Origin of the sequence: Streptomyces sp. IBSNAI002 (assembly GCF_052244475.1) — a bacterium.
In the GTDB taxonomy this organism is placed as follows: Bacteria; Actinomycetota; Actinomycetes; order Streptomycetales; family Streptomycetaceae; genus Streptomyces.
In genome coordinates this window covers 6,160,001-6,275,343 of the sequence record NZ_JBQPXG010000002.1, presented here as the reverse complement: position 1 = coordinate 6,275,343, position 115,343 = coordinate 6,160,001, and the positions used below count along the sequence as shown (strand labels likewise).

Genomic DNA, 115,343 nt, shown 5'->3' with positions numbered 1-115,343 from the left:
TGGAACCGCCACCGGACTGGGGCTTGTCGTCGCCGCTGCTGCTCGTGCCGCAGGCCGCGAGGGCGGTCACGGCGAGCGCGGAGGCGAGGGCTGCCGCGACGGTGCGGCGGACGTTGGTTCTCATCGGTGGTCCCCTTCGAGCATCGGGCAGGAGGCGTGGGGGCGAGCGCGGCACACTCAACCACCACCCACAGATGAACGCAAGATCTCGCGCAGTTTTCGTAATACATCGACAGAAGAGATGCGAGACGGCGGTTGGTGAACGCAAAAAGGGCTCCGGAGCGTCTGTGTGACGTTCCGGAGCCCTGCCGGCCCGCGTACGAGCGGCCCGCCGGTGACCGTGCCTAGCCGCGCGGGGCCTGTGCGGTGGAGCCGCGGACCACCAGCTCAGGCTCGAAGAGCAGCTCACCGGGTTGTACGGCGGCTCCCTGGATCTGCGCGGTGAGCAGTTCGACGGCGGCCCGGCCCATGGCCTCGATGGGCTGCCGCACGGTGGTCAGCGGGGGCTCGGTGCAGTTCATGAAGGCCGAGTCGTCGTAGCCCACCACGGAGACCTGGCGGGGCACCTCCAGCCCCCGGCGGCGGGCCGCCCGGACCGCCCCGAGGGCCAGCGGGTCGCTCGCGCAGATGATGCCGGTGACCCCGCGGTCCAGCAGCCGGGAGGCGGCCGCGTGACCTCCCTCCAGGGAGAACAGGGCCCGCTCCACATGGGCTCCGGGCAGCTCGGCGCCCGCCGCGGCGGCCACCGCCTGGGCGGCCACCAGTTTGCGCAGCGAGGGCATGTGGTCGGGCGGGCCCAGCACCAGGCCGATCCGCTCGTGCCCCAGCGAGGCCAGGTGGCGCCAGGCCTGTTCGACCGCGACGGCGTCGTCGCAGGCCACGCAGGGGAAGCCGAGGTCCTCGATGGAGGCGTTGATGAGCACCACCGGAACCTTGCGTTCGGACAGCAGCCGGTAGTGCTCGTGGGGGGCGTCGGCCTGCGCGAAGAGACCGCCGGCGAAGACCACCCCGGACACCTGCTGCTGGAGCAGCAGTTCCACGTAGTCGGCCTCGGAGACCCCACCGGTGGTCTGGGTGCACAGCACCGGGGTCAGCCCCTGCTGGGCCAGCGCACCGCCGATGACCTCGGCGAAGGCCGGGAAGATGGGGTTCTGGAGCTCGGGCAGGACCAGCCCGACCAGCCGGGCGCGTTCGCCGCGCAGCTGGGTGGGGCGCTCGTACCCGAGGACGTCCAGCGCGGTGAGCACGGACTGGCGGGTCGCCTCCGAGACGCCCGGCTTGCCGTTGAGCACCCGGCTGACCGTGGCCTCGCTGACTCCCACCTTCTTCGCCACTTGAGCAAGTCGTCGCGTCATGAACGCAAGACTAGCGCAAGGAATGCAAGTTCCTTGCAGTTCGATTACGGCCAGTTTGGCGTACGGAAGCCCGGTCCGAAAGGGGCCGGGGCAGACGACTGGGCGGGACACCGCCGGGGTGCCCGCCCAGTCGCCGAACAGCGGTTACGGCAGCTGGTTGATCCTGAACGTCGAGGTCGTGTTCCGTACGTCCACGGCGTTGCCGCTCGTCTTCAGGTTGTGGATGGTGACCTCACCGGCCGCCGGGCCCTGCCCCGCCTCGGGCATCTCGTTCGCCCAGAGGCCGAAGCCGGACTTCGCGTCGAACGCGTCGCCGCTCTTCTTCGCCCCGGTGATGGTGATGTCCCTCAGGACGGTATCCTTGATGGGATTGACCGGCTGACCGCCGATGTACTGCGTCTGGAACATGATTCCGCTGTACGTCGGGTCGACGATGTCGACGTTGTTGATCCGGATTCCCTGGAACACCTTCGAGGCCGAGAACAGCCAGATGCCCGGGAAGGTCTGCGCCCCCCAGAAATGGCCGCCGGACCGGACGATCGAGATGTTCTCGAAGGTCGTCGGATCCGTCCCGAAGCCGTTCATCGGATACCCGAAGTCCAGCGAGCTGATGGTGATGCCCGAGTAGACGAGGGTGTCGGCGATGTGGATGTTGCGGAAGGTGTTGTTGTAGCCGCCGTAGACGGCCACACCTGCCGCGCGCCAGGTCAGGATGGAGGTCAGGTTCTCGTAGACGTTGTTCTTCATGTCCGCGCCGCCCGCGTCGATCGCGGAGAACAGCGCGAAGCTGTCGTCACCGGTGGCCCGTGCCTCGTTGTTGGTGACGAGGTTGTCCGTGGAGCCGTTGGTCATGTTGATCCCGTCGGCGAACATGTCGCGGATCCGGGAGTTCTTGATGATGATCCGGTCCGTGTTGGCGCCCCAGTACAGGCACACCATGTGCTCGTTCCAGATGTTGTCGATGGTGATGTCGGAGACGTTCGCGAAGTCGAAGACCTTGCCCGGTCCGTCGATGCGCGAGGTGTAGTTGCCGAAGTAGGCGAAGCCGGAGAAGGACGAGCCCTTCGCCGTGCCCTCCGCCCGCCAGCCGATGTCGGTGTTGTCCTGCGAGGACGGGGCGTGGAAGCGGGTGAACCACGGCCCGGCGCCCACCACCTGCACGGCCTTGCCGTACACCTGGAACTTGCTCGCGGTCTGGTAGTCGCCCGGCGGCAGGTAGACGCCGACGAGCTTGCCGGTGGTGTCCATCCGGACCTTGTCCAGGGCGTTCTGCACGTCCTGGTGGGTGAAGCCGGCGGGCACGGTGTACGTCGCCGGGTCCGGGTTGGGGATCTCCGTGGCCTGTTCCAGGCTGACGAAGTCGATCGCGTAGGTGGAGGTGTTGGCGGCGTCCTTCTGCAGGCGGATCCTGCTGCCCTGCGGGACGGTCTCGCCCAGCAGGATGTTGGCCTCGTCGTAGATGTGCCGCGGGGCGCCCGAACCGGGCGAGTTGCCCGGGGAGGCCTCGGCACCGTACAGCCAGGCGTACTTGGAGGTCAGCGGCAGGGTCTTCCTGAGGGTGCCGTTGACGTAGACGTTGATGGTGGAATCGATGCCTCCGCCGCCCGGGGCGTCCGGAATGGAGAAGCGGGTGACCAGGGTGTTGGTCGCGGCCCGGGTGGTGAACTCGACGTACTCGCCAGTGGCGTCGAGGCTGACGGCCCGGCGGCCCGAGGCCTCGCCCGCGATGTCGCCGATGGTGCGGTTGGGCCCGACCACGGCGGCCCCGCCGCCGACGGCCGCGTCCTCCGCCTCGTACATGTCGAAGGGCATGTTCGCTCCGCGGCCGACGAAGAACGGCTTGGTGGAGGTGTTGTTGCCGCGCTTGACCGGCAGTTCGTTGGCGTCGTCGGCGAGGACCACCTTGACGGTGTACTTGCCGTTGGCGGCCGGCCAGCTGCCGAGCTCCACCGGCGCCGAGGAGGCACCGGCCGCGAGGGCGCCGCTGAAGGAACCCGTCAGGGTACGGACGGTGGCGCCGGCCGCGTCCTGCAGGACCAGGGTGATCACGTGCGCACCGGCGGCGGCCGCCACCGTGCCCTGGTTCTTCACGGTGACGGTGAAGTTCACCGGCTGCCCCGCGGAGGGGGCGCCCGGCGACCAGCTCACGGCGGAGGCGGTCAGGTCGGAGCTGTCGACCGGGCGGACCACCAGCGGCGGGCCGGTGAGGGTGTTGTTGCTGTCGTTCTGCTCGACGACGGTGTTCGCCTCGTCCACCACCGCGCTCAGCGGGTACGTCCCCGCGTCGCGCGGGCCTATCCCGGCGGTGACGGTGGCCGTGGCGCCCGCGGCGAGCGCGGGCACGGCGGCCGCGCCGGCCTTCGCGCCGCCCAGCTGGAAGGTGACGGAGGTGGCCGGGGCCGCGGCCGGGCCGCTGTTCCTGACGGTGGCCGAGAGGGTGACCGGGTCGGACTCGACCGGGCCGGCCGGGGCCGCGCTGAGCGCGCTGACCTCCAGGTCGGGGTTGGGCGCCGGGACTCCGATGACCTGGAACTCGGCGATCTGGCCGTTGGAGGCCCCGGTGTTGGCCGTGAAGCGAAGCTGCACGTCCGCGACGCGGGCGGTCAGCGGGATGGTGACGGTGTTGCCGGACGCCGGGTCGAAGACGTAGTCCTTGGCGGCGGCCAGGGAGGTGACCGCGGTCGCGCTCTGCTCGCGCCCGAGGACCTGGATGTTCTGGGTGCGGGCGCCCCAGCCGCTGTCCGGGTTGAGCTTGAGGACGAGGCGGCCGAGGTCGGCGTTGGCTCCGAGCTTCACCGTGAGGGTGCTCGGGTAGGCGCCCGCCGCGCCCTCCCAGTAGGTGCTGGTGCTGTTGTCGTTGGCGTTCTCCGCGACGAAGGTGTGGATGACCGAGGAGCCGGTGATCGGCTTGCCCACGGCAAGGTTGGAACCGCCTCCTCCGGCGCCGTTGCGGGTGACCGTGTTGCTGTCGCCCGAGCGGTTGCCCGCGGCGTCCTTGGCGCGCACGAAGTAGCCGACGGTGGCGCTCGCCGGCTGGGTGTCGGTGTAGGTGGTGACATTGCCCGCAACGGTGGTGCGCAGCTGGTTGTCGGCGTACACCTCGTAGCCGGTGACGCCGACGTTGTCGGTCGCGGCCTGCCAGGTGAGCTTGACCTGGTCTGCGGCGGGCTCGGTGAGGGCCAGGGAGCCCGGTGCGGTCGGAGCCTGGGTGTCGCCGGTGTCGCCGGCGCGGGTGACGCCGTTGCTGTTCGGGGACTGGTTGCCGGCCGCGTCCTTGGCGCGCACGTGGTAGCTGACCGTGGCGCTCGTCGGCTGGGTGTCGGTGTAGGTGGTGACGTTGCCGGCCACGCTGGTGCGCAGCTGGTTGTTGGCGTAGACGTCGTAGCCGGTGACGCCGACGTTGTCGGTCGCGGCCTGCCAGGTGAGCTTGATCTGGCCGGTGGCGGGCTCGGTGTAGGCGAGCGCGGCCGGGGCCGTCGGCGCCTGGGTGTCGCCCGTCTGCGGTCCGTAGATCTCCAGCTCGGAGAGCTGGCCGCCCGGCTGTGCGGAGTTGAGCGAGATCAGCACGCGGACGTAGCGGGTGGTGGCGGGGTCGAAGGTGATGGTCACGGCGTTGCCGCCGGCCGCGTTGAACTCGTACCCCCTGGAGGCGGTGAGGTCGGTGAAGTCCGACCCGTTGGCGCTGCCCTGGAGCTTCAGGGTCTGGGTGCGGGCGCCCCAGCCCTCGGGGAGCCGCAGCACCACGCGGTCCACCCGTACGGAGGCGCCGAGGTCGGCCTGGATCCACTGGGGCATGGCGTTGTTGGCGCTCTCCCAGTAGCTGGCGGTGTTCCCGTCGTTGGCGTTGGCCGGGAGGTAGACCTGGGTGCTGGTGCTCGCGGTCAGTGTCCTGCCGAGCGCGAGGTTGGCGGAGGACTCACCGGGGGCGCGGACCTCCAGCTCGGAGAGCTGCGCGGCCTGCCAGCCGGTGTTGGCGGTGATGTCGATCCGCACGTACCGGGTCTGAGTGGCGGGGAAGGTGATGGTCACCGTGTTCCCGCTGCCGGGGCCGAAGGTGTGGGCGGCCGAGCCGGCCAGGGTGCTGAAGGCGGTGCCGTCGGCGCTGCCCTGGACGGACAGGGTCTGGCTGCGGCTCTCCCAGGCGGCGGGGAGTTTGAGCACGACCTGGTCGACCCGGGTGGTGGCACCGAGGTCGGTCTGCACCCATTGCGGGAAGGTGCCGCCGGCGCTCTCCCAGTACGTCGACTGGTTGCCGTCGGTGACGTTCGCGGCCCCGTAGGCGCCGTTGGTGCTGCTCGCGGCCGCGGGGCGGCCCGCGGCGATGCTCGGACCGCCGGCGGCCGCGGCGTTCAGGGCGGGCCAGCCCGTCATCAGCAGGGCTGTGGTGATGAGGGCGGCGAACGCCCGCCACCTCCAGTTGAGCCTTCTCATGTGTCCTCGTCCCTCGGCATGAGTTTTCTGAACCAGGTGAGATAGGAATTTGCACTGTGCGGTGCGAGAGTTGCAGAGCATTGCTCAGTCGTCTACTGCCATGACCGCATTTTGATGCCGTCATCGCTTGCGCAAGCTGGGCGCAAATCACGCAAGCGATTTGCGTGCACTATGGAAATTCCGCTTACGCCCGAGCCGACCTACCGTTGCTACTCATGCGGTTCCTCCTCATGAGCGCTCGGCGCCTCGGGCTGCCCAGACGGGCCGTCTCCCAGATCCTGCTGACCCAGCTGGCCATCGCCGGCGGGGTCGTCGTGCTGGCCACCGGGCTGTTCCTGGCGCCGCTGAGCGCACAGCTGGACGACCAGGCCATGCGCCGCGCCCTGGCCATCGCCCAGAGCGCGGCAGCCGACCCGTCCCTGGCCGCCGACCTGCTGGACTCCGGGGCGTCCGAGGAGAGCCCCGTGCAGTCCGCGGCCGAGCGGATCCGCCGGGCCACCGGCGCCGAGTACGTGGTCGTCCTCGACCTGGACGGCATCCGCCGCTCCCACCCCGCCCCCGACCGCATCGGGCTGCCCGTCTCCACCGACCCCAGCGACGCGCTGGCGGGCCGCGAGGTCATGGAGATCGACGAGGGAACCCTGGGCCGCTCGGCCCGCGGCAAGGTGCCGCTGCTGGCCGCGGACGGCGAGATCGTCGGCGCCGTCTCGGTCGGCATCGCCTACGACAGCGTCCGGGACCGGCTGCTCGGCGCCATCCCCGGCCTGCTGGCCTACGCGGGCGGGGCCTTGGCCGCGGGCGCGCTCGCCGCCTACCTGCTGTCCCGCAGGATCCACCGGCAGACCCGTGACCTCGCCTTCTCCGATATCGCCGGCCTGCTAGCGGAGCGCGAGGCGATGCTGCACTCCATCCGCGAAGGGGTGATCGCCCTCGACCGGGAGGACCGCATCCGGCTCGTCAACGACGAGGCGGCCCGCCTGCTCGGGCTGACGCCGGATTCCGCCGCCTCCCTCGCCGGGCGCCCACTGGAGGACGTACTGGGCACGGGCCGCACCGCCGACGTCCTGTCGGGCCGTGTCACCGGCCTCGACCTGGTCACCGTCCAGGGACCGCGCGTCCTGGTCGCCAACCGGATGCCCACCGAGGACGGCGGCGCCGTCGCCACCCTGCGCGACCGCACCGAGCTCGAGCACCTGGGCCGCGAGCTCGACTCCACCCGGGGCCTGATCGACGCCCTCCGCGCCCAGGACCACGAGCACGCGAACCGCCTGCACACCCTCCTCGGCCTGCTGGAGCTGGGCCTGCACGAGGAGGCCGCGGAGTTCGTCACCGAGGTCGTCGGGGTGCACCGCACCACCGCCGAACAGGTCACCGAGAAGGTCCGCGACCCCCTGCTGGCATCCCTGCTCGTGGGCAAGGCGACCGTCGCGGCGGAGCGCGGCGTCCCCCTGCGGCTGGCCGCGGCCACCTTCCTCCCCGACCGCGTGGTCGACCCGGGAGGGCTCGTCACGATCCTCGGCAACCTCGTGGACAACGCCCTGGACGCCGCCGCCGGCTCGGCGGCGCCCCTGGTCGAGGTGGAGCTCAGCGCCGAAGGCCGCACAGCCGTGCTGCGGGTGCGCGACAGCGGCCCCGGCGTCCCGGCCGCACGCCGCGAGGAGATCTTCACGGAGGGCTGGTCGACCAAGCAGCCCAAGGCCCACCGCGAACGCGGGCTGGGCCTCGCCCTCGTACGCCGTCTCGCCGAGCGCCAGGGCGGCAGCGCCCGGGCCGGCGAGGCAGCGGACGGAGGGGCGGAGTTCTCCGTCGTGCTCCCGGAGGCCCTGCGGTGAACGAGACCCCGAGCCGAGTCCTGGGCGTACTGGTCGTCGACGACGACATGCGTGTTGCCCGGATCAACGCGGCGTACGTGGCGAAGGTTCCCGGTTTCCGCGTCGTGTCCCAGGCCCATTCGGCCTCCGAGGCCCTGGACTTCCTCACCGCCCACCCCGTCGACCTGGTCCTCCTCGACCACTACCTCCCCGACGACAACGGCCTGGACCTGGTGCGCCGGCTGCGCCAGCGCGGCCTGCGCACCGACGTGATCATGGTGACGGCCGCCCGCGACCTCGCCACCGTCCAGGCCGCCATGCGCCTCGGCGCCCTCCAGTACCTGGTCAAGCCCTTCACCTTCGCGGGGCTGCGCACGAAGCTGGAGGCGTACGGCACGCTGCGCCGCACCCTGGAGACCGGCGGTGAGGCCGAACAGGCCGAGGTGGACCGGATCTTCGGGGCCCTGGCCGGCGCCGGGTCCCCGAACGACCTCCCCAAGGGCCACTCCCCCACCACCGCCGAAGTGGTCCGCCAGGTCCTGCTGACGGCCGAAGGCCCGCTCTCCACCCAGCAGATCGCCGACCGCGCGGGCATCAGCCGCCAGACCGCCCAGCGCTACCTGAAGCTGCTGGACCGCACCGGCCGTGTCACGCTCGCCTTGCGCTACGGCGAGACCGGCCGCCCCGAACACCGCTACACCTGGCGCCCCTCCGACGCCTCCTGAACGGGCTCAGACCGCCCCGGCCCCGGTCAGCGAACGGACCTCGGTCTCCGCGTGCTTGCGCTCGTCCGCCTCCTCGTCCGAGGTGACGGTGCCCAGCCAGCCCGCCACGAAGCCCAGCGGGATCGAGACGATGCCCGGGTTCTGCAACGGGAAGAGCTGGAAGTCCACGCCCGGGAAGAGCGATTCGGGGCTTCCCGAGACCACGGGCGACAGGACGACCAGCAGGACCGCCGGGACCAGACCCCCGTGCACCGCCCAGACGGCCCCCCGCGTGGTGAAGTCGCGCCAGAAGAGCGAGTACAGCAGGACCGGCAGATTGGCCGAGGCGGCCACCGCGAAGGCCAGGCCCACCAGGAAGGCCACGTTGAGGTCCTGCGCGAGCAGCCCCAGCGCGATCGCCACGGCCCCGATGCCGACGGCCGCGACCCGGGCCACGGCGACCTCGCTGCGCTGCCTGGCGTGCCGCCGCTTGAGGGAGGCGTACAGGTCGTGCGCGACGGAGGCCGAGGAGGCGAGAGTGATCCCGGCGACCACGGCGAGGATGGTGGCGAAGGCGATGGCGGCCACGAAGGCGAACAGCACCGCGCCCCCGGTGGAGCCCGCGCCGCCGCCCAGGAAGGCCGCGAGCAGCGGAACGGCCGTGTTCCCCGAGGCGTTGGAGGCCCGCACCTGGTCCGGTCCCACCAGCGCGGCCGCACCGAAGCCGAGCACGATGGTCATCAGGTAGAAGCCGCCGATCAGCGCGATCGCCCACACCACCGACCGGCGGGCGGCCCGCGCCGTGGGCACGGTGTAGAAGCGCGACAGGATGTGCGGCAGCCCGGCGGTGCCCAGGACGAGCGCGAGGCCCAGGCTCATGAAGTCGAAGCGGGCGGTCCAGTCCCCGCCGTACTTGAGGCCGGGGCTCAGGAAGCGCAGCCCGTGCCCGCTGCGGTCGGCGGCACTGGTCAGCAGCTCGTTGAAGTTCCCGTGGAAACGCAGGAGCACGAGCACGGTGAGGGTGATCGCCCCGCCCATCAGCAGGACGGCCTTCACGATCTGGATCCACGTCGTGGCCCGCATCCCGCCGAAGGACACGTAGACCACCATCAGGGCGCCCACTCCGATCACCGTGAGCGTCCGCGCCGTGGCGCTCGAACTCCCGAGCAGCAGGCCGACCAGACTGCCCGCACCCACCATCTGAGCGACCAGGTAGAGCACGGAGACGACCACCGACGAGGCGCCCGCCGCGATGCGCACCGGCCGCTCGCTCATCCGGGAGGCGACCACGTCGGCGAGGGTGAACCGCCCGCAGTTGCGGACGAGTTCGGCGACGAGGAACAGCACCACCAGCCAGGCCACGAGGAACCCCACCGAGTACAGCAGGCCGTCGTACCCGAAGAGGGCGATCAGTCCGGAGATGCCGAGGAAGGAGGCGGCGGACATGTAGTCGCCCGCGATGGCGAAACCGTTCTCCATGGGGGAGAACAGCCGCCCGCCCGCGTAGAACTCCTCCGCCGACCCGTGCCGGTTCCGGCTGACCCAGGTGGTGATGCCCAGGGTCACCGCGATGAACACGCTGAACAGGATCAGCGCGAGGGTCTGGTGCTCGGTGGTCACCGGCCGGCCCCCTTCGCCCGGTTCCGCTCCTGGCCGCGCTCCTGCTCGAAGACGGTCCAGCGCAGGTCGAGCGCGGCCCGGTCCCGGCGCAGCCGCGCGTGCCGGGCGTAGGCCCAGGTCAGCAGGAAGGTGCTGAGGAACTGTCCGAGCCCAGCCACCATGGCCACGTTCACCGCGCCCACCACGGGACGGGCCATCAGGCCGGGCGCCGCCGTCGCGGCGACCACGTAGGCGACGTACCAGAGCAGGAAACCGGCGGTCGCGGGGACGACGAACCCGCGGTAGCGGCTGCGGACCTCCTGGAAGGCGGCACTGCGCTGCACTTCGAGGTAGATGTCGGATGCGCCGTGCGCGGGCTGCCCGCCGGGGGCCGGGTGGGGCGGGGAGGTGTCCCCTCCCTCACCCCAGCCGACGGCCAGCGCGTCGTACCAGGGGTCGTCCAGCCGGATCGTTCCGGCATCACGACCTGCGTGCTTGTCCACCGAACTCTCCTTGTCCGCTGCCGCATTGGCCGCGTGCTCACAAGGATGTGCTCCATGGTCGCTTTCCGGACTGGTGTCCCGTCGCTCTTCACTCCTTCAGGTGATGGAGTGAAGAGCGGCGGTGTGCGAGGAGCCTCCGCCTGGTCAGGCGTCGATGCGCGAGCGGTCCAGGGTGGCCGCGGAGCTCGTGATGAACTCCTTGCGCGGGGCCACCTCGTTGCCCATGAGCAGGTCGAAGACCGTCTCGGCGGAGTCGAGGTCGCCGATGTTGATCCTGCGCAGGGTCCGGAAGCGGGGGTCCATGGTGGTCTCCGCCAGCTGGTCCGCGTCCATCTCGCCGAGGCCCTTGTAGCGCTGGATCGAGTCCTTGTAGCGGATGTTCTTGCGCTGGTACTCGAGCAGGGTCTGGCGCAGCTCGCCGTCCGAGTACGTGTAGACGTACTTGTCCTGGCCCTTCTTCGGCTGGACCAGCTCGATCCGGTGCAGCGGCGGCACGGCCGCGAACACCCGGCCCGCCTCGACCATCGGACGCATGTACCGCTGGAAGAGCGTGAGCAGCAGGCAGCGGATGTGCGCGCCGTCCACATCGGCGTCGACGAGGAGCACGATCTTCCCGTACCGGGCGGCGTCGAGGTCGAAGGTCCGGCCCGAGCCGGCTCCTATGACCTGGATGATCGCGCCGCACTCGGCGTTCTTGAGCATGTCCGAGACCGAGGACTTCTGGACGTTGAGGATCTTGCCCCGGATGGGCAGGAGCGCCTGGAACTCGGAGTTGCGGGCGAGCTTCGCGGTGCCGAGGGCCGAGTCGCCCTCGACGATGAAGAGCTCGCTGCGGTCCACGTCGTCGCTGCGGCAGTCGGCGAGCTTGGCGGGCAGCGAGGAGGACTCCAGCGCGGTCTTGCGGCGCTGCGCCTCCTTGTGCTGGCGGGCCGCGATCCGGGTCCGCGCCGCCGCGACGATCTTCTCCATCACCGAGCGCGCCTGCTGCTTGTCGTCGCGCTTGGTGGAGGTCAGGAAGGCCTTGAGCTCCTTGGCGACCACGGCCGCCACGATCCGGGTGGCCGCGGAGGTGCCGAGGACCTCCTTGGTCTGCCCTTCGAACTGGGGTTCGGCGAGGCGGACGGTCACGACGGCCGTCATGCCCTCCATCGCGTCGTCCTTGACCACGTCGTCCTCGGCGACCCGCAGCAGCTTCGCCGAGCGCAGCACCTCGTTCACGGTCTTGGCGACGGAGCGCTCGAAGCCGGAGACGTGAGTGCCGCCCTTGGGGGTGGCGATGATGTTCACGAAGGACTTGACGTTGGTCTCGTAGCCCGTGCCCCAGCGCAGCGCGATGTCCACGCCGAGCTCGCGGGTGACCTCGGTGGGGGTCATGTGGCCGCGGTCGTCGAGGACCGGGACGGTCTCCTTGAAGGTGCCCGTGCCGGTCAGGCGCAGCACGTCGCAGACGGCCTTGTCCTGGGCGAGGAACTCGCAGAACTCGCCGATGCCCCCGTCGAAGCGGAAGGTCTCCTCGGTCTTGCCGGCCCCGTCGATCCCCCGCTCGTCGCGGACGACCAGGGTCAGGCCGGGGACGAGGAAGGCGGTCTGGCGGGCGCGCTGGTAGAGCGTCTCCAGGTTGAGCCTGGCGTCCTTGAGGAAGATCTGCCGGTCGGCCCAGTAGCGGATCCGGGTGCCGGTCTTGCCCTTGGCGACCCGCTTGACCTTGCGCAGGCCGTTCGCGGGGTCGAAGGGGCTGTCGGGGCCCTGCTCGGTGAACATCCCGGGGACACCGCGACGGAAGCTGATCGCGTGCGTGGAGCTGCTCCGGTCCACCTCGACGTCCAGCCGGGCGGAGAGGGCGTTGACCACGGAGGCGCCGACGCCGTGCAGGCCGCCGGAGGCCGCGTAGGAGCCGCCGCCGAACTTTCCGCCGGCGTGCAGCTTGGTCATGACGACCTCGACGCCGGACAGGCCGGTCTTGGGCTCGACGTCCACGGGGATGCCGCGGCCGTTGTCCCGGACCTCCACGGAGGCGTCCTCGTGGAGGATCACCTCGATGTGGTCGCAGTACCCGCCCAGGGCCTCGTCGACGGAATTGTCGATGATCTCCCAGAGGCAGTGCATGAGGCCTCGGCTGTCGGTCGAGCCGATATACATGCCGGGGCGCTTGCGGACGGCCTCCAGCCCTTCGAGGACGAGCAGGTGCCGCGCGGTGTAGTTGGAACCGTCCCGGTCTGCTCCGGACAGCAGCGCGCTGGAAGGCACGGACGTGTCGGCGGTCACGCAGTTCGCTCCTCGCTGAATTTCTTTTCTGGCCCGGTGGGGCGCAGAGGTGGCTCGGGTGCCGGTCGAAGGGTACCGAGGCCAGGTAGAGCCGATGCAACGCCACCCTCGCGCGTTCCTCACCCTAGTCCAGATCCGCACGGTTGTTCGATCCCCCGAGGGGGTGAAGGAAACATCACGTTCCCTTCCAGGCATGAACCATTTAGGGTTCGGGCACGTCCTCATGAACAACCTGGCACTCAGCCGGGGGAGGATGGAACTGCAACGAGCGAACGACTGACAACGCGAAACCGTAAAGCAACGCAATACGGCTCCTTCGCCGCCAACCGGCAACAGCCGGCCAGCTTCGGAAGGAAGTTTCGAGGAAAAGCCGCGAGCGGGAACGTTTTCGGCCTGGTTGGATGTTGACCCTGGTACGACAGCTCGTCGAGCTAGAGAAGAGGCGACGTGACTACTGTTCTGACACCCGCGACCCCGCTGACGGCCGCTGACCGATGCGACCGTTGCGGCGCCCAGGCATATCTGCGCGTCGTCCTGCTGAGCGGCGGTGAACTGCTCTTCTGCGCCCACCACGGTCGCAAGTTCGAGCCGGAACTCAAGAAGATCGCCGCGGAAATACAGGATGAGACCGAGCGGCTCACGTCCGCTCCGGCTGCCCATGCCGAACCCGAGGACCGCTGACACAGGCCTGTTCCTCGCATCCGACGAGCCAGGACCGGCCAGGCCGGTCGACGGGCGGCACCCCTGAGACCCAGGGGTGCCGCCCGTCCTCACATCCGCCGCCCGCCGCTCGCTCGCGGCTCAGGCGGCTAGGGACCCTGCACCGTGCGATGCCCCTGTACGGGCCCTGAACCCGCTCCGGAGCCCCTTCCAGGGCCGGAGCGGGACTCCTGCACACCCGCGGGCTGCGCGCCGCTCTCCGGGGATGTCACGAAGCCCACGAGCGGTGCGATGCGCGTGTACACCCCCGGGCTGTCGGCCCGCCCGCAGCCGCGCCCCCACGACACCAGGCCGATGAGCCGCCCCTGGGCCACCAGCGGTCCCCCGCTGTCGCCCTGGCATGCGTCCTTGCCGCCGCTGTCGTCGCCCGCGCACACCATCGACTCCGCCCGGTACTGCCCGCTCGCGTCCCCGGGGTAGGCGCGGCCGCAAACCTCGTCGGACAGCACCGTCACGGGTGCGGCACGCAGGGCGTACGCGTAGTCACCGAAGCCGCTGGTGTCGCCCCAGCCGTATACGGCCGCCTCGGTCCCGGCTGTGTACGCCGAGTGCCCCGCGCCGGCCATGGGGATCACGTAGTGCGCCGGAAGGGACTCGGCGAGCTCCAGGACGGCGAGGTCTCCGGCGTTGCTGGCGGGGTCGTAGTCCGGGTTCACCCGAGCGCCGCGCACCGCGATCTCCCGGCCGTCGCTCGCCCGCAGCTCCGTACGCCCGGCGACCACCCGGAGGTCACCGACCGACTCGACCGAGCCGCCGAGCACGTCGCGGCCCAGGCAGTGGGCCGCCGTCAGCACCTTCGCCGGGGCCACCACGACGCCCCCGCAGAACTGCCCGCCGCGCGTACCCCCGAACCGGTCACGGCTGGCCAGGGCCACGACCCAGGGGCTCTCGCCGACCTTCACCGGCTTGCCGCCGATCACCACGCTGTCCGCGGCCGCCTGCGGCGCCTGGGCCAGGGGCGCCACGGCCGCTCCCGCCGCCAGGGTCAGCGCTCCCGCCAGAGCGCGGGCAATGGGACGACGCATGAGGCCTCCTGACTCCGAGTGTGCATGACTCCACCCAGAGTGGGATGCCTGGTGGCCGTGCGCACCCGCGCGGCCACCGGCGCCGGTATCGGTGTCGGTCGTGGTTCGCTGACGGACGGGCCGGTCAGTCGAGGTAGTCGCGCAGCACCTGGGATCGCGACGGGTGGCGCAGCTTCGACATGGTCTTGGACTCGATCTGGCGGATGCGCTCGCGCGTGACGCCGTAGACCTTGCCGATCTCGTCGAGCGTCTTGGGCTGGCCGTCCGTGAGCCCGAAGCGCATCGAGACCACGCCCGCCTCGCGCTCGCTCAAGGTGTCGAGCACCGAGTGCAGCTGCTCCTGCAGGAGCGTGAAGCTCACGGCGTCGGCCGGGACGACGGCCTCGGAGTCCTCGATGAGGTCACCGAACTCGCTGTCGCCGTCCTCGCCGAGCGGCGTGTGCAGGGAGATCGGCTCGCGGCCGTACTTCTGGACCTCGATGACCTTCTCGGGGGTCATGTCGAGTTCCTTGGCCAGCTCCTCCGGGGTGGGCTCGCGGCCCAGGTCCTGGAGCATCTGGCGCTGCACGCGGGCGAGCTTGTTGATGACCTCGACCATGTGCACGGGGATGCGGATGGTGCGGGCCTGGTCGGCCATGGCGCGCGTGATCGCCTGCCGGATCCACCAGGTCGCGTACGTGGAGAACTTGTAGCCCTTGGTGTAGTCGAACTTCTCGACCGCGCGGATCAGACCCAGGTTGCCCTCCTGGATCAGGTCCAGGAAGAGCATGCCGCGGCCGGTGTAGCGCTTGGCGAGGGAGACCACGAGACGGAGATTGGCCTCCAGCAGGTGGTTCTTCGCCCGGCGGCCGTCCTCCGCGATGATCTCCAGCTCGCGCTTGAGCTTGGGCGCCAGCTTGTCCGAGTTCGCCAGCTTGTCCTCGGCGAACAGTCCGGCCTCGATGCGCTTGGCGAGCTCGACCTCCTGCTCCGCGTTGAGGAGGGGGACCTTGCCGATCTGCTTGAGGTAGTCCTTGACCGGGTCGGCCGTGGCACCGGCCACGACGACCTGCTGGGCCGGGGCGTCGTCCTCGTCGTCCGAGATGACGAAGCCCTTGTTCTCGCCGCCCTCGTCCTCCTCTTCGCCCTCGGCCTTGGCGGCGTCGGGACCCTCCTCGGGGGTCTCTTCGTCACCTGCCTCGTCGGCGTCCTTCTTGGAGGCGGTCTTCTTCGCGGCCGTCTTCTTGGCGGCGGTCTTCCGGGCGGGTGCCGCCTTCTTCGCCGCCGTCTTCTTCGCGGCGGGTTCGGTTCCGGGCTCCTCCGCGAGGGCGTCCGCGGTCTCCGGGTCCGTGGTCTCGGCCGCCGGGGCCGCCGCCCCGGCTGCCGCGGGCTGGGCCGCCGTCGTCTTCGCCGCCGTCTTCCTGGCAACGGGCTCGGTGGCCGTCCGCTTGGCCGGGCTCTTCGCTGCGACGCTCTTGCGGGTGGTGCGCTTGGGCGACTCCGCGGCACTGACCATCAGCGTCACACCCTCTTCCTCGAGGATCTGGTTGAGGCTGCGCAGAACATTCTTCCACTGGGTCGCAGGAATCTGGTCAGCCTCGAAGGCCCGACGCACGTCATCGCCGGCGATCTGCCCCTCGGCCTTGCCCCGCTCGATGAGCGCCATCACAGACTCGGAATCGGCGATCTCCGGCGGGAGCGTACGGGATGTGCTGGCCGACACGAACAACCTCTCGGAACGATGGGAACGGCTTCCGACCCCGGGCCTGGTGGTGCTGGACCGGAGCCGACGACCACCGACTGGGGATGGGCCGGGGGCGCGGGCAGGGGCCGGGGAGCTGCACAGCACCCGCAAGGGCTGCTGTCTTCCCTCCGTCGGCCATCACCTCTTAGGTCATCGCGTGACCTCGCAGAGCGTTACGCCCAAATCTTCGTGGCCCGAGTCACACCCCGTATGCGCCAATGCCGGTCATAGGGTCATACGCATGGTTCTGCCGGGCCGGTGCGGCACCGCACGCCGGTGTCGCCGGACCCTCCCCCGGACTCCGTCCGGGGGACCTCCAGGGCCCGGCGACACGTCGTGGACAACCCCGCACCCCCGCGCGTGCGCCCGTCAGTGCTCGCGCGGGGCGGGGACCACGCGCTCGACCTCCGGATGCACCGTCAGGAGCTGGCGCATGGCGTTCTCGGCGCCCGTCGCGTCGCCGGCGGCGAGCGCCTCGACCATCCGCGCGTGGTGCGCGACGGAGGTCTCGCTCGGACGGTCGCACGCGGTGACCGGGCTGCCGGAGACCTGGAGCGCGGCGGAGACGATGCCGGAGAGGTGTTCGAGCATGCGGTTGCCGGCGACCTGGATCAGGAGCGCGTGGAACTCGTTGTCCGCGCGGGCGAAGGTGATCGAATCGCCCTGCCCGAGGGCGTGGCCCATGATCTCGACCATGTCGGCGAGACGCTGCTGGATGTCGGGGCGGCCGTGCCCGGCGGCGAGGCGGGCGGCGAGCGGCTCGATGGTCCAGCGGAGCTCGCCCAGCTCGCGGCGCTGGTCGTCGCGCTGGGGGCCGAAGGCCCGCCACTCGATGATGTCGGGGTCGAGCAGGTTCCAGTCGGCGACCGGGCGGACGCGGGTACCGACGTTCGGGCGGGCACTGACGAGGCCCTTGGCCTCCAGAACCCGGAGGGACTCGCGGACGACGGTCCGGGAAACCTCGAAGCGCTGGCCGATCTCCTCGGGGACCAGTGGGCGGTCCGCTCCGAGGTCACCGGAAACGATCATCTGGCCGAGCTGCTGGACGAGTTGGCCGTGCAGTCCGCGGCCGCGGCTGCCGGCGGCACGGCGGCCGACGCGGCTCAACTCGACGTCGGAGCCGTCCCAGTGGGGCGCTCCGACCCGGTCGGACCCGGGGGTCTCCGCGTAGGGGTAGCGGTCGAGTTCGCCCGGGCCGGCGAGGCCGGAGTCGGCGTGGCGGGCGGCGGTCATCATGGTGTGCGCAAGGGTACTCACGAATCCTTTGTCGGCCGCGCCTCCATCACCCTTGAGGTCTTTGGTGAAAAGCACACGAAAGGGTGATCGGTGCCACCTGCGCAATTGACGACTTATCGTAAAGAACCGGGCCTTTTACGGGGAGTTGCGGTCCGCAACACGCGAGGTGGACTCCAACGGTCCCGTACGGGCCTTCTGCGCCTCCGAACGATCACCAACGGACCCGGCTGCGCAGTCCGGTGAACCCATAGGCGCACAACAGGACCATCAGCGACAACACCAGAGCGGTGCCGACGGGTTGGGCCATCACCCGCAAGGCCCCCGTGACCAGGCGATCCGCCTCGGGCGGCCACTGCACCCAGGCCAGGCTCCGCAGCCGGGGCCCGAGCCCGGTGACCGGGTAGGCGGAAGAACCCTCCAGCACCTTGCGCACCAGAGGCACCACCAGCACCGGTACGGCGACCACCGCGGCCAAGCCCGCGGTGGCGGACCGGAAGACCCCGGAGGCCAGGACGCCGGCCCAGGCGCAGCCGATCAGCAGCCCGGCCCAACTCGCCGCCGGGGAAAGCCACTCCGCCGGGGCCTGCAGCGGGCCGCTGTGGTCGAAGACGAGGGCCAGCGCGGCGGCGTCGGCCACCACCACGAGAGCGCCCAGCAAGAGGGCGAGGACGGCGCAGACCCCGAGTTTGGCGGTGAGCAGCCCCATGCGGCGGGGCACGGTGCCGCGATCGGCGGCGAGCGCGGGGTAGCGGTACTCCTCTCCGAAGGCCAGGGCCCCGAGCAGGCCGGCGCCGAGGGCCGCGGGCGGCAGGGGCAGCAGTTCGGGCCAGGCGGCGAGCAGCCGGTTCTGCGTGGTGTGTCCGGCCCGGGCCAGGACGAGCGCGGTCAGGACGGAGACCACGGCGACCAGCGCGGCGGTGAGCACCGGTGTGGCTGTGCCGAAGACGCGCAGCAGCTCGTAGCGCAGCGACCGCACCGGTCCGCCGACGCGGCGCACCGCCGAGGCGGGCCGCCTGGACCTGCCGCGCCGGGACCGCCCGCCCCAGTCGGCCTCCTCCGGCCCCGCGCCCGGATCCGCTTCGCCCGCCTCGCCGGAGCCCGTCCCGGACGCCGCCCCGGGCCCCTCACCGTGGACCGCGTCGGCGGCGGCCCGGGCGTGCGGGACCGGCGGCACGGGAGCGCCGGTGTCTCCGGTCTCGTCGGCGAGCCGGTGGACCAGCACGCCGTGCTTGAACGCCGTCTCCCCGACCTCCGCGCAGCTGCTGCCGTACACCGACAGGCGGCTGCCGCTCTCCTCCACGATCTCCACCGCACGCTGCGCGGCCCGGGCCTCCCGGCCCAGTACGTCGGCCAGCCGGGCCGCGTGCGGGGTGCGCACGGCGACCCTCGGCCGCAGCCGGGTCCGCGCGAACTCGGCCGCTTCCTGGTCGGCGACGAGCCGCCCCGCCGCGACGCTGACGACCCGGTCGGCGTGGCGCGCGGCCTCCTTGGCATCGGTGGTGGTGAAGAGCACCGCTCCGCCGAGCGAGGCGTGGCCGCGCAGCAGCCCGTACAGCCAGCCGCTCTCGCGGGGCGAGAGGCCGGCGGCGGGCTCGTCCAGCAGCAGGGTGCAGGGGTCGGCGAGCAGGGCCGCGGCCAGCGCGACCCGGCGCTCCATGCCGAGCGAGAGGGAGCCGAGCCGCTGGTCCCGCAGGCCCGCGATCCCGACGACCTCGAGCATGGTGTCGGCCCGGGAGGACGGCACTCCCGCGGCGGCGCAGAGCATCCGCAGCTGGTTGCGTACGGTGCGCGCGGGGTTGCCGGGAACATCGCCGAGCAGTACGCCGACCTCACGGCCGGGATGCGGGATCCGGTGCAGCGGGCGACCGCGGAAGTAGGTGACGCCGCGGCCCCGTTCGAGTTCGAGCATGAGCCGCAGCGCGGTGGTCTTGCCCGATCCCGGCTCGCCGAGCAGGGCGGTCACGCTCCCCGGGCGGACCTCGAGCGTGAGGTCGTCCACAAGGGGCGGGGCGTTGCGACGGGGGGTGCTGGTGAGTCCGATGGCCTGGAGCATCGCTTCTCTCGCGGGGTGTGAGACCGCTCTGCGGCAGCGTGAGTACCGCAAGCAAGATAACGCGATATGTCCGATTTACGACGCAACCGGTCCGATGGGATGCCGATATCGCCATCGGGTTGGGCCACGACGCCGAGTCCCGGCCGGGGGCCTGGGCAGGTGGCGCGGGGTCAGACCTCCGGCCGCAGCATCGGCGGGTTGAGCAGGGTGGCCCCGCCCGCCCGGAACAGCTGAGCCGGGCGCCCGCCCTGACGGGTCGTCGTCCCTCCGGCCGGCACCAGGAACCCGGGGGTCCCGGTGACCTTGCGGTGGAAGTTCCGCGGGTCGAGGGCCACGCCCCACACGGCCTCGTAGACCCGGCGCAGCTCGCCGACGGTGAACTCTGGCGGGCAGAAGGCGGTGGCCAGGGAGGAGTACTCGATCTTCGAGCGGGCCCGCTCGACACCGTCGGCGAGGATCCGGGCGTGGTCGAAGGCGAGCCCTGCGGAGCCCTCCTCCTCGGATGCCAGCAGTTCGTCGACCGGGGCCCAGCGGGCACTGTTGGCGTCTCCGCCCGCCCGGGGGGCCGGCAGGTCCGGAGCCAGCACCAGGTGCGCCACGCTGACCACGCGCATGCGCGGATCGCGCTTCGGATCGCCGTACGTGGCCAGCTGTTCGAGATGGGCCCCGTTGCCCGCACCCGGCACGACGGGGTCGTGGGCGCACAGCCCGGTCTCCTCGGAGAGCTCGCGCGCCGCGGCCCCCGCCAGGTCCTCGTCTCCGCGCACGAATCCGCCGGGTAGCGCCCAGCGCCCCTGGAACGGCTGCTCACCCCGCCGGACGACCAGCGCACACAGCGCGTGGCGCCGCACGGTGAGCACGACCAGGTCGACGGTGACGGCAAAGGGCGGGAAGGCCGACGGGTCGTAGGGCGACATGCCGCGATCATAGTCGTCTGCCTGACGATAAACAGCGCTTTGGTGACCTTGAAGCCACCGTTCTGCGGGCCGGGACGTCCCGCCGGACCGGCAAGCCGCCCCTGCTCTGGTGACCGGGAAGGTGTGCCGGTCACCGCGTCAGCCTCCCAGTTGGAGCGCATCGGCGGCCTCCTCCACCATGCCGAGGCCGAGCCGGCTGACCCGGACGGCGAAGGGCTCCCCCGATACGCGCAGGCCGGAGAGGCGCAGGGCCCCGAGGGGTGCACCGGGGAGCGGCACGAGGGCGACCGTGCCCGCGGGGGCGTCGGGGCGGATTCCGGCGAGGGCGGTCAGGACGTGGATCCCGGCCGCCGCGGCCACCGCGGCCGGGCGGCAGGCCGCCGGATGCGGGAGCGGAGCGCTGTGGGAGACGCGCTGCTCTGCCGCGAACATCTCCGGCAGCCGGTACCCGAAGGTCTCCGCCGCGTCCAGCAGGCCCCGGAGCAGGCCCGCGGCCTCCTTCTCGAAGCCCGCCTGGGCCAGTCCGGCCACCGCCACGGCGCTCTCGTACGCCCGCACCGCTCCCGAGCGGTGCCCGAACGGGTTGTGGCCGGGCTCCTTGACGGCCATGCTCCGCAGCCCCCACCCGCAGTCCATGGCGGGGGCTCCGAGCAACCGCGCCACCTGCTCGGTGCGCGCCCGGTCCAGCAGCCCCGGGGCGAGCCGGCCGCCGCTGAGGAGGCCGGTGTCGAGCAGGTGCACGGCGGCCCCCGTGAGCCGGGGCAGCGGCCGTCCGTCCGGGTGCAGGGCCGCCGCGGGCCGGCCCCCGTCCGGACCGTCGATCCAGAACCGGGTCCGGAACCGTTCCCGCAGCGCGGCCGCCCACTGCCGCCACTCCTCGGCGCCGGGCCGCCCGCACGCGGCGAGCAGATCGGCTCCGAGGAGCGCGGCCCGGTGGGCGTGGGCCTGCGTCTCGCAGCGCCGGGGACCGGGGTCGGGATCGGCCAGGAATCCGTCGTCGCCCAGAGTGCCCCTCAGCCAGTCGAGGCATCCCTCGGCGGCGGGGAGCAGCCGGGCCACCCCGTCCTCCGGCATTCCCCAGAGCCGGGCCTCGGCGAGCACCGCGGGGAAGGCCAGGGTCGCCTCCGTGCCGGTGCATCCCGGCGGGAGCTGAGGGCCGGCCCCGCGCAGCGGGCCCGGGATCATCCCCGCGTCGGGGCCGCTCCCGCCGTTCTGATTGCGGGCCAGGATCCGCAAGGTCGCCTCGGCGAGCCCGGTCCCGAGCGGCAGCGCCATCCGCGCGGCCCAGAGCGATTCCGCCGGGGCCAGTCCCAGACGCCATGGCACCCCTGCGGCCACGAAGGCATCACCCGGTTCCCCTGGATCTCTCATCAGCAGCGCCCTCAGGTCCTCGACGCTGGTGCGGAACCACGCCTCGGCTCTCGGGTCGTCCCCTTCGGCCCGGGCGTCGGCGAGCGGATTCGCCACCTGGCCGGCGGACGCCCGCGTGACGCGGTCGTGCGTGGTCCGCAGTTCGATGGTGCGCGACTCGCCGGGGCCCAGTTCGAGCACCCAGCGCAGCAGCCCGGACGAGGCCAGCGCGTCGTCCGGCGGCGGATCGGCGGCGGTGACGGCCTGCGCCCCGCCGGTGCTCCACCTCAGCCCGGCGGCGTGGACGGCGGCGGGCAGCTCCGGCCCGGGGTGCCCGGCGGCAACGGCGGCGAGCTCCGCCAGGTCGGTGCCGAGCAGCACCTCCACCGGCAGCCGGACCGGCCGGGAGGCGAAGCTGCGCAGGGTGATCCGCTCGGTGCCGTCCGCGTGCCGGACCCGTTCCACTCCGATGTCCGGGTCGGGGCCGGGCTCCGCTCCGGTGCGCACGGTCGCGGTGAAGGCCGCCCGGTCGGCGCCGAGGCTGCGCCCCTGGACGGACACCGGGTCCCGTCCGCCGACGCGCAGCACGCAGCGGGCCAGCAGCCGGCGCCCGGCGCGGTAGATCCCGTCGATCCCCCGCCCCGTCAGCTGGCCGTGTTCGGGCGAGATGGCCAGGCAGGGCGCGGCGACGCAGATGAGGGCGCCGTGCACGGGCGGCAGATCCTGCCTGCGGGCGGCGGGCACGCCGGGTGGTCGGAGTGGTGCGGGGTGAGACATGCGTCGCCTTGTCTGCGCTCCGGTCGGTTCAGCTGGGCGGCGGCACGGCCGGGCCCCCGCCGCCCTCCAGGGGAACGCCCTCACCCCCGCCCGGGTCACGGGGCGCGGCGCCGGCCGCGAGCGGCCGGGGCGAAGCCTTCGACGCACGACGGCCACCAGGGAGCTCCGGATGGACCGCAGCGGGCTGCCGCACCGGGGCGGACGGGGGCTCACTGCCCGCTCCCCGCGGTGCGGCGGGACTCGCGGTTCGGAGCCTGCTTTCCCCGGCGGCCGCGGGGGCGCGAACCTGCCGGGCGACGGCCCAGCCTGGGTTCGCGGCGCCGCCGCTCCTCGCGCAGGCACTCCCGCAGTCCCTCGGGGTCGATGCCCTCGTTGCAGGCGTGGTGGAGCAGCTGGGCGAAGCGGTACTCGGCGTCCGCCCGCAGGGCCAGGCCGAGGACGATCCGGGCGGTCGGCTCGTCCCCGCTGGACCAGGAGACCCAGCCCGCGAGGGTGAGCGGCGCCGCCGCGTGTTCGCCGTACGCGCCGACGCAGCGCCGGGCGAGTGCCCGCCACAGCCTCAGGGCGGGCGCCGCCTCCTCGTCCTCCATCCATTCGGCCGCGATGTCCCGGATCTCGCGGTCCTGGAGGCCGAGGATCAGTGCGGCCGCCTCGTCGTGGTCGAGCAGCGCGTCGTCCCGGTCGTCGGCGTGGGTCCCCTCGACGGTCGGGGCGAGGGTGATGCGCCGCATCAGCGTCCGGGCGAGCTCCAGGGTCTCGGCGCCCACCTCCTCTCGGGTGGCCCCGTCGAGGATCTTCGGCACGAGGGCGGCGGCCGCCCGGTCCAGGGCGCGCTCCATCTCCGCTGCCGCGGCGCCGCCCAGGGGCGCCAGCCGTCCCTCGATCTCCTTGAGCGAGCCGCGGACCTGGAGGCCCGCGAAGGTCGCCGCGGCGGCCATCACCGAGGTGCCGACCGCGGCCAGCGGGCTGCCCTCGGCGGGGCAGCAGCGCTGGTCGGGGCAGACGTAGGACCAGAAGCGGCCCGCGGAGAGGCACAGTGCTTCGAGCACGGGCACGTCCAGGGCGCCGCAGGCAAGCCTGATGCGCTGGGCGAGCGGCCGCAGCCGGGTCATCACCCGCTGTCCGCTCTCGCCGCCGTGCGGTTCCTGGCAGAGGAAGACGACGATGCCGTCGGGCTTGCCGCCACGCCTTTCGCTGCCGCGGATCAGGCATTCGGCCACCTGGCGTGCGGTGTCCTCCCATTCCGCGGAGGTGGCCGGAATGCCGACGCGGAGCCGGCCGCCGAAGCGGCCGCCCTCGCCGTGCACGGCGACCATGACGAGGGAGTCGGTGGGATGGAAGCCGAGCATGTAGGGCAGTGCGTCGGCCAGTTCGGCCGGGCTGCGCAGGCTGATCCGTGAGTCGGTGGTGGATCCGGCGGTGCTGGTGGACGGCCGGTCGGACGGGTCGTGTGATGCGTGGTCGTTCGTCATGCCCCGAAGGTCCCGCGCAAGATCCGATCCCGAAAGCCCTGTGGATAACTCAATTTCAAGCTTCAACTTCCACAGGCTCAGGGTGCCATTGGCGCGATGTCGGAGGCATCGGGTTGCATGGGGGCATGAACGCAGACCTGAGGTCCTCGGCCGACTCCGTACTCGCCCGCCTCGTGGGCGACCCCACGGGCACGGCTCGGCTGCGCGAGGACCAGTGGCGGGCGATCGAAGCGCTCGTCGCGCACAAGCGCCGGGCGCTGGTGGTCCAGCGCACGGGCTGGGGCAAGTCCGCGGTGTACTTCGTCGCCACCTCGCTCCTGCGGGCGAGCGGCGCCGGACCCACCGTGATCGTCTCCCCGCTCCTCGCGCTGATGCGCAACCAGGTCGAGGCCGCCGCCCGCGCCGGGATCCGCGCCCGCACCATCAACTCCGCCAACCCCGAAGAGTGGGAGGGCATCCAGGCCGAGGTCGCGGCGGGCGAGGTGGACGTCCTGCTGGTGAGCCCCGAACGGCTCAACAACCCCGACTTCCGCGACCAGGTCCTCCCCAAGCTGTCCGCCGCGACCGGCCTCCTCGTCGTGGACGAGGCCCACTGCATCTCCGACTGGGGTCACGACTTCCGCCCGGACTACCGCAGGCTGCGCACCATGCTGGCCGACCTGCCGCCGGGCGTCCCGGTGCTCGCCACGACCGCCACGGCCAACGCCCGCGTGACCGCCGACGTCGCCGAACAGCTCGGTACCGGCGCGGGCACGGACGCGCTCGTGCTGCGCGGCCCGCTGGACCGCGAGAGCCTGAGCCTGGCCGTGCTCACCCTGCCCGACGCGGCGCACCGGCTGGCCTGGCTCGCCGACCACCTCGGCGACCTGCCGGGCTCCGGGATCATCTACACGCTGACGGTCGCGGCGGCCGAGGAGGTCACCGCGTACCTGCGCCACCGCGGGCACACGGTCTCCTCGTACACCGGGAAGACGGAGAACGCCGACCGGCAGCAGGCCGAGGACGACCTCCAGGCCAACCGGGTGAAGGCGCTGGTGGCCACCTCCGCCCTGGGCATGGGCTTCGACAAGCCCGACCTCGGCTTCGTCGTGCACCTGGGCTCCCCCTCCTCCCCCATCGCCTACTACCAGCAGGTCGGCCGCGCCGGCCGCGGCGTGGAGCACGCGGAGGTGCTGCTCCTGCCCGGCCGGGAGGACGAGGCGATCTGGCAGTACTTCGCGTCGGTGGCCTTCCCGCCCGAGGAGCAGGTGCGCCGCACCCTGGACGTGCTCGCCCAGGCGGGGCGGCCGCTGTCGCTGCCCGCCCTGGAGCCACTGGTCGACCTGCGCCGCACCCGGCTGGAGACGATGCTCAAGGTCCTGGACGTGGACGGCGCCGTGCACCGGGTCAAGGGCGGCTGGACCTCGACCGGCGAGCCGTGGGCGTACGACGCCGAGCGGTACGCCTGGGTGGCCCGGCAGCGGGCCGCGGAGCAGCAGGCCATGCGCGACTACGCGGCGGCCACCGGGTGCCGCATGGAGTTCCTGCGCCGCCAGCTCGACGACGAACAGGCCGCCCCCTGTGGCCGCTGCGACAACTGTGCCGGGGCCCGGTTCACGGCGGACGTGTCCTCCGCCGCGCTGGACACCGCCCGTGGTGAGCTCGGCCGTCCGGGTGTGGAGCTGGAGCCGCGCAAGATGTGGCCGACCGGGCTCGCGGCGGTCGGCGTCGACCTGAAGGGCCGCATCCCGGCGGGGGAACTGGCCTCCACGGGCCGGGCGCTGGGCCGGCTCTCCGACATCGGATGGGGCAACCGGCTGCGCCCGATGCTCGCCCCGCAGAGCCCGGACCAGACTATTCCGGACGACGTCGCCCAAGCCGTGGTGGCCGTCCTCGCCGACTGGGCCCGCGGTCCGGGCGGCTGGGCCTCGGAAGCCCCGGACGCACCGCCCAGGCCGGTGGGCGTGGTCGCGCTGCCCTCGCGCAGCCGCCCCCAGCTGGTCGGTTCGCTGGCCGCGCGGATCGCGGAGGTCGGGCGGCTGCCCCTGCTGGGGACGATCGCGTACACGGACCAGGTCCCGGAGTACGGCCTGCCCTCGTCCAACAGCGCCCAGCGCGTTCGGGGGCTCCACCAGGCCTTGAGCGTGCCCCCGACCCTGGCGGCGACGCTGGCCGAGGCAGCGGGACCGGTACTCCTCGTGGACGACCGCGCGGAGAGCGGATGGACCCTCGCCGTGGCCGCCCGGCTGCTCCGGCGGGCAGGCGCGAAGGAGGTGTTTCCGCTGGTGCTGGCGCTTCAGCCATAGCCGAATGCGTCAACTTCGGCCTGACGGGGCAAGGATATGAACGGCATACCGGCGAATTCCGGTCGGCGGCTCCAATTGCTCGTTGCCGCATGCTCGCGGGCCACGCGAGAATTGGAGTGCTCCCGCCCGGCTCCCCGGCATCCTCCTGGGCCGTGCCGCGGCGCGCCCACACTCCAGCCGTGCCCGTCCGCGGGCGTGTACCCGAAGGGAGGACCGTGACCTTCGGATTCGCCCCGCCCTCGACCACGTCCCTGACAACGGCCACCGGCGGCGCCAGCCGGCACGGCCGGCTGCTGGAGCCCGCCGAGTGGACGGCAGCAGGCATCCCCCTGCTCCGCAACCCGCGCGAGGTCGTCAGCGGACTCCACTCCCGGCACAGCCCAGCGCCGTCCACCGCGGTCATCGCCGTCCTCGGCCCGGAGGAGCAGCTCGTCGCGAGCGCCTCCTTCGTGCAGCGGTCGGCCACGGCCGACGGCTGGGAGTACCGCAACGCCCTGCTGTCCCGCCTGCGCCGGGTCATCCCGCACGACTTGCGGCGCCGCACCCCGGTACGTACGGCGGTGCTGCTCTACTGCCGCGAGGGTGACGAGCGGTGGACCGAGGAGGACGGTGCCTGGATGTGGGGGCTGCGGGACGCCTGCACCCTGCACGGGCTGCGCTGCGGGGCGTACATCACGCTGACCCGCGGGGGCTGGCAGGTCCTGGGCGAGGGCCGGGGCGGCCGGCGGCCCAGCTCGGACTCACGCCCCGAGCGGCTGGGCGACGCGGTGGCCGAGTTCGCCCCGATCGCCCTGCACACCGGTGGCGGCGCGGCGGAGGCACTGCGCCGGACCGCCGCACGCTGACCCTCGTACAACCGCGGGCCGGCCCAGCACGCTGACCGTACGGCCCGTGGGCCGAACGGGTGCGTACGGCGCATCGGCCCCGGGTTTCAGCGGGGCCGGCCCACGGCCCGCCCCGCCCCACCCTTCCTTCGTCCGCACCGGAATACGGGACGTCAGACGCCCGCACCCAGCACGGAGTTGATCTGCTGCTGATCGCCGCACACGATCAGCAGTGCACCGGCCCGGGTGAGCGCGACCGGCAGGGAGCCCACGACCGTGTCGGCCGCTCCACCGTTGACGGCGAAGACGACGACGGGACGGTCGCCGGCGCGCTGGACCTGAGCGGCATCCGCGTAGAAGACGTCGTCCCCGGCGTCGTGCAGGGCCCAGTACGCGGCCTCGCCGAAGGACAGCTCGTGAGCGGCCCACGGGTGCGGGTCGCCGGTCGTGAGGACGAGGATGTCACCGGGCGCGCGCCCGGTGTCGAGCAGCAGGTCGACGGCCTCTTCGGCCGCGTCGAGCGCACCTTCGGCGGAGGCCGGGATCAGCTGGATCTGCGGCACCGCCGCCGAGACGGACGGCGCTGCGGGTGCGGCGGGGGCTGCGGGAACGGGTCCGGGGGTGGCCTGCGGCGCACGCTGCGCGGGCGGGGCGGGCCTGGGGGCGGTACCACCCGCGCGGCTTGCCGCTGCGGGGGAGGGACCGGGGCGTCCGGGCCGCGGGACGGCTGCGGGACGCGGACCAGGTACGGGACGGGGGGTCTGCGCGGTGCGGCTCGGCGCCGGCGTGACGCGGGGACCCTGGGCACTCTCGTGAATCTGAGGCTCCTCGATGGCGTGGTGAGAGGCGTGACGTGGTGTCTATCAAACAGCGGTACGAAACGTACCGGCCGGTGGCACGTGGGTGCGATCAGAAATCGAAGCCGAGTTGGCCTCCGTTTTCCAGCTCGACCGACTCCTCGCTGCGACGCACCTTCTTGAGGTGGCGCCACTGGGGAAGGGCGTCGAGGTACGACCACGAGAGCCGGTGGTAGGGGGTCGGCCCCAGCTCCTGCAGCGCCGCCTTGTGTACGGGCGAGGGGTATCCGGCGTTGGCGGCGAAGGCGAACTCCTCGAAGCCCCCGCCCTGTCCGCCGAGTTCGGCCATCATCCGGTCGCGCCGGACCTTGGCTATGACCGAGGCCGCCGCGACGGCGACGCACGACTGGTCGCCCTTGATCACCGTGCGGACCCGCCAGGGCGCGCCGAGGTAGTCGTGCTTGCCGTCGAGGATGACCGCGTCGGGCCGGACCGGGAGGGCCCCGAGGGCCCGTTCGGCCGCGAGCCTCAGGGCGGCGGTCATCCCCAGCTCGTCGATCTCCTCCGGGGAGGCGTCTCCGAGTGCGTAGGCGGTGACCCAGGCCTCCAGGACGTCGACGAGTGCATCGCGTCGCTTGGGGGTGAGCAGTTTGGAGTCGGTGAGCCCGGCGGGCGGCCGGCGCAGACCGGTGATCGCCGCGCACACGGTGACGGGACCGGCCCAGGCCCCTCGTCCGACTTCGTCGACCCCGGCGATGACCTTGGCGCCGGTGGTTGCACGGAGGGAGCGTTCGACGGTGTGGGTGGGTGCTTCGTACGGCATGGCGCCAGCAAGGTTACGCCGCCCCGCGCCGCCTGCACACCCCGCCCCGGGTCGAGCCCGGCTCCGGGCGATCCGCCGGTCCCCATCGGCCCCACACCCAGCCCCGCGCCGTGGCCTTCACACCGGATGCCGAGGGCCCCGCCCGCGGGGTCCGTCTCCCCGGCTGACACCCTTCCGCTTCGCTCCCGCACACCATCCTGCGGTCTCCTGGCGCTGCCACGAAACCCTCCCCGGTGACCCGCCTCCAACCTGCTCGATCCCGCGCCGAACCGGCTCCCGGATCAGTCGACAGACCTGTCCACACGCCCGGGACCGGACCACTCCGCGGAGCACCGGGCGCGGGTCGGGTCGCATTCGTGAAGCCGCGACCCGGGCCGAAGGGCACGACCCGGCCGCCTCCCCAACACCACGCCGAGATTAGCCCGTTCGAGTTCGGGGCGGGGTCGGCGGCATGACCGGAGGCCGGTGCCACGTCCCTCTCGTACTCGTTCTAGTACTCGTTGCGGCTGCCGAACGCGCCGAGGCGGGAGCACTCCTCGTACGTGGCCGTCACCGGCCGCTCGCGCAGGATCTGCCGGGCCCTGGCCTCACCCAGGCTCATGGCGTACCAGGGCACGTCCCCGACCCGGGAGATCTCCTGGTCGATCTCGTACAGGGCGCACGAGCGCCGGGGCTCGGGCAGCCGGTCGAGGGCCGGTACGGCGTCCGCCGACAGGCTCTGGAAGTAGGCCAGGTCGATCTTGCCGTCGGCCTCGAAGCGGGCCACGTTGCGCTCGGCGACCATCCCGTCCGGGGAGAGCAGCCCGAAGGCCAGGACGGCGGCCGCCGCACTCCCGGCGACCGCGCGCGGCAGCCAGCGGGCGCCGAACACGCCGGCCGCCATGATCAGTACGAGGACCAGGCCCAGCCACATCTCCATCGCGGTCACGGACACCCGCAGGATGGTCAGCCCGTACGCGTCCACGTACAGGTCCATGCGGCGCAGGGCGGACGCGACGACGACCAGCGTCAGCGCACACAGCACGCCGAGCACGACGCGTACGAAGCGGCGGTCGCCGGCGCCGGAACGCGGGGCCCAGCGCAGGGCCAGCGCGATCACGACGAGGGTGAACAGGGTGGCCCAGAGCAGCTGCCAGAAGCCCTGCCGCGCGTACTCGGCGTACGTGAGGCCGGTGCTCTTCAAGACCTTGTCGTATCCGCCGAACAGGACGGCGAGCTGCACGGCGTTGAAGCCGGCGAAGAGCAGGTTGAGCACGATGAGCGGAAGGGCCCATTCGACGCGGGAGCGGGCCTTGCCGGGAGTCACCTTGATCCGGTCCCAGCGCAGCGGGGCGGCGGCCGCGCGGGCCGCGGCCAGGGCGAGGAGGGAGCCGAACAGGAAGAGGACGATCCGGATGGGTCCGTCCTCTATGGAGATGTCGGGCGTCAGCCCGCCCAGCAGATCGGCGAAGGCCGCGTCGGCGGAGGCGAAGAGCGTGCCGAAGAGGAGCAGGAGGGCCAGCGCCACGACGACGGCCTTGACCACGGGCAGCCAGCGGTCCTTGCTGACGCCGCCGCGCGAGCGCATGCCCGCCCAGGCCCAGCCGAGCCCGGACACGGCGGCCTCGAAGACACCGAGCGGGCTGAGCAGGACGCCGGGCCAGGTGCGGCTGCCGTGCAGGGCCAGCGCTCCGAGCAGGAGGGCGGCGAGGATCGCGAGGGTGGACGGCCACGCCGAATCGCGCAGGGCGGGTACGGCGAGGAGGGCCAGGCAGCCGGCCGCCCAGAGCAGGGTCCAGGGGCGGGCGCTGCGGCGGGCCGCGCGGGCGGCGGCGTAGGCGGCGACCACGGCGGGTACGACGGCGAGGAGCAGGCCCGGGCCGATGCCGTCACCGAGGAGCAGGGCGGCGCAGACTCCGGTGAACAGCGTCGCGACGAGGGTCACGGCCCCGATCGGGGCGGCTTCGGCGGGCCGTACCTGGACCACCCACGCGGGCGGGGCGGAGGCCGCGGCGGCCCGGGCGACGGCGGCCCGGTGCCAGGCCTGTTGCTGCTGCCAGGCCTGCCAGGCGGCGGCGTCGGCCGGGGTTCCGGTGCCCGTTGGTGGTACGGCCGCGGCCGGTGGCGCCTGTTCGGCCGCCGGCTTTTCGGCAATGGGCCTGTCGGCGGCCGTGCCCTCGGTCCGGTCCGCGGCCTTGTCCAGCCCGTCGGTGTTCTCTGACATCGGGTTCCCCTCCCCTGTCGGCCGCCCCGGGTTCGGGTGGGGCGGCGGAGCGGACAGCGTAGGCCGACGGGATGGAGTTTTGAACAGGCTCAAAAGAGTCCTGTGGCAGGACCGTGACAATCGGAATCCGAGGCTTCACCCCCGCGGAACCACCCCGGCGACCCGCGCCCGCCCAACCCGCCGGGCCGCCCTCTCTGCCAGGGCCGACGCCGACTAGCGCGCCACCGCCTCCGGCAGCCAGGCCGGCAGGGCCTCGGTACGCGCCAGCCAGGCCGCCGGCAGCACCTCGTCGCCGCGCGCACCCAGCACGCCGCCGACGATCGCGCAGGTCGTGTCGACGTCGCCGCCCACCTGTGCGGTGGTCCAGAACGCCCGCTCGTAGTCGTCCAGCGACCGCGCCGCCGACCACAGGGCGAACGGCACGGTGTCATGGGCGCTCGTGCGCCGCCCGCAGCCCAGGACGGCCGCTACCGTGGTCGCGTCGCCGTAGTCCAGCATGTCGCGGGCACGGCGGATCCCGGCGCCCACGGCGCTGCGCGGCACCAGGGCGATCACCCCGTCCAGCAGGTCCGCCGCCTTCGGCGGACCAGCCGGGTCCGCGGCGAGCGCGGCCGCCGCGGCGACGGCCATCGCCCCGCAGACGGCCTCACGGTGCTGGTGGGTGGTGTAGGCGGAGATCTCCGCCTGGTGCGTGGCCTGCTCGGGGTCGTCCGCGTACCAGGCACCCAGGGGCGCGATCCGCATGGCGGCGCCGTTGCCCCAGGAGCCCTGGCCGTTGAACAGTTCGGCGGCGAGCGTGCGCCAGTCCTGGCCCTCCCGGACCAGGCGCAGCATCCGGTTCACGGCCGGCCCGTAGCCCCGGTCGAAGTCGTGGTGGTGGGCGAAGGAGCTCGCCAGCGCGTCCTGGTCGATGCGGCCGTACTCGGCGAGCACGGCCGCCACCGAGCAGGCCATCTCCGTGTCATCGGTCCACTGCCACGTCTCGGAGCCGATGGGCAGTTCACGCCGCTTGAGGAGCGGGTAGTTCACGGGGACGAAGTACTGGGAGCCCAGGGCGTCCCCCAGGGCCAGCCCGCGAAGGCTGGACAGGGCGCGTGCGTAGCGCCGTTCGGAAGTGGAATCAGGCGTCATCGCGGGTCACTCTAGCCGTCCAGGTCGTAGGGCTCAGGTGTGGTCCAGCGCTCAAACGGGCGGTCCATCCGGTACCGGCCGTCCGGGCCCAGCAGCAGCGTCCGGAATGCGCCGTTCTCGGGATTGGACAGGGCCTCGAACTCGGACACCGACCAGTGGAACCAGCGCATGCAGAACAGCCGCATGGTCAGCCCGTGCGTCACGAGCAGCACGTTCTGCGGATGGTCGGGGGCCTCGAAGCTGCGGTAGAGGCTCTCCAGGAAGGACCCGACCCGGTCGTACACGTCGGCGCCCGACTCGCCCTGTGCGAAGCGGTAGAAGAAGTGCCCGTAGGCGTCCCGGTACGCCTTCTGCAGGCGTACGTCGTCCCGGTCCTGCCAGTTCCCCCAGTCCTGCTCGCGCAGCCTCGGCTCCTCGCGCACCCGGACCCGCGTGGGGTCCAGCCGCAGCTCCCGGAAGGTCTGCAGGGTCCGGCGGTAGGGGGAGACGTACGCGCTGATCGTCTCGTCGCCGAAGAGCTCGCGCAGCCGTACGCCGACCGCCGCGGCCTGCTCGCGCCCGGTCGCGGTCAGCCGCAGGGCGTGGTCGGGCTCGCGTTCGTACACCGAGTCGTCGGCATTCCCCTCGGATTCCCCGTGCCGGACGAGGACGATGCGCCGTGGTCGAACCATCCCACGACCCTATTCGGCCACCGGCGGGCCCACCGACCGGGGCACGCCGGTCGGCCTGCCCGCTCGTCGTACGGTCACACCGGGTCAGACGGTCCAGGAGGGTTCGAGGTCGACGACGTCACCGGTCAGGGCCTCGACGTCGGCCTGGATCTGGGCGCGCAGAGAGAGCCGCTCGACCCGCTCCTGCCGGTACTTGCCGTGCTCGGCGGCGGCATGCCACATCGACAGCACCAGGAACTCCCGGCCCGGAGCCTCGCCGAAGAGGCCACGGACCATTCCCGGCGAACCCGCCATGGCCGGATTCCATACCTTCTCCTGCATGAGGGCGAAGTGGTCGACGCGGCCCTCACGGACCCGGGTGTGCGCTACCCGGACCACGTCGGCGTCGGTGAAGCGCGGCTCGAAGCCGGTCTTCACGTCGAAGCGGTGATCGAAGAGGGTGACGCGCAGATCGGTGTACGTGCCGTTCTGTGCGGCGGCCAGCCTGTCGTGACTGCGGGCCATGAAGGAGTCGTAGAAGGAGCGGCTCTCCCAGAACGCGAAGACATGCGCGACCCCCTGCCGGCCCCGGCTCCAGCCGCCGCCCTGCCCCCGGAATCCCGGCTCGCCCGGCAGCCCCGCCCATTTTCGCTGCCCCCGTTCGAACCCGCGTCGGTCCGTCACCGTGCAGCGAATCCACTTGACCAGCACGGCGCCATCGTACGGTCCCGGCGCGGCCCGGGTCAGTCCCCGGCGAGGTACATCCGTACCAGTTCGACCGCATCTCGCTCGGGGAGCCGAAGGCCGAACTCCAGGTCGATTAGGCCGAGCAGCGCCTCGGGGGCGACCGTGTCGCGCTCCTCCCGCCCGTCGGGGTGCAGCCGTACGAGCTCCCGCCCGACCAGTGCCCGGCGGAGGTCGTCGCCCGGGTGCTGGACGATGACCCGGCCGATGAAGGCGGATCGGGGGTGGGTGGAGCTGTAGTGGTTGAGCAGGAGGTAGTCGACGGGGTGGTACCGCTGCGGGGAGAACGCGTAGAGGTCGCGCCAGGTTCCCCCGCGCAGGAAACACAGCACCAAGATTCCGTCCGCTTCCTCCCGGACACGGTACGTCCACGCCCCTTGCCGCACCTCGGCTCCGGGGCGCCCGAGCGGAACGGGCTCGCGGGGCCCCTGATGGCCGAACCCCGCGTCGCACAGCCATGGTTGACCGTCGATCGTGACGACGAGGACGGCGTGCGTCACGGGGGTCAGGGCGTCCCCGCGGGTGCGGTTGCGGGCTCCCCGGCCCGACACCTCGAAGCCGATCCGCTCCAGGGCAGCGGCCAGCAGCGAGTTCTGCTCGTAGCAGTAGCCGCCGCGGCGGGCATGCACGAGCTTGTCCTCGAGCGACTTGACGTCCAGCTCGACGGGGCGGCCGAACAGGACGTCCAGACTCTCGAAGGTGATGGCGCCGGTGTGGGCCCGGTGCACTGCGTACAACGTCTCGAGGTCCGCCCGGAGTTCCCCGGTTTCCCCGCGCCCTCCCCCGCCCTCGCCCTCGCGCTCGCCGGACATCCCGATCCGCGCCAGATACGCGTCGAGATCCAGCTCGTCACCACTCCACATGGCTCCCCCGTCCCCCGTGATCCGCTCTCACCGCACAATGATCGGCGCGAGGGCCCCGCACACCAACCCCCGCTCCGCCCGGATCCGCGCCGGGACCTCGCGTCAGCCCGCCGTCCAGCCCGGTACCCCCGGCAGCACCTGCTCCGCCGTGCGGATCAGGGCCGCGTCGTCGGGCAGGCTGCCGTCCGCACGCCAGATGGCGACCTCGAATGAGCCGCCGGTGTCCTGCGCGTCCTTCGCGACGACCAGGTGCCGGGCGATGCCGCCGGGGCCCGTGCCGGCCTTGCCGTTGTGAAAGGAGATGGAGATGGTGCTGTCCGACATGAGCACCGCCGGGCGCCCCAGAACCGTCGTCTCCTCCACCGTGGCGCCCAGGAAATCGGCCAGGTCACCGACCGAGAGGCGGTCGTGCGAGGCGGAGAGCTTCACGTAGTAGGTCTTGAGCTGGACGTTCGCCACAGGAGTGGCGATCTTGTCCTCGCCGGCCGGGGAGAACCAGGACACGCCGCCCGTGGCGGTCAGCGCGCTCTCCTCCGGCGTTCCGAGGAGCGCAGGAAGGTCGGGGCGGTTCAGCGCGGCACACAGCTCGGGTCCCGAGACGTATCCCGCCGGCAGGTCCTCGTGCTCCGTGGACGAGCACACGGCCGGCCCTCGCTCGGAGGAGTTCTCCCCGAGTGCCCCCAAGCCCCACGCACTGCCGAGGAGACCACCGACCACCACCACCGCCGCGACGGCCTGCGCCCCCGCGTTGATGCCCTGCTTCGCCCCGGCCCCGTTGTCGGCCATGTCCCCCACGCTCCCCCGAGCTCCCCCGAGCTCCCCAGGCGCGCGCCCCGCTGCGCGCCTGGGGAGACTAACCGGTGATCGTTTGCCGGGGAACCGGGAATCTCCCATGGCTGCCACGGGGGCCGGAACGCCAAGGGCGGCGGAACCCGATAACGAGCCCCGCCGCCCTGAACCGCTGTTTCACGCCCAGCCGGCGCCCGCTGTCAGCCGCAGCGGACCGGTGCGTCAGCTGCAGCCACTGGTGGAGCCGCAGCCCTCGCAGATGTAGCAGGAGCCGGCGCGCTGCATCTTCGTACCGCAGGAGAAGCAGAGCGGGGCGTCGGCGGAGACGCCGAGCTGCATCTCGACCAGTTCGGCGTTGCTGTGCGCCGTCTTCGGAGCCGGGACCGCCACGGCGGCCGCGACCGGCCTCGGGGCCGACGGCACCGCGGTGAGCGGGGCCGACTGCGCCAGGGACTCGGTGTCCAGCTCGTCCTCGAGGGGCTCGTAGGAACCGGTGTCCAGGTGGCGCTGGCGCTCCTCGGCGGTGTGGATGCCGAGGGCCGAGCGGGTCTCGAAGGGCAGGAAGTCCAGCGCCAGGCGGCGGAAGATGTAGTCGACGATCGACTGCGCCATCCGCACGTCCGGGTCGTCCGTCATGCCGGCCGGCTCGAAGCGCATGTTGGTGAACTTCGAGACGTAGGTCTCCAGCGGCACGCCGTACTGCAGACCGACCGAGACGGCGATCGAGAAGGCGTCCATCATGCCCGCGAGGGTCGAGCCCTGCTTGGACATCTTCAGGAAGACCTCGCCCAGACCGTCGTCCGGGTAGGAGTTCGCGGTCATGTAGCCCTCGGCGCCACCGACCGTGAAGGAGGTGGTGATGCCCGGGCGGCCCTTGGGGAGGCGCTTGCGGACCGGGCGGTACTCGATGACCTTCTCGACGGCCGCGCGGATGGTGTCCTCCGCCTTGGCGGTGACCTCTTCCTTCTCCTCTTCCTTCTTCTTCGCGGAGAGGGGCTGGCCGACCTTGCAGTTGTCGCGGTAGATCGCGAGCGCCTTGACGCCCATCTTCCACGCCTCGAAGTAGATCTCCTCGATCTCCTCGACGGTCGCCGTCTCCGGCATGTTGACCGTCTTCGAGATCGCGCCGGAGATCCACGGCTGGATCGCGGCCATCATGCGGACGTGGCCCATCGCGGAGATGGAACGCTCGCCCATGGCGCAGTCGAAGACCTCGTAGTGCTCGGTCTTCAGGCCCGGGGCGTCGACGACCACGCCGTGTTCGGCGATGTGGGCGACGATCGCCTCGATCTGCTCCTCCTGGTAACCCAGGCGGCGCAGGGCCTGCGGGACGGTGCCGTTGACGATCTGCATCGAGCCGCCGCCGACGAGCTTCTTGAACTTGACCAGGGCCAGGTCCGGCTCGACGCCCGTGGTGTCGCAGGACATCGCCAGACCGATGGTGCCGGTCGGCGCCAGGACGGAGGCCTGGGAGTTGCGGAAGCCGTTCTTCTCGCCGAGGCGCAGGACGTCCTGCCAGGCCTCGGTCGCCGCGGCCCAGATCGTGTTGTCCAGGTCCTCGGTGCGCGGCGCGACGGCATTGGCGTCGGCGTGCTGCTTCATGACGCGCTTGTGGGCGTCGGCGTTGCGGGCGTAGCCGTCGTACGGGCCGACGATGGCGGCCAGCTCGGCGGAGCGCTTGTACGCGGTGCCGGTCATCAGCGAGGTGATCGAGGCGGCGAGGGTGCGGCCGCCGTTCGAGTCGTACGCGTGACCGGTGGCCATCAGCAGGGCGCCGAGGTTGGCGTAGCCGATGCCCAGCTGGCGGAAGGCGCGGGTGTTCTCGCCGATCTTCTGCGTCGGGAAGTCCGCGAAGCAGATCGAGATGTCCATCGCGGTGATGACGAGCTCGACGACCTTGGCGAAGCGCTCGGCGTCGAAGGACTGGTTGCCCTTGCCGTCGTCGTTCAGGAACTTCATCAGGTTGAGCGAGGCGAGGTTGCAGGACGTGTTGTCCAGGTGCATGTACTCGCTGCAAGGGTTGGACGCGGTGATGCGCCCGGACTCGGGGCAGGTGTGCCAGTTGTTGATCACACCGTCGTACTGGATGCCCGGGTCGGCGCAGGCCCACGCGGCCTCGGCGAGCTTGCGGAAGAGCGCCTTGGCGTCGACCTTCTCGATGACCTCACCGGTCATGCGGGCGCGCAGGCCGAACTCGGTGCCGTTCTCGACGGCCGTCATGAACTCGTCGTTCACGCGGACGGAGTTGTTGGCGTTCTGGTACTGGACGGACGTGATGTCGTCGCCGCCCAGGTCCATGTCGAAGCCCGCGTCGCGCAGGGCGCGGATCTTCTCCTCTTCCTTCACCTTGGTCTCGATGAAGGCCTCGACGTCCGGGTGGTCCACGTCCAGGACGACCATCTTGGCCGCGCGGCGGGTGGCGCCGCCCGACTTGATCGTTCCTGCGGACGCGTCGGCGCCGCGCATGAAGGAGACCGGGCCGGAGGCGTTGCCGCCGGAGGAGAGGAGCTCCTTGGAGGAGCGGATGCGGGAGAGGTTCAGGCCGGCGCCGGAGCCGCCCTTGAAGATCATGCCCTCTTCCTTGTACCAGTCGAGGATCGACTCCATGGAGTCGTCGACGGCCAGGATGAAGCAGGCGGAGACCTGCTGCGGCTGGGGCGTGCCGACGTTGAACCACACCGGGGAGTTGAAGCTGAAGATCTGGTGCAGGAGGGCGTAGGTCAGCTCGTGCTCGAAGATCTCCACGTCGGCGGGCGAGGAGAAGTAGCCGAAGTCCTCGCCGGCCTTCGTGTACGTCTTCACGATCCGGTCGATCAGCTGCTTCAGACCGGTCTCGCGCTGCGGGGTGCCGACCGCACCGCGGAAGTACTTGCTGGTGACGATGTTCACCGCGTTCACCGACCAGAAGCCGGGGAACTCGACGCCACGCTGCTCGAAGTTGACCGAGCCGTCGCGCCAGTTGGTCATGACGACGTCACGGCGCTCCCAGCTCACCTCGTCGTACGGGTGCACGCCGGGGGTGGTGTGGATGCGCTCGATCCGCAGGCCGCCCTTGGCTGCCTTGGTCCCCTTGGCGCGGGAACCTCGTGCCGAGCTGCTCGCCGTCTCTGTCATGCCAGGCCTCCCATATGCGGGCAAAAACGCCCTAAAGTGCCAGCGTTATTCCGCGGCACGGTGCTGTGTCTCTGTATCTACGTCTCTTCGCGCGACTCACCGGCCACACCGCGACGCGCGAGCGCCGCGGGGAGGGCCGTCCGGTCAGTCGGCGGCGGAGGCGGGCACGGGAACCGGAACGGTCCCACCGTGCTCGCACTCTTCGGGGTGAGGCCGCCGCTCGCGCAGTTCCACGATGGCGGTCTCGAAGTCTTCAAGGGTGTCGAACGCTTTGTACACGGATGCGAAGCGCAGGTACGCGACCAGGTCGAGCTCCTGCAACGGGCCGAGTATGGCCAGGCCCACGTCGTGGGTGGTCAGCTCGGCGCTCCCGGTGGCGCGCACCGCCTCCTCGACCCGCTGGCCGAGCTTGGCGAGGGCGTCCTCGGTGACCGGCCGCCCCTGGCACGCCTTGCGCACGCCGGAGATGACCTTGGTACGGCTGAAGGGTTCGGTCACCCCGCTGCGCTTGATCACCATCAGCGAGGCCGTCTCCACCGTCGTGAAACGACGGGAGCAGTCGGGGCACTGACGGCGCCGGCGGATCGACGTGCCGTCGTCCGTGGTGCGGCTGTCGACGACGCGGCTGTCGGGGTGCCTGCAGAAGGGGCAGTGCATGGTTCCCTCACCCTCCCTCTTGGCACGACTGAACCACCTCACGAGACCCCTGAACGGCAGAGGCCGACTCTGCCGGGGGTTCGCGAAGCAGCCACCAGCATATGCGATCCCAGGAGCCCCGGAGGACCCGAGGACCACAACTTCTGGGCGGCTGCGCCCATCCAACCACTAGATCTTGGGTTGTGGCGGAATTACCCGGCTCAGCGTGTCGCGTCGTCCGATAGCCGGATACGGGGCCTTCCGGTGCCACACTGGGCCCGGACCCGAAGGGTCCCGACCCGACCGGGAAGGGTACCGTAAGCAGCGGATGCCGAGCCGAACCCGCGTTCGGCGAACCGTTCGCCCATACACCGCTCGATTTACCCGCGAGGGACGATCTGCGATTTTTCACTCGAACGTGTGTTTGGCGCAACCTTTCGAAAGCAACTACCGTTGTCCAGCTAGGGAGAACATTTCGAGAGGGGCCGACGTGACCACCACCGCAGACAGTGCCGCCATCACTGCCCAGAACCGCTCCCAGAGCCGACTTGAGCCGGTGCATGCCATGAACGACGCAAACCTGAACCCGGAGGCGGAGCCCGTACGCCCCGCACGCTCGCTGCCAGGTCGACCTCCAGGCATCCGCGCCGACAGCTCCGGGCTCACGGACCGGCAGCGGAGGGTCATCGAGGTCATTCGCGACTCCGTGCAGCGGCGGGGTTACCCGCCGTCGATGCGGGAGATCGGCCAGGCGGTCGGCCTGTCCAGCACGTCCTCCGTCGCCCACCAGCTGATGGCCCTGGAGCGCAAGGGCTTCCTGCGCCGCGACCCGCACCGCCCGCGGGCCTACGAGGTACGCGGCTCCGACCAGCCCAGCTCTCAGCCCACCGACACCACCGGCAAGCCCGCCGCCTCCTACGTTCCCCTGGTCGGCCGGATCGCGGCCGGCGGCCCGATCCTCGCCGAGGAGTCGGTCGAGGACGTGTTCCCGCTCCCCCGCCAGCTCGTGGGCGACGGCGAGCTCTTCGTCCTCAAGGTCGTCGGCGACTCGATGATCGAGGCGGCCATCTGCGACGGCGACTGGGTCACGGTCCGCCGCCAGCCCGTCGCGGAGAACGGCGACATCGTCGCCGCCATGCTGGACGGCGAAGCCACCGTGAAGCGCTTCAAGCGCGAGGACGGCCATGTCTGGCTCCTCCCGCACAACTCCGCCTACCAGCCGATCCCCGGCGACGAGGCGACCATCCTCGGCAAGGTCGTCGCCGTACTGCGTCGGGTCTGACCCCGCCGCCTCCGTCCAGCCCCCGGGATCCACTGCGCCGGTCCCGGGGGTTGCCCTTGTTTCCGGAGAACCAGTTCTCCCTTGTTCCCTGGAGCTGCAGAGTTCCAGGGAACTGCTTCGTTCTCGGGTACTGCTTCGTTCTCGGGTACTACTTCCCGTCGGCCTGCGCGGAGGCGTCGATGGCGGCCAGGGAACGGCGCACCTGGTTCCGGTCCGTGGTGTACCAGAAGTCCGGCAGCGTGGCCCGCAGGAAGCTCCCGTACCGGGCCGTGGCCAGCCGCGGATCCAGGACCGCGACGACACCCCGGTCGCCCGTGGCCCGTACGAGACGCCCCGCGCCCTGGGCCATCAGCAGCGCCGCATGCGTGGCCGCCACCGCCATGAACCCGTTGCCGCCGTGCTCCTCGACCGACTTCTGCCGGGCACTCATCAGCGGGTCGTCGGGACGCGGAAACGGAATCCTGTCCATCACCACGAGCTGGCAGCTGGGGCCGGGCACGTCCACGCCCTGCCACAGCGAAAGGGTCCCGAACAGACAGGTCTTCGGGTCAGCGGCGAACGCCTTGATCAGCTCGCCGAGCGTCTCCTCGCCCTGGAGCAGGATCGGGTTGTCGAGCCGGCCGCGCAGCTCCTCGGCGGCCGCCTTGGCGCCGCGCATGGAGGAGAAGAGTCCGAGGGTGCGGCCGCCGGCCGCCTCGATCAGCTCGGCGAGCTCGTCCATCATGTCGCCGCGGGTGCCCTCGCGGCCCGGCGTGGCCAGGTGCTTGGCGACGTAGAGGATGCCCTGCTTCGGATAGTCGAACGGCGAGCCGACGTCCAGGCCCTTCCAGGCCGGCGTGTCGTCCCCCTCGACGCCCTCGGGGGCCAGCCCCATGGAGGCCGCGACTCCGTTGAAGTCGCCGCCGAGCTTGAGGGTGGCCGAGGTCAGGACGACGGAGCGGTCCTCGAAGAGCTTCTCGCGCAACAGACCCGACACCGACAGCGGGGCGACCCTCAGGGTGGCGCCGAAGCGGTCGTGGCGCTCGTACCATACGACGTCGTATTCGGACCCGTTGGTGATCCGCTCCGCCACCCCGTGGACGCTCTCCACCGCGGCGAGGGCCTGCTTGCGGACGGCGTCCTCGTCGTGGACGGACTTGTCGCGGGTCGAGCCGATCGCCGAGATCACGTTGCGCGCGGCGTCCCGCAGCGCCATCAGCGCGTAGCCCAGATCCTCGGGGATCTCCTCCAGCCGGCCGGGGAGCGCCAGCTCCATGACCCGTTCGAAGGACTCCGAGGCGGTCTGCAGGGAGTCGGCCGTCTTCTCGTCGACCAGCTTGGCCGCGCGCTTCACCGCCCGGTTGACCTGCCCGGGCGTGAGCTCGCCGGTGGCGACCCCGGTCACCCGGGAGACCAGCTCGTGGGCCTCGTCCACGATCAGCACCTCGTGCTGAGGCAGCACCGGCGCGCCCTCGATGGCGTCGATGGCGAGGAGGGCGTGGTTGGTGACGACCACGTCCGCGAGCTTGGCCCGCTCGCGGGCCGCCTCGGCGAAGCACTCGGCCCCGTACGCGCACTTCGTCGCGCCCAGGCACTCGCGGGAGGACACCGAGATCTGCGACCAGGCCTTGTCCGAGACGCCCGGCGTGAGGTCGTCGCGGTCGCCGGTCTCCGTCTCGTCCGCCCAGTCGCGCAGGCGCAGCAGGTCCTGGCCCAGCTTGCTGGTGGGGGCGGCCGCCTCGAACTGGTCGAAGAGGCCCTCCTCCTCGTCCTGCGGGGCACCCTCGTGCAGCCGGTGCAGGCACAGGTAGTTGGAACGGCCCTTGAGCATGGCGAACTGCGGGCGGCGGCGCAGCTGCGGATGCAGCGCCTCCACCGTCCGGGGCAGGTCGCGCTCCACGAGCTGCCGCTGGAGCGCGAGCGTCGCCGTGGCCACGACGACGCGCTCGCCGTGGGCGAGGGCCGGCACCAGGTAGCCGAGGGACTTGCCGGTGCCGGTGCCGGCCTGGATGAGCCGGTGGGAGTTGTCGTCGATCGCTTCGGCGACGGCTTCGGCCATCGCCACCTGGCCGGGGCGCTCCGTGCCGCCGACGGCGGAGACGGCGGCGTGCAGCAGGTCGGGGAGGGAGGGCTTCGTCATAGCACTGCCAACCCTACGGGGCGCCACCGACAGCGACCGCACCGGCGAGGATTCATGGCCGGTACAAGGGGTTGGGGACAGTGCCGTGCTGCACGGCGTGCGGGCGGGTGGGGCGGTCGCGGTAGCCGTCCTCATAGAGCCGGTTCCGGTTCAAGCAGAGCCGTCCGATGCGCTCGCCGAGCAGGTCGAAGAGCTCGTAGCGCTCCTTCAGCTCGGGGAACCGGGCCTGGTGGCGGAGGATCTCCGCCCGTACGAGCGACCAGAAGTCGCTCTCCGGGACGCCGAGGCGGTCCTCGCACAGGGCCGAGAGGTAGCGGAAGACGCCGACGAAGAGCCCGGAGTGGATGAACTGGGGCAGGAAGTCGGCGGGCTCGGTGAGCAGCACCGCCCGGACCTCGTCGGGCAGGGTGTCCAGCTCGGGCAGCGGTTCGGCCGTGATGTTGACGTCGTCCACGAAGTCCTTGACGGCGAGCCGGACCGGGACGTCGTGCTCGTCGAAGATCACGACGGCGTTCTCGCCGTGCGGGGAGAAGACGGTGCCGTAGCGGTAGAGGAAGTGGAGGAGCGGGGGCAGCAAGGCGGCGAAGAGGCGCTGCAGCCAGACGGTGGGGGCGAGCCCGGAGCGGGCGACGAGCTCGGCGGTGAAGGACCGGCCGCGGGGGTCGGTGTGCAGGAGGGAGGCGAGGGTGCGGGCTCGCTCGCCGGGTGCGAGGCGTCCGGTCAGGGGCTCTCGCCAGATCGCGCCGAGGAGCTCCTTGTACTGGTAGGGGACCTCGGGGAGCGCGTCGTAGACGGGGTGGCGGACGGTGACGGAGGCGACCTCGCCCAGCAGGATGACCCCGCATTCCTCGCGGAGGAAAGGGTCGGCGTCGCGGAGGGAGTGGATCCACGCGGTGACGGCGGGGGCGGCGAGGGTGAGGTCGCTGGGCAGGCCGCGCCAGACCATGGTGTTGAAGACGGAGAGCGGGAGCTTGACGCTGTGCCGGTCGGGGCGGGTGAGGTTGAGGAAGGTACGGATCGACTGCTGGGGCAGCCGCACGTCGGGGTCGGCGGGGAGGGGTACGAGGGTGCCGGAGGCGAGGGCGGGGGCGAAGAGCGGCAGGACGACCTCGTCCCACTGCCAGGGGTGGACCGGCAGGTAGAGGTAGTGGACCGGGTCGAGGCCGCGGTCGCGCAGGGCCTGGTCGAAGCCGGCGCGGGTGGCGGGATCGAGCTCGGCGGAGTAGAGCCGGGCGGGATCCTCCAGGCCGGCCGTTCCGCGGTAGGCGGCGAGCGAGGTGTGGGCGGCGAGCCAGGGCAGCCGCTGCCGGGTACGGGCCTCCGGCGCCCAGGCCGCGGCGTCGGCGGAGGAGAGGCCGATCCGGCCCTTGTTGAGTACGAGCCAGGGGTGCCCCGTCTGGTGGCCTTCGAGGTGGGCGTAGTCGAGGTCGGCGAGGACGTCGGCGGTGAGCGCGGTGTGGTCGATCCGGGCGTCGGCGGCGAGGGTGGCGCTGAGCTCACGGACGAGGTGCCCGAGGGTGGCTCCGTCGAGACCGAGGAGCGAGCGGGAGCGGACGAGGAAGGCGTACGGGTCTCCGAAGGCGGTCGGCGGCTGTGTGGCGGGGTGCGGCGGGGTGAGAGTGATCGTGTCGGGGTCGACGTGCCAGCTTCCGTATGAGCGGCGGCGGGCCCGGAAGCCGAGGATGCTGCCGTCGTCCAGGGCGAGGCTCCACGCGTCGCCGGAGGCGGCCAGGGCGGGGATGGGGCTGATGATCTCCTCGTAGGCGAACTCGGCGAGCATCTTGGCGAGCAGGCGGCGGGCGGCCGAGTCCCAGGTCGACGCAGTCAACTCGGGCGGTGTACAGGGATGTTGAGGCGACGGAGGCAGCGGGGATTCTGCGGAGTCGGGGGCTGCGGGGAAATTCGGCACGGGACTCCTCGGAGATCGGGAACCTTGCTTCGTGACGCAGAGTTATCGAAGGGAGAGGTGCGAAGCGGCGATGACCGTCGGGACGCGTGGGGCGGCACTCAGAGGAGATTGCGCAGCGCCCGCTCCCGGATCATCAGGGCGGCTCGCTTCTCGGGTAGGTCGATTTCGGTGTAGCAGCGGAAGCCAGAGCTCAGGAAGGCCGATACGGAGGGGGTGTTGCGGATGTCCGGTTCCGCGATGACGCGTGTGCAGCGAGGGCGGTTGGCGAGCACCAGGTCGGCGACGGCGCGCAGCAGGGCGGTGCCCAGACCGCGGCCTCGGTTCGTGCCGTCTCCGATGAGCAGGTGGATACCCGTGTCGTGGGGGCGCGCCGGGTAGTGGTGGGACAGCGGGTCGAGGTCGGCCCGGTAGATCTCCCAGTAGCTCATCGGTGTGCCCTCGAGCAGACCCAGGCAGGGGATGCTGCGGCCGTCCCCGTCGAGTTGGGCCCGCAGGTGGGCGGCGGTGACCTCGGCGGGTCCGGCCAGTTCCCAGTAGTCGGCCACCTCGGGGTCGTTCATCCAGCCGGTGAGGAGCTCCAGGTCGCGGGCCGGGCGTACGGGTTCGAGGCGGAACTCTCCGACGGGGGTGTTGGTGCTGCCCCAGCTGGCCGGGGAGTCGAGGAGGTCGGCTTCGGCGAGCAGGGGCAACAGCCCGGCGGGGAGCCGCAGTTCCATCGTGTCGTCGGGGGCGCGTGACGTACCGGTGGCCTGGTGGGTGCCGGTGGTGCGGGCAGTGCCGGTGGCATGGGTGGTGGAGCCGGCGGAAGCGGCGGGGACGTCTGTGGTGGGCATGGGGTTCTTCCCCGCGTCGGTTCCGACGCGTCAATCGTGGAGGGGGTTGGTGATCGTGACGTAGACGGACTGGGTGTCGACGGGTCCGACGAGTTCGTCGAGGCCGCCGAGGCGGGTGAGCAGGTTCGCCTTGCAGCGCAGGGTGGGCGAGTCGAGCAGCTTCGCGGGGAGCGGGCCGAGGCCCGCGGTCTTGCCGAGGAAGCGGCGGAAGGCGGCGAGGAGCACGCGCTCGTCGGCGAGCCGCTGGGATCCGAAGGCACCGATCAGGCCGAGCACGTTGTTGATGCCGAGGTAGTAGGCGAAGCGTTCGTCGGTGACGTCGTCGGAGACGAAGGTGTCGCTGAGGCTGCCGATTCCGGGGAGCCGGTGCTCCAGTTCCGCGCGGTGGGACTCGCGGAAGTAGTAGCCCTGGTTGTCGCGGTAGCGGCCGCCGACCGGCCAGCCGGCCGGGTCGAGGAGGACCAGGGTGTTCTGCTGGTGCGATTCGAGGGCGATGCCGGCGAGCGCGTCGAAGGCGAGGACCGGCAGGACCACGTGCTCCAGGTAGCGCAGGAACCACTCGGCGGCGACGGCGGAGGTGGTGTGTCCGGTGGTGGCGGCGAGAGCGGAGACGATCTCGGCGAGCCGGGAACTCATGGTGGTCCGGCCGGGCCATGGGCGGGGTGAGGTCAGCGCGGCGACGCAGACGGCGTCGTCGCCCGAGCGGAAGGGGTTGTGACGCAGCAGGGCGTCGAGTCCGGGGACGGGGGTGCCGTCCAGGGAGTCGACGGAGACCCAGGCGGGGTCTCGGACGATGTCGAAGCCGGGGTGGGCCGCCTGCCATTGCTCGGCGAGGCCGGTGCGGAGCAGCCGGTGCACCTCGACGCCGCGGTGGAGCTCCTTGCGGAGGTTCTCGCGGCGGGAGTTGGTGATGCGCAGGCCCAGGGAGAGCTTGAGCATCGCGGGTGAACCGGGCCGGTGCACGGTGCGGACGGAGGAGGTCGGGTACCAAGGGGTTCCGTAGGGGCCCAGGTCGTGCAGGAGTCCGGAGTCGCGGAGGGCGGCGACGGCGGGGCGCTGGAGCAGGTCGCGGGCCTGCCAGGGGTGCAGGGGAAGGGGGGCGGCTCCGTCGGGGAGCGGGAGGCCGGGTGCGAGCCGGGCGAGGAGCTGGGCCGCGGAGACGGGGCGGCCGCGCTCGGTCCAGGCGGATTCGGTGGCGAGGGCGGAGGGTTCGACGGCGAACCAGTGCAGGGGGAAGGAGCCGTGCAGTTCGGGTGAGTAGCGACGTACTTCGGCTTCGGAGAGTCCTTCGCGGCTCTTCGGGTCCGGCTGGAGGGGGTGACCGAGGAGGAGGGACTGTTCAGCGGTCAGGAACCGGTCCATGCCGATGGGGGCGGGGGCGGCCGGGCGTTCGCGCCGGTCGGCGATGAACTCGGCGGTACGGCGGACCGAATCGGCAACCCGGCCGACGAGGTCTGCGCTGCCGCGGCCCGTTCCCGTGCTCTCGGCCGCGCCGGGGCCCGGGGCTGTGCCCGGGCTCGCGCCCTCGCGGGCGATGAGCGCGGCCAGGGTGACGGCGTCCAGGGCGCGGACGGTGGCCGGGGCGCCGGCCAGCCGGGCGGGGCCGAAGCGGTGCCAGCCGGTGGCGGACCAGTACCGGACGGGGACGAGCAGGGCCGTGCCGGATGCGGGGAGCGGGATGCGCAGCGGGGATCCGGCGGGGCCGTCGGGCCGACGGATCGCGGCTTCGCGGACCCAGCAGCGCAGCAGGTTCTCCACCGCCGCGGCTTCGGCCGCGACGGCCGGGTCCGGGTGGTCCAGCAGATCGGGCCGACCGGTCGGCTCCGCTCCGGCGGGTACCGCCCACCCGGTCCGGGGTCTGGGCGTGCCGTCCTTCTGCCGTGGCACGGTCGCCGCCGCTCCGACGGAAGCCTGCGGCGCGGGCGCCGTCGGGGGCTGGGGCCTGGGCGCCGCGTCGGGCGCAGCCTGCGGCTCGGCCGAAGCCGGGGCCGAGCTGTGGGCCTCCGGCGAAACCTGGCCGTGCGTCGGAGCCTGGGTGTGACGGGGGTCCGGAGCCGGGGCGTGGGCCGGAGCCGGGGCCTGGGTCTGGGCCGGAGCAGGGGTCTGGGCCGGAGCCGGGGCGTGGGTCTGGGCCGGGGCCGGGTCGTGGCCTTGGGCCGGGGCCTGGCCGTGCGCCGGGGCCTGGCCGTGCGCCGGAGGCTGGGCGTGGTCTGAAACCTGGGCCTGCGCCGGGTCGGGTGCTGGCCGCTGGGCCGGAGCCTGGGCGTGGGTCTGGGCTGGGGTCATGGCTTGGCCCCGTGCCGGAGCCGGGGACTGGCCGTCGGTTGGGGCCTGGGGTGGGCTGCCGGTTTCGGCTTGGGGGGCGGCCTGCGTCCAAGGCTCGGCGTGGACGGCGTGAGCCTCGGCCGGGCTGTTGGATGGGGCCTCACCCCGCGCCGGTGCAGGAGCCTGTGCCGGGTCGTGGGCGCGTGCCGAAGGCTGGGCCGACGCCTGCGGCTGTCCCGGAGCACGGTCGTGCGCCGAAGCCGGGCCCTGGGCGTGCGCCCGGGCCGGGGCCGGGCTGTCGGAGTGGGGTTGGGGGGCGGCCTGGGTCGAAGCCTGGGCGTAGGCGGCGTGGGCCTCGCTCGGGCCGTCGGGTGCGCCGTGACCGTGCACCGGGGCCGGCGCCGGGGCCGTGGGTGGAGCCGGGGCCGGCGTCGGGCCCATGGGTGATGCCAGGGCCTGTGCCATTGGCGAAGCCGGGGGCGTGGGCGGGATCGGGGTGTGGGGCTGGGGGGCGGTTGGGGTGGGTGAGGGTTGGGTGGGGGGTGGGGTCTGGGGGTGGGGATCGGGCATGGGGGTCCTCGGGGTGCGGTCAGGGGGTCCGGTGGGCGGCGGACGGGATGGCGTCGGCCAGGCGGTCGAGGACCGCCGCGGCCTGCTCGTCGGTCAGGGTCAGTGGGGGAAGCAGGCGGACGACGGTGTTGTGGCGGCCGCCGAGTTCGACGATCAGGCCCCGGTCCAGGCACTCCTGGCGGACGGCTGCGGCCAGGGCGGGCGCGGCGGTTCCGGTGTCGGGGTCGACGAGTTCGACGCCGATCATCAGGCCCCGGCCCCGTACGTCCCCGATGCACGGTTGGGCGGCGGCCAGGCCGCGCAGGGCGGTCAGCATCCGCTCGCCCAGGGCGGCGGCGCGCTCGGCGAGCCGGTTCTCGCGTACGAAGGCGAGCGTGGCGGTCCCGGCGGCCATGGCGAGCTGGTTGCCTCGGAACGTGCCCGCGTGGGCGCCGGGGTTCCACACGTCCAGGCCCGACCGGTACACGATCACCGCGAGCGGCAGGCTGCCCCCGATCGCCTTGGACAGCACCATCACGTCGGGCACCACTCCGGCGTGGTCGACTCCCCAGAACGCTCCGGTCCGGCCGACGCCCGTCTGCACCTCGTCCGCGATCAGCGGGATCCCCCGGGCCGCGGTGATCTCCCGCATCCGGCGCAGCCACGCGTCCGGGGCCGGGATGACCCCGCCCTCGCCCTGCACTGGTTCAAGGATCATCCCGGCGGGCGCGGGCACCCCGCCCTTGGGATCGTCGAGCAGGTTCTCCGTCCAGCGGGCGCCGAGTTCGGCTCCCTCGGCGCCACCGACCCCGAAGGGGCAGTGGTGGTCCTGCGGGTACGGCAGCCGCGTCACCCGTACGTCCTGGGCGCCGCCCGAGGCGTCCAGGGCTCCGGCGGTCATCCCGTGGTAGGCCCCGGTGAAGGCGAGCAGCCCGGAGCGGCCGGTCGCGGTGCGGACCAGTTTGAGGGCGGCCTCCACGGCGTCCGTGCCGGCCGGTCCGCAGAACTGGACACGCGCGTCGGCGGCCAGCCCGGGCGGCAGGTTCGCGAACAGCTCGGTGGTGAAGGCGTCCTTGACCGGGGTGGCGAGGTCCAGCACGTGCAACGGGGCCCCGGAGTCCAGGACTCCGCGGATCGCCTGGAGGACGACGGGGTGGTTGTGCCCGAGTGCGAGGGTCCCGGCTCCGGAGAGGCAGTCGAGGTAGCGGCGGCCGTCGGCGCCCTCGACGGTCAGCCCGCGGGCCCGCACGGGGACGATGGGCAGCGAGCGCGCGTACGTCCGGGCGGCGGACTCCCGCTGCGCCTGCCTGCGCAGGATGCCGTCCGCGAGGAGCGGTCCGCTCGGCCCCGGCAACCGGCTTCCCTGCACGGGCACCTGGGGCGCGGCGGGCGGCGGCGGCGCGGCCGGCTGCGGCGGCGGGGCGGGTGGTGGCGCCTGTGGCGGTGTCATCTGTGCGGCGGCCGCGGCCGCCGCCGGCTCGGTCAAAGCCACGAGTGTCGGTCCTCCCGCACGAAGTGCTCTTCCGGATTGCGCCTCGAACACGAGCGCTGCCCGCCCATCCCCCGTACGTACCAACGACGCTGACGGCGGCGGATCACGGGTGGGGCCAAGATCCTTGCCCGCCGGGCGAAGAGCGCGCGGGAACCGCGGCCCCGGGCTGTGCCGTCCCCCACCTCGGCGGCATAGTGGGGGGCTGCACTCCACGCCTCGAATCCACCCAGGGGGACGAACGACATGCGACCGAACCGACCGGTCACCGCGATCCTGTGCGCGGCCGCGCTCGCGCTGACCGCCGCCTGCGGGCCCGGCGACGGGGAGGCCGGCGGCGACGCCAAGCCGACCGTGGCGGCGAGCCTTCCGGGCGCGGACGGGATCAAGATCCCGGACCAGCTCAAGGACAAGCTCAAAGAGCACGGCATCGACCTGGAGAAGTGGAAGGGGGGTGCGTGGAAGAACTGGAAGAAGGAGGACTGGCTCCGCGAGGCGGGCGACTACATCAACCCGATCATCGAGGACCTGTGGGACCCGGACCGGATGCGTGACGCGGAGCAGCCGAAGCAGCCGGCCGTGGACCCGGACGCGGGCAAGGACCAGGGCGTCACGGACCCGACTCCGGCTCCGGTGACGGCCAAGGCGGCGAACGCTCCCTACCACCAGAGCGTCCCGGAGGCCGGCAAGGTCTTCTTCGACGGCCCCGAGGGCTCGATGGTCTGCTCGGCGACCGTGGTCAAGGACCCGGCCCACCCCGGCAAGTCCAACCTGGTGTGGACGGCGGGCCACTGCGTGCACGCGGGCAAGTCCGGCGGCTGGTACCGCAACATCGCCTTCGTCCCGTCGTACAACAACGCGGGCAAGCCCGCGGCGCAGCTCAAGGGCGCGCCCCGCGAGCAGGTGGCCCCGTACGGCGTGTGGTGGAGCGACTGGGCGCAGACCTCCGACCAGTGGATCGCGACCGGCGGCCCGAGCGGTGGCGCGGGTGCCCCGTACGACTTCGCGGTGCTGCACGTGACCCCGGAGAAGGGCAGCGGCAAGTCCCTGGAGGAGACGGTCGGTTCGGCGCTCCCGGTGGAGTTCGCCGCCCCCGCGGTGCCCAAGGTCGCGGGCATCACGGCCACCGGCTACCCGGCGGCCGCTCCGTTCGACGGTCAGAAGGCCTACCAGTGCGCGGACAAGCCGGGCCGGCTGTCGCTGACCGCGAACGACCCGGTGATGTACCGCATCGGCTGCACCATGACGGGCGGTTCCTCCGGCGGCGGCTGGGTCGCGGCGGGCGCGGACGGCAAGCCGGCGCTGGTGTCGAACACCTCGATCGGCCCGGCCAAGGCGGGCTGGCTGGCCGGACCCCGGCTGGGTCCGGAGGCGAAGGGCATCTTCGACGCGGTGAGCGGCAAGTTCAAGTAGTCCACGGCACGTGAAACGACCGGGGCCCCCTGCATCCATCGCAGGGGGCCCCGGTCGTTCAGGCGCGTACGTTCAGTCGCGTACGTTCATGCGCTTACGTTCATGCACGTACGGTCACAGGCGGGCGTCCGTCACCGCTTGGCGAGCGCGTACGGAGCCAGGTCCGCCGCCAGCTCCTGGTGGACCCGCACCTTGATCAGCGTGCCCTCGGGGGTGTGCTCCTCGGAGAGCACCTCGCCCTCGGCGTGCGCCTTGGCCACGAGCGAGCCTCGGGTATACGGCACCAGGGCCTCCACCTCGACCTCGGGCCGCGGCAGCTCGGAGTCGATGAGCGCGAGGAGTTCCTCGATGCCCAGGCCCGTGCGCGCCGAGACGGCGATGGAGTGCCGTTCGATGCGCAGCAGCCGCTGGAGGACGAGCGGGTCCGCCGCGTCCGCCTTGTTGATCACCACGATCTCGGGCACGTTCACCGCGCCGACCTCGCGGATGACCTCGCGGACCGCCGCCAGCTGCTCCTCCGGCGCCGGGTGCGAGCCGTCCACGATGTGCAGGATGAGGTCGGAGTCGCCGACCTCCTCCATCGTGGAGCGGAACGCCTCGACGAGGTGGTGGGGCAGGTGCCGGACGAAGCCGACGGTGTCGGCCAGGGTGTAGATCCGGCCGCTCGGCGTCTCGGCCCGGCGCACGGTCGGGTCGAGGGTGGCGAACAGTGCGTTCTCCACCAGTACGCCCGCGCCGGTGAGGCGGTTGAGGAGCGAGGACTTGCCGGCGTTGGTGTAGCCGGCGATGGCGACCGAGGGGACCTTGTTGCGGCGTCGTTCCTGCCGCTTGATGTCGCGGCCGGTCTTCATGTCCGCGATCTCCCGGCGCATCTTCGCCATCTTCTCGCGGATCCGTCGCCGGTCCGTTTCGATCTTGGTCTCACCGGGGCCTCGGGTGGCCATGCCGCCACCGCCGCCGCCACCCATCTGCCGGGACAGCGAGGCACCCCAGCCGCGCAGGCGCGGAAGCATGTATTGCATCTGCGCGAGTGCGACCTGTGCCTTGCCCTCTCGGGACTTGGCGTGCTGGGCGAAGATGTCCAGGATGAGGGCGGTCCGGTCGACCACCTTCACCTTGACGACGTCTTCGAGGGCGATGAGCTGGCCGGGGCTGAGCTCGCCGTCGCAGACGACGGTGTCGGCGCCGCTCTCCATGACGATGTCGCGCAGCTCCCGCGCCTTGCCGGAGCCGATGAAGGTGGCCGGGTCCGGCTTGTCGCGGCGCTGGATGACACCGTCGAGTACGAGGGCACCTGCCGTCTCGGCGAGGGCGGCGAGCTCCGCGAGGGAGTTCTCCGCGTCGATCACCGTGCCGGAGGTCCAGACGCCCACGAGGACGACCCGCTCCAGGCGGAGCTGTCGGTACTCGACCTCGGTGACGTCTTCGAGCTCGGTGGAGAGGCCGGCCACGCGGCGCAGGGCCGCGCGCTCGGAGCGTTCGAACTGCTCGCCGTCCCGGTCTCCGTCGATCTCGTGGCTCCAGGCGACGTCCTCTTCCATCAGGGCATCGGCCCGAAGGCTCTCGGTGAAGCTCTGCGATTCGCGCACGTCCTGCGTGTCCTGTGCGTCCCGCGCGTCCTGGGAAGGGGAAGAAGAGGAGGTCATTGGATCCTTACGTCGATTCGGATAGCTGACACGTCCAACGTGTCACACCGCCCTGGGATTCCCGAACGGCCCTGTCGATGGTGACATGCCCGCTCCCGGCCGGTCACACGCTTTTCCCGCTCCATTCCGGATGGCCGGGCATCGCGGGGGTCGTCTTCCCGTACAGCCACGGCTCCAGGAAGGCCGCCAGGTCCCGTCCCGCCACCTGCGAGGCCAGGCGCACGAAGTCCTCCGTACCCGCGACCCCGTCCTGGTGCTCGGCCACCCAGCGGCGTTCGAGGCGGTCGAAGGCCTGGGTGCCGATCTCCTGGCGCAGCGCGTAGAGGATCAGCGCGGCCCCGTCGTAGACCACCGGCCGGAACAAGCCGATCTTCTCGCCCGGCGCCGCCGCCTTGGGTGCGGCCGGCGGGCCGCCGGCCGCCCGCCACTGGTCGGAGCGCTGGTACGCCTCGCGCATGCGCCGCTCCAGGGAGTACTTGCCGAGGCCGTCCGCGTACAGGGCCTCGTACCAGGTGGCGTGTCCCTCGTTGAGCCACAGGTCGGACCAGGTGCGCGGGGCGACGCTGTCGCCGAACCACTGGTGGGCGAGCTCGTGGACCATGACGGACTCCACGTACCACTCGGGGTAGCCGTCGCCCGAGAACAGGCTGTGCTCGAAGAGCGAGAGGGTCTGCGTCTCCAGTTCGAAGCCGGTGTTGGCGCGCGCGATCAGGACCCCGTAGTTCTCGAAGGGGTAGCGGCCGACGCGCTCCTCCATCCAGGCGATGTGACCGGCGGTCTTCCGCAGCCAGGGGTCGAGTTTCAGCCGGTCCTCGGCGGGCACGACGTCGCGCAGCGGCAGCCCGTGCGGTCCGGTTCCGTGGACGACCGCGGAGCGCCCGACCGAGACCTGGGCCAGTTCGGTGGCCATCGGGTGCCGGGTCCGGTACGTCCAGGTCTTCGAGGAACCCGTCCGCAGTGCCGCCGCGACGGGCACCCCGTTGGTGACGACCGTGAGGTCCTCGGGGGCGGTGACCCGGAAGGTGAAGAACGCCTTGTCGGCGGGGTGGTCGTTGCAGGGGAAGACGCGGTGGGCGGCATCGGCCTGGTTGGCCATGGCCAGGCCGTCCTCGGTGGGCACCCAGCCGCCGTCCGCGCGTCCGCGCGGGTCGCTGGTGTGCCGGACGGTGATGTGCAGCGGCACGTGCGCGGTGACCGGGCGGGCGGGTGTCAGGACGAGGTCCTCCCCGACGCTCTCGAACCGGGCCGGTTCGCCGTTGACCTCGGCGGAGGCCACCTTCCCGTGGGTGAAGTCCAGGTTGATCCGCTCCAGCGGCTGCAGGGCGCGGGCGTCGATGACGGTGACGGCGTCGAGGGGGGTGCGGTTGTCCTTGTACGTGAAGGAGAGGTCGTACGAGAGCACGTCGTACCCGGGGTTCCCGAGCTCCGGGAACAGCCGGTCGCCGATGCCCAGCGGCTGCGGCGGGGGCAGTACGGCGGCGACGAGGGTGAGGGACGCCGCGGCGAGCAGGGCGGCGCGCAGGCGCGGGGAGGTGAGCTGCATCCACCACCGCATACCAGCGTCCGCCACAAGGCCGGGTACGGCGCGCGACGGAGCCACTCGAACGGGGCCTTCCGGCGCGGACGCGGGCTAGCACCGGCCCGGCCCGGGGGCCGGGGGCCGGGGGCCGGGCCGGGCGGTGGCCGTCCCTCCGGTCGGGGCCCGCCGCGGGGACGGGTGCTAGGTGTGCGACTGCTGGTGCTTGATTACACCGGGGCCTCGGTCTTCTGCTTGAGGCGTTCGTAGGGTGTCTGGCCGCCGAGGGCGCCGTGGGGGCGGTGGTAGTTGTAGTAGTCCTCCCACTCTCGCAGCTTGTCGTTGAAGACGCCTGTGTCGTCGATGACGAGGCCGTCGAGCATGCGGTAGAACTCCTCGGCGTCGATGCGATGGGAGCGTTCGACTTTGCCGTTGAGGTGCGGTGATGCGGGTTTGATGTAGGTGTGGGCGATGCCCTTGTCGAGAACGTTCCAGTGGAAGGCTGACTGGAACTCCGCGCCGTTGTCGGTCTGGATGACCTCGATGCGGAACGGCAGGCGCCCGAGGACGTAGTCGAGGAACTGGACGGCGGTCTTCTGGTCGCACCGCGGGTAGATCCGCAGCACCCGCAGCCTGGTGCAGTCGTCGATGGCGGTGAACTGGTAGTACTTCGCCCGGCGCCGCCGTTTCGGAAGGGGCCCGGTCACCGGCGCTGCCGCAGGAGCCTGCGCAGGGAGGCCGATCGGCTCGATGAATTTGACGTCGATCTGGACGCGGTTGCCGGGCAACTGCTTCTCGTAGCGGGTGTAGCGCTTGTCGTGGCGTTTGTAGCGCTGGGAGGCCGGCAGCCGGTTCAGCCCGAGCTTCTTGAGGATGCGGTAGACGGCTGAACAGGCGATGTCGATGTCGTGGTACCGCTTGAGGTACATCTTGATCTTCATCGGACCGAAGTAGTAGTGCCGCCGCAGGTAGACGATCTTGTTCACGACGTCGGCCTCGGTGGCGTGAGGACAGTGGTGCGGCTTGCTGGACCGGTCCCGCAGGCCGTCGAGGCCTTCGTCCTGGTAACGGCGCTGCCACTTATAGAAGCAAGTGCGGCTGATGCCGTAGTACCGGCAGGTCAGCGCGACGTTCCCCGTGACTTCTTCGGCGTGTCGCAGGACCGCAAGGCGGTGCTGGGCCTGACGGTCCTGCTGCTGTTGAGGTGAAGGGGGCACGGCAGACCTCCGTCTACTCGGAGACCCATGTGTAACCAACGTCCGGCAGTTTCATACCTAGGGCCTGTCGTCAAACTCCCGTCGTCGCCCGGAGGGCGGCCCTGCGGCGTCTTGTGCGTGCTCTCGGTGCGCCGGGCGGAAGCACGCGTACTGGACGTACTTTGCTTTCGCCCGGTGCGGCGAGAGCGCGTGCCAGGCGTCGCGGGGCAGACGGGAGTTTGACGACAGGCCCTAGGCGCGGCTGACGTCGTACACGCCGGGTACGTTCCGCATCGCCCGCATCAGCGCGGGCAGACCGGCCGCGTCGGGCAGCTGAAGGGTGTAGCTGTGCCGGACCCGCTGTTCCACGGGGGGCTCCACGGTCGCGGAGACGACCTCGACCCCCTCGCGGGCGATGGCCTCGGTCAGGTCGGCCAGCAGGTGGGGGCGGCCGAACGATTCGGCGAGCAGGGTGACGCGGCAGTCGGCCGTGGCCCTCCAGTGCACGGCGACGGAGGTGCGCCCCACGGCCCGCATCTGGGCGACCGCGGCGCAGTGGATGCGGTGCACGGTGACGGCCCCGCCCCGGACCACGAACCCGGCGACCGCGTCCGGCGGCACCGGGGTGCAGCAGCCGGCGAGGCGTACGGGGGCGTCCGGCAGGTCGGCGACCGCGTTGGCCCCGCCGCCGCGGGCCCCGACCACCGACAGCGGCGCCCGGGCGGCCGTGGTCGTGGCCATCGCGCGGTCGGGATGGGCTTCGAGCCAGCTGCTGATGGCGATCCGGGCGGCCGGGGTCCGGGCGTGGTCCAGCCATTCGGCGGAGGGGCCCGAGGAGGCGTCCTGGGCGAGCAGCAGCTGCACGGTGTCGCCGTCGGAGAGGGGGGAGGACAGGGAGGTGAGGCGCCCGTTGACGCGGGCGCCGATACAGCCGTGTGCCGCCTCGCCGTGCTGGGCGTAGGCGGCGTCGATACAGCTGGCTCCGGCGGGCAGGCCCAGCGTCCCGCCGTCGGCCCGGAAGACGGTGATCTCCCGGTCCTGGGCCAGTTCGGCGCGCAGGACGCTCCAGAAGGTGTCGGGGTCGGGCGCGGACTGCTGCCAGTCGAGCAGCCGGGACAGCCAGCCGGGCCGCGTGGGGTCCACCCGCTCCTCGTACGGGTCCGCGGCGGCCTCGGATACGCCGGCACCGGCGGCGGCCGTGGTGGACGTGGTGGGGGCCGTGGGCGCGGCAGCCGTGGTGGGTGCGGTGGTCGCGGTAGTCGCGGTGGCGTACGGATTGCCGAGCGCGACCACGCCCGCCTCCGCCACCCTGTGCATCTGGCGGGTCCGCACGATCACCTCGGCCACGTACCCCTCGGGGGTGGCGACCGCGGTGTGCAGCGACTGGTAGAGGTTGAACTTCGGGGTGGCGATGAAGTCCTTGAACTCCGAGACGACCGGGGTGAAGCAGGTGTGCAGCTCCCCCAGTACCGCGTAGCAGTCGGCGTTCTCGCCGACGAGGACGAGGATGCGCCCGAAGTCGGAGCCGCGCAGCTCGCCGCGCTTGAGGGCGATCCGGTGGACGGAGACGAAGTGCCGCGGCCGGACCTGCACTTCGGCGGTGATGCCCGCCTCGCGCAGGACCGTCCGTACGGAGTCGGCGATGGCGGGCAGCGGGTCGCGCTCCCCCGCGTGGGCCGCGATGAGCGCGCGGGTGCGCTCGTACTCCTCGGGGTGCAGGATCGCGAAGACGAGGTCTTCCAGCTCGGTCTTGAGGGCCTGGACGCCGAGCCGTTCGGCGAGGGGGATGAGGACGTCGCGGGTGACCTTGGCGATGCGGGCCTGTTTCTCGGGGCGCATCACGCCGAGGGTGCGCATGTTGTGCAGCCGGTCGGCGAGTTTGATGGACATCACGCGGACGTCGTTGCCGGTGGCGACGAGCATCTTGCGGAAGGTCTCGGGCTCGGCGGCGGCGCCGTAGTCGATCTTCTCCACCTTGGTGACGCCGTCGACGATGAAGCGGACCTCGTCGCCGAACTCCTCGCCGACCTGATCGAGGGTCACGTCGGTGTCCTCGACGGTGTCGTGGAGGAGGGAGGCCGTCAACGTGGTGGTCTCGGCGCCGAGTTCGGCCAGGATCAGGGTGACGGCGAGCGGGTGTGTGATGTACGGCTCACCGCTTTTGCGCATCTGGCCGCGGTGCGAGGTCTCCGCGAGGAGGTAGGCACGCCGCAGAACGGACAGATCGGCGTCCGGATGGTGGGCGCGGTGCGCCTCCGCGACGTGGCCGATGGCGTCCGGGAGCCGGTCGCGGGACGTCGGCCCGAGCAGGGCCGCGCGTCCGAGCCGACGCAGATCGAGCCTGGTCCGGCCGCGTCTGCGGAGCTCAGGGCGCGCTTCGGGGTGTGCTTCGGGGTTCGTGGCCTCTGCACTCATGGGCACCTCCGGCGGCTTCGACCGGCGGTGGTGGGCATGGGGTGAGCCCTCAGGGCCGGTGCCTGATGTTACCGACCCCACCACGTGGCGCAGTCCACCTCTCGCTCAGCGTGAAATGGATCACCCATTAGAGGGAACCTTCAGGCGAAGGCCGTTTCGGTGAGCCAGGCCGCCTCGAACGCGCCCTCGGCCACGATGACGGCCGGTCCGGTCATGTCGATCCGCCCGTCGGGGTGCTCGGTGATGAGCAGGGTCCCGCCGGGGAGGTCGACGGTGTACGTGACCGGGTCGCCGGTGGCGGCCGGATCGACGCCGTCGCGGCGGATGGCGGCCACGGCGACGGCGCAGGCGCCGGTGCCGCAGGAGCGGGTCTCGCCGGAGCCGCGCTCGTGCACGCGCATGGCGACGTGGCGGGGGCCGCGGTCGACGACGAACTCGACGTTGACGCCGGTGGGGTAGGCGGACGCGGGGCTGAACGGCGGGGCGGTGTGCAGGGTTCCCGCGTCGTCGAGGCTGTCGACGAAGGCCACCGCGTGCGGGTTGCCCATGTTGACGTTGCGCGCGGGCCAGCTGCGCTCGCCGACGGAGACGGTGACCTCTCCCTCGGGCAGGGCCGCGCGGCCCATCGCGACGGTGACGTCGCCGCTCTTGTCGAGGTGGACGTGCTTGACGCCGCCCCGGGTGGCGATCGCGAGGTCGCCGGGCTCGGCGTGGCCGGCGTGCTGGAGGTAGCGGGCGAAGACGCGGACGCCGTTGCCGCACATCTCGGCGATCGAGCCGTCGCTGTTGCGGTAGTCCATGAACCACTCCGCCTCGCCGGCCAGGTGCGCGGCGTCGGGGTGGGCGGCGGATCGGACCACGTGCAGGACGCCGTCGCCGCCGATGCCGGCGCGTCGGTCGCACAGCCGCGCCACGGCGGACGCGGACAGCCCGATGGCGTTGTCCGGGTCCGGAATGATCACGAAGTCGTTCTCGGTGCCGTGGCCCTTGAGGAAGGAGAGGCTCTTGTGCGTCACCCGCTCATGGTACCGATCCGCTGGTCGCGGGCGTTCAGCGGAGCCGCGCCACCCGGTACACGGCGAGGGCTACGAGGGCCAGCGCGGCCACGGCGTACAGCGCGGCCACGCGCCAGTCGGGCCGGCGGCCGCTGCCCCGGGCCGGGAGCCCGGGCCAGGTATAGCCGACGCGGCGCGCGGCCATCATGCCCCAGCCGCCGGCGCAGCAGCTGATGAGGAAGCCGAGCATCGCGACCACGGCTCCGCCGTCGCCGAACTCGAAGGCGAGCGGGAAGGCGAACATCAGCGATCCGGCGGCGGCGAGCATCACGATGGGGGCGATCTGCCACAGGCGCAGGCGGCGCTGCGGACGCAGTTCGACCTCGAACTCGGGCCCGCCCGCCTCGATGGCGGCGGTGTCCGGTGCGTCGGGGCCGTCGGGCGTCAGCCGGGCCGGGTCGGCGGGCAGCCCCAGCACTGCGGCTTCGGACCCCGCGCCGGTTCCGTTTCCGTTTCCGGCTCCGCTTCCGGTTGCGTCGTCGTCCGACCGGTCGAGAAGATTCGGGTCCGCTTCCCGCCGGGTGTTGCCCTGCCCGGTGTCACGAGGGCCGGCCTCCATCGCCACGCGCCCTCCCCACTCGGACCCAGTACGCCGCCATGCACTGCCGGTGACCGCACCGCCAGGAGTTTGATGATGGCACGTCGCCGACCCCCCGACGGGCGCCCGGGGCGTCCCGATGCCATCACGTGATCAGGCTGTAACCGCTCGTTCGACCAACGACTGCGCGATCCCGGCGAGTTCCCCCCGGTCGGTGGCGGCCCCGCTGAGCCAGTGCACCCGCGGGTCGCGGCGGAACCACGAATCCTGCCGCCGGGCGAACCGCTTGGTGGCGCGCACGGTCTCGGCCCTGGCCTCGTCCTCGGTGCACTCCCCGGCGAGCGCGGCGAGCACCTGCTGGTAGCCGAGCGCCCTGGAGGCGGTGATTCCGTCGCGCAGTCCCCGGGCCTCGAGGGCGCGGACCTCGTCCACCAGCCCGTCCTCCCACATCCGGTCCACGCGCAGCGCGATCCGCTCGTCGAGCTCGGGCCGGGCCACGTCCACGCCGATCTGGACGGTGTCGTAGACGGATTCGTGGCCGGGCAGGTTGGCGGTGAAGGGGCGGCCGGTGATCTCGATGACCTCCAGCGCGCGGACGATCCTGCGGCCGTTGCTGGGCAGGATCGCGTGGGCCGCGGCAGGGTCGGACGCGGCGAGGCGGGCGTGCAGGGCGCCGGGGCCGCGCAGGGCGAGCTCCCCCTCCAGCCGGGCGCGGACCTCGGGGTCGGTGCCGGGGAACTCCATGGCGTCCAGCGCGCCGCGCACGTAGAGGCCGGATCCGCCGACGAGGACGGGTGTACGGCCTTCGGCGAGGAGCTTGTCGATCTCGATGCGGGCCAGGCGCTGGTAGTCGGCGACGTTGGCGGTCTCGGTGACGTCCCAGATGTCGAGGAGGTGGTGCGGGACTCCGCCGCGTTCCGCCTGCGTCAGCTTGGCGGTGCCGATGTCCATCCCCCGGTAGAGCTGCATGGAGTCGGCGTTGACGACTTCGCCGTCGAAATGGCGGGCCAGGGCGACGCCCAGATCGGACTTTCCGGCCGCGGTGGGTCCGACGACGGCGATGACCCGCGGGGCGGGGGCTGCATTCCTCACCGCCCCAGTCTCTCAGCCCCCGGTCAAGACGCCGTCATGTACCCGATCGGGTGAGGTGACGGGGTGGGAACGGGGTCGTTGCCCTGGCGAGGTTCCGGCTGGAGTGCGCCCTGCGGCGGACGTCCGGCAGGCCGGTCCGGCCGGGGCGGAACTTCACTCACACGAGTAACGTTATGGGAGTAGACATGGGCGTTTTTGATCGGTTTTTTCGTCGTAAGGACGAGGTCGCGACCGAGGAGGTCGCTGCCGAGGTCGTGACGGCGGAGTCCGGTACGGCCGACGAGGCCGAGGCCGAGCCGGCGGTTGCGGAGGCTCCGGCGGCGGAAGCCGTGGAGATCCCGAAGCAGCAGTCGGCCGAGGTGGCCGTGGACAACGAGGCCGGCGAGGGCGCCCGTACGTAGCGACCGCCAATGGAAGGTGACCCATGGGCCTGCTGGACAATCTGAAGGCCAAGCTCGCGCCGGCGAAGGACAAGGTCGGCGATCTCGCCCAGAAGAACGAGGGCCGGATCACCGAGGGTCTGGACAAGGTGGCCAAGGCCGTGGACTCCAAGACCCACGGCAAGTACAGCGACCGGATCACGACCGGTACGGGCAAGGCGAAGGACGCCCTGGGCAAGATCGCGCACAAGGACGCCGGCGGCGGGCCGACGCCGCCGCCCGCTTCCTGACGCGGTACCGGAAAGGGGCGCGGGACCGGCTGATGCCGGTCCCGCGCCCCTCCGTCGTTCCCGGGCGGTGCGCGGTACCCGGGCGATGCGCGCGAGGGGCGCCGGTGCGGCGGCTAGGACCAGGTGGCGACGAAGTACCCGACCCCGTACGGCGCGTCCTCGTACAGCAGCCGGCCGTCGAGCCCCGCGCCCTCCGCGGCGCCCGCCAGGACCTGCCAGGGAGCCCGTCCGGCGGCCTGCAGCTCGGCCGCGAGCTCCGCGTCGAGGGCGGCGAGCGCGGCCACGTCGGCGGCGCCCAGCACCCGGGCGGCGGCCGCGTCGAATGCGGCGGCCCGCTCGTCGAGGTAGCCCGGGGCCTTCAGGGTCCGGCAGGCGCTGCCGTCACCGAGGACCAGCATGGCCACGCGTTCGGCGGAACCGCCCAGGTCCGCGCCGAGGAGGCCGCAGCCGCTCGGCGGGAGGTGCGCGGCGACGGCCACGCCGGCGACCGGGGCGGCCGCCCAGCGGGCCCGGCCCAGCAGCCAGCCGGCCACCGCGAGGGACGCCGGAAGCGTTCCCCCGGTGGCATGGCCGCTCGGCGGTTCGCCCAGGTCGGGGCCGAGGGTGACGGTCAGGTCCACGCCGAACCCGGCGAAGCTCCCGGGGGTGCCCTGGTCGTACGCGCCGCCCTCGGCGGCGGCTCCGACCACGACGAGCAGGTCGGGCCGGGAGGCGGCGAGCACCGCGAGCGCGTCGGAGCAGGCGGTGCGGGCGTCGCCGAGTTCGGCGGCGGCCCCCGAGGCGACCTCCGGCACGAGCAGCGGCGGGGCGGGACAGACGGCAGCGGCTACGAGCATGATCCGCAGCCTAGCCGCCGTCCGCGGCCGTTGGTCAGTCGATCGCGCAGCCCGAGGTGGCGGCGGGCAGCGGGGCCGGGACGCCCAGGGTCGGAATCCCGAGCATGACCCCGGCGGGCTGGGCCGGGGCGGCGTTGCGCTTCTCCCAGGCGTCGCCGGAGCGGGTGCGGCGCACGGCCGGGGTCGGGCCCTCGGCGAGCAGGTGGTGCGGGGCGGCGTAGGTGATGTCCACGGTGACCACGTCGCCCGGCCGGACCTCCCCGTCCGGCTTCGTGAAGTGGACGAGGCGGTTGTCGGGGGCGCGGCCGGAGAGGCGGTGGGTGGCGCCGTCCTTGCGGCCCTCGCCCTCCGCGACCATGACCTCCAGCGTGCGGCCGACCTGCTTCTTGTTCTCCTCCCAGGAGATCTCCTCCTGGAGGGCGACCAGGCGCATGTAGCGGTCCTGCACGACCTCCTTGGGGATCTGCCCGTCCATGTCGGCGGCGGGGGTGCCGGGCCGCTTGGAGTACTGGAAGGTGAAGGCGCTCGCGAAGCGGGCCTCGCGCACCGTGTGCATCGTCTGCTGGAAGTCCTCCTCCGTCTCACCGGGGAAGCCCACGATGATGTCGGTGGAGATCGCCGCGTGCGGGATCGCGGCGCGGACCTTCTCGATGATCCCGAGGAAACGCTCCTGCCGGTACGACCGGCGCATCGCCTTCAGGATCGGGTCCGAGCCGGACTGCAGCGGCATGTGCAGCTGCGGCATCACGTTCGGGGTCTCGGCCATCGCCGCGATCACGTCGTCCGTGAAGTCGCGCGGGTGCGGGGAGGTGAAGCGGACCCGCTCCAGGCCCTCGATCTGGCCGCAGGCGCGCAGCAGCTTGCTGAAGGCCTCGCGGTCGCCCAGGTCGGAGCCGTACGCGTTGACGTTCTGGCCGAGCAGGGTGATCTCGGAGACGCCCTCGGCGACCAGGGCCTCCACCTCGGCGAGGATGTCGCCGGGACGGCGGTCCTCCTCCTTGCCGCGCAGCGCCGGGACGATGCAGAAGGTGCAGGTGTTGTTGCAGCCGACGGAGATCGAGACCCAGGCGGCGTACGCGGACTCGCGGCGGGTCGGCAGCGTCGAGGGGAACGCCTCCAGCGACTCGGCGATCTCGACCTGCGCCTCCTCCTGGACGCGGGCGCGCTCCAGCAGCACGGGGAGCTTGCCGATGTTGTGCGTGCCGAAGACGACGTCGACCCAGGGGGCCCGCTTGACGATCGTGTCGCGGTCCTTCTGCGCGAGGCAGCCGCCGACGGCGATCTGCATGCCGGGCCGCTTGGTCTTCATCGGGGCGAGCCGTCCGAGGTTGCCGTACAGCTTGTTGTCGGCGTTCTCGCGGACCGCGCAGGTGTTGAAGACCACGACGTCGGCGTCGCCGTCGGAGCCCTCGGCGGCGCGGACGTAGCCCGCGCCCTCCAGCAGACCGGACAGCCGCTCGGAGTCGTGCACGTTCATCTGGCACCCGTAGGTGCGCACCTCGTATGTTCCCTTGACGTCCACTGCCGTGCTCCGGTCGCTGCTGCTGGTCATGGAACAAGGGTAGGCGGTGCCCGGAGGGCCTCCGGCCGCCCGGGGCGCCCGCCCGTGCCGTGACAGGACGGCGGGCGGGTGGCAGGATCTCGGCCATGCCTCACGTACCGCCCCGGATCAGCAGGCGCCACGCCCTGCGGGCCCTGGTGGCCGTACTCGCCCTGCTCGGCGTCCTGGTCTGGTGGCTGAAGCCCTTCGGGGAGCCGGAGCTCAAGGGGGAGCTGGCCTTCAGCACGGGTGTCAGGACCGGGGTCTACCACCGCTACGGAGAACTGCTGGAGCAGCGCCTCCGGCAGGACATGCCGGGGGTGAAGGTGCGGCTGCAGACCAGCGAGGGCTCGCAGCAGAACCTCCAGCGGGTGGCCGCCGGGGAGGCGGATTTCACGGTGGCGACGGCGGACGCGGTGGCCAAGTACCGGCAGGACGGCAAGCCCGGGGCGGACTCGCTGCGCGGGGTCGCCCGGCTCTACGACGACTACGTGCAGCTGGTGGTGCCGGCCGGCTCCCCGGTGCAGTCGGCCCAGGACCTGAAGGGCAAGCGGGTGGCCATAGGCCAGCCGGGATCCGGGGTGCGGCTCATCGCGGAGCGGCTGCTGACGGCGGCCGGGCTGGACCCGGTGCGCGACATCACCCCGGTGTCCATCGGCATCGACACCATGCCCGCCGAGCTGGAGGCCGGGCGGATCGACGCCTTCTTCTGGTCGGGCGGGCTGCCGACGAACGCCGTGCGCGAGCTGTCGGAGCGGTTCGACATCAGGCTCGTGCAGCTCGGCGACCTGGTGGAGCGGCTGCAGGGGAGCGGAAGCCCGGCGCGCTACTACCGGGCGGCGGTGATGCCGCAGGACGCGTACGCGAGGGCCCGCAACACCAGCGCGGTGGCCACCCTGGCCGTGCCGAACCTGCTGGTGACCACGGAGGACACGGACCCCCGGCTGACCGAGCAGTTCACCCGGACGGTGCTCAACAGCCGCGACGACATCGGGCGCGAGGTGCACGCGGCGCAGCTGGTGGACCTTCGGACCGCGATCTACACCGATCCGCTGAACCTGCACGAGGGCGCCCGGCGCTACTACCGCTCGGTCAAGCCGTAGCGCTCGGGGTCCCGGCCTGGGGCAGCAGCATGGTCGCCGCGGCGGCCGCGCCGATCAGGCCCGCGTGCGTGCCCAGGCTCGCCGGGACCACCGTCAGGCCCTGTACGAAGGACAGCGTGGCGTAGTCGGCGAGGTGGCTGCGGATCGGGGCGAAGAGGGTCTCGCCGGAGGCCGCGACGCCCCCGCCGATGACCGCGATGTCCGTCTCGACGAGGGTCGCGGTGGCCGCGATGGCCGCTGCCAGGGCCCGGCCCGCACGGTCGAAGGCGGCGCGCGCGACCGGGTCGCCGGCCTCGGCGGCGGCGGCCACGCCGGCGGCCGTGGCGTCGCCCCCGGGCTCGGCCGGGGTCCAGCCCTGGGCCCGGGCCCAGCCGGCGATGGCGGTGCCGGAGGCGATCGACTCGACGCAGCCGCGGCTGCCGCAGACGCAGGGTTCGCCGTCGAAGGCCACGCTGATGTGGCCGATGTGTCCCGCGTTGCCGGTGGGGCCGGGGTGGAGCTGGTTGTTCAGGATGAGGCCGCCGCCGACGCCGGTGGAGACCACCATGCACAGGGCGTTCGCGTGGCCCCGGGCCGCTCCCAGCCAGTGTTCCGCCGCGGTCATCGCCACGCCGTCGCCGGCCAGCACGGCCGGGACGTCGGCGCCGCGCGCCGCGAGCTCCGCCGTGATCCGGGCCTGGACGGGGAACTCCCGCCACGCCCCGATGTTGACCGGGCTGACCGTCCCCCGGGAGGAGTCCACCGGGCCCGCGCTGCCGATCCCGCAGCGGACCGCGGAGGGCCACAGCGGGGAGCCGGACAGGTCGGCGACGACCTCGGTGACCGCCGCCATCACGGCGTCCGCGTCCCCGCCGCGCGGGGTGGGGCGGCGGGTCGTGGCCGTCATGGTGCCGTCGGGGTGCACGAGCGCCCCGGCGATCTTCGTCCCGCCGATGTCGATCGCCACCGTCAGGCCCGCGGCCGGGGCGCCGGCTCGCGGGGTGGGGAAGGGGGCGGTGGGAGTGGTCACGGTGGCGGCTCCAGGCAAGGGGTCAGGATTCAGTATGCGCCGCCGGCGGCGCCGTACTCTCGCGGGGCTCCAGCCGCGGCTGCTCGCTCGTGCGCACCGCGGGGGGCCGTCCCGCGAGGACGGCGAGGAGCTCTTCCGCGGCGAGCCGGCCGAAGCCGGCGGTGTCCCGTACGAGGGCGGTGAGCCGGGGGTGGGTGACCCGGCACAGCGCGGAGTCGTCCCAGGCCACCATGGAGAGCCGGCCGGGCACGGGGATGCCGAGCTCGGCGGCGACCGCGATCCCGGCGACGGCCATCACGTCGTTGTCGTAGACGAGTGCGGTGGGCGGCTCGGGCTCGGCGAGGAGCCGGCGGGTGGCCGCCGCGCCCTCGGCGTCGGAGTAGTCGGTGACCACGGAGCGCACCCGGTCGGGGCCGAGCCCGCGCCGCGCGGCCTCGGTGCGCAGCGCCTCGATCCGGCGGGCCGTGTGGGCGAGGCCGGGCAGCCCGGCGACGTGGACGATCCGGCGGTGGCCGAGGCCGTGGAGGTGGTCGAGGATCCGGGTCATCGCGCCGGCGTCGTCGGCGCGGACCGAGGAGACGACGGTTTCGGCGCGGGAGAGGGCCTCGGGGCGGGACGGGTCCGCGGCCCGGGACGGGTCCGCGGCCCGGGAGAGGTCGCCCTCGCCCACCATGACCGCGGGCAGGGCCAGCTCCCCGAGCAGCGCGGGGCGCGGATCGTGGATGCGCGGGTCGACGACGAGGACGCCGTCGACCCGCCGCTCGGCCCACCAGCGGCGGTAGACGGCGCACTCCGCGTCGATGTCCTCGACGACCTGGAACAGCAGGGCGGTCCGGGCGGCGGAGAGGACCTCCTGGATGCCGGAGACGAGCTGGAGGAAGAAGGACTCGACGCCGAGCGTGTGCGCCGGCCGCGCGAGGACCAGCCCGACGGCTCCGGAGCGTTCGCCGGACAGGGCCCGTGCGGCGCTGTTGGGCTGCCAGCCGAGCTCTTCGGCGACGCTGCGGATCCGGGCACGGGTGGCGTCGGAGACGCCCGGCCGGCCGTTGAGCGCGAAGGAGACGGCGCTCTCCGACACGCCCGCCCGGCGGGCGATGTCCTTGATGGTGGGTCTACGGGCCATGCCTGCCTCATCCTTCGGCGACCGCCGGAATACCGCTGTCCCATTCCCGCGCAGTTCCCTGCGGCCGGTCATGGCTAAACCGCATTAGTTCTCCCAGATTCTGATGGCCGGAACCCTTGTGTCAACAGGACTGAAGCGCATAAGTACACCAGTTGGAGGCCCTGTTGACTTTCCACCGCCGTCCCGGCAGGTTGTGGCGCGCCCGGTGAATTCCTCAGGACTCCAGGGACGCCCAGTGCACGAGGACGCGCTCCGATTCGGCGCCAACTACACGCCCGCCCAGGGCTGGTTCCACCACTGGCTGGACTTCGACCTCGACGAGGTCAGGGCCGACCTCGACTCGATCGCCGCACTCGGGCTGGACCACGTCCGGGTGTTCCCGCTGTGGCCGGTGTTCCAGCCGAACCGGACGCTGATCCGGCCGCGCGCCGTGGAGCAGCTGGTCGCGCTCGCCGACGCGGCGGCCGAACGCGGCCTGGACGTCGCGGTGGACGGGCTCCAGGGGCACCTGTCGAGCTTCGACTTCCTGCCCGCCTGGACCCGCACCTGGCACCGGCGCGGCCTGTTCACCGACCAGGAGGTGGTCTCCGGCCAGGCGCACTACCTGCGCACGCTGGCCGCCGCCCTCGCGGACCGGCCGAACTTCCTGGGCATGACCGTCGGCAACGAGATCAACCAGTTCTCCGACGACCCCCACCCCGACCCCGACCGGATCACCCCGCAGCAGGCCGCCCGGTGGCTGGAGCGGATGCTGGCCGCCTGCGAGGAGGGCGCGCCCGGGCGGTTCCACGTGCACGCCGAGTACGACGCCGCCTGGTACCGGGACGGGCACCCCTTCACCGTCGCCCAGGCGGCGCGGCTGGGCGCGGCCACCGCCGTGCACTCCTGGGTGTTCAACGGCACCGCGCAGCGCCACGGCCCGGCGGGGACGGCGACCGAGCACCACGCCGCGTACCTGGTCGAGCTGTCCAAGGCCTGGGCACTGGACCCGCACCGGCCGGTGTGGCTCCAGGAGGTCGGCGCGCCGGCCCCGCTGATCGGGCCCGAGCGCGCGGCCGCGTTCACCGAGGCCACCGTGGCCAACGCCCTGGACTGCCCGGACCTGTGGGGGGTGACCTGGTGGTGCTCGCACGACGTCTCCCGGGAGCTCGCGGACTTCCCGGAGCTGGAGTACGGCCTCGGTCTGCTCACCAACGACCGCCGGACCAAGCCCGCCGGGGCGGCCGTCGCCCGGATCGCCGCACGGTGGCGGGGGCGCGCGCACCGGCCCGCCGTACGGTCCACCGCGCTGGTGGTCGACGTCGGCGGGGCGGACGCGGCCCCCCGGCGCTCGGTGTGCGCGCCCGGCGGCGCGTTCTTCGAGGCGTGGGCGGAGCTCACCGCGCAGGGGGTCCGGCCCGCGGTGGTGCTGGCCGAACTCGCGGAAGACCAGGCGCACCTGTCCGCGCGCGGCATCACCGAGGTGCTGCGCGTTCCCGACCTGACCTGACCTGACGCCCATCCGGAGGAGCCGGCATGTCCGAGAGCGATACGCCCAGACACCCCGCGGCGCGGGGCGAGGCGATACCGGCCGATGGTCCACGGTGCGACGCGTCAGGGCCGGCCCGGCGCTCGGTGCTGGCGGCCGGGGCGGGGGCCGTCGCCCTGGCCGCCGGGTCCGCTCCCGCGCCGGCCGCCGCCGCCCAGGCTCCGGCGGCCACGGATCCCGCGGCCACGGATCCGGCGGTCGGGGCCGCGGCGGCCACCCCCTCCGACCTGGCCCCGTACGCCTCCTACTGGTACCCCGACTCCCTCCCCGAGGGCGCCCCCGGCCCCGGGATCGTATGGCGCTCGCTCAAGCAGTGGACCCCGCAGGGCGATCCCGATCTCGCCCACAACACCGCGACCGTCCCGCTCGCGCCGCGCTTCACCCCGGTGCCGGCGCACCGCGGCGCCCGCGCCGGCCAGGCCCGGATCGCCTCCCTCGTCTCGTTCGGCCCCACCGCGCTGAACCCCTCGCAGGGCTCGGCCACGGCCGACTCCTACGCGCTGACGCACTGGGCGTACATCGACGAGCTGGTGTTCTGGGGCGGCTCCGCCGGCGAGGGCATCGTGCTCGCCCCGAACGCCCCCGTGGTCGACGCGGCCCACCGCAACGGGGTCCGGGTGCTGGGCAACGTCTTCCTGCCCCCCGCGGCCTACGGCGGCGACCTCCGGTGGACCCGCGACCTGGTCCAGCGGGACTCCCTCGGCCGGTTCCCGATCGCCGAGCAGCTGGTGCGGGTGGCGTCGGCGTACGGATTCGACGGCTGGTTCGTCAACGCCGAGACCGAGGGCGGGGACAGCGAACTCGCCACCCTGATGCGGCTGTTCCTGCGCGCCCTGCGGGCGGCCGGCGAGCCGCACGGGCTGCGCATCACCTGGTACGACGCGATGAACACCACCGGGCGGGTCGGCTGGCAGGGCGCGCTCAACGAGCTCAACCAGGAGTTCTTCGAGGACCGGGCCGGAAAGGTCGCGGACACCATGTTCGTGGACTTCCGCTGGACCCCGCAGACCCTGGCCGGCTCCGGGGCGCTCGCGGACCGGCTGGGCCGTTCCCGCCACGAGCTGTGGGCGGCCGTGGACACCGAGTCCCACGGCTGGAACTCCGCCGTCCGCTGGGACGCGATCATCCCGCGCGAGCGCGACCACGTCGTCAGCTACGGCTTCTACCGGCCGGAGTGGACCCGCAACCACCTCACCGACCGCTCCCCCGGCGCGTTCCACCGCGCCGACGACCGGTTCTGGACGGGCGCGTCCCTCGATCCGTCCCGCCCGGACCCCGAAGACACCTGGCGGGCCCCGGCGACGGCCGTCGCCGACCGGGCCACGGTGGCCTCGCTCCCCTTCGCCTGCTCCTTCAACACCGGGCACGGGGAGCGCTGGTACGAGGGGGGCGAGGTCGCCTCCGACACGCCGTGGAACCACCTCGGGCTCCAGGACCGGCTGCCGGGCCGCCGCTGGGTCGTGGACACCACCGGGCAGCGGCCCGCCGTGGCCCTGGACTTCGCGCGCGCCTGGCGCGGCGGCTCCAGCCTGCTCGTCACCGGCCCCCTGACCGCCCCGGCCGCCGTCGGCCTGCACGCGACCCGCCTTCCGCTCACCCGGTCCACGGTGCTGGAGCTGGTGCACGCCACGGAGGCCGGCCCGGTCGCCGTCGAGGTCGGGGTGGCCACCCGCGAGCCGGCGGCTCCGGGCGAGCCGGTCCCGTACACCTGGCTGCGGGCGGAGACCCTCGGCGCGGGGCGGGCCTGGCGCCGGACACGGGTCGGGCTGCCGGCGCTGGCGGGGCGGACGGCGTACGCGCTCGCCGTACGGGTCACGGGGCTCGGGGACGGGGCCGTGGCGTGGCGGCTCGGGGCCCTGTCGGTACGCGACACGGCCGCCGCCCGGCGCCCGGCGGCTCCTGCCGCACTGACCGTGGACGCCGCGGCCCGCCGGGGGGACCAGGCCCGGCTCCGCCTCTCGTGGCGCCGGGCGGCCGGGCCGGTCCGGCACTACGCGGTGTCCCGGGTACTGCCCGACGGCAGCCGCCGTTTCCTCGGCGGAACCTGTTCCGCCGCCCTCTACCTGCCCTCCGTGGGGCGGGCCGGTCAGGAGCGGGCCACGGTCCTGGAGGTGCGGGCCGTGGACGAGCTGTACGCGGCCTCCCTCCCGGCCCGCACCACGCTGACCTGGTAGAGCCGCAGGTCAGGAAAGGTGCGGTTCGGTGCGCGGAACCGCCACCGTCACCCGCAGCCCGTGCGGCGGGTTCGTCTCGTACGAGAGGGACCCGCCGCCCGCGGCGAGCAGGGCCCTGGAGATCGACAGGCCGAGCCCGGAGCCCTTGACGTTCTGGTGCCGCCCGCTGCGCCAGAACCGGTCGCCGATGCGCATCAGCTCGTCCTCGGTGAGACCGGGACCCCGGTCGGCGACGGCCACGCGGACGGTGCGCTCGACCACCGAGACCGACACCTCGACCTCCTCGCCGGACGGAGTGAACTTCAGGGCGTTGTCGATGACGGCGTCGAGCGCGCTGGACAGGGCAATCGGGTCGGCCCAGCCGGTGACGGCGGACCGGCCCGTCCCCGTGAGCCGTACGCCCTTCTCCTCGGCGAACGGACGCCAGGCGGCGACCCGCTCCGCGGCCAGCGCGCCGATGTCGGTGAGGCTGATCTCGGCGGAGGCGTGCTCGGCCAGCGCCAGGTCCAGCAGGTCGTCCAGGACCTGGGTCAGGCGCTTGCCCTCGGCGCGCACGGAAGCGATCTCCTCGTTGCCCTCGGGGAGTTCGAGGGCGAGCAGCTCGATCCGCAGGAGCAGCGCGGCGAGCGGGTTGCGCAGCTGGTGGGAAGCGTCCGCGACGAACGCCCGCTGCTGCTCCAGTACCTCTTCGACGTTGTCGGCCATCTCGTTGAACGACCGGGCCAGGCGTTGGAGTTCCGGCGGCCCCCCTGCGGCCGCGACCCGCGAGTTCATCCGTCCGGTGGCGATGCCGTGGGCTGCCGCGTCCAGGGTCTGCACGGGCTTGAGGACCCAGCTGGTGAGGCGCAGGGCGGCGCCGAAGGCGACCAGCATGGCGGCGGCGAGCCCGCCCGCGATGAGCAGCCAGCCGCGCAGGATCCGGGCGCGCATCTGATCGGTGGGCGATTCGGTGGCGACGACGGCGACCACGTCCCCGTCGAGGACCACCGGGGAGACGACGAGGAGTTTGCCGTGGGTCTGCCAGGGCCAGACCTGGCCGGGGTCGTGGCTGCGCCGCCCGGCCAGTGCCTCCATGAAGGCGCGGCGGCCCTCTCCGGACTCGGGGAGCTGCCACCAGCCGGGGGCGCGCGCCATGGCGTTGTCGTCGCGGTAGAAGATGCCGACGCGGATGCCGTACAGGTCCTGGTAGCGGGCGAGTTCGTGCTGGAGGGTCGCGATGCGCTCGTCGGCTCCGCTGGATCCGGCGCCCTCGGCGTCGATCACGAACTGGGCGAGGGCCGCGAAGCGGGCGCTGTCGTCGATGCGGTCGACGACCACCCGCTGCTGCTGTCCGGCGGCCAGGCTCACGGCGAGCGGGAAGCCGAGCGCGAGGAGCGTGCCCGCCATCAGGATGACGAGGAGCGGGAGCAGCCTGGCGCGCACGGGGCGGATTCCTCAGGGGGTGGTGGGGGCGACGAGCCGGTAGCCCACCCCGCGGACGGTCTCGATGAGGGCGGGCATGCGGAGCTTGGAGCGCAGCGAGGCGACGTGGACCTCCAGGGTGCGGCCCGTCCCCTCCCAGCTGGTGCGCCACACCTCACTGATGATCTGTTCTCGGCGGAAGACGACCCCGGGCCGCTGCGCGAGCAGCGCCAGCAGGTCGAACTCCTTGCGGGTGAGCGGCACATCGGCGCCGTCCACGCTGACCCGGCGGGTGGGCAGCTCGATGCTGACGGAGCCGAGCCGCACCGTGGCGGGCGTGCCGACGCCGGTGGCGGCGGCTTCCTCGGAGGCGCCGGTGCGCCGGGCGACCGCGTGGATGCGGGCCAGGAGTTCGCCGGTGTCGTAGGGCTTGACCACGTAGTCGTCGGCGCCCATGTTCAGGCCGTGGATGCGGGAGCGCACATCGGCCCGCGCGGTCACCATGATGACCGGCGTGGCGGTGCGCTTGCGGATCTTCCCGCACACCTCGTAGCCGTCCTGGTCGGGCAGTCCGAGGTCGAGCAGGACCACACCGAAGGGGGGTGCTCCGGCGGGCAGCAGGGCCTGGAGGGCCTCCTCGCCGTTGCGGGCGTGGGTGACCTGGAAGCCGTGCCGGGCGAGGATCGCGGACAGGGCGGCGGCGACGTGGTCGTCGTCCTCGACGAGCAGCAGTCTCATGTCGTCCCCCTCTCCTTGTCTCGGTTTTCGGTTCCTGTTCAGGGCCACCTTGCATCCACGCCGATGCGGGCGCCCGCGTCAAGGGGGTTCCGGCTCGGCGCGTCTTCCGTTATGCACCCGGTACGAGCAGATCGCGGGGGCGCACGGAGCGTATCGGGGCGAGGCCCGATCGTTATGCTCAATTCTCCCTCAGATGTGATGACGCTGTGGACGCCTCGTCACTACTGTCCTCCCAACCGAGGAGGACGGAGCAAGAAGCCGATGAGCGGAGTATCAGTGACCAAGGACGTGCAGGACGCGGCCGGCGCCGCGGACGACCTGGTCGTACTGAGCAACGTCAACAAGCACTTCGGCGCGCTGCACGTGCTTCAGGACATCGATCTGAGCATTGCCCGCGGTGAGGTCGTCGTGGTGATCGGTCCTTCGGGATCGGGCAAGTCCACACTGTGCCGGACCATCAACCGGCTGGAAACCATCGACTCGGGCACCATCACGCTCGACGGCAAGGAGCTGCCCTCCGAGGGCAGGGAACTGGCCCGGCTGCGCGCCGACGTCGGCATGGTCTTCCAGTCGTTCAACCTCTTCGCGCACAAGACGGTGCTCCAGAACGTCATGCTGGGCCAGGTCAAGGTCCGCAAGGCGGACCACGCGGCCGCCCACGCCAAGGCGGTGGCCCTGCTGGACCGGGTGGGCGTCGGCTCGCAGGCCGACAAGTACCCGGCGCAGCTCTCCGGCGGCCAGCAGCAGCGTGTGGCGATCGCCCGCGCGCTGGCCATGGAGCCGAAGGTGATGCTGTTCGACGAGCCGACCTCGGCGCTCGACCCGGAGATGATCAACGAGGTGCTGGAGGTCATGCAGCAGCTCGCCCGCGAGGGGATGACCATGGTGGTCGTCACGCACGAGATGGGCTTCGCCCGCTCCGCGGCGAACCGGGTCGTCTTCATGGCCGACGGAAAGATCGTCGAAGAGGCCGCGCCCGAGCAGTTCTTCAGCAACCCGCGCAGTGACCGGGCGAAGGACTTCCTCTCGAAGATCCTGCACCACTGAGGTTTCCGGTCTGGTAGTCATCCGGTGACGGACCACCGGCGGGCGGTTCGCGCTGCCCGCGCGTGTGCGGCCGTACGCGTCGCTCGTCGTTCAACAACGTCTCATCCGAGGGAAGTTCACCATGAAGATCTCCAAGGCCGTTGCGGCCGCGGCCGCGGCCGTCGCTCTCGCCCTGACCGCTACCGCCTGTGGCGGCGGCAGCGACAAGGGCTCCGCCGACGGCAATGCGTCCGGTGATGCCAAGAAGGACAAGATCGTCATCGGCATCAAGTTCGACCAGCCGGGCCTGGGCCTCAAGACCCCTGACGGCAAGTACACGGGCTTCGACGTCGACGTCGCGACGTACGTGGCCAAGGAGCTGGGCTACCAGCCGGACCAGATCGAGTGGAAGCAGGCGGTCAGCGCCGAGCGCGAGAACCTGATCTCCAACGGCGACGTGAAGCTGGTCGTCGCGAGCTACACGATCAACGACAAGCGCAAGGAGAAGGTCGACTTCGCCGGCCCGTACTTCCTCGCGCACCAGGACCTGCTGGTCCGCGCCGACGAGACCTCGATCACCAAGGCCGAGGAGCTGAACAAGAAGAAGCTCTGCTCGGTCACCGGTTCCACGTCGGCGCAGAACGTCAAGACCAAGCTGGCGCCCGAGGCCGACCTGCTCGAGCAGGGTGGCTACTCCGACTGCCTGACCGGTCTGGAGAACAAGAAGGTCGACGCCCTGACCACGGACAACTCGATCCTGGCGGGCTACGCGGCGCAGGACAAGAACAAGGGCAAGTTCAAGCTGGTCGGGCTGAGCCTGAGCAACGAGCCCTACGGCATCGGCCTGAAGAAGGGCGACAAGGACCTTCAGACCAAGGTCAACGCCGCTCTGAAGAAGATGGTCGCGGACGGCGCCTGGGAGGCGGCCGTGCAGAAGAACTTCGGCCCGGCCAACTACAAGAACGAGCCTGCTCCGCAGATCACCGAAGGCAGCTGATTCATCGGTGAGGGGCGTCGCCGCCCGCCTGTCACGGGCGGCGCCGCACCTCACCGGCCATCCTGGGGAGAGCGCAGGGCATCGTGTTCGATTTTCTTGATTCCGGGCAGTACGACGTGCTCGGAGCCTTCTGGGTGACGGTTCAGCTCACCCTCTACTCGGCGGCCGGGTCCCTGATCTGGGGCACCGCCCTGGCCGGGATGCGGGTCAGCCCGGTCCCGCTGTTGCGGGGCTTCGGTACCGCATACGTCAACCTGGTGCGCAACACGCCGCTGACCGTGCTGATCATCGCCTGCTCGCTGGGCCTGAGCCAGACCCTCGGCATCGAGCTGGGCGGCGACACCTTCAAGGAGACGGGTTTCCGGCTCGCGGTCCTCGGACTGACGGCCTACACCGGAACCTTCGTGTGCGAGGCGATCCGCTCGGGCATCAACACCGTGCCCGTCGGCCAGGCCGAAGCGGCCCGCGCACTGGGGCTGAGCTTCTTCCAGGTGCTCACCCTGATCGTGCTCCCCCAGGCCTTCCGGGCGGTCGTGGCACCGCTCACCAACGTACTCATCGCCCTCACCAAGAACACCACGGTGGCGGCGACCATCGGCGTGGCCGAAGCGGCCCTGCTGATGAAGGAAATGATCGAGAACGAGGCGGACGCGCTCTTCGCCGTCTTCGGGGTCTTCGCCCTCGGCTTCGTCCTGCTGACCCTGCCCACCGGCCTGCTGCTGGGCTGGGTGGCCAAGCGAGTGGCGGTGAAGCGATGACCTCCGTGCTGTACGACACCCCGGGCCCCAGGGCCAAGGCACGCAACTGGCTGTACAGCGGCATCTTCGTCGTGCTGTTCGGTCTCGCCCTGTGGTGGGCGCTGTCCCTCATGGCCGAGAAGGGCCAGCTCGACGCCGAGAAGTGGACCCCCTTCGTCACCGACGGCCAGATCTGGACCACCTTCCTGATCCCCGGCCTGCTGGAGACCCTGAAGGCCGGCGCGATCGCCATGGTGATCGCGCTCCCCCTGGGTGCCCTGCTGGGCATCGGCCGGCTGTCCGACCACGCGTGGGTGCGGGGGCCGGTCGGCGCGGTCGTCGAGTTCTTCCGCGCCATCCCGGTCCTGATCCTGATGGTGTTCGGCAGCCAGCTGTACGTGCAGTTCACCGACATCCCCTCGGAGCACCGGCCGCTCTACGCCGTGGTCACCGGCCTGGTCCTCTACAACGCCGCCGTCATCGCCGAGATCGTCCGGGCGGGCGTGCTGTCCCTGCCCCGCGGTCAGACCGACGCGGCCAAGGCGATCGGCATGCGCAAGGGCCAGACGATGGCCTACGTGCTGGTCCCGCAGGCCGTCACGGCGATGCTCCCCGCCCTGGTCAGCCAGCTCGTGGTGATCCTCAAGGACACCGCGCTCGGCGGCTCCCTGCTCGGCCTCGGCGAGCTCCTGTCGATGAACCGGCAGATCTCCGCGAACTACAGCAACACCATCGCGACCCTCGTGGTGATCGCGCTGATCTACATCGTCGTGAACTTCGCCCTCACCTCGTTCGCCTCCTGGCTCGAGGCCCGGCTGCGGAGGTCGAAGAAGGGCACCGGCGCGGTCGTCGGCGCGAGCGACGTCAACGACATGGCCACCGGCGCCAACAGCGCGGGCGGCTGAGCCGAACCCGCTTCCGGGTCCGGAAGCCCCCTACGGCCTGACACAGGGTCAGTCATAGTGCGTAGCCCGTGTGGTGCGGCGGAACTCTTTCCGCCGCACCACACGGCGTTGTCGCGACCGGCGTCACTTGACGCAGGCACCTCCAGTGGGTTGCATACGTTCTGTGATCACATACCGGACATCGGGAGCCGCGCCATGGACCCGGTGATCGTCGTCGGCGCGGGGCCCGTCGGACTGTCCCTGTCCCTCGCCCTGGCCGGCCAGGGCGTGCCCTCTGTCGTGCTCGACGAAGGACCCGGCAAGGACGAACCCCGTCCGGCCCGGACCGTCGTCCTGCACGCCGACACGGCGGCCATGGCGCACCGGCTGGGCTGTGCGACGCTGCGCGACGAGGGGGCCTGCTTCGCCGCCTGGCGCACCATGCGGCGCAGCCGGCCCGCCCAGCGGATCACCTTCGACGACGGCCCCGCCCCCCTGCACCTGCCGCAGCACGCCCTGGCGCGCGGGCTGCGCGCGGCCGCGGGCGCGCACCCGCTCGTGCAGCTGGTCAGTGACAGCCGGCTGGACTCGGTGGAGCAGGACGACCACGGGGTCACCGCGCACACGCAGGGCGCCGAGACCACGTGGTGGCGCGGGAGTTACCTCGTCGGCTGCGACGGTGCCCGCTCCACCGTGCGCAAGCTGCTCGGCATCCGCTTCCCGGGCCGCACCGCCGTGGAGCGGCACGCCGTGGCCGCCCTGCGCACCGAACTGCCCTGGCCGGGCGAGGCCTTGCTGGACCGCAGCCCGCCGCAGGAGGTCACCTCCCGGCCGCTGCCCGACGGGGTGTGGCGGCTGGACTGGCTGCTTCCGGCCCGCGGTGAGCTCGTCACCCCCGACACGCTGGTGACCCTCGTACGGGACACCCTGGCGGCCTGGTGCGGAGGTACGACTCCCCCGTACGACCTCCTCGACACCGGGGTCCACACGCTGCACCACCGTCTCGCGCGCCGCTGGCGCGACGGGCGCGCCTTCCTCGCCGGGGACGCCGCCCACCTGCTGGGCGCGCTGGGCACGCAGGGGGTCGAGGAGGGGCTCCGGGACGCGGAGAACCTCGCGTGGAAGCTGTCCCTGGCCTGGCACCAGGGCGCGTCCGAGGCGCTGCTCGACAGTTACGAGGGCGAGCGGCGCACGGCGGTCGCCGCACGGCTGCGCGCCGCCGACCAGGCGATGCCGGCGCTGCGGGCCGGGGGCGCCCTGCGCACGTACCTGCCCGGCTCCGCCCGGTCCGCCGAGTCCCTGCTGACCGACGGCCATCTGGGGCGGGGGCCGCTGGGTGCGGCTCCGTCGTACGCCCCGCCGCTGGCCGTACGGGAGGTCCCGACGGCCACGGAGCCGGGCGGTCCGGTGGCGAACGTACCGGTGACGGCGCCCGACGGGTCGACCGTGCCGCTGCGCGACCTGCTGGGGCAGGGCCGGCTGCTGGTGGTCCTGGTCGCGCCGGGCACCGGGGTCTGGGACCGGCGCCACTGGCTCGGCGCCGGGCTGATGCCCCGCCTCGCGGCGGCGGTCAGCGCACTGCCCGTCCGTACCGATCTGCTCGTCGCGGACGGCTATCCCGGGGCCCCCGCGCACACCGTGCTCCTGGTCCGGCCGGACGGGCATCTGGCCGCCACGTTCGCGGGGGTGCGTCCGGCGGAGCTGTACGAGGCGGCGGACGCGGTCCGGGCGGGCGCGCCCGCGTCCCGGGTGCCGGCGCCTTCGGCCGCCACGCCGCCGATCGTGGTGATCGATTGACCGGCTCGCGGCCCTCGTGGTTCACTCGCGGACATGACCGGCAATGACGTACGCCTGTGGCGGAGGGTCCATATGGACCTGCTCCGCTACGCGGGCTGCGTGTGTCGCCCTTCCTGCTGATTCGCCCTTCCCTCCGCGCGCCCCGTGCCGTCACCGGCCTGCGCGCATTCCGCGAACCCAGGAACGGTCCCCTTCATGTCCGCACCCTCCGCGCAGTCCACGCTGTCCGCACCCGCGCACGCCCCCGAGTCCGTACGGGGCGGCGGCCCCACGGCCGCCGAACTCCTCGCCTTCGCCCTGCGCACCGCCGCCGACCCCGAGATCGTCTCCTCGCTGCCGCTCGACCCCGAGGGCCGCACCTGGATCCGGCTGGACGGGCCGGGCGGCAGTGAGGCGTGGCTGATCGGCTGGCCTCCGGGGACGGGCACGGGCTGGCACGACCACGCCGAGTCGCGGGGGGCGTTCGCCACGGCACGGGGCCGGCTGACCGAGCACTCGCTGGCCGTACGCCTGCCCGCGGAGGGCTGGCAGTCGCTGGAGCTGGCTCCCGGACTGGACCGCAGCCGGAGTCTGGACGCGGGTACCGGGCGGGCCTTCGGGGAGCACCACGTGCACGAGGTGCTCAACGCGTCCGGGGCCGGGCACGCGGTCTCGGTGCACGCGTACTACCCGCCGCTGCCGCTGATCCGGCGCTACAGCCGTAGCGGCCCGGTGCTCAGCCTGGAGCACGTCGAGCGTCCGGCGGACTGGCAGTGAGCGCCCCGACCGGCATCGACGAGCTGCTGGAGCGGGTCCGCGCGGGATTCACCCGGGTCGGCCCCCGGGAGGCGTACGAGGCCTCGCGCGCCGGAGCCCTCCTGGTGGACATCCGCTACCAGGCGCTGCGGGACCGCGACGGCCTGATCCCGGGCGCGCTGGTGGTGGAGCGCAACGAACTGGAGTGGCGCCTGGACCCCCAGGGCAGCCACCGCGCCCCCGAGGCCGACAGCCATGACCTCCAGGTGGTGGTGATCTGCAACGAGGGCTACGCCTCCAGCCTCGCCGCGGTCTCCCTGCACGCCTTGGGCCTCCACCGCGCGACGGACCTGACGGGCGGCTTCCAGGCCTGGAAGTCGGCGGGCCTGCCGGTGACCGAACCCTCGTCAGACACCCGCTAGCCCGGGGGCTCCAGGTCGTCGGCGTCCTCGCCCTCCGCCTCCAGGGCACGGCGGACCACCCGCAGGGCCATGCCCTCCGGGTACCCCTTGCGGGCGAGCATCCCGGCGAGGCGCCTGATCCGCTTGTCGCGCTCGAGGCCCCGGGTGGCGCGGAGCTTGCGCTCCACGAGCTCGCGGGCGGTCTCCTCCTCCTGCTCGGAGTCCAGCAGTTCCAGGGCGTCGGCCACGAGGGTGGCGTGCACCCCCTTGGTCCGCAGCTCCTGCGCGAGGGCGCGGCGGGCCAGGCCCCGGCCGCGGTGCCGGGACTCGACCCAGGCCCCGGCGAACGCGGCGTCGTCGATCAGGCCCACCTCCTCGTACCGGGAGAGGACCTGCTGCGACACCTCCTCGGGGATGCCCCGCTTGTCCAGGGCGTCCGCGAGCTGGCGCCGGGTGCGCGGGCTCCCCGTGAGCAGGCGCAGGCAGATCGCCCGCGCCTGCTCCTCGGGGCTCTGGGGCGGCAGTTCCTGGCGGTCCTCACGACCGCGCCTGCTCCTGCCGCCCCCTTCCTGCTCCCGCACGGGTCAGCTCTTGGCCGCGGCGGCCTTGGCCGTCGTCTTCGCCTTCGTGGCGGGCGCGGGCACAGCCGCGGCCTCGGCGGGCGCGGCGGCTGCGGCGTCGTCCGCGGCGGCGTCCTTGCGGACTCCCACGCCCAGCTTCTCCTTGATCTTCCGCTCGATCTCGTTGGCGAGATCCGGGTTGTCCTTCAGGAAGTTGCGGGCGTTCTCCTTGCCCTGGCCGAGCTGGTCGCCCTCGTACGTGTACCAGGCGCCGGCCTTGCGCACGAAGCCGTGCTCCACGCCCATGTCGATCAGGCCGCCCTCGCGGCTGATGCCCTGGCCGTAGAGGATGTCGAACTCGGCCTGCTTGAACGGGGGCGCGACCTTGTTCTTGACGACCTTGACGCGGGTGCGGTTGCCGACCGCGTCGGTGCCGTCCTTCAGGGTCTCGATGCGGCGGATGTCGAGGCGCACGGAGGCGTAGAACTTCAGCGCGCGGCCACCGGTGGTGGTCTCCGGCGAGCCGAACATCACACCGATCTTCTCGCGGAGCTGGTTGATGAAGATCGCGGTGGTCTTGGACTGGTTGAGCGCACCGGTGATCTTCCGGAGCGCCTGGCTCATCAGACGGGCCTGGAGACCCACGTGCGAGTCGCCCATCTCGCCCTCGATCTCGGCGCGCGGCACCAGGGCCGCCACGGAGTCGATGACGATCAGGTCGAGGGCACCGGAGCGGACCAGCATGTCCACGATCTCCAGCGCCTGCTCGCCGGTGTCCGGCTGCGACAGGATGAGGTTGTCGGTGTCGACGCCGAGGGCCTTCGCGTACTCGGGGTCGAGCGCGTGCTCGGCGTCCACGAAGGCGACGGTGCCGCCGGCCTTCTGCGCGTTGGCCACGGCGTGCAGGGTCAGGGTCGTCTTGCCGGAGGACTCCGGCCCGTACACCTCGATCACGCGGCCGCGGGGCAGCCCGCCCACGCCGAGGGCGATGTCCAGCGCGGTCGACCCGGTGGGGATGACCTCGATGGGGTCGTTCGGCTTGTCGCCGAGGCGCATGACCGCACCCTTGCCGAATTGCCGTTCAATCTGTGCGAGCGCGGCGTCGAGAGCCTTCTCGCGGTCGGTGCCTGCCATGGGTTCCACCCGGTTTGCTTGAGTCGATCGCTTCACGCCATTGACGCTAATGCCTGCCACTGACAATGCGCCTCCACGACCGGTACGGCTGTGGATAACTCATCAGAATGGATGTTCGATTTCCCTGTCAAGCGCACCACGCCGCCACCCGGCCCGGGCGGCCGGCCGCAGCGCCGGGGGCGGGCGTGCCATCGTGGACATGCGGTCGGACGGCCGCGGGAAGGGGGCGGCCATGGCCCTCGAAGTGCGCCCGGCGTCGGTCTTCGGGGACGTCCGGACCCTGGTCGGCCCGAAGTCACCCGGGGCCAACGTCTGCTGGTGCCTGAGCTACCGGATCCCCTCCGCGCTCAACAACGAGCTCCGCGGACCGGCCCGCGGCGAGTACGTCGCCGGGCTGTGCCGCGGCGAGCCCCCGCCGGGCGTGATCGCCTACGACGGCGACGAGCCCGTCGGCTGGGCCGCCGTCGCGCCGCGCGCGGACACCTCCTTCGCGCACAGCCGCAGGATCCCGCACGTCGACGACCTGCCGGTCTGGTCCCTGTGGTGCGTCCGCGTCCGCCCGGGCCACCGCAAGCAGGGGATCTCGCACGCCCTGATCGCCGGCGCGGTCGAGTTCGCCCGCGCCCACGGCGCACCGGCGGTCGAGGCCTACCCGCTCGACAACGGCGGCGCCGAGGTCGACCTGACGATGGCGTACGCCGGGCTCCGGAAGAACTTCGAGCGCGCCGGCTTCACCCACGCCGCCGACACCTCCTCCGTACTGGCCGGCCACCCCCGCGTCCTGATGCGGCTCGACCTGCGCGGCGTCCCGGCCTCGCCGTAGCGGTCACGCCACACCCCTCCCGATTGACAACCACGGGTTGACAGTCCGCCGACTGTCAACCTACGGTTGCGCCCATGACGAACCCTTCCGTGGAACCAGTTCGCATGACCAATCCGGTACGCCTCGACGACCTCATCGAGGCCATCAAGAAGGTCCACACGGACACCCTGGAACAGCTCAGCGGCGCCGTCGTCGCCGCCGAGGCCCTGGGTGACGTCGCCGACCACCTCATCGGCCACTTCGTGGACCAGGCCCGCCGCTCCGGCGCCTCCTGGACCGACATCGGCCGCAGCATGGGAGTCACCCGGCAGGCCGCCCAGAAGCGCTTCGTGCCCAAGGCCGACAAGGAGGGCGAACCCAGCCTCGACCCCAGCCAGGGCTTCGGCCGGTTCACCCCCCGCGCCCGCAACGTCGTGGTGGTCGCGCAGAACGAGGCCCGCGCCGCCGGCAACACCGAGATCCGCACCGAGCACCTCGTCCTCGGCCTGCTCTCCGAGCCCGAGGGCCTCGCGGCGCTCGCCCTGACCGCCCAGGGGGTCGCGGCCGACGCCGTACGCGCCGCGGCCACCGCCGCCCTGCCCCCGGCGGCGGCCGACGTCCCCGACCTCGTCCCCTTCGACGCCTCCGCCAAGAAGGCCCTGGAGCTCACCTTCCGCGAAGCCCTGCGCCTGGGCCACGGCTACGTGGGCACGGAGCACCTGCTCCTCGCGCTCCTGGAGCTGGAGCACGGCGAGGGCCTGCTGAGCGGCCTCGGGGCGGACAAGGACGCCGTCGAGGCCGCCGTCACCGAAGCCTTGGCAGCCGTACTCGGCGGCGAGGCCGGGAAGTAGAGGCGTCGGCGTCCCGCGTCAGCTCGTACTTCTTGACGTACGCGCCAAGGAAGGCCTGGAGCGTGGCGATGGCCGGGATCGCGATGAGCGCCCCGACCGCGCCCAGGAGGGCGGTGCCCGCGACGACCGATCCGAAGGCGACCGCCGGATGGATGTCCACGGTCTTCGAGGTCAGCTTCGGCTGCAGGACGTAGTTCTCGAACTGCTGGTAGACGACAACGAACCCGAGGACGTACAGCGCGTACCAGGGGTCGACGGCGAAGGCGATCAGGATCGGCAGCGCGCCCGCGAGATAGGTGCCGATGGTGGGGATGAACTGGGAGACCAGCCCCACCCACACGGCGAGCGCGGGCGCGTACGGCACCCCGAGGATCACCAGCAGGATGTAGTGCGCGATCCCGGAGATCAGCGCCATCAGTCCGCGCGAGTAGAGGTAGCCGCCCGTCTTGGCGACGGCGATCTCCCAGGCGCGCAGCACCTCGGCCTGCTTGGCGGGCGGCAGTACGGAGCACAGGGCGCGCCGCAGCCGCGGGCCGTCGGCGGCGAAGTAGAACGAGAACAGTCCGATCGTCAGCAGCTTGAACAGTCCGCCGAGCACGGTGGCGGACACGTCGAGCACGCCGGTCGCGCTGTTCTGCACGTACTTCCGCAGCCAGTCGGAGCGCAGCATGCTGTCCTGGATCTCCAGCCGGGACAGGTCGGTGTGGAAGGTGTGATTGATCGAGTTGATCACCCGGTCGAGATAGCCCGGGAAGCCTTCCACCATCTCGATGATCTGCCCGGCGAGCATCGAGCCGAGCAGCGTGAGGAAGCCCGCGGCCGCGATGAAGACCGCGAGGAACACCAGGAAGGTGGCGATCCCGCGGCGCATGCCGCGGGCCGCCATCCGCGACACCGCGGGTTCGATCGCGAGCGCGAGGAAGAACGCGATCAGGATGTTGACGAGCAGCCCGATCAACTGGTGGAAGGCCCAGCTGCCGAGCTGGAAGCAGGCGACGAGGGCCAGTACGAGGATCACGGCGCGCGGCAGCCAGCGCGGCATCCGCGCCTCGTCCCGGCCGGGGGGCGCGGCGGCCGGCGGGCTCCCGGACCCGGTCGTCCCGGCGCCGCCGGCGGGCGCGGCCCCGGCCGTCCCGGTGGGGCCGACGGGCGGTATTCCGGAGCCGGCGGGCTCGGCCTGCGAGGCGGGCTCGGCCGGCGGCGGCTGCGTCACGCCGTGGGCGTCTGCGGGCTGATCGGGTGTCGTCTCATCACTGGCTGCCACACTGCCAAGTCTGTCCCACCGGCGGCCCGCACCACGAAGCGGTGCCCACGCGCGCGGCGCGTGGCTCCCCGTCCCAGCCGGGCGTCAGCGCAGCGAGGCCGGCACGTCCACCGCCGAACAGACCGCGCGCCACACGTCCTTGGCCTCCCAGCCGGCGTCCAGCGCCTGGTGGACCGTCCGGCCGCCCAGCTCCGCCATGACGTGGTCCCGCGCGAAGGAGTCGGCGTACCCCGCTCCGAAGTGCTCGGCCATCCGCTCCCAGAAAATCGTCAACCGCATGCCTCCAGTATCCCGCCCCGGGAGAGTGCACCGGCCGCGTTCGGCCCTCCCCGGCGCCGTGCCGCGTCCTACGTTGCACGCATGTCTGGAGACGAAGCTTCCGCGCCGACCCCGCTGGCCCGCGCCGAGCAGTTCATCTGGCTCACGGCGCGCGTGCTGGAGCAGCGGCGGTTCGCGTTCCACTTCCTCGGAGGAGACGCCGACCCGGTGGACACCGCCCTCGGCTCCTACCTCAACGGCGACGGCGGCTACGGGCACGCCCTCGATCCGGATCTGCGCGGTCCGCTCAGCCACCCCCTGCACACCGCGCACGCCCTGCGCGTGCTGGACAGCCTCGGCCGCTGCGCCGGGCAGCGCATCGAGCGGCTCTGCCGCCACCTGACCGGGGTCTCCACCGCCGAGGGCGCCCTCCCGGTGGTCTCGCCGGCCCCGCGCGGCTACCCGGCCGCCCCGTACCACCCGGCGTACGACGACCCCCCGGGCGAGCTGCTGACCACGGGCCCGGTCGTCGGCCTGCTGCACCGCAACCGGGTCTGGCACGCCTGGCTCTTCCGGGCCACGGACTTCTGCTGGGACCGGATCGAGAACCTGCGCCACTCGCATCCGTACGAGGTCCAGAGCGCGGTGGCCTTCCTCGACGGCGCCCCCGACCGGGCCCGGGCCACGGCGGCCGCGGACCGCCTGGGGCGGCTGGTGCGCGAGCAGGACCTCGTGGTCCTCGACCCGTGGCGCCGCTCGCAGCACCCGCTGCCCCCCGGCTACGCGCCGGGCGAGCACCTGTACGCGTACGACTTCGCGCGCCGCCCGGAGTCACCGGCCCGGAGCTGGTTCACCGACCGGGAGATGGCCCGGGCGCTGGACTTCCTGGCCGCCGAGCAGCAGGCGGACGGCGGCTGGCCGGTGCGCCGCCGGGCCTGGGCGCCGGGCAGCTCGCTGGAGCGGCGGCCGATCGCCACGCTGGAGGCCCTGCTGACGCTGCGCGCGTACGGGCGCCTGCCGGCCGGGGTCAGCCCCCGAGGGCCCGTACCCCCGCGGTGACGACGACGGCGGCCGCGACCACGAGCAGGAAGGGCGCGCGCAGCAGCAGGGCGAGCCCGGCGGCCGCGAGCCCGGCGGCCCGGGCGTCGACGACGAGCGCGCTGCCGGTGCTGAAGGTCTGCTGGGCGGTGAGCGCCGCGAGCAGCGCCACGGGCAGCAGGGCGGCCAGCCGGCGCACGAGCGGCCGTTCCAGGACCCCGGCGGGCACGAGCAGTCCGGCGAGCTTGACGGCGTAGCAGCCGACGACGGTCAGTCCGATGGCGATCCAGACGGTCATGAGCGGCGTCCCTTCATCCACAGCACGGCGGGCGCGGCGAGCGCGGCGATCAGGACGGGCACCCCGGCGGGCAGCACGGGCAGGAAGGCCAGCCCGAGGACGAGCGCGAGGGCGGCGACGGCCCGCTCGGTGCCGGTCTTGAGCATCGGCGCGAGGAGGGCGAGGAACACGGCGGGCCCGGCGGCGTCCAGACCCCACGCGGCGGTGTCGCCGATGGCCTCCGCCCCGAGCGCGCCGAGCAGGGTCGTGAGGTTCCACAGGACGTAGAGGGTGAGCCCGGTGACGGTGAAGCCGAGCCGGGCGGACCTGCGGTCCGGCTGCGCGAGCGCGACGGCGGTGGTCTCGTCGATCACCCAGTGCGCGGCGAGTGGCCGGACGGCGCGCGGCAGTGCGAGCAACTGGGACAGCCGCAGCCCGTAGAAGGCGTTGCGCGTCCCGAGGAAGAAGGCCCCGGCGGCGGCGGTGAACGGGTTGCCGCCGGCCGCCAGCGCCCCGACCAGCGCGAACTGCGAGGCGCCGGTGAAGACGAGCAGGCTCAGCACGCACGCCTGAAGGACGCTGACGCCGGCTCCCGCGGCGGTGACGCCGAACGCGAACCCGGACAGTCCGACGGCCACCCCCACCCCGAGAGCGTCGCGCACGACGGCTGCGCGCGGCCGCCCGGATCCCCCCGGGTCCTCCCGCGTCTCGTCCTCTGTGATCATCCGCTGTTCTCCCACGCCCCGAAGCTATGCGGGGTCCGGACCGGCGGTCTTGTACGTTCTTGCGCGCGCCCGGGGACCCGCGCCCTCAGGCCCGGCCCGCCGCCCGCCCCCGCCGGTACGCGCCCGGCGGGACCCCGACGATCCGGGTGAAGTGCCGGTTCAGGTGCGGCTGGTCGCTGAAGCCGACGGTGACGGCCGCTTCCGCGGGCGGGGTCCCCGCGTCGAGCAGCCGGCGCGCCCGCCGGACCCGGGCGTCGGTCAGCCAGGTGTGCGGCGGCATCCCGAACCGCTCCCGGAAGGCCCTCAGCAGGGCGAACGGGCTCGTCCCCAGCTCGGCCGCGAGCTGCTCCAGCGACGGCGGATCGGCCATCCGCTCCTCCAGCACGGCCCGGGCCCGTTCGGCGTCGGCGGCGCCCGCGCGGCGAGCCGTACGGGCGGGCAGCGGGCCCGCGTGGCGGCTGAGCATCCGCGCCACCACGCCCCGCAGCAGCGTGTCGGCGGCCAGTGCGTTCCCGGCCTCGGCTGCCCGGTGCACCTCGGCGATCACCCGGGAGCCCTGCGCGTCGGCGACCATGTCGGCGGTGAACCCCGGAGTCCCGCGCAGCGTGCCGATCTCGGCGGCGACCTCGGTGATCAGGCCGCGGGAGGGGTAGAGGGTGGCGTAGGCCCAGCCCTCGGGAACCCCGGCGCGCGCGGTGTGCGCCACCTCGGGGTTGATCAGGACCACGCTGCCCGGCCCGGCCCGTACGGTGCCGCCCGGCAGGCCGATCTCCTCGATGCCGCCGGTGACGGCCGCGATGACGTATCCGTCGTGGGCGTGGCGCGGGAAGGTGTGGCGTACGTAGTGGGCGCGCAGCAGGTCCAGCCCGGGCAGTTCCGGGTACTGCCAGTGCCGGGCCCATTCCCGGCGCCCCTCGTCCGTCCCCATCACCCCATTCTGCGCCCGTCGGGCGAGGGGCGTTCGCGCAGGTCCGGCCCGTTGTCAGTGCCGGGGTGCACGATGGGGGCATGTCCGGCTCCGCGCTCGCCTCGTTCTCCCCCGCGACCCGCTCCTGGTTCACGGGGGCCTTCCGTACGCCCACCTCCGCGCAGGAGGGTGCCTGGCGGGCGATCGGGCAGGGCTCCGACGTGCTGGTGGTGGCGCCCACCGGTTCGGGCAAGACGCTGGCCGCCTTCCTGGCCGCCCTGGACCGGCTGGCCTCTTCCCCGCCCCCGGCCGAGGCGAGGAAGCGCTGCCGCGTGCTGTACGTGTCGCCGCTGAAGGCCCTGGCCGTGGACGTGGAGCGCAACCTGCGCAGTCCGCTGACGGGGATCCGGCAGGAGTCCGTACGCCTCGGCCTGCCCGAGCCGGAGATCCGGGTCGGGATCCGCTCGGGCGACACCCCGCCCGCCGAGCGCCGGGCGCTGGCCACCCGCCCGCCGGACATCCTCATCACCACGCCCGAGTCGCTGTTCCTGATGCTGACCTCGGCCGCCCGGGACGCCCTGGCGGGGATCGAGACCGTGATCCTGGACGAGGTGCACGCCGTGGCCGGGACCAAGCGCGGCGCCCACCTCGCCCTGTCCCTGGAGCGGCTGGACGAGCTGCTGCCGCGCCCGGCGCGCCGGATCGGGCTGTCGGCGACGGTCCGGCCGGTGGACGAGGTGGCCCAGTACCTCACGCCGCGCGGCCGGGTGGAGATCGTGCAGCCGCCGTCGGCCAAGGAGTTCGACCTGTCGGTGGTCGTCCCGGTGCAGGACATGGGCGAGTTGGGGGGCTCCCCGGCCACCGAGGGCCGCGAGGGCGGGGACAAGCCGTCCATCTGGCCGCATGTGGAGGAGCGGATCGCGGATCTGGTGCAGGCGCACCGCTCCACGATCGTGTTCGCCAACTCCCGGCGCCTGGCCGAGCGGCTGTGCAACCGGCTCAACGAGATCGCGTACGAGCGCGCCTTGGGCGAGCGGCTCCCCGAGGGCGCTCCCCCGGCGGAGGTGATGGCCCAGTCCGGCGCCGCCCTCGGCGCGCCCCCGCTCATGGCCCGCGCGCACCACGGCTCGGTGTCCAAGGAGCAGCGGGCGCTCGTGGAAGAGGATCTGAAGGCGGGCCGGCTGCCCGCCGTGGTCGCCACCTCCAGCCTGGAGCTGGGCATCGACATGGGCGCGGTGGACCTGGTGGTGCAGGTGGAGTCCCCGCCCTCGGTGGCCTCCGGGCTCCAGCGGGTGGGCCGCGCCGGGCACCAGGTGGGGGCGGTCTCCACCGGGGTGGTCTTCCCCAAGTACCGGGGCGACCTGGTGCAGGCGGCCGTGGTCACCGAGCGGATGCGCACCGGTTCCATCGAGTCCCTGCGCGTCCCGTCGAACCCCCTGGACGTCCTGGCGCAGCAGCTGGTCGCGATGGTGGCGATGGACACCTGGCAGCTGGACGACCTGCTCGCGCTGGTCCGCCGGGCGGCGCCCTTCGCCGCGCTGCCGGAATCGGCGTTCACGGCGGTGCTGGACATGCTGGCGGGCCGCTACCCCTCGGACGCGTTCGCGGAGCTCAGACCGCGGGTGGTGTGGGACCGCGTGGCCGGGACGGTCACCGGCCGGCCGGGCGCCCAGCGCCTCGCGGTCACCTCCGGCGGCACCATCCCCGACCGCGGCCTCTTCGGTGTGTTCCTCGCCGGATCCGACCCCAAGAAGGGCGGCGGCCGGGTCGGGGAGCTCGACGAGGAGATGGTCTACGAGTCCCGGGTGGGGGACGTGTTCACCCTCGGCACCACCTCGTGGCGGATCGAGGACATCACCCGGGACCGGGTCCTGGTGACCCCGGCGCCCGGCGTGCCGGGCCGGCTGCCGTTCTGGAAGGGCGACCAGCTCGGCCGCCCGCTCGAACTGGGGCGCGCGGTCGGCGCGTTCCTCCGCGAGCTGAGCGGCCTGGGCGACGAGGGCGCCCGGCTGCGGCTGCTGGCGGCCGGGCTGGACGCGTGGGCCGCGGAGAACGTGCTGGCGTACCTCGCCGAGCAGCGCGAGGCCTGCGGTCACGTGCCCGACGACCGGACCATCGTGGTCGAGCGGTTCCGCGACGAGCTCGGCGACTGGCGGGTCGTCGTCCACTCCCCGTTCGGCGCCCAGGTGCACGCGCCGTGGGCGCTGGCGCTGGGCGCCCGGCTCGCCGAGAAGTACGGCATGGACGCGCAGGTCATGCACGCCGACGACGGGATCGTGCTGCGCCTGCCGGACGCCGACCTGCTCTCGATGGACCTGCTGGACCACGACCCCACCGCACCGGCGCCGTTCGAGTTCGACGACGAGCAGGCCCCGCTCGGCGCGGCCGACGTCGCCTTCGACCGGGGTGACGTCACCCAGCTGGTGACCGACCAGGTCGGCGGCTCGGCTCTGTTCGCCTCCCGGTTCCGCGAGTGCGCGGCCCGCGCCCTGCTGCTGCCGCGGCGCAGCCCCGGCAAGCGCACCCCGCTGTGGCAGCAGCGCCAGCGCGCCTCGCAACTGCTCCAGGTGGCCTCGGAGTTCGGCTCGTTCCCGATCGTGCTGGAAGCCGTGCGCGAATGCCTCCAGGACGTCTTCGACGTGCCCGGCCTCACGGAGCTGATGGGCGACATCGAGGCCCGCCGGGTCCGCCTGGTCGAGGTCACCACCCCCGAGCCCTCGCCGTTCGCCCGTTCCCTCCTGTTCGGCTACGTCGCCCAGTTCCTCTACGAGGGCGACTCGCCCCTGGCCGAGCGCAGGGCGGCCGCGCTGTCGCTGGACTCCCGGCTGCTGGCCGAGCTGCTGGGCCAGGCGGAGCTGCGCGAACTGCTCGACGCGGAGGTCCTGGAGGAGCTGGAGCGGGAGCTGCAGTGGCTCACCGAGGACCGGCGCGCCAAGGACGCCGAGTCGGTGGCCGACCTGCTGCGCCTGCTGGGCCCGCTGACCGAGACCGAGCTCGCCGGGCGCGGGGCGTCGCCCGACTGGGCGGCCGGGCTGGCCGCGGCGCGCCGGGCCATCCGGGTCCGGATCGGCGGTGCGGACCACTGGGCGGCGATCGAGGACGCGGGCCGGCTGCGCGACGCCCTGGGCACGGCGCTGCCCGTCGGCGTCCCGGAGGCCTTCACCGAGCCGGTCAAGGATCCGCTGGGGGACCTGCTCGCCCGGTACGCCCGCACCCACGGGCCGTTCACCACGGCCGCCGTCGCCGCCCGCTTCGGACTGGGCCCGGCGGTCACCGAGGGCGCCCTGCACCGGCTGGCGGCGGCCGGGCGGGTGGTCGAGGGCGAGTTCCATCCGGCGGGCATCGGCCAGGAGTGGTGCGACGCGACGGTGCTGCGCAGGCTCCGCCGCCGGTCGCTGGCGGCGCTGCGCCAGGAGCTGGAGCCGGTCCCGCCGGCCTCGCTGGCCACGTTCCTGCCGCAGTGGCAGCACCTGGGCGGCGCCCTGCGCGGCATCGACGGCCTGGCCCGGGCCGTGGAGCAGCTCCAGGGGGCCCCGGTCCCGGCCTCGGCTCTGGAGCGCCTGATCCTCCCGTCCCGGGTCAGCGGCTACTCCCCCGGCCTGCTGGACGAGCTGACCACGGCGGGCGAGGTGGTCTGGGCGGGCGCCGGAGCCCTCCCGGGCAAGGACGGCTGGGTCTCCCTGTACCTGGCGGACGCGGCTCCGCTGCTGCTGCCCCCGCCGCACCCCCTGGAGCTCGGACCGCTCCACCAGGCGGTGCTGGAGTGCCTCTCGGGCGGGTACGGCCTGTTCTTCCGCCAGATCGCCGAGTCCGTGCGGGCCGCGGTCCCGGAGACCTCCGACGTCGCGCTGTCGGAGGCGGTGTGGGACCTGGCCTGGTCGGGCCGGCTCACCAATGACACCCTGGGCCCGCTGCGGGCCCTGCTCGGCTCGGGCCGCACGGCGGGTTCGACGGCCCACCGGGCCCGGCGCACGGTCCCGCGCGGGCGGTACGGCACGCTCAGCGCGACCGTGTCCCGTACGGGCCCGCCCACGGTCTCGGGCCGCTGGTCCCTCCTGCCGTCCCAGGCCCCCGACCCGACGCACCGGGCCCACGCGCTCGCCAGGACCCTGCTGGACCGGCACGGGGTGGTGACCCGGGGCGCGGTCGCCGCGGAGGGCGTGGAGGGCGGGTTCAGCGCGGTCTACCGCGTCCTGTCGGCGTTCGAGGACAGCGGCCAGGCCCGCCGGGGCTATGTGGTCGAGGGGCTCGGCGCGGCCCAGTTCGCGATGGACGGCGCGGTGGACCGGCTGCGGGCCGCCGAGCGGACCCCGCCCCCGCTGGCGGCGGTGGTCCTGGCGGCCGCGGATCCGGCGAACGCGTACGGCGCGGCGCTGCCCTGGCCGGAGCCCCCGGCCGGGGCCACGCACAAGCCGGGCCGCAAGGCGGGCTCCCTGGTGGTCCTGGTCGACGGCGAGCTCACCCTGTACCTGGAGCGCGGCGGCAAGACCCTCCTCGCCTGGCCGGAGGCGGGCGATCCCCGTCTGGAGGCGGCCGTCGGGGCGCTGGCCGCGGCCGCCCGCGCGGGCACGCTCCCGGCCCTGACCGTGGAGCGGATCAACGCGTCCCCGTCCCTGACCTCGCCGCTGGGCCGGTCCCTGGAGGAAGCCGGGTTCCACGCCACCCCGAGGGGGCTACGGCTGCGCAACTGAACGGCCGAGGGGCTCGTGCCGGGCGCGGGCATGCGGGATCCGCGCCCGCCCCCGGCGGGACAATGGCCCCATGCCCGAAGGAGACAGCGTCCACCGCGCCGCGGCCCGCCTCCACCGTGCCCTCGCCGGCTAGCCCCTCACCCGCAGCGACCTGCGCGTCCCCCGCTTCGCCACGGCCGACCTCACCGGCCGCACCACCCTCGACGTCACCCCGCGCGGCAAGCACCTCCTCGCCCGCTTCGAGGGCGGCCTCACCCTGCACAGCCACCTGCGCATGGACGGCGCCTGGCACGTCTTCCCCGCGGGCGCGAAGTGGCACGGCGGGCCCTCGTACGAGATCCGCGCGGTCCTCGGCACCGCCGACGACACCGCCGTCGGCTACCGCCTGCCCGTCCTGGAACTGATCCGCACCGCCGACGAGGACCGGGCCGTGGGCCACCTCGGCCCCGACCTGCTCGGCCCGGACTGGGATCCGGACCGGGCCGCCGCCAACCTCCTCGCCGCCCCCGGCCGCCCGCTCGGCGAGGCCCTGCTCGACCAGCGCAACCTCGCCGGGGTCGGCAACATCTACAAGGCCGAGCTCTGCTTCCTCGCCGGGGTCACCCCCTGGACCCCGGTCGGCGCGCTCCCGCAGGCCAGGCTGCCCCGCCTCGCCGCCGCCGCCCACCGCCTGCTGGCCGCGAACACCGGCGACCGGACCGGCCCCCGCAACACCACCGGCAGCCACCGCCGGGGCCAGGACCTCTTCGTGTACGGCCGCACCCACCGCCCCTGCCTGCGCTGCGGCACCCCGGTCCGCGAAGCCCCGCAGGACGGCCGCCCCACCTACTGGTGCCCCCGGTGCCAATCCGGCCCGACCAGCTAGTTGACGGGCCGTCAGATCCGCTCGTACGGTCCCGGCATGCCCACAGCCTCGTACGACCTCACCGGCCGCACCGCCCTGATCACCGGCGCGGCGAGCGGCATCGGCCGCGCCACCGCCGTCCTGCTCGCCGGGGAGGGCGCACACGTGCACTGCGCGGACCGCGACGAACAGGGGCTCGCCGAGACGGCCGCCCTCGTGGCCAAGGCCGGCGGCGCCGCCACCGTCCACGCCCTCGACGTCACCGACCGGACCGCCCTGAAGGCCGCGGTCTCCGCCGCCGGCCCGCTCGACATCGCCGCGGCCATCGCCGGGGTCATGCACACCAGCAGCGTCCTGGAGACCGCCGACGAGGACCTCGACCGGATCCTGGACATCAACTTCAAGGGGGTCCTGCGCACCTGCCAGGAAGCCGCCCGCTCCATGATCGCGGCGGGCCGTCCCGGCTCGATCGTCACGATGGCCTCCGGGGCCGTGGACGCCGCCCAGTCCGGCCTGCTCTGCTACAGCGCGGCCAAGGCCGCCGTGGTCCAGCTGACCAAGACGCTCGCCACCGAGGCCGGACCGCACGGCATACGGGTCAACGCCGTCGCCCCGGGCTGGATCCGCACCCCGATGACCGGCCGGCACGGCACCGAGGTCCAGGACCAGACCGAGGCGGTGATGGTCCGCATGTCCCCACTGCGCCGGGCCGGCGAGCCCGAGGACATCGCCCAGGCCGTGCTCTACCTGGCCTCGGACGCCTCGTCCTTCATGACGGGCCAGATCCTGCGCCCGAACGGTGGAGTGTCGATGCCCTGGTAGGGCCTGCCGCCCCGGCGGCCTTGCGCCGCACCGGGCCGGGAACGCAGTGCACCGGGAGCAGCCCCAGTCCCCAGCCCCCGACGGCCACCGCACCCTCCACCGGCCCGGACTCCGCCGGGGCCAGGGCCAGCCGCAGCACGGCCCACCACCACAGCACGCCCACCGCCAACGCGAAGGCTGTCAGCAACGGCCGCACGGCTACCTCCAAGGGGCCGGAGCCCGGACCGCACCATCCTCCCTCACCCGCCCCCGGCCCGCACCCAGAACGGCCCGCACCCGCCCGCCGCCCGCCGCCCGCACCCGGAACGGCCCGCACACGGCACGGCGCGGCCCCACAACGGCCGGGAGCCCCGGCCGGTGCCTTGGGCACCGGCCGGGGCTCCGGCCACACTCACACGCTCACGTGCTCGCTCACGCGGCTACGACATTCACCGCTTCCGCAGGCGCCTTGATGGTCACCCGCTCCGGTCCGGCCGTGACCGAAGCCATGGAGACCGAATTGAGCATCGGGCGGACCGGTACGCTCACCGGTTCGCTTGCCGCGGCCGACTGTGCCAGCTCGGCCAGCGACAGTTCGTCACTGACTTCGCGCATCAGCTCGGACATCCGTACGTCCAACGCGTCGCAGATCGCGGAGAGCAGCTCGGAGGATGCCTCCTTCTGCCCCCGCTCCACCTCGGAGAGATAGCCGAGCGAAACTCGGGCCGACGAGGAGACTTCGCGCAGAGTACGGCCCTGGCGCTGGCGCTGCCGACGCAGCACGTCACCCAGCAGGCGACGGAGCAGAATCATCGGTGGCTCCCTCCTCTGACCGTGTAGCCGCATCCTTCACGCCCCACCGTACCGCCTCGCGCCGCGGCCGTGCGGGGAGCGATGTCGTGTTCACTCAGGGCTGCAAACATCAAATCCCCCCGTTCTGTTCCGTATCCTGCCCCCGCGCATTCTCACGGAGTTGGCTTGAGAGAAGTTCGAGCACTGTCCGTGCACTCTCCCTACGAATTTCCGCACGGGAGCCGTTCAACCTCAGCCGGGCCGTTTTCCTGACGTCCGGACCCGACATGGCGACGAAAACGGTGCCCACCGGCTGCCCGTCCTGCGGGTCGGGGCCGGCCACTCCGGTGGTCGCGATTCCCCACGAAGCGCCCATCACGCCCCGTACTCCGGCCGCCATCTCGGCCGCGACCTGCGCGTTCACCGCGCCTTCGGCCGCCAGCAGCGCGGCGTCCACGCCCAGCACCCGGTGCTTGAGCTCCGTGGCGTACGCCGTGACCGAGCCGCGGAAGGACCGCGAGGCTCCGGGAACGGCGGTGATCTCGGCGGCCACCAGGCCGCCGGTCAGGGATTCGGCCACGGCGAGCGTCTGGTCACGCTCCGCGAGCAGCCGCAACACCTCTGCGGCCACCCGGGCCCCGTGGGCCGCTCCGGACGCGTCCGCCGCCTCCGGAGGATCCCCCGCCGTCTCCGTCACCTGGCGGCCCGCTCCGCCTCGATGCCCTTGCGGCGCAGGACGACCGCCTGCCGGATGTAGTCCAAACCGGTGACCACGGTCAGCACGACGGCGACGGTCATCACCCAGAAGCGCAAGGTCGCCAGCGGTCCGGTCAGCGCGAGCACGTACATGCCCACGGCCGTGCCCTGCGCCAGGGTCTTCAGCTTGCCGCCCCGGCTGGCCGGAATCACTCCGTAGCGGATCACCCAGAAGCGCAGGAGCGTGATGCCGAGCTCGCGGCCGAGGATCACCCCGGTCACCCACCACGGCAGGTCGCCCAGCCACGAGAGGCAGATCAGCGCCGACCCCATGATCGCCTTGTCGGCGATGGGGTCGGCGATCTTGCCGAAGTCGGTGACCAGGTTGTACGTACGGGCCAGGTGCCCGTCGAAGATGTCCGTGATCATGGCGACGGCGAACGCCGCCCACGCCCAGGCCCGCCACGCCGGGTCGTACCCGCCCTCGGCGAGCAGCAGGAAGACGAAGCCCGGCACCAGCACGAGCCGGATCATCGTCAGGATGTTGGCGATGTTCCACAGGCTGGCCTGATTGACCGCCGCGGCTCCCAGCTTCGCGCCGGGCGCGGGCCGGCGGCCGGTCCCGCCCGCCGCAGATGCCGGGACTCCGGTCATCCGGCCGCCTCCTCAAGATCCGCGCCCAGGGGCTCGGCCACCAGGTCGACACCCAGGGTGCCGACCACCTTCGCCGTGACGATACGCCCGGGGACCAGACCGGCGCCGTCCGTGAAGACGACCTGCCCGTCGGTCTCGGGTGCCTGGTGGGCGGCGCGCCCGTAGGCGCCCTCGCCGTCCTCCGCCTCGTCGAGCGGGACGACGGTCTCGACGAGCACCTCCAGCGTCTCTCCGATCCGCTCCTCCGCGCGCTGCGAGGTGAGCTCCTCGGCGAGCCGCTGCATGTGGGCGAGCCGCTCGGCGATGGTCTCCTCGTCCAGCTTGCCGTCGTACGTGACGGCCTCGGTGCCGTCCTCGTCGGAGTAGCCGAAGACGCCGATGGCGTCGAGGCGCGCGTGGGTGAGGAAACGCTCCAGCTCGGCGAAGTCCGACTCCTTCTCGCCGGGGAAGCCGACGATGAAGTTGGACCGCACGCCGGCCTGCGGGGCCTTGGAACGGATGGTGTCGAGCAGCTCCAGGAACCGGTCGGTGTCACCGAAGCGGCGCATGGAGCGCAGCACGTCGGGGGCCGAGTGCTGGAAGGACAGGTCGAAGTACGGCACGACCTTGGGGGTCGAGGTCAGTACGTCGATCAGGCCGGGCCGCATCTCGGCGGGCTGGAGGTAGCTCACGCGGACGCGCTCGATGCCGTCGACCTCGGCCAGCTCGGGCAGCAGGGTCTCCAGCAGGCGGATGTCGCCGAGGTCCTTGCCGTACGAGGTGTTGTTCTCGGAGACCAGCATGATCTCCTTGACGCCCTGCTCCGCGAGCCAGCGGGTCTCACCGAGCACATCGCTGGGGCGGCGGGAGATGAAGGAGCCGCGGAAGGACGGGATGGCGCAGAAGGAGCAGCGCCGGTCGCAGCCGGAGGCCAGCTTGACCGAGGCGACGGGGCTCTTGTCCAGGCGGCGGCGCAGCGGGGCGCGCGGCCCGGAGGCGGGCGCGAGCCCGTCCGGCAGGTCGGCGGGGGCCTCGGCCGGCTCCTCGGCGGGCGCCGCCTGCGCGTGGCCCGGGAGGGCCACCTCGGCGGCCTGGCGCTGCGCCGGGCTGATCGGCAGCAGCTTGCGCCGGTCGCGCGGGGTGTGGGAGGCGTGGATGCCGCCGTTGAGGATGGTCTGCAGGCGGTCCGAGATGTCGGCGTAGTCGTCGAACCCGAGCACACCGTCCGCCTCGGGGAGCGCTTCGGCGAGCTCCTTGCCGTAGCGCTCGGCCATACAGCCGACGGCGACGACGGCCTGCGTCTTGCCGTGATCCTTCAGATCATTGGCTTCGAGCAGGGCGTCTACGGAGTCCTTTTTGGCGGCTTCGACGAAGCCGCAGGTGTTGACGACGGCTACGTCCGCGTCGGCGGCGTCCTCGACGAGCTCCCAGCCATCCGCCGCCAAGCGGCCTGCGAGCTCCTCCGAGTCCACCTCGTTACGGGCGCAGCCAAGAGTGACAAGGGCGACGGTACGGCGTTCGGGCATGGACTCAAGACTACTTCGTCCCGGCGGCGGCACCCGCCTCACGCCCCCCACAGCAAGATCCCCGGGGTGCTGCGGCAGGTGCCGCGCAGCTCCCCGGGGATCCGGATCAAAGCGTTCCGCCCTAGGGCGGCCTCGGGTCAGCCCGCCTGGGGCTGTGCCTCAAGGGGGTCCCCCTTGGTGTATGTGAGACGTTCCACCTGGCCCGGCTGGAAGTCGTCCTTGATCTCCTTGCCGTTCACGAAGAGCTTCACGGCCCCGGCGTCGCCGAGCACGAGGTCGACGGACTCCTTGTCCGTGAAGGTCTTGGACTGACCCTGGGTGAGGGTTCCGTCGAAGAGCAGCCGGCCGGTGTGGTCCTTGGCCGAGATCCAGCTCTCGCCGGTGTCGGCCGTCAGGACGACCGTGACGAGGTCCTTGGGCGCGGCGGCGATCGCACTGTCGGAAGGCTCCGGCTTGGGAGCCTGCGGGGTCTGCTGGGGCTGCGCGGCCGGCTTGCCGCCGCTCTGCTTGGGAGCCGGCTTCGGGGCGGCGGAACCTTCCGCCACCGGCTTCTTGGTCTTCTCGTCGCCGCCGCTGAAGGCGGTGAAGCCCACGAAACCGATCACGGCGACGATGGCGGCGACCATGGCGGCGGTCCAGTTGGGCCGCTGCCGCTCGGGACGGAGGCGCTCGGCCTCGAACATCGGCGCGGCGGGGGTGGGTGCCGGCCGGCCGCCGTGGGCCGCGTCGTAGCTCTCGATCAGGGGTGCCGGATCGAGGTTGACGGCGCGGGCGAGCGTACGGATGTGGCCGCGGGCGTAGACGTCGCCGCCGCAGCGCGTGAAGTCGTCCTCTTCGATCGCGTGCACGATCGGGATGCGCACGCGGGTGGTGGAGCTGACCTCGTCGACGGTGAGCCCGGCGGCGATCCGGGCCTTCTTGAGAGCCGTCCCGATGGAAGGAGCTTCGGCGGAACGTTCGACGATGCGGTCCTCGGACCGGTCGTCGGTCGAAGGCCGCTCTTCTTCGGGGGAGTTGGCGTTGCCGATGGACACGAGGGCGCCTTTCGAGCGTGTAGCCACCTGCTGGATGTCCAGTCTAGGGGGGTGACGAAAGGGTGGAGCAACCGGAGGGTGCACTTCATACGCCATCCGAATGGCGCGGAGGGCTCCGCCCGGTGCGGCGGCGCTGCGCCGTGCACGATGCCGTGCGCGGTGCCGCCACCTCCCTTCAACTGGACGCGAGCCCAAGGGAAACGGTTGCCCGCGATATCCCCGCCGTTTCCCGGCGGGACGGCCGCCTCACGCCTCGGTCTCCCCGCGGATGACGGCGAGCGCCCCGTCCAGCTCGTCGGCCTTCAGCAGCACGTCACGGGCCTTGGAGCCCTCGCTCGGGCCGACGATCCCGCGCGACTCCATCAGGTCCATGAGCCGTCCGGCCTTGGCGAAGCCCACGCGCAGCTTGCGCTGGAGCATCGAGGTGGAGCCGAACTGGGTGGAGACGACCAGCTCGGCCGCCTGGCACAGCAGGTCCAGGTCGTCGCCGATCTCCTCGTCGATCTCCTTCTTCTGCTTCTGCCCGACGGTGACGTCGTCCCGGAAGACGGGCGTCATCTGGTCCTTGCAGTGCTGGACGATCCCGGCGATCTCGTCCTCGGTGACGAACGCGCCCTGGAGCCGGACGGGCTTGTTCGCGCCCATCGGCAGGAACAGCCCGTCGCCCTTGCCGATGAGCTTCTCGGCGCCCGGCTGGTCCAGGATGACGCGGCTGTCGGCGAGCGAGGAGGTGGCGAAGGCGAGGCGCGAGGGCACGTTCGCCTTGATCAGGCCGGTGACCACGTCCACCGAGGGCCGCTGCGTCGCCAGCACCAGGTGGATGCCGGCCGCGCGGGCCAGCTGGGTGATGCGGACGATCGAGTCCTCGACGTCGCGCGGCGCCACCATCATCAGGTCGGCGAGCTCGTCGACGATCACGAGGAGGTACGGGTACGGACTGAGCTCGCGCTCGCTGCCCGGCGGCAGCTTGATCTTGCCGTCCCGGATGGCCTGGTTGAAGTCGTCGATGTGCCGGTAGCCGAAGGCGGCCAGGTCGTCGTAGCGCAGGTCCATCTCGCGCACGACCCATTGGAGGGCCTCGGCGGCCCGCTTCGGGTTGGTGATGATCGGCGTGATCAGGTGCGGGATGCCCTCGTACGCCGTCAGCTCCACGCGCTTGGGGTCGACCAGCACCATCCGGACGTCCTCCGGGGTCGCCCGGACCATGATCGAGGTGATCAGGCAGTTGATGCAGGAGGACTTGCCGGAACCGGTGGCGCCGGCGACGAGCACGTGCGGCATCTTCGCGAGGTTGGCCATGACGTAGCCGCCCTCGACGTCCTTGCCCAGCGCGACGAGCATCGGGTGGTCGTCCTCGGCCGCGTCCGCCAGCCGCAGGACGTCGCCCAGGTTGACCATCTCGCGGTCGGTGTTCGGGATCTCGATGCCGACCGCGGACTTGCCCGGGATCGGGCTGATGATCCGCACGTCGGGCGAGGCCACGGCGTAGGCGATGTTCTTCGCCAGCGCCGTGATCCGCTCGACCTTCACCGCCGCGCCGAGCGTCACCTCGTAGCGGGTGACCGTCGGCCCCCGGGTGAAACCGGTGACCTGGGCGTCGACCTTGAACTCGGTGAACACGTTCGTCAGCGAGGCGACCACCGCGTCGTTGGCGGCGCTGCGGGTCTTGCCCGGCCCGCCGCGCTCGAGCAGGTCCAGCGAGGGCAGCGCGTACGTGATGTCCCCGCGCAGCTGGAGCTGCTCGGCGCGCGGCGGCAGGCCCTCGCTCTGCGGCGGGGCCTTGGTCAGGTCCGGTACCGCCAGCGTCCCGGAGGCCGCGGCGGTGGTGTCGTGCGGGCTCTCGGCCGCCCCGGCCGCCTCCGCGGCGGTGGCGGCGGTGGCGGCGGCGGCGGCGGTGGCGGCGGCGGGAGCCGCTGCCGGCCGCGGCGGTACGGAGCGCTCCTCGCGGGCGGTCGGCACCGGGGCGGTGATCTCCACTCCCTCGCGGTCGACGGAGATCCCCTGGGTGAGGTCGGCGACCAGCGGGGAGGGCGGCATCCCGCCGTAGACCGCCCCGTCCAGCGCGGCCGCGGCCGCCGCGGCCACGTCGACGGCGTCCATCTCCCGGTCCATGGCCGGCCGGGACGCGGCCCGCCGCGGCCTGCGCCGCCGGGCCAGCGCCTCCTCCTCGGCGGCGTCCGCCGGGTCGGCCGGGTCCTCCGCGGCTCCGGTACGGGCCCGCCAGCGGTCGGGATCGTGCCGGCCGCCCGCGCCCTCGCGCTCGCGCTCGCCGTACCCCTCGTCGTATTCGTTCGGGGCGATGACCCCGAGCCTGATCCCGAGCCGCCGCAGCCGCTCCGGGATCGCGTTGACCGGGGTCGCGGTGACCACGAGCAGCCCGAAGACGGTCAGCAGCACCAGCATCGGCACGGCCAGCGGCGCGCCCATGGTGAAGATCAGCGGCTTGGAGGCACCCCAGCCGATGAGCCCGCCCGCGTTCTGCATCGCGGTGGTGCCCTCGTCCCGGCCCGGCGCCCCGCAGGCGATGTGGACCAGCCCCAGCACCCCGATGGCCAGGGCGGAGAGCCCGATGCCGATGCGGCCGTTGGCGTCGGCCTGCTCGGGATGGCGGATGAAACGTACCGCCATGACACCGAGCAGGATCGGCACGAGCAGATCCAGTCGTCCGAAGGCACCGGTGACCAGCATCGTGACCAGGTCCCCGACGGGACCGCTCAGGTTCGACCAGGTTCCGGCGGCGACGATCAGCGCGAGGCCGAGCAGCAGCAGCGCGAGGCCGTCCTTGCGGTGGGCGGGGTCGAGGTTCTTCGCCCCCTGCCCGATCCCGCGGAAGACGGCGCCGACCGCGTGGGCGCAGCCCAGCCAGACGGCGCGCACCAGCCGCACCACGCCCCCGGTCGGGGACGGCGCGGGCTTGGGCGCGGTCTTCTTGACCGGGGCGCGCCTCGCGGGCGCGGCCTTCTTCGCGGCGGGCTTGCGCGCGGGGGCCGCCTTCTTCGCCGGCGCCGGGGTACGGCCGGTGCGGCCCTTCGCGGTGCCCGCGGTGCTCTGGGAACCCTTGCCGGACGTACGTGAGGCCATGGGCCCGAGGTTACCGGTGTCCACGCCAGTGGACACGCGTGCCCACCCCTTCACCCGTTCGTGTCGCCCGTTCCACCGGTGCTTTGACGCACCACCAGACCTGACGCACCGCCAGCCGCGGCGTCCCTCAGCCCTGCAGCGGCAGTACGGCTCCCCCGCCGGCCCCCGGCTCCAGCGCGTCCAGCGCCCGCCGCAGCCCGGTCAGCTTGCGCTCCAGATGGGCCGCGGTCGCCACCACCGCGGCTTCGGCCGAATCCTCGCCGAGCTGCTTGGTCAGCGCCTCGGCCTGCTCCTCGACCGCGGCCAGCCGCGCGGAGAGCTCGGCCAGCAGTCCGGCCGTCTCCTTGCTGCCGTCCGCGCCGTTCGTACCGCCGCCCTCCAGCTGGAGCCGCAGCAGCGCCGCCTGCTCGCGCAGCTGGCAGTTCTTCGTGTACAGCTCCACGAAGACCGAGACCTTGGCCCGCAGCACCCACGGGTCGAAGGGCTTGGAGATGTAGTCCACCGCGCCCGCCGCGTACCCGCGGAAGGTGTGGTGCGGACCGTGGTTGATCGCGGTCAGGAAGATGATCGGGATGTCCCGGGTCCGCTCCCGCCTCTTGATGTGCGCGGCCGTTTCGAATCCGTCCATTCCCGGCATCTGCACATCCAGCAGGATGACCGCGAAATCGTCCGTCAGCAGCGCTTTGAGCGCTTCCTCCCCCGACGACGCCCGGACCAGTGTCTGATCGAGCGCGGAGAGGATGGCCTCCAGCGCCAGCAGATTCTCCGGCCGGTCATCGACCAGGAGGATCTTGGCCTTCTGCACCATGCCCTGTCCTCCTCGCCCCGGCATGGGGCCTCCCCGGCTCCAGGCTCCGGCCTGTGCGCCGGGCCCCGCCCCAGAGGACGGCATCCTTGCGCCGTCCGTCCTTGTGCCGGTCATCGTAGCCCCAGTCCTGAGATCGCCACACCCTGTCACCAAGATGTCACTGTGCACGAAGCAGAAACGTGGCGGGAGAGCAGAAGGTTCCCCGTTTACCGCCCTCCCACACCGCTTCGGGCACAGTCCGTCAGCAATCGTTGTCAGCCCGCCCGCCCGGCGCTCACTTCCCGCGCATCCACTGCTCCATCACCGACAGCAGGAAGTCGGGGTCGACCGGCTTGGTCACATAGTCGGAAGCACCGGAGTCGATCGCCTTCTCCCGGTCCCCCTTCATCGCCTTCGCCGTCAGCGCGATGATCGGCAGCCCCGCGAACTGCGGCATCCGCCGGATCGCCGAGGTCGTGGCGTACCCGTCCATCTCCGGCATCATGATGTCCATCAGCACGACCGTCACGTCGTCGTGCTGCTCCAGCACCTCGATGCCCTCCCGCCCGTTCTCCGCGTACAGCACCGCCAGCCCGTGCTGCTCCAGCACGCTGGTCAGCGCGAAGACGTTGCGCACGTCGTCGTCGACGATGAGCACCTTCTCGCCGTGGAAGTCGTACGTCCGGGGCACGACCGGAAGTTCCTCCTCGGCACTGCCCCAGCCGTCCTCCGGCCCCGCCACGCCCGGCTGCCCGGGCACGGCCGTACGCGGCTCCAGGTCGCTCAGCGACTTGCGGCGGCGCCGGAACAGAGCGGCCCCGCCCTGGCCCGGCTCGGAGCCCGGCAGGGCCGAGCGCTCCGCCCGGCCGGCGGAGCCGAGCACCGGACCGGCCGGCGCGGGAGCCACGGGGGCCGCCGGCAGCGCGGGACGAGCCTCCTCGACGGGCCTGCGGTACAGCTCGGCGCGGCCGCCGCCGGGCGTGGGCGGCGCGTACCCCTGCGGGGGCAGCTCGCTCGGGTGCAGCGGCAGGTACAGCGTGAAGGTGGACCCGCGGCCGGGCTCGCTGGCCGCGTGGATCTCCCCGCCGAGCAGCCGGGCGATCTCCCGGCTGATGGACAGGCCCAGGCCCGTGCCGCCGTACTTGCGGCTCGTCGTCCCGTCGGCCTGCTTGAACGCCTCGAAGATCACCAGCATCTTGCTCGCGGCGATCCCGATGCCCGTGTCGGTCACCGAGAACGCGATCAGGTCCGCGTCGGCTTCCCGCAGCGACCCGGCCTCCAGCAACTGCTCCCGGATCGCCGTCGGGACGTCCGCTCCGGCCGGCCGGATCACCAGCTCCACCGCCCCGGTGTCGGTGAACTTCACCGCGTTGGACAGCAGGTTGCGCAGCACCTGGAGCAGCCGCTGCTCGTCGGTGTGCAGCGTGGCCGGCAGCTCCGGCGATACCCGCACCGAGAAGTCGAGCCCCTTCTCCGCGGTCAGCGGCCGGAAGGTCGCCTCCACGTAGTCCACGAGCTGCACCAGCGCGATCCGCGTCGGCGAGACGTCCATCTTCCCCGCCTCGACCTTCGACAGGTCGAGGATGTCGTTGATCAGCTGGAGCAGGTCCGAGCCGGCTCCGTGGATGGTCTCGGCGAACTCCACCTGCTTCCCCGACAGGTTCTCGTCCGCGTTGTCGGCGAGCAGCTTGGCCAGGATCAGCAGCGAGTTGAGCGGGGTCCGCAGCTCGTGCGACATGTTCGCGAGGAACTCGGACTTGTAGCGCATCGAGACCGCGAGCTGCTCGGCACGCTCCTCGAGGACCTGCCGCGCCTCCTCGATCTCGGTGTTCTTCACCTCGATGTCCCGGTTCTGCTGGGCCAGCAGCTCGGCCTTCTCCTCCAGTTCCGCGTTCGCGGCCTGCAGGGCCTTCTGCCGGTTCTCCAGTTCGTCGGAGCGCTCGCGCAGCTGCTCGGTCATCTCCTGCGACTGCTTCAGCAGCATCTCCGTCTTGGAGTTGACGCTGATGGTGTTGACGCTCGTACCGATCATCTCGGCGATCTGGCTGAGGAAGTCCTTCTGGATCTGCGTGAACGGCGTGAAGGACGCCAGCTCGATGACGCCGAGCACCTTCCCCTCGAAGAGCACCGGCAGCACGATCACGTGCGCCGGCGGCGCCTCGCCGAGCCCCGAGGAGATCTTCAGGTAGCCGGGCGGGGTGTTCTCGACCAGGATCGTCCGCTTCTCCTCGGCGACCGTCCCGATCAGCCCCTCCCCCGGCCGGAAGGAGGTGGGCACCTGACCGCCGGCGTACGCGTAACTCCCGCGCATCCGCAGCTCGTACGAGCCGTCCGCACCGCCCTCCGTCCCGAACTCGTTGGTACCGCCGGCCGGCAGGGCCAGGAAGAAGGCGCCGTGCTGCGCCGAGACCACCGGCGTCAGCTCGCTCATGATCAGCGAGGCCACGTCGTCGAGCTCCCGGCGGCCCTGCATCAGCGCGGAGATCCGCGCCAGGTTGCCCTTGAGCCAGTCCTGCTCCTTGTTGGCCAAGGTGGTGTCGCGCAGGTTGACGATCATCGTGTTGATGTTGTCCTGGAGGACCTGGATCTCGCCCGCGGCGTCCACGTCGACCTTCAGGCTGAGGTCGCCGCGGGTCACCGCGGTGGCCACCGCCGCGATCGCGCGGACCTGCCGGGTGAGGTTCCCGGCCATCTCGTTCACGGACTCCGTCAGGTCCCGCCAGGTGCCGTCCACGTCGCGGACCCGGGCCTGACCGCCCAGGATGCCCTCGGTGCCCACCTCGCGGGCCACCCGCGTCACCTGGTCGGCGAACGAGGACAGCTGGTCCACCATCGTGTTGATGGTGGTCTTGAGCTCCAGGATCTCCCCGCGCGCGTCGATGTCGATCTTCTTGGTCATATCGCCCTTGGCGATGGCGGTCGTGACCATGGCGATCTGCCGCACCTGCCCGGTGAGGTTGGAGGCCATGAAGTTCACCGAGTCGGTGAGGTCCTTCCAGGTCCCCGAGACGCCCGGCACGTGCGCCTGACCGCCCAGGCGGCCCTCCGTACCCACCTCACGGGCCACGCGCGTCACCTCGTCGGCGAACGACGACAGGGTCTTCACCATCGTGTTGACCGTGTCGGCGAGCTGCGCGACCTCGCCGCGCGCCTCGACCGTGACCTTCTTCGTCAGATCGCCGTTGGCCACGGCCGCCGAGACCTGCGCGATCCCGCGCACCTGGGCCGTCAGGTTCCCGGCCATGGTGTTGACGTTGTCGCTGAGGTCCTTCCAGATGCCCGTGACACCGCGCACCCGCGCCTGGCCGCCGAGGATGCCCTCGGTGCCCACCTCGCGCGCCACCCGCGTCACCTGCTCCGCGAAGGACGACAGCTGGTCCACCATCGTGTTCACGGTGGTGACGAGTTCGAGGATCTCGCCCTTCGCGTCGACGGTGATCTTCTTCGAGAGGTCGCCCATCGCGACCGCCGTGGTCACCTCGGCGATGTTGCGCACCTGCGAGGTCAGGTTGTTCGCCATGAAGTTGACGGACTGGGTGAGGTCCTTCCAGGTGCCGGAGACCCCCTTCACCTCCGCCTGGCCGCCGAGGATGCCCTCGGTGCCCACCTCACGGGCCACCCGCGTCACCTGCTCCGCGAAGTTCGAGAGCTGGTCGACCATCGTGTTGAGGGTGTTCTTCAGCTCGAGGATCTCGCCCCGCGCGTCCACGTCGATCTTCTGCGACAGGTCGCCGCGCGCCACCGCGGTGGCGACCTGCGCGATGTTGCGCACCTGCGAGGTCAGGTTCCCGGCCATGCCGTTCACCGAGTCCGTCAGGTCGCGCCATACGCCGGCCACTCCCGGCACCTGGGCCTGGCCGCCGAGCCGTCCCTCGGTACCCACGTCCCGGGCCACGCGGGTCACCTGCTCGGCGAAGGCCGAGAGCTGGTCGACCATCGTGTTGATGGTGTTCTTCAGCTCGAGGATCTCGCCCCGCGCGTCCACGTCGATCTTCTGCGACAGGTCACCGCGCGCCACCGCCGTGGTCACCTGCGCGATCTGGCGCACCTGCGAGGTCAGGTTCCCGGCCATGAAGTTGACGGAGTCGGTGAGCTCCTTCCAGGTACCGGACACCCCCTCGACCCGTGCCTGGCCGCCGAGGCGGCCCTCGGTGCCCACGTCCCGCGCCATCCGCGTGACCTGGTCGGCGAAGGACGACAGCTGGTCCACCATCGTGTTCACGGTGTTCTTCAGCTGGAGCATCTCGCCCGAGACGTCCACGGTGACCTTCTGCGACAGGTCGCCGTTGGCGACCGCCGTCGTCACCTGCGCGATGTTGCGGACCTGACCGGTGAGGTTGCGGAAGGCGGTGTTCACCGAGTCGGTGAGGTCCTTCCACGTGCCCGCGGCCCCCGGCACCTGCGCCTGACCGCCCAGCTCACCCTCGACGCCGACCTCACGGGCCACACGCGTCACTTCCGCACCGAAGGACTGGAGCTGGTCCACCATCGTGTTGACGGTGTTCTTCAACTCCAGCATCTCGCCGGCCACGTTGACCGTGACCTTCTGCGACAGGTCGCCGTTCGCCACGGCGGTCGTCACCTGCGCGATGTCGCGCACTTGCGTGGTCAGGTTGCGGAAGACCGTGTTCACCGAATCGGTGAGGTCCTTCCAGGTCCCCGCGGCCCCCGGCACCTGCGCCTGACCGCCCAGCAGTCCCTTGGCCCCGACCTCGCTGGCCACGCGCGTGACCTCGTCCGCGAAGGTCCGCAGGGTCTCCGTCATCTGATTGATCGTTTCGGCCAGCTGCGCGACCTCGCCGCGCGCGCTCACCCGTACCTTCTGCGACAGGTCACCGTTCGCGACCGCCGTCGTCACCTGCGCGATCCCGCGCACCTGAGCCGTCAGGTTGCCCGCCATCGTGTTGACGGAGTCGGTCAGGTCCTTCCACACACCGGCGACACCGGGCACCTTCGCCTGGCCGCCCAGCTCCCCCTCCGTACCCACCTCGCGGGCGACCCGGGTCACCTCGGAGGAGAACGAGGACAGCTGGTCCACCATGGTGTTCACGGTGTTCTTCAGCTGGAGCATCTCGCCGGCCACGTGCACGGTGACCTTGCGCGACAGATCGCCCTTGGCCACCGCCGTCGTGACGAGAGCGATATCACGCACCTGAGCGGTGAGCCGGTACGCCATCGTGTTGACGGAGTCGGTCAGATCCTTCCAGGAACCGGACATCCCGCGCACCTGGGCCTGGCCGCCGAGCTTGCCCTCGGTACCCACCTCCAGCGCCACGCGCGTCACCTCGTCGGTGAACGCGGACAGCTGGTCGACCAGGTTGTTGACCGTACGCCCGACCTTCAGGAACTCCCCGCGCAGCGGATGCCCCGCCCCCTCCTGCGCCTGGGTCCGCAAGTCCATCCGCTGGTCCAGATCGCCCTCGGCGACCGCCGACAGCACCCGGCCCACCTCTGACACCGGCCGGGCGAGATCGTCCACCAGCTGGTTCGAGGCGTCGATCGCGGCCGCCCAGGAGCCCTCACAGGCACCGGTTTCCAGCCGTTCGCTCAACTTGCCCTCGCGGCCCACCATCCTGCGGACCCGCGACAGCTCGCCCGTCAGGTGCAGGTTGCGGTCGGCGACCTCGTTGTAGACGGCGGCGATCTCCGCCATCACGCCCTCGCCGGACACCGTCAGCCGCTTGCGGAAGTTCCCGTCCCGCATCGACACCAGGGCCGTGAGCAGCCGGTTCAGAGCGGCGGTATCGACCTCGGTCGTGCCGCCTCGCCGGGACCGACCGCCCTTCGGCCGCGTTCCCGTTCGCCGCACCGCTGCGCCAGACTCCACCGTGTCCCTCCCGAAAGGGTCGACCGCTGTTCCACCGGGCTACGAGTGTTCCTGCCCGGCTCTTCAAGCCTGCCCAGTGTTTCACCCTGGCCGAACCCGGCCATAACACTTCGGCACCATCGCACACCCGCCGTACCCTGCGGGTGGAATCCCCGACGACGGCACCATGCCGACCGTGAAGGTAAGTAACCTGGCACCCGATGTCCAACCGCGTCGAAGGAGACTTGTGATCACGGCACGGGCGGCTGCCAGCTTCGACCCCCTCGGGCGCTCGGTCGCCGCCGCCCGCGCGTTCGTCCGCGACACCCTGCACGGCTGGGGCTTCGCGGACATCGTCGACGACGCGGTGGTGCTCACCAGCGAGCTCGTCACCAATGCCGTGGTCCACGCCGGAACCCGGGCCGAGGTCCTGTGCCTGCGCGCCGAGGACGGCGTACGCGTCGAGGTGGCCGACCGCTACCCGGAGCGCGAGCTCCCGCTCCAGCACCCCGGCGAGCGCCCGTACGCCGACCCCGACCGCGAGAACGGCCGCGGACTGATGCTCTGCGCCGCCCTCGCCACCCGCTGGGGCGTCGAGTACACCGCCACCCACAAACACGTGTGGTTCCGCCTCGACCTGCCAGACCGTCCGGTCGGTACCCGCTCCGCGGGCCCCGTCGTCCCCGACCAGCTGCTGCCCCTCGCCGACAGCCGGGTCCGCGTCGCCGTCCTCCAGATCGACTCCGCAGGAGCCGTCTCCGCCTGGAACGAGGACGCCGAGCACGTCTTCGGCTACCCCGCCGAGAAGGCCGTCGGCCGCCCGCTCGCCGAGCTCGCCGCCTGGCCCCAGACCCCCGGCACCGGCACCGGCATCGCCGAGGCACTGGGCCTGTCCCGCTGGGAGGGCAGCTACGGGATCCGCGGCTCCGACGGCCGCGTCATCCCCGTTTACGCCTCCCACCTCCGGGTACGCGACGCCCATGGCGAACCCTCCATCGTCTGCCTCCTCGTCCACGACGACGAGCGAGCCCTCCTGCAGACCCCGGTACGGATCCCCGCCGACGGCGGCCAGCTCACCGAGCCCCGCCCCGCGGACCCCTTCGAGGTCTTCATCGGCTCGCCCGCCCCCGACGATCTCGACGGCCTCCTCCAGCGCACCGTCGAGCGGGCCCGCGACCTCCTCGACGCCGATTCCGCCTTCCTGCTCCTCGCCACCGACGACGAGACCGAGCTCGAGGTCCGCGCCACCACCGGGCTGCCCTCCACCCGCCAGCGCTTCGCCCGGGTCCCCGTCGAGGCCGGCACCAACCGGTACGGCTCGGCCCGCATGCCCGCCGTCCACGACGACCTCGTCGCCGTACCCGGAGCCGTCCCGCTCCTGGAGTCCACCGGCATGCGGTCCGTGGTGACCGTCCCCCTCAAGGTCGAAGGCCGGCTCACCGGCTCCCTCGGCGTCGCCGCCGAGATCCCCGGCCGCTACTCCAACGAGGAGGCGCTGCGCCTCCAGTTCGCGGCCGACCGCATCGCCCTCGCAGTCGAGTCCGCCCGCCTCGGCGAGCTCGAACGCCTGCGCCGCGGCTCGCTCTCCTTCCTCGTCGAGGCCTCCGACCTGCTGGCCGGCACCCTCGACCGGGACCAGACCCTGGCCCTCATGGCCCAGATGACCGTCCCGACCCTCGCGACCTGGTGCGCCGTCTACACCATCGCCGACCAGTCCTCGGATCCCTACCTCTCCTACGTGCTGCACGAGGACGAGGAGCGCATCGACGGCCTCAAGGCCCTGCTCTCCCGGGTCAGCCCGCCGGAACCCGTCCGCGGGGCCGGCGTCCGCCCCTGGCCGGAAACGGCTCTCGCGGTCGGCGGCGAGACCGTCGTCCTCCCGCTGATGGCCCGCAACCGCGTGATCGGCATGCTCACCCTCGGCAAGGCCAGCGAGGAGCACTTCCGCCAGGAGATCCTCGAACTCGCCGAGGACCTCTCCCGCCGGGCCGCCCTCGCCCTCGACAACGCACGGCTGTACTCCGAGCGCACGGCCATCAGCCGCTCCCTCCAGCGCAGCCTGCTGCCGCCCGGCTCCCCGGCCATCCCCGGCATGGAGGTGGAGGTCATCTACCGCGCGGCCGGCGAGGGCAACGAGGTGGGCGGCGACTTCTACGACGTCTTCCCGATCCGCGACGGCGCCTACGGCTTCGCCATCGGCGACGTCTGCGGTACGGGCCCGGAGGCGGCCGCCGTCACCGGCCTGGCCCGCCACGCCCTGCGCCTGCTGGCCCGCGAGGGCCTGGGCGGGCCCGCCGTCCTGGAACGCCTCAACGCGGCCATCCTCGACGAGGGCGCCCGCAGCCGCTTCCTCACGCTCCTCTACGGCGAGCTCCACCCGCAGCCGGACGGCGGCGCCCTGATGAAGGTCGTCTGCGCCGGCCACCCGCTGCCGCTGCGCCTGCGCCCGAACGGCGACGTGCTCCCGGCCGCCGACCCCCAGCCACTGCTGGGCGTGATCGACGATCTCGACCTCTACGAGCAGACGCTGACCCTGGACCCGGGCGATGTGCTGCTCTGCGTCACGGACGGTGTGACCGAACGCCGCGAGGGCAGCCGCATGCTCGGGGACGACGGCCTCGCCGAGGTGCTCACCACCTGCACGGGCCTCACCGCGGGCGCGGTCGCCTCCCGCGTCCTGCGCGCGGTGGAACGCTTCGCCGCGGAACCCGCCTCGGACGACATGGCCATCCTGGCCTTCCGCGTCCCTCAGCAGCGCGAGGGCGACTGAGAGCGCTGTCGTCCTCCTTTCCTACCGCCGGGGCCTCGGCCGCGTCGACAGGATCATGAAGGACGGGGCCGCCATCTCCGTGGCCAGGGGAAGCCTGTCGTTGTGGACCTGGCTGCCGGCGTGCTCCGGCACGGTGGTGGGACGGACGGGCGCTGGGGTCCCGGGGGCCGAGGGGGCGTCCGCCTCGGGACCCAGGGCCGTCACGATCTTCAGAACGAGGCGTCGGATCCTTGCGATGCTCATGGGGCGGGCCTTCCGCGGGCTCGGGGGCTCGGACTGCGGATGCGGCGAGAAGGCTGCTGCCTCCCGTTCCCTCATCCGTGATCCCATTGCGCCCCACGCCACGACGGCGGTCACGACCCGGAAAGTCGGGGCTTGACAGCCGCCCCAAACGCAAAAAGGCCCCCGCCATGAGGCGGGGGCCTTTTTCTTTGGAGCCCTTTAACGGAATCGAACCGTTGACCTTCTCCTTACCATGGAGACGCTCTACCGACTGAGCTAAAAGGGCGGGTTGTTCGGCGGCGTCCTACTCTCCCACAGGGTCCCCCCTGCAGTACCATCGGCGCTGAAAGGCTTAGCTTCCGGGTTCGGAATGTAACCGGGCGTTTCCCTAACGCTATGACCACCGAAACACTATGAAATTTGAACGCTGGCATGAACACAGCTGTTCGTTATTTCAGAACTAACACAGTGGACGCGAGCAACTGAGGACAAGCCCTCGGCCTATTAGTACCAGTCAGCTTCACCCGTTACCGGGCTTCCACATCTGGCCTATCAACCCAGTCGTCTACTGGGAGCCTTACCCTCTCAAGGAGGTGGGAATACTCATCTTGAAGCAGGCTTCCCGCTTAGATGCTTTCAGCGGTTATCCCTCCCGAACGTAGCCAACCAGCCATGCCCTTGGCAGGACAACTGGCACACCAGAGGTTCGTCCGTCCCGGTCCTCTCGTACTAGGGACAGCCCTTCTCAATATTCCTACGCGCACAGCGGATAGGGACCGAACTGTCTCACGACGTTCTAAACCCAGCTCGCGTACCGCTTTAATGGGCGAACAGCCCAACCCTTGGGACCGACTCCAGCCCCAGGATGCGACGAGCCGACATCGAGGTGCCAAACCATCCCGTCGATATGGACTCTTGGGGAAGATCAGCCTGTTATCCCCGGGGTACCTTTTATCCGTTGAGCGACGGCGCTTCCACAAGCCACCGCCGGATCACTAGTCCCGACTTTCGTCCCTGCTCGACCCGTCGGTCTCACAGTCAAGCTCCCTTGTGCACTTACACTCAACACCTGATTGCCAACCAGGCTGAGGGAACCTTTGGGCGCCTCCGTTACCCTTTGGGAGGCAACCGCCCCAGTTAAACTACCCATCAGACCAGGGCCCCGGAGTGTTCCGGGAATGTCTGATTTGGCCCCGTGGGCGCCGGTTGTCCCTGGGCGTGAAGCGAGCACGGCACCTGTGGATCATGGAGTTCTCTAGGCTTCACGATCTGCAGGGGTGCCGTGCTCGTTGCTTCATCCTGCCCTGTGGCCGTCGTGCCCGTGTGCGCGCCCCTGCTTGCGCAGTCGCTGGCCGCGTCGGAGCCGGTCGTCCCGGACGGGCTGCTGCAGGCTCTGGCCCAGGTCCCGGACTCGCGTGATCCGCGTGGGAGGCGCTACCGGCTGGCGACGCTGCTGGCGATCGGGGTCTGTGCGATGACCACCGCCGGCCATAACTCCCTTGTCGCGATCGGGGAGTGGGCACGTCGCTGTGATCAGCAGGTCCTGGCCGATCTCGGTTGTCCGTTCGATCCGATGACCGGCCGGATGCGGTGCCCCAACGAGAAGACCCTGCGCGACGCCTACGGCAAGGTCGACCCGGCCGAGCTGACCCGAGCCGGCTACACGCGACTGGCCGTCCTGGCCCGGCAATCAGCAGACCGGGCGCCGAGCGCGCGGACCCCGGAGGGACTCGCCGAACGCGAACAGCGTCGCGCTCACCACGCCGCCGAACGCACACCACCGTCCCGGGCCCGGCGGCGGGTCTTCGCAGGGGATGGCAAGTGCCTGCGCGGGGCGAAGCGCCCGGACGGCTCCCAGGTCTACGTGTTCTCCGCAGTGCGCCACCAGGACGCGCTGACCGTCGCCGCCCGCGAGGTCGGCGCCAAGACCAACGAGATACCCGAGTTCCAGCCCCTCATGGAACAGATCCCCGACGAGGAACTGGAAGACGCCGTGGTCACCCTCGATGCCCTGCACGCCCAGCGCGAGCACGCCCGCTACCTGGTCGAGGAGCGCGGCGCCCACTACCTGCTGTCCGTGAAGGGGAACCAGAAGAACCTCGCCCGGCAGCTCAAGTCCCTTCCCTGGAAGCAGATCCCGGTCCTGCACCGCACCAGTGAGTCCGGCCACGGCCGCGAGGAGATCCGTGAACTGCAGGTCGCCAGCGTGAACGGGCTCCTGTTCCCCCACGCCCGCCAGGTGGTCCGCATCCGCCGCAGGCGCCGCCCGCTCGGCACGAAGAAGTGGTCCGAGGAGATCGTCTACGCGGTCACCGACCTGACCGCCGAGCAGGCGAGCCCCGAGGAGATCGCAGCCTGGGCCCGCGGCCACTGGACGATCGAGAACAGCGTCCACTGGGTCCGCGACGTCACCTTCGGCGAAGACGCCCGCACCATCCGCACCCGCAACACGCCCGCCGTCATGGCCGGCCTCGGCGACATCGTCCGCGGCACCCTCCGGGCCCTCGGCTGGGTCAACGCCGCCAGCGCCAGACGCGCCCACACCGACCCCACCGCCGTCCTGCGGCTCCACGGCATCACATGACCAAACCGGACATCTCGGGAACACTCCGGGGCCCTGCCCATCAGACACTGTCCCTGATCCGGATCACGGACCGAGGTTAGACATCCAGCACGACCAGAGTGGTATTTCAACGGCGACTCCACAACCACTGGCGTGGCTGCTTCAAAGTCTCCCACCTATCCTACACAAGCCGAACCGAACACCAATATCAAACTGTAGTAAAGGTCCCGGGGTCTTTCCGTCCTGCTGCGCGAAACGAGCATCTTTACTCGTAGTGCAATTTCACCGGGCCTATGGTTGAGACAGTCGAGAAGTCGTTACGCCATTCGTGCAGGTCGGAACTTACCCGACAAGGAATTTCGCTACCTTAGGATGGTTATAGTTACCACCGCCGTTTACTGGCGCTTAAGTTCTCAGCTTCGCACGCCCGAAAGCGCACTAACCGGTCCCCTTAACGTTCCAGCACCGGGCAGGCGTCAGTCCGTATACATCGCCTTACGGCTTCGCACGGACCTGTGTTTTTAGTAAACAGTCGCTTCTCGCTGGTCTCTGCGGCCACCCCCAGCTCACGGAGCAAGTCCGATCACCAGTGATGGCCCCCCTTCTCCCGAAGTTACGGGGGCATTTTGCCGAGTTCCTTAACCATAGTTCACCCGAACGCCTCGGTATTCTCTACCTGACCACCTGAGTCGGTTTAGGGTACGGGCCGCCATGAAACTCGCTAGAGGCTTTTCTCGACAGCATAGGATCATCCACTTCACCACAATCGGCTCGGCATCAGGTCTCAGCCTTATATGAGGGACGGATTTGCCTACCCCTCGGCCTACACCCTTACCCCGGGACAACCACCGCCCGGGCTGGACTACCTTCCTGCGTCACCCCATCGCTTACCTACTACAAGTCTGGTTCGTCGGCTCCACCACTTTCCTTTCCCCGAAGGGTCCGGAACGGCTTCACGGACTTAGCATCGCCTGATTCGATATTGGGCGTTTCAAAGCGGGTACCGGAATATCAACCGGTTGTCCATCGACTACGCCTGTCGGCCTCGCCTTAGGTCCCGACTTACCCTGGGCAGATCAGCTTGACCCAGGAACCCTTAGTCAATCGGCGCACACGTTTCTCACGTGTGTATCGCTACTCATGCCTGCATTCTCACTCGTGAACCGTCCACAACTAGCTTCCGCTGCTGCTTCACCCGGCACACGACGCTCCCCTACCCATCACAGCAGGCGTTGGCCCTATTGCTGCAATGACACGACTTCGGCGGTACGCTTGAGCCCCGCTACATTGTCGGCGCGGAATCACTTGACCAGTGAGCTATTACGCACTCTTTCAAGGGTGGCTGCTTCTAAGCCAACCTCCTGGTTGTCTCTGCGACTCCACATCCTTTCCCACTTAGCGTACGCTTAGGGGCCTTAGTCGATGCTCTGGGCTGTTTCCCTCTCGACCATGGAGCTTATCCCCCACAGTCTCACTGCCGTGCTCTCACTTACCGGCATTCGGAGTTTGGCTAAGGTCAGTAACCCGGTAGGGCCCATCGCCTATCCAGTGCTCTACCTCCGGCAAGAAACACACGACGCTGCACCTAAATGCATTTCGGGGAGAACCAGCTATCACGGAGTTTGATTGGCCTTTCACCCCTAACCACAGGTCATCCCCCAGGTTTTCAACCCTGGTGGGTTCGGTCCTCCACGAAGTCTTACCTCCGCTTCAACCTGCCCATGGCTAGATCACTCCGCTTCGGGTCTAGAGCGTGCAACTCAATCGCCCTATTCGGACTCGCTTTCGCTACGGCTTCCCCACACGGGTTAACCTCGCTACACACCGCTAACTCGCAGGCTCATTCTTCAAAAGGCACGCAGTCACGACGTTGCATGCAAGCATGCAACGCGACGCTCCCACGGCTTGTAGGCACACGGTTTCAGGTACTATTTCACTCCGCTCCCGCGGTACTTTTCACCATTCCCTCACGGTACTATCCGCTATCGGTCACCAGGGAATATTTAGGCTTAGCGGGTGGTCCCGCCAGATTCACACGGGATTTCTCGGGCCCCGTGCTACTTGGGAGATTCTTAAGCAAGCCGCTGATGTTTCGTCTACGGGGGTCTTACCCTCTACGCCGGACCTTTCGCATGTCCTTCGACTACATCAACGGTTTCTGACTCGCCGACCGGCCGGCAGACCGATCAAAAGAATTCCCACAACCCCGCATGCGCAACCCCTGCCGGGTATCACACGCATACGGTTTGGCCTCATCCGGTTTCGCTCGCCACTACTCCCGGAATCACGGTTGTTTTCTCTTCCTGAGGGTACTGAGATGTTTCACTTCCCCTCGTTCCCTCCACACTGCCTATGTGTTCAGCAGTGGGTGACAGCCCATGACGACTGCCGGGTTTCCCCATTCGGACACCCCCGGATCAAAGCTCAGTTGGCAGCTCCCCGGGGCCTATCGCGGCCTCTCACGT

84 protein-coding genes, 1 tRNA gene, 2 rRNA genes and 1 pseudogene (2 of these 88 running past the window's edge) are annotated in these 115,343 nt (G+C 71.9%); 27 read left to right on the top strand and 61 right to left on the bottom strand.

Annotation, left to right across the window (positions count from 1 at the left end):
• The 3 genes from ACTVZO_RS30100 to ACTVZO_RS30090 form a co-directional block, all read right to left on the bottom strand.
• Positions 1–124, bottom strand: partial view of an ABC transporter substrate-binding protein gene (locus ACTVZO_RS30100; protein ID WP_443301304.1) — the beginning only. It extends 1,274 nt beyond the left edge of the window; 124 of the gene's 1,398 nt are visible here — the first part of the coding sequence; it begins with the start codon at positions 122–124; the stop codon falls past the left edge of the window.
• Positions 125–344: 220 nt separating this feature from the next.
• Complete coding sequence (locus tag ACTVZO_RS30095; protein WP_443301303.1) at positions 345–1,355, bottom strand: LacI family DNA-binding transcriptional regulator; 1,011 nt, start codon at positions 1,353–1,355, stop codon at positions 345–347.
• 144 nt (positions 1,356–1,499) lie between these two features.
• Positions 1,500–5,786, bottom strand: coding sequence for a galactose-binding domain-containing protein (locus tag ACTVZO_RS30090; protein WP_443301302.1), 4,287 nt, complete (start codon positions 5,784–5,786; stop codon positions 1,500–1,502).
• Between the two features lie 230 nt (positions 5,787–6,016).
• Here ACTVZO_RS30090 and ACTVZO_RS30085 point away from each other — a divergent pair, with 230 nt between their 5' ends.
• Together ACTVZO_RS30085 and ACTVZO_RS30080 are read left to right on the top strand one after the other, a co-directional pair.
• The gene (locus ACTVZO_RS30085) at positions 6,017–7,618 is read left to right on the top strand and encodes an ATP-binding protein (protein WP_443301301.1); all 1,602 of its coding nucleotides are present in this window, start codon (positions 6,017–6,019) and stop codon (positions 7,616–7,618) included.
• A gap of 47 nt (positions 7,619–7,665) precedes the next feature.
• The gene (locus tag ACTVZO_RS30080; protein ID WP_443303309.1) at positions 7,666–8,322 is read left to right on the top strand and encodes a DUF7342 family protein; all 657 of its coding nucleotides are present in this window, start codon (positions 7,666–7,668) and stop codon (positions 8,320–8,322) included.
• Between the two features lie 6 nt (positions 8,323–8,328).
• Here the strand turns inward: ACTVZO_RS30080 and ACTVZO_RS30075 are convergent, their stop codons facing one another.
• The 3 genes from ACTVZO_RS30075 to ACTVZO_RS30065 form a co-directional block, all read right to left on the bottom strand.
• Entirely contained in the window at positions 8,329–9,921 is a 1,593-nt protein-coding gene (locus ACTVZO_RS30075; protein WP_443301300.1) for a solute symporter family protein, read from the bottom strand.
• On the bottom strand, positions 9,918–10,403 hold the full coding sequence (locus ACTVZO_RS30070; RefSeq protein WP_443301299.1) for a DUF485 domain-containing protein: 486 nt from the start codon (positions 10,401–10,403) through the stop codon (positions 9,918–9,920). The genes ACTVZO_RS30075 and ACTVZO_RS30070 overlap by 4 nt, the downstream gene beginning before the upstream one ends.
• A 144-nt stretch (positions 10,404–10,547) precedes the next feature.
• Positions 10,548–12,668, bottom strand: a complete 2,121-nt coding sequence (locus tag ACTVZO_RS30065; protein ID WP_443301298.1) for a DNA gyrase/topoisomerase IV subunit B — start codon at positions 12,666–12,668, stop codon at positions 10,548–10,550.
• A gap of 447 nt (positions 12,669–13,115) precedes the next feature.
• Between ACTVZO_RS30065 and ACTVZO_RS30060 the strand changes: the two genes are divergently transcribed.
• Positions 13,116–13,349, top strand: coding sequence for a DUF7455 domain-containing protein (locus ACTVZO_RS30060; protein WP_030028922.1), 234 nt, complete (start codon positions 13,116–13,118; stop codon positions 13,347–13,349).
• A gap of 128 nt (positions 13,350–13,477) precedes the next feature.
• Here the strand turns inward: ACTVZO_RS30060 and ACTVZO_RS30055 are convergent, their stop codons facing one another.
• The 7 genes from ACTVZO_RS30055 to ACTVZO_RS30025 all read right to left on the bottom strand — a co-directional run bounded on the left by ACTVZO_RS30055 (position 13,478) and on the right by ACTVZO_RS30025 (position 23,941).
• On the bottom strand, positions 13,478–14,413 hold the full coding sequence (locus ACTVZO_RS30055; RefSeq protein ID WP_443301297.1) for a serine protease: 936 nt from the start codon (positions 14,411–14,413) through the stop codon (positions 13,478–13,480).
• A gap of 124 nt (positions 14,414–14,537) precedes the next feature.
• Positions 14,538–16,115, bottom strand: a complete 1,578-nt coding sequence (locus ACTVZO_RS30050) for an RNA polymerase sigma factor (RefSeq protein WP_443301296.1) — start codon at positions 16,113–16,115, stop codon at positions 14,538–14,540.
• 390 nt (positions 16,116–16,505) lie between these two features.
• A complete protein-coding gene (locus ACTVZO_RS30045; protein WP_443301295.1) occupies positions 16,506–17,393 on the bottom strand; it encodes a FadR/GntR family transcriptional regulator in 888 nt (295 codons plus the stop codon).
• Positions 17,394–17,583: 190 nt separating this feature from the next.
• Positions 17,584–19,425, bottom strand: coding sequence for an ATP-binding cassette domain-containing protein (locus ACTVZO_RS30040; protein ID WP_443301294.1), 1,842 nt, complete (start codon positions 19,423–19,425; stop codon positions 17,584–17,586).
• 170 nt (positions 19,426–19,595) lie between these two features.
• Entirely contained in the window at positions 19,596–20,342 is a 747-nt protein-coding gene (locus ACTVZO_RS30035; protein ID WP_443301293.1) for an NUDIX hydrolase, read from the bottom strand.
• A gap of 138 nt (positions 20,343–20,480) precedes the next feature.
• A complete protein-coding gene (locus tag ACTVZO_RS30030) occupies positions 20,481–22,469 on the bottom strand; it encodes a glycogen debranching N-terminal domain-containing protein (protein WP_443301292.1) in 1,989 nt (662 codons plus the stop codon).
• Positions 22,470–22,678: 209 nt separating this feature from the next.
• Positions 22,679–23,941, bottom strand: a complete 1,263-nt coding sequence (locus ACTVZO_RS30025; RefSeq protein ID WP_443301291.1) for a DUF4192 domain-containing protein — start codon at positions 23,939–23,941, stop codon at positions 22,679–22,681.
• Positions 23,942–24,066: 125 nt separating this feature from the next.
• Here ACTVZO_RS30025 and ACTVZO_RS30020 point away from each other — a divergent pair, with 125 nt between their 5' ends.
• Entirely contained in the window at positions 24,067–26,226 is a 2,160-nt protein-coding gene (locus ACTVZO_RS30020) for a RecQ family ATP-dependent DNA helicase (RefSeq protein ID WP_443301290.1), read from the top strand.
• A gap of 215 nt (positions 26,227–26,441) precedes the next feature.
• Positions 26,442–27,071: a hypothetical protein gene (locus tag ACTVZO_RS30015; RefSeq protein ID WP_443301289.1), complete on the top strand. Its 630-nt coding sequence runs from the start codon at positions 26,442–26,444 to the stop codon at positions 27,069–27,071.
• A gap of 152 nt (positions 27,072–27,223) precedes the next feature.
• Here ACTVZO_RS30015 and ACTVZO_RS30010 read toward each other — a convergent pair whose 3' ends face one another.
• The 10 genes from ACTVZO_RS30010 to nrdR form a co-directional block, all read right to left on the bottom strand.
• Positions 27,224–27,883 carry a hypothetical protein gene (locus tag ACTVZO_RS30010; RefSeq protein ID WP_443303308.1) on the bottom strand — a complete coding sequence of 220 codons (660 nt, stop codon included), beginning with the start codon at positions 27,881–27,883 and terminating at the stop codon, positions 27,224–27,226.
• Positions 27,884–27,959: 76 nt separating this feature from the next.
• Entirely contained in the window at positions 27,960–28,670 is a 711-nt protein-coding gene (locus tag ACTVZO_RS30005) for a ribonuclease HII (RefSeq protein ID WP_443301288.1), read from the bottom strand.
• A gap of 490 nt (positions 28,671–29,160) precedes the next feature.
• Positions 29,161–30,873 (bottom strand): DUF4153 domain-containing protein, encoded by a 1,713-nt coding sequence (locus ACTVZO_RS30000; protein WP_443301287.1) that lies wholly within the window; start codon positions 30,871–30,873, stop codon positions 29,161–29,163.
• A gap of 213 nt (positions 30,874–31,086) precedes the next feature.
• Positions 31,087–32,004 carry an ADP-ribosylglycohydrolase family protein gene (locus ACTVZO_RS29995; RefSeq protein ID WP_443301286.1) on the bottom strand — a complete coding sequence of 306 codons (918 nt, stop codon included), beginning with the start codon at positions 32,002–32,004 and terminating at the stop codon, positions 31,087–31,089.
• An 11-nt stretch (positions 32,005–32,015) separates the two neighbouring features.
• Positions 32,016–32,675 (bottom strand): histidine phosphatase family protein, encoded by a 660-nt coding sequence (locus tag ACTVZO_RS29990; protein ID WP_443301285.1) that lies wholly within the window; start codon positions 32,673–32,675, stop codon positions 32,016–32,018.
• 84 nt (positions 32,676–32,759) lie between these two features.
• Entirely contained in the window at positions 32,760–33,365 is a 606-nt protein-coding gene (locus ACTVZO_RS29985; RefSeq protein WP_030709623.1) for a YdbC family protein, read from the bottom strand.
• A 32-nt stretch (positions 33,366–33,397) separates the two neighbouring features.
• Entirely contained in the window at positions 33,398–34,261 is an 864-nt protein-coding gene (locus ACTVZO_RS29980) for an arylamine N-acetyltransferase family protein (RefSeq protein WP_443301284.1), read from the bottom strand.
• 102 nt (positions 34,262–34,363) lie between these two features.
• Complete coding sequence (locus ACTVZO_RS29975) at positions 34,364–35,047, bottom strand: DUF6215 domain-containing protein (protein ID WP_443301283.1); 684 nt, start codon at positions 35,045–35,047, stop codon at positions 34,364–34,366.
• 225 nt (positions 35,048–35,272) lie between these two features.
• The gene (locus tag ACTVZO_RS29970; RefSeq protein ID WP_443301282.1) at positions 35,273–38,164 is read right to left on the bottom strand and encodes a vitamin B12-dependent ribonucleotide reductase; all 2,892 of its coding nucleotides are present in this window, start codon (positions 38,162–38,164) and stop codon (positions 35,273–35,275) included.
• A 144-nt stretch (positions 38,165–38,308) separates the two neighbouring features.
• Positions 38,309–38,821, bottom strand: coding sequence for a transcriptional regulator NrdR (gene nrdR, locus ACTVZO_RS29965; RefSeq protein ID WP_443301281.1), 513 nt, complete (start codon positions 38,819–38,821; stop codon positions 38,309–38,311).
• Between the two features lie 469 nt (positions 38,822–39,290).
• Between nrdR and lexA the strand changes: the two genes are divergently transcribed.
• Complete coding sequence (lexA, locus tag ACTVZO_RS29960) at positions 39,291–40,082, top strand: transcriptional repressor LexA (protein ID WP_384216050.1); 792 nt, start codon at positions 39,291–39,293, stop codon at positions 40,080–40,082.
• 148 nt (positions 40,083–40,230) lie between these two features.
• Here lexA and ACTVZO_RS29955 read toward each other — a convergent pair whose 3' ends face one another.
• The 5 genes from ACTVZO_RS29955 to ACTVZO_RS29935 all read right to left on the bottom strand — a co-directional run bounded on the left by ACTVZO_RS29955 (position 40,231) and on the right by ACTVZO_RS29935 (position 49,207).
• Complete coding sequence (locus ACTVZO_RS29955; protein WP_443301280.1) at positions 40,231–42,201, bottom strand: ATP-dependent DNA helicase; 1,971 nt, start codon at positions 42,199–42,201, stop codon at positions 40,231–40,233.
• Positions 42,202–42,253: 52 nt separating this feature from the next.
• Positions 42,254–44,110 carry an IucA/IucC family protein gene (locus ACTVZO_RS29950; RefSeq protein WP_443301279.1) on the bottom strand — a complete coding sequence of 619 codons (1,857 nt, stop codon included), beginning with the start codon at positions 44,108–44,110 and terminating at the stop codon, positions 42,254–42,256.
• 98 nt (positions 44,111–44,208) lie between these two features.
• Entirely contained in the window at positions 44,209–44,943 is a 735-nt protein-coding gene (locus tag ACTVZO_RS29945; protein ID WP_443301278.1) for a GNAT family N-acetyltransferase, read from the bottom strand.
• A 30-nt stretch (positions 44,944–44,973) separates the two neighbouring features.
• Positions 44,974–47,229 (bottom strand): IucA/IucC family protein, encoded by a 2,256-nt coding sequence (locus ACTVZO_RS29940; RefSeq protein WP_443301277.1) that lies wholly within the window; start codon positions 47,227–47,229, stop codon positions 44,974–44,976.
• Between the two features lie 568 nt (positions 47,230–47,797).
• The gene (locus ACTVZO_RS29935; RefSeq protein WP_443303307.1) at positions 47,798–49,207 is read right to left on the bottom strand and encodes a diaminobutyrate--2-oxoglutarate transaminase family protein; all 1,410 of its coding nucleotides are present in this window, start codon (positions 49,205–49,207) and stop codon (positions 47,798–47,800) included.
• Between the two features lie 285 nt (positions 49,208–49,492).
• Between ACTVZO_RS29935 and ACTVZO_RS29930 the strand changes: the two genes are divergently transcribed.
• Positions 49,493–50,659, top strand: coding sequence for a trypsin-like serine peptidase (locus ACTVZO_RS29930; RefSeq protein ID WP_384216039.1), 1,167 nt, complete (start codon positions 49,493–49,495; stop codon positions 50,657–50,659).
• A gap of 131 nt (positions 50,660–50,790) precedes the next feature.
• On the opposite strand, the gene hflX is transcribed toward ACTVZO_RS29930, so the two are convergent.
• The 7 genes from hflX to miaA form a co-directional block, all read right to left on the bottom strand.
• Positions 50,791–52,305: a GTPase HflX gene (hflX, locus tag ACTVZO_RS29925; RefSeq protein ID WP_443301276.1), complete on the bottom strand. Its 1,515-nt coding sequence runs from the start codon at positions 52,303–52,305 to the stop codon at positions 50,791–50,793.
• 103 nt (positions 52,306–52,408) lie between these two features.
• Positions 52,409–53,848 carry a M1 family metallopeptidase gene (locus tag ACTVZO_RS29920; protein WP_443301275.1) on the bottom strand — a complete coding sequence of 480 codons (1,440 nt, stop codon included), beginning with the start codon at positions 53,846–53,848 and terminating at the stop codon, positions 52,409–52,411.
• 203 nt (positions 53,849–54,051) lie between these two features.
• Positions 54,052–55,038: an IS481 family transposase gene (locus ACTVZO_RS29915; RefSeq protein WP_443301274.1), complete on the bottom strand. Its 987-nt coding sequence runs from the start codon at positions 55,036–55,038 to the stop codon at positions 54,052–54,054.
• A gap of 231 nt (positions 55,039–55,269) precedes the next feature.
• Positions 55,270–57,432: a RelA/SpoT family protein gene (locus ACTVZO_RS29910; RefSeq protein WP_443301273.1), complete on the bottom strand. Its 2,163-nt coding sequence runs from the start codon at positions 57,430–57,432 to the stop codon at positions 55,270–55,272.
• A gap of 140 nt (positions 57,433–57,572) precedes the next feature.
• Positions 57,573–58,448, bottom strand: a complete 876-nt coding sequence (dapF, locus tag ACTVZO_RS29905; RefSeq protein ID WP_443301272.1) for a diaminopimelate epimerase — start codon at positions 58,446–58,448, stop codon at positions 57,573–57,575.
• Between the two features lie 34 nt (positions 58,449–58,482).
• Positions 58,483–59,052, bottom strand: a complete 570-nt coding sequence (locus ACTVZO_RS29900) for a hypothetical protein (protein ID WP_443301271.1) — start codon at positions 59,050–59,052, stop codon at positions 58,483–58,485.
• A 126-nt stretch (positions 59,053–59,178) separates the two neighbouring features.
• Positions 59,179–60,117 (bottom strand): tRNA (adenosine(37)-N6)-dimethylallyltransferase MiaA, encoded by a 939-nt coding sequence (gene miaA, locus ACTVZO_RS29895; RefSeq protein WP_443301270.1) that lies wholly within the window; start codon positions 60,115–60,117, stop codon positions 59,179–59,181.
• A 185-nt stretch (positions 60,118–60,302) separates the two neighbouring features.
• On the opposite strand from miaA, the gene ACTVZO_RS29890 reads away from it, so the two are divergent.
• Together ACTVZO_RS29890 and ACTVZO_RS29885 are read left to right on the top strand one after the other, a co-directional pair.
• Positions 60,303–60,518 carry a gliding motility protein gene (locus tag ACTVZO_RS29890; protein WP_443301269.1) on the top strand — a complete coding sequence of 72 codons (216 nt, stop codon included), beginning with the start codon at positions 60,303–60,305 and terminating at the stop codon, positions 60,516–60,518.
• A 23-nt stretch (positions 60,519–60,541) separates the two neighbouring features.
• Positions 60,542–60,787 (top strand): antitoxin, encoded by a 246-nt coding sequence (locus tag ACTVZO_RS29885; protein WP_384216023.1) that lies wholly within the window; start codon positions 60,542–60,544, stop codon positions 60,785–60,787.
• A 113-nt stretch (positions 60,788–60,900) separates the two neighbouring features.
• Here ACTVZO_RS29885 and ACTVZO_RS29880 read toward each other — a convergent pair whose 3' ends face one another.
• The gene (locus tag ACTVZO_RS29880) at positions 60,901–61,623 is read right to left on the bottom strand and encodes a hypothetical protein (protein WP_443301268.1); all 723 of its coding nucleotides are present in this window, start codon (positions 61,621–61,623) and stop codon (positions 60,901–60,903) included.
• Between the two features lie 34 nt (positions 61,624–61,657).
• The gene (gene miaB / locus ACTVZO_RS29875; RefSeq protein ID WP_443301267.1) at positions 61,658–63,175 is read right to left on the bottom strand and encodes a tRNA (N6-isopentenyl adenosine(37)-C2)-methylthiotransferase MiaB; all 1,518 of its coding nucleotides are present in this window, start codon (positions 63,173–63,175) and stop codon (positions 61,658–61,660) included.
• A gap of 95 nt (positions 63,176–63,270) precedes the next feature.
• Between miaB and ACTVZO_RS29870 the strand changes: the two genes are divergently transcribed.
• Positions 63,271–64,266 (top strand): TAXI family TRAP transporter solute-binding subunit, encoded by a 996-nt coding sequence (locus ACTVZO_RS29870; RefSeq protein ID WP_443301266.1) that lies wholly within the window; start codon positions 63,271–63,273, stop codon positions 64,264–64,266.
• On the opposite strand, the gene ACTVZO_RS29865 is transcribed toward ACTVZO_RS29870, so the two are convergent.
• Together ACTVZO_RS29865 and ACTVZO_RS29860 are read right to left on the bottom strand one after the other, a co-directional pair.
• Positions 64,256–65,275, bottom strand: coding sequence for an ROK family protein (locus tag ACTVZO_RS29865; protein WP_443301265.1), 1,020 nt, complete (start codon positions 65,273–65,275; stop codon positions 64,256–64,258). The two genes, ACTVZO_RS29870 and ACTVZO_RS29865, sit on opposite strands and share 11 nt — an antisense overlap.
• A 22-nt stretch (positions 65,276–65,297) precedes the next feature.
• Positions 65,298–66,398 (bottom strand): LacI family DNA-binding transcriptional regulator, encoded by a 1,101-nt coding sequence (locus ACTVZO_RS29860; RefSeq protein WP_443301264.1) that lies wholly within the window; start codon positions 66,396–66,398, stop codon positions 65,298–65,300.
• 235 nt (positions 66,399–66,633) lie between these two features.
• Between ACTVZO_RS29860 and ACTVZO_RS29855 the strand changes: the two genes are divergently transcribed.
• Both ACTVZO_RS29855 and ACTVZO_RS29850 read left to right on the top strand, forming a co-directional pair.
• Complete coding sequence (locus ACTVZO_RS29855) at positions 66,634–67,887, top strand: glycoside hydrolase 5 family protein (protein ID WP_443301263.1); 1,254 nt, start codon at positions 66,634–66,636, stop codon at positions 67,885–67,887.
• A gap of 26 nt (positions 67,888–67,913) precedes the next feature.
• A complete protein-coding gene (locus ACTVZO_RS29850) occupies positions 67,914–70,100 on the top strand; it encodes an endo-beta-N-acetylglucosaminidase (protein ID WP_443301262.1) in 2,187 nt (728 codons plus the stop codon).
• Positions 70,101–70,109: 9 nt separating this feature from the next.
• On the opposite strand, the gene ACTVZO_RS29845 is transcribed toward ACTVZO_RS29850, so the two are convergent.
• A complete protein-coding gene (locus ACTVZO_RS29845; RefSeq protein ID WP_443301261.1) occupies positions 70,110–71,522 on the bottom strand; it encodes an ATP-binding protein in 1,413 nt (470 codons plus the stop codon).
• 12 nt (positions 71,523–71,534) lie between these two features.
• Positions 71,535–72,239, bottom strand: a complete 705-nt coding sequence (locus tag ACTVZO_RS29840; protein WP_443301260.1) for a response regulator transcription factor — start codon at positions 72,237–72,239, stop codon at positions 71,535–71,537.
• 261 nt (positions 72,240–72,500) lie between these two features.
• Between ACTVZO_RS29840 and ACTVZO_RS29835 the strand changes: the two genes are divergently transcribed.
• The 8 genes from ACTVZO_RS29835 (at position 72,501) to ACTVZO_RS29800 (ending at position 78,837) form a co-directional block, all read left to right on the top strand.
• Complete coding sequence (locus tag ACTVZO_RS29835) at positions 72,501–73,286, top strand: amino acid ABC transporter ATP-binding protein (RefSeq protein ID WP_443301259.1); 786 nt, start codon at positions 72,501–72,503, stop codon at positions 73,284–73,286.
• A 121-nt stretch (positions 73,287–73,407) separates the two neighbouring features.
• Complete coding sequence (locus tag ACTVZO_RS29830; protein WP_443301258.1) at positions 73,408–74,262, top strand: glutamate ABC transporter substrate-binding protein; 855 nt, start codon at positions 73,408–73,410, stop codon at positions 74,260–74,262.
• Between the two features lie 83 nt (positions 74,263–74,345).
• Positions 74,346–75,020 carry an amino acid ABC transporter permease gene (locus ACTVZO_RS29825; RefSeq protein WP_443301257.1) on the top strand — a complete coding sequence of 225 codons (675 nt, stop codon included), beginning with the start codon at positions 74,346–74,348 and terminating at the stop codon, positions 75,018–75,020.
• Entirely contained in the window at positions 75,017–75,904 is an 888-nt protein-coding gene (locus tag ACTVZO_RS29820) for an amino acid ABC transporter permease (protein WP_443301256.1), read from the top strand. Before ACTVZO_RS29825 ends, ACTVZO_RS29820 begins: the two co-directional genes overlap by 4 nt.
• A gap of 195 nt (positions 75,905–76,099) precedes the next feature.
• Entirely contained in the window at positions 76,100–77,680 is a 1,581-nt protein-coding gene (locus tag ACTVZO_RS29815) for an FAD-dependent monooxygenase (protein ID WP_443301255.1), read from the top strand.
• Between the two features lie 33 nt (positions 77,681–77,713).
• Entirely contained in the window at positions 77,714–77,800 is an 87-nt protein-coding gene (locus ACTVZO_RS29810; protein WP_311318651.1) for a putative leader peptide, read from the top strand.
• A 75-nt stretch (positions 77,801–77,875) separates the two neighbouring features.
• Positions 77,876–78,436, top strand: a complete 561-nt coding sequence (locus ACTVZO_RS29805) for a cysteine dioxygenase (protein WP_443301254.1) — start codon at positions 77,876–77,878, stop codon at positions 78,434–78,436.
• Positions 78,433–78,837, top strand: a complete 405-nt coding sequence (locus ACTVZO_RS29800) for a rhodanese-like domain-containing protein (RefSeq protein ID WP_443301253.1) — start codon at positions 78,433–78,435, stop codon at positions 78,835–78,837. Before ACTVZO_RS29805 ends, ACTVZO_RS29800 begins: the two co-directional genes overlap by 4 nt.
• Here ACTVZO_RS29800 and recX read toward each other — a convergent pair.
• Together recX and recA are read right to left on the bottom strand one after the other, a co-directional pair.
• On the bottom strand, positions 78,834–79,397 hold the full coding sequence (gene recX, locus ACTVZO_RS29795) for a recombination regulator RecX (protein ID WP_443301252.1): 564 nt from the start codon (positions 79,395–79,397) through the stop codon (positions 78,834–78,836). The two genes, ACTVZO_RS29800 and recX, sit on opposite strands and share 4 nt — an antisense overlap.
• Before the next feature lie 3 nt (positions 79,398–79,400).
• The gene (gene recA, locus ACTVZO_RS29790) at positions 79,401–80,510 is read right to left on the bottom strand and encodes a recombinase RecA (RefSeq protein WP_443301251.1); all 1,110 of its coding nucleotides are present in this window, start codon (positions 80,508–80,510) and stop codon (positions 79,401–79,403) included.
• Positions 80,511–80,742: 232 nt separating this feature from the next.
• On the opposite strand from recA, the gene ACTVZO_RS29785 reads away from it, so the two are divergent.
• Both ACTVZO_RS29785 and ACTVZO_RS29780 read left to right on the top strand, forming a co-directional pair.
• Positions 80,743–81,333, top strand: a complete 591-nt coding sequence (locus tag ACTVZO_RS29785) for a GNAT family N-acetyltransferase (RefSeq protein WP_443301250.1) — start codon at positions 80,743–80,745, stop codon at positions 81,331–81,333.
• Between the two features lie 74 nt (positions 81,334–81,407).
• Positions 81,408–82,163: a Clp protease N-terminal domain-containing protein gene (locus tag ACTVZO_RS29780; protein ID WP_443301249.1), complete on the top strand. Its 756-nt coding sequence runs from the start codon at positions 81,408–81,410 to the stop codon at positions 82,161–82,163.
• On the opposite strand, the gene ACTVZO_RS29775 is transcribed toward ACTVZO_RS29780, so the two are convergent.
• Positions 82,117–83,205 (bottom strand): AI-2E family transporter, encoded by a 1,089-nt coding sequence (locus ACTVZO_RS29775; RefSeq protein WP_443303306.1) that lies wholly within the window; start codon positions 83,203–83,205, stop codon positions 82,117–82,119. The genes ACTVZO_RS29780 and ACTVZO_RS29775 overlap by 47 nt on opposite strands.
• A 306-nt stretch (positions 83,206–83,511) precedes the next feature.
• On the bottom strand, positions 83,512–83,706 hold the full coding sequence (locus ACTVZO_RS29770) for a DUF3046 domain-containing protein (protein ID WP_384215959.1): 195 nt from the start codon (positions 83,704–83,706) through the stop codon (positions 83,512–83,514).
• Positions 83,707–83,787: 81 nt separating this feature from the next.
• Between ACTVZO_RS29770 and ACTVZO_RS29765 the strand changes: the two genes are divergently transcribed.
• Complete coding sequence (locus ACTVZO_RS29765) at positions 83,788–84,744, top strand: hypothetical protein (RefSeq protein ID WP_443301248.1); 957 nt, start codon at positions 83,788–83,790, stop codon at positions 84,742–84,744.
• Here the strand turns inward: ACTVZO_RS29765 and ACTVZO_RS29760 are convergent.
• From ACTVZO_RS29760 to ACTVZO_RS29750, 3 genes are all read right to left on the bottom strand, one after another.
• The gene (locus ACTVZO_RS29760) at positions 84,713–85,021 is read right to left on the bottom strand and encodes an AzlD domain-containing protein (RefSeq protein ID WP_443301247.1); all 309 of its coding nucleotides are present in this window, start codon (positions 85,019–85,021) and stop codon (positions 84,713–84,715) included. The two genes, ACTVZO_RS29765 and ACTVZO_RS29760, sit on opposite strands and share 32 nt — an antisense overlap.
• The gene (locus ACTVZO_RS29755) at positions 85,018–85,725 is read right to left on the bottom strand and encodes an AzlC family ABC transporter permease (RefSeq protein ID WP_443301246.1); all 708 of its coding nucleotides are present in this window, start codon (positions 85,723–85,725) and stop codon (positions 85,018–85,020) included. Before ACTVZO_RS29755 ends, ACTVZO_RS29760 begins: the two co-directional genes overlap by 4 nt.
• 85 nt (positions 85,726–85,810) lie before the next feature.
• Positions 85,811–86,653 carry an AraC family transcriptional regulator gene (locus ACTVZO_RS29750; RefSeq protein ID WP_443301245.1) on the bottom strand — a complete coding sequence of 281 codons (843 nt, stop codon included), beginning with the start codon at positions 86,651–86,653 and terminating at the stop codon, positions 85,811–85,813.
• A gap of 80 nt (positions 86,654–86,733) precedes the next feature.
• On the opposite strand from ACTVZO_RS29750, the gene ACTVZO_RS29745 reads away from it, so the two are divergent.
• From ACTVZO_RS29745 to ACTVZO_RS29735, 3 genes and pseudogenes are all read left to right on the top strand, one after another.
• The gene (locus tag ACTVZO_RS29745; RefSeq protein WP_443301244.1) at positions 86,734–91,323 is read left to right on the top strand and encodes an ATP-dependent helicase; all 4,590 of its coding nucleotides are present in this window, start codon (positions 86,734–86,736) and stop codon (positions 91,321–91,323) included.
• Between the two features lie 70 nt (positions 91,324–91,393).
• A pseudogene (locus tag ACTVZO_RS29740) lies at positions 91,394–92,188 on the top strand (Fpg/Nei family DNA glycosylase).
• A gap of 36 nt (positions 92,189–92,224) precedes the next feature.
• A complete protein-coding gene (locus ACTVZO_RS29735; RefSeq protein ID WP_443301243.1) occupies positions 92,225–92,989 on the top strand; it encodes an SDR family NAD(P)-dependent oxidoreductase in 765 nt (254 codons plus the stop codon).
• Here the strand turns inward: ACTVZO_RS29735 and ACTVZO_RS29730 are convergent.
• The 9 genes from ACTVZO_RS29730 to ACTVZO_RS29690 all read right to left on the bottom strand — a co-directional run bounded on the left by ACTVZO_RS29730 (position 92,937) and on the right by ACTVZO_RS29690 (position 107,344).
• Positions 92,937–93,185 carry a hypothetical protein gene (locus tag ACTVZO_RS29730; protein WP_443301242.1) on the bottom strand — a complete coding sequence of 83 codons (249 nt, stop codon included), beginning with the start codon at positions 93,183–93,185 and terminating at the stop codon, positions 92,937–92,939. The two genes, ACTVZO_RS29735 and ACTVZO_RS29730, sit on opposite strands and share 53 nt — an antisense overlap.
• A 215-nt stretch (positions 93,186–93,400) precedes the next feature.
• Complete coding sequence (locus ACTVZO_RS29725) at positions 93,401–93,781, bottom strand: helix-turn-helix domain-containing protein (RefSeq protein ID WP_069922226.1); 381 nt, start codon at positions 93,779–93,781, stop codon at positions 93,401–93,403.
• Between the two features lie 109 nt (positions 93,782–93,890).
• A complete protein-coding gene (locus ACTVZO_RS29720) occupies positions 93,891–94,391 on the bottom strand; it encodes a CinA family protein (RefSeq protein WP_443303305.1) in 501 nt (166 codons plus the stop codon).
• A 62-nt stretch (positions 94,392–94,453) separates the two neighbouring features.
• Complete coding sequence (gene pgsA, locus ACTVZO_RS29715; RefSeq protein ID WP_443301241.1) at positions 94,454–95,110, bottom strand: CDP-diacylglycerol--glycerol-3-phosphate 3-phosphatidyltransferase; 657 nt, start codon at positions 95,108–95,110, stop codon at positions 94,454–94,456.
• Entirely contained in the window at positions 95,107–96,615 is a 1,509-nt protein-coding gene (gene rimO / locus ACTVZO_RS29710) for a 30S ribosomal protein S12 methylthiotransferase RimO (protein WP_443301240.1), read from the bottom strand. The genes pgsA and rimO overlap by 4 nt, the downstream gene beginning before the upstream one ends.
• Positions 96,616–96,752: 137 nt before the next feature.
• Positions 96,753–97,649 carry a RodZ domain-containing protein gene (locus ACTVZO_RS29705; protein WP_443301239.1) on the bottom strand — a complete coding sequence of 299 codons (897 nt, stop codon included), beginning with the start codon at positions 97,647–97,649 and terminating at the stop codon, positions 96,753–96,755.
• 246 nt (positions 97,650–97,895) lie between these two features.
• The gene (locus ACTVZO_RS29700) at positions 97,896–100,730 is read right to left on the bottom strand and encodes a DNA translocase FtsK (RefSeq protein ID WP_443301238.1); all 2,835 of its coding nucleotides are present in this window, start codon (positions 100,728–100,730) and stop codon (positions 97,896–97,898) included.
• Between the two features lie 127 nt (positions 100,731–100,857).
• Entirely contained in the window at positions 100,858–101,538 is a 681-nt protein-coding gene (locus ACTVZO_RS29695; RefSeq protein WP_443301237.1) for a response regulator, read from the bottom strand.
• A 274-nt stretch (positions 101,539–101,812) separates the two neighbouring features.
• Positions 101,813–107,344, bottom strand: coding sequence for a HAMP domain-containing protein (locus tag ACTVZO_RS29690; protein ID WP_443301236.1), 5,532 nt, complete (start codon positions 107,342–107,344; stop codon positions 101,813–101,815).
• 166 nt (positions 107,345–107,510) lie between these two features.
• Between ACTVZO_RS29690 and ACTVZO_RS29685 the strand changes: the two genes are divergently transcribed.
• A complete protein-coding gene (locus tag ACTVZO_RS29685; protein WP_443301235.1) occupies positions 107,511–110,093 on the top strand; it encodes a SpoIIE family protein phosphatase in 2,583 nt (860 codons plus the stop codon).
• A 21-nt stretch (positions 110,094–110,114) separates the two neighbouring features.
• Here the strand turns inward: ACTVZO_RS29685 and ACTVZO_RS29680 are convergent, their stop codons facing one another.
• The 4 genes from ACTVZO_RS29680 to ACTVZO_RS29665 form a co-directional block, all read right to left on the bottom strand.
• Entirely contained in the window at positions 110,115–110,336 is a 222-nt protein-coding gene (locus ACTVZO_RS29680) for a hypothetical protein (protein WP_443301234.1), read from the bottom strand.
• Between the two features lie 189 nt (positions 110,337–110,525).
• Positions 110,526–110,601, bottom strand: a tRNA-Thr gene (locus ACTVZO_RS29675).
• 5 nt (positions 110,602–110,606) lie between these two features.
• A 5S ribosomal RNA gene (gene rrf, locus ACTVZO_RS29670) occupies positions 110,607–110,723 on the bottom strand.
• A gap of 76 nt (positions 110,724–110,799) precedes the next feature.
• Positions 110,800–115,343 (bottom strand): 23S ribosomal RNA (locus ACTVZO_RS29665); it runs 55 nt beyond the window's last position.

What these genes read in the sequence shown, in the direction of transcription:
- ACTVZO_RS30095 (WP_443301303.1), bottom strand. Translation starts at nt 1,355, where the DNA reads ATGACGCGACGACTTGCTCAAGTGGCGAAGAAGGTGGGAGTCAGCGAG.
- ACTVZO_RS30090 (WP_443301302.1), bottom strand. Translation starts at nt 5,786, where the DNA reads ATGAGAAGGCTCAACTGGAGGTGGCGGGCGTTCGCCGCCCTCATCACC.
- ACTVZO_RS30085 (WP_443301301.1), top strand. Translation starts at nt 6,017, where the DNA reads ATGAGCGCTCGGCGCCTCGGGCTGCCCAGACGGGCCGTCTCCCAGATC.
- ACTVZO_RS30080 (WP_443303309.1), top strand. Translation starts at nt 7,666, where the DNA reads ATGCGTGTTGCCCGGATCAACGCGGCGTACGTGGCGAAGGTTCCCGGT.
- ACTVZO_RS30055 (WP_443301297.1), bottom strand. Translation starts at nt 14,413, where the DNA reads ATGCGTCGTCCCATTGCCCGCGCTCTGGCGGGAGCGCTGACCCTGGCG.
- ACTVZO_RS30040 (WP_443301294.1), bottom strand. Translation starts at nt 19,425, where the DNA reads ATGCTCCAGGCCATCGGACTCACCAGCACCCCCCGTCGCAACGCCCCG.
- ACTVZO_RS30035 (WP_443301293.1), bottom strand. Translation starts at nt 20,342, where the DNA reads ATGTCGCCCTACGACCCGTCGGCCTTCCCGCCCTTTGCCGTCACCGTC.
- ACTVZO_RS30030 (WP_443301292.1), bottom strand. Translation starts at nt 22,469, where the DNA reads ATGTCTCACCCCGCACCACTCCGACCACCCGGCGTGCCCGCCGCCCGC.
- ACTVZO_RS30025 (WP_443301291.1), bottom strand. Translation starts at nt 23,941, where the DNA reads ATGACGAACGACCACGCATCACACGACCCGTCCGACCGGCCGTCCACC.
- ACTVZO_RS30020 (WP_443301290.1), top strand. Translation starts at nt 24,067, where the DNA reads ATGAACGCAGACCTGAGGTCCTCGGCCGACTCCGTACTCGCCCGCCTC.
- ACTVZO_RS30005 (WP_443301288.1), bottom strand. Translation starts at nt 28,670, where the DNA reads ATGCCGTACGAAGCACCCACCCACACCGTCGAACGCTCCCTCCGTGCA.
- ACTVZO_RS30000 (WP_443301287.1), bottom strand. Translation starts at nt 30,873, where the DNA reads ATGTCAGAGAACACCGACGGGCTGGACAAGGCCGCGGACCGGACCGAG.
- ACTVZO_RS29995 (WP_443301286.1), bottom strand. Translation starts at nt 32,004, where the DNA reads ATGACGCCTGATTCCACTTCCGAACGGCGCTACGCACGCGCCCTGTCC.
- ACTVZO_RS29990 (WP_443301285.1), bottom strand. Translation starts at nt 32,675, where the DNA reads ATGGTTCGACCACGGCGCATCGTCCTCGTCCGGCACGGGGAATCCGAG.
- ACTVZO_RS29980 (WP_443301284.1), bottom strand. Translation starts at nt 34,261, where the DNA reads ATGTGGAGTGGTGACGAGCTGGATCTCGACGCGTATCTGGCGCGGATC.
- ACTVZO_RS29975 (WP_443301283.1), bottom strand. Translation starts at nt 35,047, where the DNA reads ATGGCCGACAACGGGGCCGGGGCGAAGCAGGGCATCAACGCGGGGGCG.
- ACTVZO_RS29970 (WP_443301282.1), bottom strand. Translation starts at nt 38,164, where the DNA reads ATGACAGAGACGGCGAGCAGCTCGGCACGAGGTTCCCGCGCCAAGGGG.
- nrdR (WP_443301281.1), bottom strand. Translation starts at nt 38,821, where the DNA reads ATGCACTGCCCCTTCTGCAGGCACCCCGACAGCCGCGTCGTCGACAGC.
- ACTVZO_RS29955 (WP_443301280.1), bottom strand. Translation starts at nt 42,201, where the DNA reads ATGACGAAGCCCTCCCTCCCCGACCTGCTGCACGCCGCCGTCTCCGCC.
- ACTVZO_RS29945 (WP_443301278.1), bottom strand. Translation starts at nt 44,943, where the DNA reads ATGCCCACCACAGACGTCCCCGCCGCTTCCGCCGGCTCCACCACCCAT.
- ACTVZO_RS29940 (WP_443301277.1), bottom strand. Translation starts at nt 47,229, where the DNA reads ATGACCCCAGCCCAGACCCACGCCCAGGCTCCGGCCCAGCGGCCAGCA.
- ACTVZO_RS29935 (WP_443303307.1), bottom strand. Translation starts at nt 49,207, where the DNA reads ATGACACCGCCACAGGCGCCACCACCCGCCCCGCCGCCGCAGCCGGCC.
- ACTVZO_RS29930 (WP_384216039.1), top strand. Translation starts at nt 49,493, where the DNA reads ATGCGACCGAACCGACCGGTCACCGCGATCCTGTGCGCGGCCGCGCTC.
- hflX (WP_443301276.1), bottom strand. Translation starts at nt 52,305, where the DNA reads ATGACCTCCTCTTCTTCCCCTTCCCAGGACGCGCGGGACGCACAGGAC.
- ACTVZO_RS29920 (WP_443301275.1), bottom strand. Translation starts at nt 53,848, where the DNA reads ATGCAGCTCACCTCCCCGCGCCTGCGCGCCGCCCTGCTCGCCGCGGCG.
- ACTVZO_RS29910 (WP_443301273.1), bottom strand. Translation starts at nt 57,432, where the DNA reads ATGAGTGCAGAGGCCACGAACCCCGAAGCACACCCCGAAGCGCGCCCT.
- ACTVZO_RS29890 (WP_443301269.1), top strand. Translation starts at nt 60,303, where the DNA reads ATGGGCGTTTTTGATCGGTTTTTTCGTCGTAAGGACGAGGTCGCGACC.
- ACTVZO_RS29885 (WP_384216023.1), top strand. Translation starts at nt 60,542, where the DNA reads ATGGGCCTGCTGGACAATCTGAAGGCCAAGCTCGCGCCGGCGAAGGAC.
- ACTVZO_RS29880 (WP_443301268.1), bottom strand. Translation starts at nt 61,623, where the DNA reads ATGCTCGTAGCCGCTGCCGTCTGTCCCGCCCCGCCGCTGCTCGTGCCG.
- miaB (WP_443301267.1), bottom strand. Translation starts at nt 63,175, where the DNA reads ATGACCAGCAGCAGCGACCGGAGCACGGCAGTGGACGTCAAGGGAACA.
- ACTVZO_RS29870 (WP_443301266.1), top strand. Translation starts at nt 63,271, where the DNA reads ATGCCTCACGTACCGCCCCGGATCAGCAGGCGCCACGCCCTGCGGGCC.
- ACTVZO_RS29860 (WP_443301264.1), bottom strand. Translation starts at nt 66,398, where the DNA reads ATGGCCCGTAGACCCACCATCAAGGACATCGCCCGCCGGGCGGGCGTG.
- ACTVZO_RS29850 (WP_443301262.1), top strand. Translation starts at nt 67,914, where the DNA reads ATGTCCGAGAGCGATACGCCCAGACACCCCGCGGCGCGGGGCGAGGCG.
- ACTVZO_RS29840 (WP_443301260.1), bottom strand. Translation starts at nt 72,239, where the DNA reads ATGAGACTGCTGCTCGTCGAGGACGACGACCACGTCGCCGCCGCCCTG.
- ACTVZO_RS29835 (WP_443301259.1), top strand. Translation starts at nt 72,501, where the DNA reads ATGAGCGGAGTATCAGTGACCAAGGACGTGCAGGACGCGGCCGGCGCC.
- ACTVZO_RS29830 (WP_443301258.1), top strand. Translation starts at nt 73,408, where the DNA reads ATGAAGATCTCCAAGGCCGTTGCGGCCGCGGCCGCGGCCGTCGCTCTC.
- ACTVZO_RS29820 (WP_443301256.1), top strand. Translation starts at nt 75,017, where the DNA reads ATGACCTCCGTGCTGTACGACACCCCGGGCCCCAGGGCCAAGGCACGC.
- ACTVZO_RS29815 (WP_443301255.1), top strand. Translation starts at nt 76,100, where the DNA reads ATGGACCCGGTGATCGTCGTCGGCGCGGGGCCCGTCGGACTGTCCCTG.
- ACTVZO_RS29810 (WP_311318651.1), top strand. Translation starts at nt 77,714, where the DNA reads ATGACCGGCAATGACGTACGCCTGTGGCGGAGGGTCCATATGGACCTG.
- ACTVZO_RS29805 (WP_443301254.1), top strand. Translation starts at nt 77,876, where the DNA reads ATGTCCGCACCCTCCGCGCAGTCCACGCTGTCCGCACCCGCGCACGCC.
- recA (WP_443301251.1), bottom strand. Translation starts at nt 80,510, where the DNA reads ATGGCAGGCACCGACCGCGAGAAGGCTCTCGACGCCGCGCTCGCACAG.
- ACTVZO_RS29785 (WP_443301250.1), top strand. Translation starts at nt 80,743, where the DNA reads ATGGCCCTCGAAGTGCGCCCGGCGTCGGTCTTCGGGGACGTCCGGACC.
- ACTVZO_RS29780 (WP_443301249.1), top strand. Translation starts at nt 81,408, where the DNA reads ATGACGAACCCTTCCGTGGAACCAGTTCGCATGACCAATCCGGTACGC.
- ACTVZO_RS29775 (WP_443303306.1), bottom strand. Translation starts at nt 83,205, where the DNA reads ATGCCGCGCTGGCTGCCGCGCGCCGTGATCCTCGTACTGGCCCTCGTC.
- ACTVZO_RS29770 (WP_384215959.1), bottom strand. Translation starts at nt 83,706, where the DNA reads ATGCGGTTGACGATTTTCTGGGAGCGGATGGCCGAGCACTTCGGAGCG.
- ACTVZO_RS29765 (WP_443301248.1), top strand. Translation starts at nt 83,788, where the DNA reads ATGTCTGGAGACGAAGCTTCCGCGCCGACCCCGCTGGCCCGCGCCGAG.
- ACTVZO_RS29760 (WP_443301247.1), bottom strand. Translation starts at nt 85,021, where the DNA reads ATGACCGTCTGGATCGCCATCGGACTGACCGTCGTCGGCTGCTACGCC.
- ACTVZO_RS29755 (WP_443301246.1), bottom strand. Translation starts at nt 85,725, where the DNA reads ATGATCACAGAGGACGAGACGCGGGAGGACCCGGGGGGATCCGGGCGG.
- ACTVZO_RS29750 (WP_443301245.1), bottom strand. Translation starts at nt 86,653, where the DNA reads ATGGGGACGGACGAGGGGCGCCGGGAATGGGCCCGGCACTGGCAGTAC.
- ACTVZO_RS29745 (WP_443301244.1), top strand. Translation starts at nt 86,734, where the DNA reads ATGTCCGGCTCCGCGCTCGCCTCGTTCTCCCCCGCGACCCGCTCCTGG.
- ACTVZO_RS29735 (WP_443301243.1), top strand. Translation starts at nt 92,225, where the DNA reads ATGCCCACAGCCTCGTACGACCTCACCGGCCGCACCGCCCTGATCACC.
- ACTVZO_RS29725 (WP_069922226.1), bottom strand. Translation starts at nt 93,781, where the DNA reads ATGATTCTGCTCCGTCGCCTGCTGGGTGACGTGCTGCGTCGGCAGCGC.
- pgsA (WP_443301241.1), bottom strand. Translation starts at nt 95,110, where the DNA reads ATGACCGGAGTCCCGGCATCTGCGGCGGGCGGGACCGGCCGCCGGCCC.
- rimO (WP_443301240.1), bottom strand. Translation starts at nt 96,615, where the DNA reads ATGCCCGAACGCCGTACCGTCGCCCTTGTCACTCTTGGCTGCGCCCGT.
- ACTVZO_RS29700 (WP_443301238.1), bottom strand. Translation starts at nt 100,730, where the DNA reads ATGGCCTCACGTACGTCCGGCAAGGGTTCCCAGAGCACCGCGGGCACC.
- ACTVZO_RS29695 (WP_443301237.1), bottom strand. Translation starts at nt 101,538, where the DNA reads ATGGTGCAGAAGGCCAAGATCCTCCTGGTCGATGACCGGCCGGAGAAT.
- ACTVZO_RS29685 (WP_443301235.1), top strand. Translation starts at nt 107,511, where the DNA reads ATGCCGACCGTGAAGGTAAGTAACCTGGCACCCGATGTCCAACCGCGT.
- ACTVZO_RS29680 (WP_443301234.1), bottom strand. Translation starts at nt 110,336, where the DNA reads ATGAGCATCGCAAGGATCCGACGCCTCGTTCTGAAGATCGTGACGGCC.